The following is a 114,291-nucleotide window of genomic DNA, read 5'->3' as shown; positions in this document are numbered from 1 at the left end:
GCCGAAGGCTGCGATCTTTTAACGGCCAATAAAAAAACCCGCACCTCTTTCAAGGCGCGGGTTCTTTCATTGCATCAAACGATCAACGCTCGAGCAGGATCCGCAGCATGCGGCGCAGCGGTTCGGCCGCGCCCCACAGCAACTGGTCGCCGACGGTGAACGCGCCGACAAATTGCGAACCCATGTTCAGCTTGCGCAGACGGCCAACCGGGATGTTCAGGGTGCCGGTGACCTTGTTCGGGCTCAGCTCCTGAATGCTGGTTTCGCGGCTGTTCGGCACCAGCTTGACCCAAGGGTTGTGCTGGCTGATCAGTCCTTCGATATCAGCGATCGGTACGTCTTTGTTCAACTTGATGGTCAGCGCCTGGCTGTGGCAGCGCATGGCGCCGATGCGCACGCAGATGCCATCGACCGGGATCGGGCTCTTGAAGCGACCGAGGATCTTGTTGGTCTCGGCCTGGGCCTTCCACTCTTCGCGGCTCTGACCGTTCGGCAGTTCCTTGTCGATCCATGGGATCAGGCTGCCGGCCAGCGGTACACCGAAGTTTTCAGTCGGGTACGCGTCACTGCGCATGGCTTCAGCCACACGACGGTCGATGTCGAGGATCGCGCTGGCCGGATCGGCCAGTTGATCGGCAACAGCGGCGTGGGTCGCGCCCATTTGCTTGATCAGTTCACGCATGTTCTGCGCGCCGGCACCGGATGCCGCCTGATAGGTCATGGCGCTCATCCACTCCACCAGGCCAGCCTCGAACAGGCCACCAAGGCCCATCAGCATCAGGCTGACGGTGCAGTTGCCGCCGATGTAGTTCTTGGTGCCCGCATCCAGCTGCTGGTCGATGACCTTGCGGTTCACCGGATCCAGAACGATCACCGCGTCATCCTGCATGCGCAGGCTGGAAGCGGCATCGATCCAGTAACCCTGCCAGCCGGCTTCACGCAGCTTGGGGAAGACTTCGCTGGTGTAGTCGCCACCCTGGCAGGTCAGAATCACGTCGAGGGTTTTCAGCTCTTCAATGCTGTAAGCGTCCTTGAGCGGAGCAATGTCCTTGCCCACGGACGGGCCTTGGCCACCGACATTGGAAGTGGTGAAAAACACCGGCTCGATAAGATCGAAATCCTGCTCTTCCAGCATCCGCTGCATGAGCACGGAACCGACCATGCCGCGCCAACCGATCAGACCTACACGTTTCATCGCAACTACACCTTCTTGAAATGTGGACCGCTACCTTGTCTTGAATTTGGCAGCGGGCCCGAGAGATTACAGATTCCGCAGCGCGGCGACTACTGCGTCACCCATTTCCTGCGTACCGACTTTAGTGCAACCGGCCGACCAGATGTCACCGGTGCGCAAGCCCTGATCCAGCACCAGGCTGACGGCTTTCTCGATGGCATCGGCCGCGGCCTGCTGGTTGAAGCTGTAACGCAACATCATCGACACCGACAAAATGGTCGCCAACGGGTTGGCAATGCCCTTGCCCGCGATGTCCGGCGCCGAACCGTGGCACGGCTCGTACATGCCCTTGTTGTTGGTGTCCAGGGACGCCGACGGCAGCATGCCGATGGAACCGGTGAGCATCGAGGCCTGGTCGGACAGGATGTCGCCAAACATGTTGTCGGTGACGATCACGTCGAACTGCTTCGGTGCGCGCACCAGCTGCATCGCGGCGTTGTCGACGTACATGTGGCTCAGTTCGACTTCAGGATAATCCTTGGCCACTTGTTCGACCACTTCACGCCACAGTTGGCTGGAGGCCAGTACGTTGGCCTTGTCCACCGAGCACAGCTTCTTGCCACGGACCATGGCCATGTCGAAACCGACACGGGCGATGCGGCGGATTTCGCTTTCGCTGTACGGCAGGGTGTCATAGGACTGACGCTCGCCGTTTTCCAGGGTACGGGTACCGCGTGGCGCACCGAAGTAGATGCCGCCGGTCAATTCGCGAACGATCAGGATGTCCAGCCCGGAAACGATTTCCGGCTTCAGGCTGGAAGCCTCGGCCAGTTGCGGGTACAGGATCGCCGGACGCAGGTTGCCGAACAGGCCCAGTTGCGCACGGATCTTCAGCAGGCCGCGCTCAGGGCGGATGTCACGCTCGATCGCATCCCATTTCGGACCGCCAACGGCGCCCAGCAATACGGCGTCAGCCGCGCGGGCACGTTCCAGGGTTTCGTCGGCCAAGGGCACGCCATGCTTGTCGATGGCTGCGCCGCCGATCACGTCATGACTGAGCTCGAAACCCAGGGCGAACTTGTCGCTGGCCAATTCCAGCACCTTGACCGCTTCGGCCATGATTTCCGGGCCAATACCGTCACCTGGGAGAATCAGAATCTGCTTGCTCATGCTTTCCTCATGTCATCAGTCGGTGCGCCCATGGACGCACCCGGAAAAATTCTATCGTTCAGCCATCAGCACCAGTACATCGGTACTGAACGAACCATCGGCCTCAATCTCGAAATATTCGCGCACTTCATTGCCCATCGACTGCTGCAACTCGCGGATCGCCGCGCGCATCACTTCAGGCGTGCGCATGCGCTCGACCCAGCTGTTGTACTCCAGGCGCAGGCGCTGACGAGTGGTACTGCGGGTGTGCAGCCCCGCCTCGCTGACCTGACGCAACCACTCGCCGGCGGAATAATCGCGCACATGACTGGTGTCGCGCAGCACTTCGACGCTTTGCAGGTAAGTGTCGAACAGTGGGCTACCCGGTGACAACACGTCGACGAACGCCGCCACGCCGCCCGACTTCAGGACTCGACGCACCTCACGCAGGGCCACGCCCAGATCACTCCAATGGTGCGCCGAATAGCGGCTGAAGACGAAATCGAATTCGCCATCGGCAAACGGCAGGCGCTCAGCGGCACCATTGACCGTGGTCACGTTGCTCAAGCCACGGTCGACAGCGGCAGCGGTCACCACATCGAGCATCTGCCGGGACAGGTCGTAGGCCACTACCTCTTTCACCAGCGAAGCCACGTGAAAACTCACATGACCAGCGCCGCAGCCCAGGTCCAGAACCCGCGCCTCGCCCTGCCCGGCCAGTTCGGCCTGTAGCAGCGCGAATTCAGTGCCTTGAGCGTGTACGGCGCTGCTCAGGTAGGCCGAAGCCTGTTCACCGAATTGCTTTTGGACTACCTGGGTGTGCTGGGCGTTGCTGGTCATGGGGACTTCCTTTTGGGGGTGAGTCTTGGGGTGTCTGTTCTGGCCTCATCGCGAGCAAGCTCGCTCCCACAGGTTTTGTGAACGCCGCAATCCAGTGTGGGAGCGAGCTTGCTCGCGATGGCGTCATTACGCCTTACGCAAAATCAAGCGTCGCGAAACAACCAAGGCTGGCTCGCACGATGCCTGGCTTCAAACGTCGCAATCGCATCGCCGTCCTGCAAGGTCAGGCCGATATCGTCCAGGCCGTTGAGCAGGCAGTGTTTGCGGAACGCATCGATTTCGAAGCTCAACACCTTGCCGTCAGGGCGGGTCACGGTCTGGGCTTGCAGGTCGACCTGCAACTGGTAGCCCGGATTGGCCTCGACCTGCTGGAACAGTTCATCGACTTCGGCATCGCTCAAGATGATCGGCAGCAAGCCGTTCTTGAAGCTGTTGTTGAAGAAGATGTCGGCATAGCTCGGCGCGATGATGCTGCGGAAACCGTACTCTTCCAGCGCCCACGGCGCGTGCTCGCGGCTGGAGCCGCAACCGAAGTTCTCACGGGCCAGCAACACGCTGGCGCCCTGGTAACGTTCGGCGTTGAGGACGAAGTCCTTGTTCAGCGGACGCTTGGAGTTGTCCTGGTAAGGCTGGCCCACATCCAGGTAGCGCCATTCATCGAACAGGTTCGGGCCGAAGCCCGTGCGCTTGATCGACTTCAAGAACTGCTTCGGGATGATCTGGTCGGTGTCGACGTTGGCACGATCCAAAGGCGCGACAAGACCAGTGTGCTGGGTAAAAGCTTTCATGCTGCGCTCCTTTAGATCAATTCACGGACGTCGATGAAACGACCGTTCACAGCGGCGGCCGCGGCCATGGCCGGGCTGACGAGGTGGGTACGACCACCGGCGCCCTGACGGCCTTCGAAGTTACGGTTGGAGGTCGAGGCGCAATGCTCGCCGGACTCCAAACGGTCCGGGTTCATCGCCAGGCACATCGAGCAACCCGGCTCGCGCCATTCGAAACCGGCTTCGAGGAAAATCTTGTCCAGGCCTTCCGACTCCGCCTGGGCTTTGACCAGACCCGAGCCCGGCACGACGATGGCCTGCTTGATGGTCGAGGCCACTTTGCGGCCCTTGGCGATCACCGCCGCGGCACGCAGGTCTTCGATCCGCGAGTTGGTGCACGAACCGATGAACACGCGGTCGAGCTGAATGTCGGTGATCGCCTGGTTGGCGGTCAAACCCATGTACTTCAAGGCGCGCTCGATGGAACCGCGCTTGACCAGGTCCATTTCCTTCGCAGGATCCGGCACGTTCTGGTCCACCGCCAACACCATCTCAGGCGAAGTGCCCCAGCTGACTTGCGGCTTGATCTGGGTCGCATCGAGCTCAACGACGGTGTCGAACACCGCATCGGCATCGGACACCAAGTCTTTCCAGGCTTCAACGGCCAGTTCCCATTCCGCGCCTTTCGGAGCAAATGGACGGCCCTTGACGTAAGCCACGGTCTTTTCGTCCGCAGCCACCAGGCCTACGCGAGCGCCGGCTTCGATGGACATGTTGCAGATGGTCATGCGGCCTTCAACGGACAGGTCGCGAATCGCGCTGCCGGCGAATTCGATGGCGTGGCCGTTACCGCCGGCGGTGCCGATCTTGCCGATCACGGCGAGCACGATGTCCTTGGCGGTCACGCCGAACGGCAATTGGCCTTCGACCACTACCCGCATGTTCTTCATTTTCTTGGCGACCAGGCACTGGGTGGCGAGCACATGCTCGACCTCGGAGGTGCCGATACCGTGAGCCAGGGCGCCGAACGCGCCGTGGGTCGAGGTGTGGGAGTCGCCGCAGACCACGGTCATGCCCGGCAAGGTCGCGCCCTGCTCCGGGCCGATGACGTGGACGATGCCCTGGCGAACGTCGTTCATCTTGAACTCGACGATGCCGTATTCATCGCAGTTGTCGTCGAGGGTCTGGACTTGCAGGCGCGAGACCTGGTCAACGATGGCGTCGATGCCGCCCTTGCGCTCCGGCGTGGTCGGTACGTTGTGGTCCGGGGTCGCGATGTTGGCATCGATGCGCCATGGCTTGCGCCCGGCCAGACGCAGGCCTTCGAAGGCTTGCGGCGAGGTCACTTCGTGGATGATGTGACGATCGATGTAGATCAGCGCGGAGCCATCGTCGCGCTGCTTGACCAAATGCGAATCCCAGAGCTTGTCGTAGAGCGTTTTGCCGGCCATCAGACGGTTCCTCATCAGCTTGTTTCTATGCCCCGGGTCTTGAAGTGCTCAATAACCCTTTGGCTTGTGAGGCTGATCCTATGGGGTTACATTAAATAACTCAAATTCATATTTTTTATGCTTTGGATAACCAAGTGGAATACAACCATGGACCTGGCCAACCTCAATGCTTTTATTGCCATCGCCGAGACCGGAAGCTTCTCCGGCGCCGGCGAACGACTGCACCTGACCCAGCCTGCGATCAGCAAACGCATCGCCGGGCTGGAGCAGCAATTGAAGGTGCGCCTGTTCGATCGTTTGGGGCGTGAAGTGAGCCTGACCGAGGCCGGGCGCGCCCTGCTGCCGCGGGCCTACCAGATTCTCAATGTTCTCGATGATACGCGCCGTGCCCTGACCAACCTCACGGGCGAAGTGACCGGCCGTCTGACCCTGGCCACCAGTCACCACATCGGCCTGCACCGTTTGCCGCCCTTATTAAGGGAGTTCACCCGACGCTACCCACAGGTGGCGCTGGATATTCAGTTCCTCGATTCGGAAGTGGCCTACGAGGAAATTCTCCATGGCCGCGCCGAACTGGCGGTCATTACCCTGGCACCGGAACCCCATGCACTGGTCCAGGCCACCCCGGTGTGGGACGACCCGCTGGATTTCGTGGTTGCCCCGGAGCATTCGTTGCTCAATAACGGCAAGGTCAGCCTGGCGGACATCGCCCGACACCCGGCGGTCTTCCCCGGCGGCAACACCTTCACCCACCACATTGTGCAGCGGCTGTTTGAAGCCCAGGGCCTGACGCCCAACATCGCCATGAGTACCAATTACCTGGAAACCATCAAGATGATGGTCTCGATCGGCCTGGCCTGGAGCGTTTTGCCGCGCACCATGCTCGATGAGCAGGTGGCGCGCATACCTTTGCCGGGCATACAACTCACTCGCCAGCTAGGCTATATCCTGCACACGGAAAGGACACTGTCGAACGCCGCGCGGGCCTTCATGGCGCTGCTGGATGCTCAACTCGATCCGCCAGGGACTCAAGGCTAAGTTGTGCTACTCCTATAGAGCCGCGAATTCCCGTGCCAAACGCCCATTCAGCCTAAGGCTTGCCAATGCCCAAATCTGTTGATCGTATTCCGCCTATGCCGCGTATACAGGCACTTGACCCGAAAAACTCCGAACAGAGCTGGGAAAGTGCCTCGCAACTGTTGGCCGCGCTCAACGGCGCGCGCCTGGGTGCCTGGTATTGGGATATCGAGCGCGGGCAGATCAGCTGGTCCCGGGGTACGCAGGCGTTGTTTGGCTTCGACCCCCGCAAACCGTTGCCAGCGGATCTGGAATACCTCGACCTGCTGCCCCCGGAAGATCGCGCGAAAACCGTTCGCGCGTTCCACGCGGTCATCGCTGGCGCGCCGCTGGAGCAAATGATGCACCACCGCATCCGCTGGCCCGATGGCAGCCTGCACTGGCTGGAAATCAGCGGCAGCCTCTTGCCCGACAAGCACGGCCGGCCACGGATGATCGGTGTGATCCGCGAGATTACCCACCAGCGCCAGCGCGAACAGGCGTTGAGCAGCTCGGAAAAACGCTTCGCCACCCTGTTCCACCTGTGCCCGAACATGGTCCTGCTGACCCGCCAGGAAGACGGCCTGATCACCGAAGCCAACCAGTATTTCGAAAGCCTGTTCGGCTGGCCGGTACAGAATGCAATCGGCCGCACCACCCTGGAGCTGGGCCTGTGGGTACACCCCGAGCAACGGGACGAACTGGTCAAGGCCACCAAAGCCAAAGGCGACCTGGTCAGCATGGAAGTGCAGTTTCGCGCCAGCAATGGCCAGATCCACGACGGCATCCTCAGTGCGCAAAAGGTCGAGCTCGAAGGCCAGCCCTATCTACTGAGCACTTTCCTTGACACCACCGAACGCAAAGTCGCCGAACAAGCCCTCAAGGACAGCCAGGAACGCCTCGACCTGGCCCTGGACTCGGCGCAACTGGGCACCTGGGACTGGCACATTCCCAGCGGCATGCTCTACGGATCGGCACGGGCCGCCCAACTGCACGGTCTGGACGCCAAACCTTTCCACGAGTCCTTCGACGAGTTCTTCGAAGGCGTGCCCGGCGAAGAACGCGACACCATGCGCGACGCTTACCGTAGCCTGCGTGAAGGCCCGGCCGGCAACTATCAATTGACCTACCGCGTGCAATTGCCCGACGGCAGTTCGCGCTACCTGGAAAGCCGTGCCCGCCTCTACCGTGATGACAGCGGCGTGCCGGTGCGCATGGCCGGCACATTGCTCGACATCACCGACCAAGTGGAGCGTGAACAACGGCTGGTGGCCTCCGAAGAAAAATTCGCCACGCTGTTCCAGGTCAGCCCCGATCCGATCTGCGTCACCCGCCAGGACTCCGGCCAGTTCATTGAGATCAACTCCAGCTTCACCCAGACCTTCGGCTGGAGCACCGCCGATGTGATCGGCCGCAGCGCCGACGAAATCGGCCTGTGGGACGCTTCGGCGAAAAGCCTGCGACGGATCGAACAAGTGATCCGCGAACAAGGCCTGAACAACGTGGCCATTCTGGTCCAGCACAAGGACGGACAGGCCCTGACTTGCGTGATTTCCAGCCGCCAGATCAGCGTCGGCGACCAGCCCTGCATCGTCACCACGCTGCGCGACATCACCCAGCAACAGCGCTCGGAAGCGGCGCTCAAGGCCAGTGAAGAGAAATTCGCCAAGGCCTTCCACTCCAGCCCCGACGCCATCACCATCACCGAGCGCGACACCGGGCGCTATCTGGAGGTCAACGACGGCTTCTGCCGCCTGACCGGCTACCGCGCCGAGGAAGTGGTGGGCCGCACGGTGTATCAGGTCGGGATCTGGGCCGAAGAAAAACAACGCTCGGCGCTACTGGCCGAATTGCAGATCAAGGGCCGGGTTCATCACCAGGAAATGCTCGGGCGCAACAAGCGCGGCGAACTGCTCACCGTCGAAGTCTCGGTGGAACCGATCACCCTCAACGAAACCGCCTGCCTGCTGCTGACCGCGCGTGACGTCAGCCTGTTGAAAAACGCCGAAGCGCAGATCCGCCACCTGGCCTACCACGACCCACTGACCAACCTGCCCAACCGCGCCTTGCTGATGGACCGCCTGAGCCAGCAGATCGCCCTGCTCAAACGCCATAACCTGCGCGGCGCACTGATGTTCCTCGACCTCGACCATTTCAAGCACATCAACGACTCCCTCGGGCACCCGGTGGGCGATACGGTGCTGAAAATCATCACCGCGCGCCTGGAGGCCAGCGTGCGCATGGAGGACACCGTTGCGCGCCTGGGCGGTGACGAATTCGTGGTCCTGCTCAGCGGCCTCGAAGGCTCGCGCAGCGAGGTCAGCGATCAGGTTCGCGAAGTGGCCGACACCATCCGCGAGCTGCTGTCCGAGCCGATGTTCCTCGACGGCCAGCGCCTGCAAGTGACGCCCAGCATCGGCATTGCCCTGATCCCCGATCACGGCTCGACTCCGACCGACCTGCTCAAGCGCGCCGACATCGCGCTCTATCGCGCCAAGGACTCGGGGCGCAATACCGCGCAGATGTACCACAACACCATGCAGAAGGCCGCGAGCGAACGCCTGCGCATGGAAACCGACCTGCGCCTGGCGCTTTCCCGGGGCGAGTTTCGCGTGCATTACCAACCCCAGGTCGACGCCCGGGGCGACCGCATCGTCGGTGCCGAGGCGCTGGTGCGCTGGAGTCATCCAGAGCTCGGCGCGCAGTCACCCAACGAGTTCATCAAGGTGCTGGAAGACAGCGGGCTGATTCTGGAAGTCGGCAACTGGATCCTCGACGAAGCCTGCCAGGCCTTCAAGCAATTGATCGACAACGGTCTGGTGAATCCGTACAAATTCAGCCTGTGCGTGAACATCAGCCCGCGCCAGTTCCGCCAGAACGACTTCGTTGAACGAATTGAACAAAGCCTGGCCAGCTACGGCCTGCCCTGCTCCCTGTTGAAGCTGGAAATCACCGAAGGCATCGTGATCCAGAACCTGGAAGACACCATCAACAAAATGCGTCGCCTGAAAAAACTCGGCGTGAGCTTCGCCATGGACGACTTCGGCACCGGCTACTCCTCACTGACCTACCTCAAGCGCTTGCCGGTCGATACCCTTAAAATCGACAAGTCGTTTATCCGCGACGCCACCAGCGACCCGAACGACGCCGAGATCATCCGCGCCATCGTCGCCATGGCCCGCAGCCTGGATTTGAAGGTAATTGCCGAAGGGGTGGAAACAGCGGAGCAGCTTGAGTTCCTGCAGGGGCTGGAGTGCCATTTCTATCAGGGGTACTTGCACAGCCAGCCGTTGCCGGTGGAGGAGTTTCAAAAACTGCTGAAGTGACGTGCACAAAAAAGGGCGCCAATGGCGCCCTTCTTCTTGCTCTGACTCAGTGTTGCAGAGCCTTCTTCTGCGTGCCGTTGATCGGGATGCGCTTGGCTTTCGCCTCTTCCGGAATCACCCGCAGCAGGTCGATGCTCAACAGACCGTTGCTCAGGCCGGCAGCCTTGATCTCGATGTGGTCCGCCAGACGGAATGACAGTTTGAAGGCACGTTGCGCAATGCCCTGATACAGATAAGTGACGTCTTCATTCGCGTCGCGTTTACCGCCACTGATGGTCAGCACACCCTTCTCGACTTCGAGTTCCAGATCTTCTTCCTGGAAACCGGCTGCGGCAATGACGATGCGGTATTGATCGTCGCCATGTTTCTCCACGTTATAGGGTGGATAGCTGCTGCCTGGTTCGTTGCGCAGGGCGGTCTCGAACAGGTCGTTGAAACGGTCGAAACCTACCGAGGAACGGAACAGTGGGGCCAGGGATAATGTAGTAGCCATGATGCAAATCTCCTGAAAACAATCAGCAAGGTTTTTTGTCTCCGCGACCCGAATTCGGCATCGCGTAATCCTTAGATAGGGATCGCCGATTGCATTTCAAGAGATTATTTTCTGCTTTTTTTGTAAAAAGTTTCAGGCCGCCTCTGCCACTGGCAGCCCCAGCAAACGCGAGACGTTATCCAGCTCGGTCTCACGACGCAGCACGGTGAACAGTTCCACCGCCTCGGGATAATTGCGGGTCAGCATCGCCAGCCATTGCTTCAGGCGACCCGGCGACTGGCGTGGCGTCATCTGCGCCTTGGCTTGCAGCCAGAAGTCCTGGATCAGCGGCAGCAGCTCGGCCCAGGTCATCTCGACCACCTCCTCACCGGCCCGCGCCGCGGCGATCTGCCGGGCGAGATCCGGACGCGAAACCAGGCCGCGACCGAGCATGATGTCTTCCACGCCGCTGATCTCGCGGCAGCGCCGCCAGTCTTCGACGCTCCAGATATCGCCATTGGCGAACACCGGCACCTTGACCACGTCCTGCACCCGCGGAATCCATTCCCAGTGCGCTGGCGGCTTGTAGCCGTCGACCTTGGTCCGCGCATGCACCACGATGTGTTCGGCGCCGCCTTCGGCCAGGGCCGTGGCACACACCAGCGAACCGTCCGGGCTGTCGAAGCCCAGGCGCATCTTGGCGGTGACTGGAATGTGCGCGGGGACGGCACGACGGACGTGCTCGACGATCTGGTTGAGCAGTTCGGGTTCCTTGAGCAATACCGCGCCACCACGGGATTTGTTGACCGTCTTGGCCGGGCAACCGAAGTTCAGGTCGATCACTTCGGAACCCAGCTCGCAGGCCAGCGCGGCATTTTCCGCCAGGCACACGGGGTCGGAACCGAGCAGTTGCACACGCAGCGGCACACCGGAGGCCGTCCGGGCACCGTTGAGCAACTCCGGGCCGAACTTGTGGAAATAGGCAGGTGTGAGCAACTGGTCGTTGACCCGAATGAACTCGGTCACGCACCAGTCAATACCACCCACGCGGGTCAGCACATCGCGCAGGATGTCGTCGACCAACCCCTCCATGGGCGCCAAAGCAATTTGCATGAAAAACACACTCGAGGAAAAACGTGCGGCAGTTTACTGGGTTCAGAGAAAATCTGCAGAACATCGCAGATCCATTGTGGGAGCGGGCAAGTCGGACCGCCGCACCGCCGCTCCCACAGAAAGTCAGGGTTGTACCAACTCCTGCGCCCGGATCGCCGGGCCATAGCCCTCGATGAATTCAGTCGGCATGCGCTTGGGCTTGCCGGTGGACAGTTCGATGCAGACAAACGTGGTCTGCGCGCGCAATAACGTGGTGTTGTCGCTGGGGCGGATCAACTGGAAGTGCCGGGTCATTTTCAGGCGCTGATCCCAATCGACGATCCAGGTCGCCAATTGCAACTCATCGTCCTCATAGGCTGCCGCCAGGTAATCGATCTCGTGTCGCACCACCGCCATGGCCCGGTCCAGCCGCCGATATTCGACCAGGTCCAGGCCAAGGCGCTGGGAGTGGCGCCAGGCACAGCGTTCGAGCCAGGTCACGTAGACCGCGTTGTTCGCATGCCCCAACCCGTCAATGTCCTCGGCGCTCACTTGCAGATCAATGATGAACGGCGTTTCCCGATCCCAGCCCATGCCCGACTCCCCGGTCAGATAATTTCGACCGGAGCAGTGTAACGGAAGCTCAGGCGGATTGGCGCGATTGCAGACTGCGCCCGGCCAGCAGTGATAACACGCCATCAATCACCTGCGGGTCAGCCAACACTCGCTGATGACCACCGTCCTTCAAACGCAACAAGCGACTGTCGAACCAGGCTTCGTGAATCAGCTGGGATTCCTTCACCAGGACGAAGTTGTCGTCTTCGGCGTGGACAATCAGGCCAGGCATGTCGAGTTGATAGTGCGCGACATCCAGCATCGCGGCTCGCATGCCAACGTCTTGCTCGACCTGGCGAATGAACGCCGAGCGGGCCTTCGGTGGCAGCCCGACATAGCGGGCAAAGCCACGCAACACGCCGAGAATCCGCGCCGGAGCGGCAATGGTGACCAGGGTTTCGGTGCGCAAGCCCAACTGGACCGCGAGCATCGCACTGGCGCCGCCCATGGAGTGGCCGATGACCGCTTGCAGGGGGGGCAGTTCGGCGGCCGCTTCAAGCATGGCGCGGGCGAACAGCACCACATTCGCTTCGCTGCCCGGCGAGCGACCGTGGGCCGGACCATCGAGAGCCACGACCGAGTAACCGGCATCGACCAGCGCGGTGATGAGGCTGGCAAACTGCGTGGGCCGCCCTTCCCAACCATGCATCAGCAAGACTGCCGGGCCCTGGCCCCAGCGCAAGGCCGAGAGACCGAAACGCAGGGTGATTCGCTCGGACCTGGCCAACAGTGGCAGCTCCCAGTCACGCAGCGGCAGATCCCGTGGCGTCATGAACGCCTGTCGCATTTTGCTTGCGACCAGTTTCGGGGCAAACCAGCCCAAGGTGCCATTAACGCCACGAACCCACTTTAACGCGCTCATCGCATTCTCCTCAGGCCGCAGCCTTCAGGTCAGCGCACTGCCGATTTGGCGGCGCGCAGTAATCGATCGGACAACTCTCCCGGCCCCAGCGCTCGCGCCAGAGCCAGCCCACCCACCATCAAGGCCATGTCGGCCAGGGCTTTTTCGGTTTCTTCGGGGCTGGCCGCCAACTGCGCGACCATCAGCTCCACATGCTCATTGAGCGCAACACGAAACGCTTCCGGCAACCGCCCCAGTTCGCCGACCGATGCCGGGATCGGACAGGCCGATTCGGAGGAATCACGGTGCTTGCGCGACAAATAAAACGCCGCCACCAGCGCCCGGCGCTCTTCACCCGTCAACTCCGAGTCCATGTCGGCAATCAGGTCACGGCGGTGACCGAGCAATTGCCTGAACGCCTCGAGCATCATCGCGTCCTTGCTTTCGAAGTGGGCGTAGAAGCCGCCGACCGTCAGGCCCGCCGCGCCCATCACTTCGCCCACGCTTGGCTCGGCCGGGCCGCGCTGAATCAGCGCTGCGCTGGCAGCCTTGAGGATGCGCTCGCGGGTTTGAGCTTTTTTATCGTTCATCGTTGCCTCCGAATATTACGATTGAAATATTATTCTCATAATAAATTTTAGCAAGTCATGGGTGTGACCGCTGGTCTGAAGAACAGTTTTTTTGGGAAAAGGAGGAATTTGGCCAAACGCCAGACAAACAAAAGGGCCATTCAATAATTGAATGACCCTTATAAAATCCCGCAGAGCGGGTAATCGTGGCGTCCCCTAGGGGACTCGAACCCCTGTTACCGCCGTGAAAGGGCGGTGTCCTAGGCCACTAGACGAAGGGGACACAAACCCTTCTATACAACTGATCAGTGCTGAGTGCTGATCGATTCAAGGCCGGTGTGGCCAGACCTTGAACTGTAAAATTGGTGGAGCTAAGCGGGATCGAACCGCTGACCTCCTGCATGCCATGCAGGCGCTCTCCCAGCTGAGCTATAGCCCCGGATTTTTCGCCTCGCGGCGGAGCGACATCTTGCAACATCGCTTCTGTAAAACTGGCGTCCCCTAGGGGACTCGAACCCCTGTTACCGCCGTGAAAGGGCGGTGTCCTAGGCCACTAGACGAAGGGGACGCAAACCCTTCTATACAACTGATCAACGCTGAGTGTTGATCGCTTCAAGGCCGGTGTGGCCAGGCCTCGAAGTGTAAATTGGTGGAGCTAGACGGGATCGAACCGTCGACCTCTTGCATGCCATGCAAGCGCTCTCCCAGCTGAGCTATAGCCCCTCATCGTTGATGTCATCGCTGAGGACGGGGCGAATCTTAAGGGCGTATCGAAAGCCTGTCAAACTTATTTTTCAAAAAATTTAAAATTTTTTGCCGACATAACAACCACTTACCGCCCTCCCCCCGGAAATCCGGGGTTTGGGGAAAGAGCGCAGGCCCGTAGGAGCTGGCGAAGCCTGCGATCTTTTCGGAGCAACCAGAAAGCAAGATCAAAAGATCGCAGCCTTCGGCAGCTCCTGCACAAGGTCAAATGCGCTTAGGCGATGGCGCCCAGCAGTTTTTCCCATTCCTTGTTTTCTTTCTTCGACACGCCGCCCAGCAGGTCAATGGCCTGGCGCAGACGGAAACGGGTCAGGTCCGGCCCGAGGATTTCCATCGCATCGAGCACCGACACAGAGCTGGCCTGGCCGGTGATCGCAGCGAACATCAGCGGCATGGCATCACGCAGCTTCAGCTCCAGGGACTCGACCACCGCCTGAATGGTCGCGGTGATGCTGTCCTTCTCCCACTGACGCAGGCTTTCGAGCTTCCACAGGATCAACTGCATCAACTGACGAACCTGATCGCCCGACAGTTTCTTGGATTCGAACAGCTTGGCATCGGGGTTCACGCCACCGGCAAAGAAGAACCCGGCCAGCGGTGCCACCTGGCTGAAGGTTTCGACCCGGCCCTGCACGTGCGGTGCGATCTTCATCATGTATTCGGAATTGAACGCCCACTTCTGCACGCGCGCGGCGAACTCTTCCACCGGCAGGTCACGCAGCCACTGGCCGTTGAGCCACGACAGTTTCTCGATATCGAAGATCGGCCCGCCGAGGGACACACGCTTGAGGTCGAAGTTGTCGACCATTTCCTGCAACGAGAACTTCTCGCGCTCGTCCGGCATCGACCAACCCATGCGGCCCAGGTAGTTGAGCATCGCTTCAGGCATGAAGCCCATGCGCTCGTAGAAGGTCACCGAGGTCGGGTTCTTGCGCTTGGACAGCTTGCTCTTGTCCGGGTTACGCAGCAGCGGCATGTAGCACAGCTCCGGTTGTTCCCAGCCGAAGTACTCGTACAGCAGGATCAGCTTCGGTGCCGATGGCAGCCACTCTTCGCCACGCAATACGTGGGTGATGCCCATCAGGTGGTCGTCGACCACGTTGGCCAGGAAGTACGTCGGCAAGCCGTCGGTCTTCATCAGGACTTGCATGTCCATGCGGTCCCACGGGATTTCAACGTCGCCACGCAGCATGTCCGGCACCACGCAGACGCCTTCGCTCGGTACTTTCATGCGGATAACGTGGGGCTCGCCAGCGGCCAGGCGACGGTCGACTTCTTCCTTGGACAGCAGCAGCGCGCGGCCGTCGTAACGCGGGGTTTCACCGCGAGCCATCTGCTCGGCGCGCATCTGGTCCAGCTCTTCGGCGGTGCAGAAGCACGGGAAAGCATGACCGAGCTCTACAAGCTGCTGGCAATACTTCTGGTAAATGTCGCCGCGCTCGCTTTGACGGTACGGACCGTGCGGGCCGCCGACATCCGGGCCTTCGCTCCAGTCGATGCCCAGCCAGCGCAAGGCGTCGAAAATCTGCTGTTCGGACTCGCGGGTCGAACGCAACTGGTCAGTGTCTTCGATCCGCAGGATGAACTCACCGCCGTGTTGCTTGGCAAAGCAATAGTTGAACAAGGCGATGTAGGCGGTACCTACGTGGGGATCCCCGGTAGGCGATGGCGCGATGCGAGTGCGGACGGTGGTCATGGCATGTCTCGAAAAGAATAAAAGCGAAGTTCAAACAAGGCGCGAATGGTAACAGGCGACACCCGCCCGGCTCCAGTGAACAGGGCATTTAAGCCAAGGTTGCGTCTGTAACGCCCGTATAGGGAGGTGAATGGCCGAATATCAGCCGATGGCATTTACCGCTTATCGGCTGTATGCCAGATTTGCCTGCTGATAACTTCTCTTACAATTTCTCGACTACAGTTTGCCCCATGCCTGCCCAACTCAAGCGTCGCCTCTTCTCGTTCCTGCTGATTGTCCTGTTGATTGCCGGGGGCCTGTTTGCCCATTGGCTGTTCAAGGGGCGCTTTTATGAAAGCACCGACAACGCTTATGTCCAGGGCGAGATCACCCGCGTGTCGAGCCAATTGGGCGCGCGTATCGATAAGGTGCTGGTGCAGGACAACCAGCATGTCGAGAAAGGCCAGTTGCTGGTCAAACTCGAAGGCGACGACTTCCGCCTCGCGGTCGACCGCGCCAATGCCGCCCTGGCCACCCGCGAGGCCGAGCGCCTGCAAGCCCAGAGTAAACTGACCCAGCAGGCCAGCCTGATTGCCGCCAGCGAAGCGCAAGTCGCATCCAGCCAGGCCAGCCTGGGTCGCTCGCAAATCGACCTGACCCGCGCCGAGACCTTGCGCAAACCAGGCTTTATTTCGGAAGAACGGGTGACCACCCTCTCCGCCGACAACCACATCGCCCGCTCGCAAGTGGCCAAGGCCCAGGCCGACGCGCAAGGCCAGCGCCAGCAGGTCAATGCCCTGAATGCGGAAATCAAACGCCTCGACGCGCAGATCGCCAACGCCAGAACCGACCTGGCCCAGGCCGAACTGAACCTGACCCGCAGCGAAATCCACGCGCCCATCAGCGGCCTGATCGGCCAGCGTGCAGCCCGCGAAGGCCAATACGTGCAGGCCGGCGCTTACCTGTTGTCGATCGTGCCGGACGAAGACATCTGGATTCAGGCCAACTTCAAGGAAACCCAGATTGGCCACATGCAACCCGGCCAGGAAGCCGAACTGACCTTCGACGCCTACAGCGACACCCCGATCAAAGCCCGGGTCGACAGCCTGTTCGCCGCCTCGGGTGCGCAGTTCAGCCTGTTGCCACCGGACAATGCCACGGGCAACTTCACCAAAGTCGTCCAACGGATTCCGGTAAAACTGACCTTCGCCGCGGACAATCCGCTGCGCGGCAAGATCCGCCCAGGCATGTCGGTCACCGCCAAGGTGAACATCAAGGACACCCCTGAAGAAGTCACCCCCAAAGTGAGCCACAAAGACGCCCCTGACGATGGCCGGTGATCAACTGATCCGCCCGGTCGGCGAACCGACCCGGCGGGACTGGATTGCAGTGATGAGCGTGATGCTCGGTGCGTTCATGGCGGTGCTGGACATCCAGATCACCAATTCCTCGCTCAAGGACATCCAGGGTGCGCTGTCGGCGACCCTGGAAGAAGGTTCGTGGATTTCCACCTCGTACCTGGTGGCGGAAATCATCATGATCCCGCTCACCGCCTGGCTCGTGCAGTTGCTGTCGGCGCGACGCCTGGCGGTGTGGGTGTCCCTCGGGTTCCTGGTCGCATCCCTGCTCTGCTCCATGGCGTGGAGCCTGGAAAGCATGATCGTGTTCCGCGCCCTGCAAGGCTTTACCGGTGGCGCGCTGATTCCGCTGGCGTTCACCCTGACCCTGATCAAGCTCCCGGAACACCACCGCGCCAAAGGCATGGCCATGTTCGCCATGACCGCCACATTCGCGCCCTCCATCGGCCCGACCCTCGGCGGCTGGCTGACGGAAAACTGGGGCTGGGAATACATCTTCTACATCAACATCCCGCCCGGCCTGATCATGATCGCCGGCCTGATGTACGGCCTGGAGAAAAAAGAAGCCCACTGGGAATTGCTCAAAAGCACCGACTACGCCGGCATTCTCACCCTCGGCGTCGGGCTCGGTTGCTTGCAGGTGTTCCTGGAAGAAGGCCATCGCAAGGACTGGCTGGAATCGAGCCTGATCGTAACCCTGGGCAGCATCGCACTGGTCAGCCTGATCAGCTTTGTGATCGTGCAGACCTCCAAACCCAATCCGCTGATCAACCTCGGCATCCTGCGCAATCGCAACTTTGGCCTATCGAGCATTTCCAGTCTCGGGATGGGGGTCGGGCTGTACGGCTCGATCTACCTGTTGCCGCTTTATCTGGCGCAGATCCAGAACTACAACGCCCTGCAGATCGGTGAAGTGATCATGTGGATGGGCGTGCCGCAGCTGTTCCTGATCCCGCTGGTGCCCAAGTTGATGAAATACGTCTCGCCGAAATGGCTGTGCACCCTGGGCTTCGGGCTATTCGGTCTGGCGAGCTTCTCTTCGGGCGTGCTGAACCCGGACTTTGCCGGGCCGCAGTTCAATCAGATCCAGATCATCCGTGCCCTGGGGCAGCCGCTGATCATGGTCACCATTTCGTTGATCGCCACGGCGTACATTCTTCCGCAAGACGCGGGGTCGGCCTCGAGCCTGTTCAACATCCTGCGCAACCTCGGCGGCGCCATCGGCATCGCCCTGCTCGCCACCCTGCTGGATGCGCGGACCAAGGTTTACTTTGACTACCTGCGTGAATCCATCGTGCCGGGCAATCCGCAGGTGGCTGAACGGATTGCCTCGCTGGCTGACCGGCTGGGTAACGAAACGGCAGCCCTGGGCAAACTCAGCGAGATCGCCCACCAACAGGCGTCGATCATGGCCTATAACGATGCGTTTCACTTTGTCGGGATTGCGCTGGGGATCAGCATGGTGGCGGTGTTGCTGACCAGGAAATTGCCGGAAGGGTTGAAGGCGGGTGAGGCTCATTGACTCACCGCAAATTACCGTAGGAGCTGCCGAAGGCTGCGATCTTTAGATTGTTCCTTTCAAAACAAGATCAAAAGATCGCAGCCTTCGGCAGCTCCTACAGAATTTGTGTCAGACCGTCAGAAGTCTTTCGCGCAACTTGGCAATCTCGTCGCGCATCTGCGCCGCCGCTTCGAATTCCAGGTCGCGGGCGAGTTGGTACATCTTCTCTTCCAGGGCCTTGATACGCTTGGCGATCTCGCCCGGCGAGCGCAATTCGGCCTCGTACCGGGCGTTTTCCTCGGCAGCCTTGGCCATGCCCTTGCGCTTCTTGCTACGTGAACCGGGCACGGTGGCGCCTTCCATGATGTCGGCGACGTCCTTGAACACGCCTTTGGGGGTGATGCCATTGGCCAGGTTGAAGGCGATCTGCTTGTCGCGACGGCGCTCGGTTTCGCCGATCGCGCGCTCCATGGAGCCGGTGATCCGGTCGGCATACAGAATCGCCCGACCGTTGAGGTTACGCGCCGCCCGGCCGATGGTCTGGATCAGCGAGCGCTCGGAACGCAGGAAGCCTTCCTTGTCGGCATCGAGGATCGCCACCAGCGAGACTTCCGGCATGTCCAGGCCTTCGCGCAGCAGGTTGATGCCCACCAGCACATCGAAGGTGCCAAGGCGCAAATCGCGGATGATCTCGACCCGTTCCACGGTGTCGATGTCCGAGTGCAGGTAACGCACGCGCACGCCGTGGTCGGCCAGGTAATCGGTCAAATCCTCGGCCATGCGCTTGGTCAGCGTGGTGACGAGCACCCGCTCTTCCAGAGCGACGCGCTTGCTGATTTCCGACAGCAAGTCGTCGACCTGGGTCAGTGCCGGGCGAATCTCGATTTGTGGGTCCACCAGCCCGGTCGGGCGCACCACCATGTCAATGACGCGGCCAGCGTGTTCGGCTTCGTAGTTGCCCGGGGTCGCCGAGACGAAAATCGTCTGTGGGCTGATGCGTTCCCACTCATCGAAACGCATCGGCCGGTTGTCCAGCGCCGACGGCAGGCGGAAACCGTATTCCACCAGGGTCTCTTTACGCGAACGGTCGCCTTTGTACATCGCACCGACCTGCGGCACGCTGACGTGGGACTCGTCGATCACCAGCAAGGCATCGGCCGGCAGGTAATCGTAAAGCGTCGGTGGCGCCGCGCCGGCTTCGCGGCCGGACAGATAGCGCGAGTAGTTTTCGATGCCGTTGCAGTAACCCAGTTCGAGGATCATCTCCAGGTCGAAACGGGTGCGCTGCTCCAGACGCTGGGCTTCCACCAGTTTGTTGTTGGAGCGCAGGTATTCCAGACGCTCCTGCAACTCGACCTTGATGCCTTCGACCGCGCCCATCAGGGTTTCCCGGGGCGTTACGTAGTGGCTCTTCGGGTAGAAGGTGAAGCGCGGCAGTTTGCGAATCACTTCGCCGGTCAGCGGGTCGAACGCCGACAGGCTTTCCACTTCATCGTCAAACAATTCGATGCGGATCGCCTCGAAATCGGATTCCGCCGGGTGGATATCGATCACATCGCCGCGCACACGGAAGGTCGCACGGGCAAAATCCATGTCGTTGCGGGTGTACTGCAGGTCGGCCAGGCGTCGCAGCAGTTCGCGCTGATCGAGCCGGTCACCGCGATCCACGTGCAACACCATCTTCAAATAGGTTTCCGGACTGCCCAGACCGTAGATGCAGGACACCGTGGTGACGATGATCGCGTCCTTGCGCTCAAGCAACGCCTTGGTCGCCGACAGACGCATCTGCTCGATGTGGTCGTTGATCGACGCATCCTTCTCGATGAAGGTGTCCGAGGACGGCACGTAGGCTTCCGGCTGGTAGTAGTCGTAGTAGGAAACGAAATATTCCACCGCGTTGTTCGGGAAGAACGCCTTGAACTCCCCGTATAACTGCGCCGCCAGGGTCTTGTTCGGCGCCAGCACCAGGGTCGGACGCTGCACCTGGGCGATCACGTTGGCGATGCTGAAGGTCTTGCCCGAGCCGGTCACACCGAGCAGCGTCTGGTGCGCCAACCCGGCCTCGATGCCCTCGACCATCAGTCGGATGGCTTCCGGCTGATCGCCGGCGGGCTCGAAACGGGTGACTAGCTGGAATTCAGACATGAAATACCTCTGGATCACTCTTGCCGGTAAAACCGGCACGAACGAGAAAGACCGCAAACGACCGATGTCGCCCGAAAAAAACTGGATTGTGCTCAATGTGGAGCCGATTGCCAGCGCTTTCAAGGTAAACGTCCTACATCGCGCAAAACCTTTGCCGACGCCATTCGACTACCGGTCGAGAAATAATAGGAAAAACTTACCCGAAATGTTGATTCGCCTGTCGCCAGCCATCGCCGATGGCCTCTATACTAGCTCCCCGTTTGTGCACCGCTCTAGTGCATTCGGCTGGAGCGCGACACGTCCCTCCACACTCCATTCAGAGCCGCCGCAATAATGAGCCTGTTCTCCGCTGTCGAAATGGCACCACGCGATCCAATCCTGGGCCTCAACGAAGCATTCAACGCCGATACCCGGACCAACAAAGTCAACCTGGGAGTCGGTGTTTACTGCAACGAGGAGGGGCGAATTCCACTCCTGCGCGCCGTTGTCGAAGCCGAAACCATTCGCGCCGCTCAACACGTTTCCCGTGGCTACCTGCCAATCGACGGCATCGCCGCCTACGACCAGGCTGTGCAGAAATTGCTGTTCGGCAATGACTCGCCGCTGATCGCCGCTGGCCGCGTCATCACCACCCAGGCCGTTGGTGGTACTGGCGCACTGAAAATCGGTGCCGACTTCCTCAAGCAACTGTTGCCGAACGCCGTCGTGGCGATCAGCGACCCGAGCTGGGAAAACCACCGCGCCCTGTTCGAAACCGCCGGTTTCCCGGTGCAGAACTACCGTTACTACGACGCCGCGACCCACGACGTGAACCGTACCGGCATGCTGGAAGACCTGAACGCGCTGCCAAACGGCTCGATCATTGTGCTGCACGCCTGCTGCCACAACCCGACCGGCGTGGACCTGAGCCCGGCGGACTGGAAGAACGTCCTGGAAGTCGTTAAAGCCAAAGGCCACGTGCCGTTCCTCGACATGGCCTACCAGGGCTTTGGCGATGGCATCGACGAAGACGCCGCCGCCGTGCGCCTGTTTGCTGAATCGGGCCTGACTTTCTTCGCTTCCAGTTCGTTCTCCAAGTCGTTCTCGCTGTACGGCGAGCGCGTTGGGGCCCTGTCGATCGTCAGCGAATCGAAAGAAGAAAGCGCGCGCGTGTTGTCGCAAGTCAAACGCGTGATCCGCACCAACTACTCCAACCCGCCGACCCACGGTGCCAGCGTTGTCGCTGCAGTACTGAACAGCCCGGAACTGCGCGCCCAGTGGGAAGCCGAGCTGGCCGAGATGCGCCTGCGCATTCGTGGCATGCGCACCCAGATGGTCGACCTGCTGGCACAAAAAGCGCCTCAGCGTGATTTCAGCTTCGTCGGTCGCCAGTGCGGCATGTTCTCCTACTCCGGCCTGACGGTTGAGCAAGTTCACCGCCTGCGCAACGAGTTCGGCATCTACGCCCTGGACACCGGCCGCATTTGCGTGGCCGCGCTGAACCAGAGCAACATCAAGGTTGTGACGGACGCTATCGTCCAGGTCATCTGATTACGCCTTGGAATGAAAACGGGAAGCCATGTGGCTTCCCGTTTTTTTATTTGCTTCAGATAATTCTCAACGCAACGACGCAGCCCTCTAAACTCCACACAAGTCAAAATGTGGGAGCGGGCTTGCTCGCGAAGACGGCAGTACATTCAATACTTGTACAACCTGACCCACCGCTTTCGCGAGCAAGCCCGCTCCCACAGGATTTGTGTACGAAGCATTCCCGAGAACTCAAATGAAAAACGATGACCTGCGCGCCGACCGCGATGATCTGGATGACCTGGATCACTTCACCCCCCGCGCCCCGACCAAACGCGGCAACAACCTGGTGATGCAAGTGGCCGCCGGTGTGTTTCTTGGCGGCCTGGCCCTGTGGCTGGTGCAATTGGGGGCCACGGCGCTCTACGCCAAGCTGATGCTTGCCACGATTACTTTCGGCGGTTAAGCCAGCTCGGTCGCACGCTGGGTGGCAGCGTCGTCGTAGGCGACATACAGCGATTCCGCAACCTGGCTCTTGATCGCTTTGGTGCTTTCCAGGCCCAGGACAAAGCCTTCGGCCTTGCCGCCAGCGCGGTTCAATGCTTCAGCGGTGCCGGCCTGGATGATGGCGTCGAACAACTTTTCGGCGTGGGGGCCGACACCTTTGGGCAGGCTGATCTGAGAGATGCTCATCGGCGCACCCCGTGGTATCGAGGTGTGAGGGTCAAATGATTCATGGCGCGTACCTTTTCGGCGAATGGCCGGCAGCGCGTGTCACCACTTCCGGGTGGCCATGGTAGACCTCTGGGGCCATCCTGGTAACCGTCAATCGCCACCAAACCACCGCCCATCCCGCTGATTCGCGCCAATTGTTATTCGATGCTTGACTTCTCTTTTTGAATCAGTAAGATACGCGCCATTCCGCGATAGCTCAGTTGGTAGAGCAAGTGACTGTTAATCACTGGGTCCCTGGTTCGAGTCCAGGTCGTGGAGCCAGACAAGGTTCCAGAGAAAGCTTCCAAAATTTCTGAAACCACCGAAAAACCCGCCTTCTCAGGCGGGTTTTTTCGTTTTGGCGTTCTGTGGGATCCCGGTGGGTACCACCCGTTTTAAGGGTAGAGCTTGGTGCTCAGGTGAGTGGCGAGAGGACGGGGTGACGTCCTGTCCACCAGGCTTGCCTGCTTATTCGCTGCCTCCGTTTGACCCGTATTGTCTGGACGGATCTTGAACCAGATGGCGTACATCGCTGGCAGGAACACCAGTGTCATGATGGTTCCGACGAACGTACCTCCGATCAGCGTGTAGGCCAGCGTCCCCCAGAAGACGGAGTGTGTCAGCGGAATGAATGCCAGGATGGCCGCCAGCGCTGTCAGCAGTACCGGGCGGGCACGCTGTACCGTGGCTTCGACCACTGCGTGAAACGGGTCCAGCCCTTCTTGCGCGTTGTGATGGATTTGCCCAATCAGAATCAGCGTATTGCGCATCAAAATGCCCGAAAGGGCGATCAGGCCGACCAGAGCGTTGATACCAAACGGCTGCTGGAAGATCAGCAGTGTCGGCACCACGCCAATCAATCCCAGTGGCGAGGTGAGGAACACCATGATCATCGCCGAGATCGAACGCACCTGGACAATGATGATCAGCAGCGTCATGGCAATCATGATCGGGAATAACGGCAACATCGCTTTACCGGCCTTGCCCGACTCCTCGATTGCACCCGCCTGTTCAATCCGATATCCGCCAGGCAGCTTGTCGATGACCGGCTGCAGCTCCTTCATGATCACGCCCGAGACGTCTGGCGGCTGCAAGCCTTCGGCAATGTCGCCACGCACAGTGATGGTCGGCGTGCGGTCACGACGCCGCAGGATCGGATCTTCCATACGCACATCGACCGCTCCCACCTGAGACAACGGAATCCGCTGCCCCGCCGCACCCACCAGCGTAAAGCCTTCTATCCTGGCGGGATCGAGCCGGATATCACCCGCTGCGCGACCAACCACCTGCACCGAACGAATGTCCTCACGAACCGCGGTGATCGGTACTCCGGCCAGCAGGAACTGCAATTGCTGCGCGACTGAATTTGACGTCAACCCCACCGCCTCCAGGCGATCCTGATCCAGGGTAAAATGCAGCGTCGGCGCCAGCGGTCCCCAATCGGTGTTGACGGTTCTCATCATCGGGCTCGACTGCAACACGCCCTGTACCTGGCTCGCAATCTCGCGCAACTTTGTCGGATCAGGTCCCATCACCCGGTAGGCAACAGGGAATGGCGAGTACGGACCAAACACAAGCTGAGTCACCCGGACACGCGCTTCTGGGGCAAGTCCCTCAGCCGTCGCTTCGCGGATACGGAACTTGAGGGTCTCGCGCGCTTCCTGGCTGTCCGTCAGCACCACAATCTTGGCGAACGACGGATCAGGGAGTTCCGGCGCCATCGCCAGATAGAAGCGCGGCGCGCCTTGCCCGATATAGGCCGTGACGATCTTTGCCTCATCCTGCTTTTGCAGCCAGGCCTCTATCCTGGCGGTGGTCGCGCTGGTCTGCTCAATGGAGGCCCCATAAGGCATTTGCACTTCAATCAATACCTCGGGACGGTCCGAGGTCGGGAAGAACTGCTTCTTGACCAGGCTCATGCCGAGGATCGCCACGACAAACGCAGCGATGACAGTGCCGGCCACCAGCCATTTGCGAGCGATGACTCGCGTCAGAACCTGGCGGAAGCGGTTGTAGCCAGGGGTGTTGTAGATGGCCGCATGACCACCCTCGACCTTCTTGATGTTCGGCAACAGCTTCACCCCCAGGTAAGGGGTAAAAGCGACCGCAACCACCCAGGAGGCAATCAGGGCAATGCCCACGATCCAGAACATGTTGCTGGTGTACTCGCCGGCTGTCGACTGCGCGAAACCGTTTGGCATAAAGCCGATTGCCGTCACTAGCGTGCCGGAAAGCATCGGCGCGGCCGTATGACTCCAGGCGTACGCGGAGGCTTTGATGCGGTCGTAGCCCTCTTCCATTTTCACCACCATCATTTCGATAGCGATAATGGCGTCGTCCACCAGCAGTCCGAGCGCCAGAATCAACGAACCGAGGGTAATTCGGTCAAAGTTCTTTCCCGTGGCCGCCATCACCACAAACACCACGGCCAACGTCAACGGCACAGCCGCGGCGACCACAACGCCTACACGCCAGCCCATACTGAGAAAGCAGACAAGCATCACCACAAGCAGCGCGACGAAAAACTTGACCATGAACTCGCCGACGGCCGAATCGATATTTACAGATTGATCGGTGACCTTGGAGAGCGTCATGCCCAGCGGCATGCCTTCATTTATCTTGACCGTCTCCGCGTCCAACGCCCTGCCGAGGTCAAGGCCGTTCCAGCCCTCACGCATCACGATCCCCAGCAACAAGGCTTCTTCACCATTATTGCGTACGAGAAAGGTTGCCGGATCTTCATACCCACGCTCGATCGTCGCCACGTCGGCGAGCTTGAGCGTGCGCCCCTGAACCGCAATGGGCGTGTCACGAATCTTTTGCACCTTATCGAAGGCGCCATCCAGCCGGAGGAAGACCTGCGGCCCATTGGTTTCGATCGAACCGGCGGGCGTGAGCACGTTTTGATTATTCAGCGCGGCAAAGATGTCCTGAGGAGAGACACCCAAGGTGGCCAACCGATCATGCGAAAAGGAAACAAAGATACGTTCGGGCTGCTCCCCAATAATGTTGACCTTCTTCACGCCGGGCACATGCAACAGTTGTTGGCGCAACGACTCTGCATCTCGCACCAACAGTCGCTGCGGCTCGCCTTTGGCTTTCAGGGCGAAAAGCGCAAATGTCACGTCCGAAAACTCGTCGTTGACCATTGGCCCGATGACACCCGCCGGCAGCTTTCTGGCCTCGTCGTCGAGTTTTTTACGCGCCTGATAGAACTCCTCCTGCACTTGCGAGGGCGGCGTACTATCGAGCAGTGACACCATCGTGAAGGCCAGGCCAGGACGGGTGTAGGTTTCCGTGCGGTCGTACCATTTCAGTTCTTGCAGGCGTTTTTCAAGTGGCTCTGCTACCTGATCCTGCATCTCCTGCGCCGTGGCGCCCGGCCACGCGGTAATGACCGTCAACTGCTTGACCGTAAAGGGAGGATCTTCCGCGCGCCCCAGCTGGAAGAACGCCAGGGTACCCGCAACGGCAATCAGGAAGATCAGAAACACCGTGACAGAGCGCTCACGAACAGCGATCGCGGAAAGATTGAAGCGCCCCTCGCTCATGGACGACCCCCGGCAACTTTTTCGTCATCCTGTTGAGGCAATCTCACCTCTTCACCTTCGCGCAACAGATGTGCACCTAACGCTACGATCTGCTCGCCGACTTTAAGGTCGCCCGCGACTCGCACGGTATCGTCGCTCAAACCCAGGATTTGTACAGGTCGCCAGGCCACCTTCGCCGGTGTACCGGCGATGACCCACACGCCAGTGCCTTGGCCTGGGTCATAGACAGCAGCGATCGGTACTTGCAGCCCCTGCCCTTGCGTGACGCCTTCAGCGATCCGAAGCGTGACGGTCGAACCTATCGGTGCATTGGCCAGCGCGCCCTCAAGCACATACCGCGCCTCGAAGGTACGTGTCATTCGGTCGGCCGAATCAGAAAGCAATCTCAGCTTCGCTGTAACAGCATCCGTGGCATTGCCATAAAGCGTCGCCTGCGCGGTGGATCCTGCTGCGGGGCGCAACGTCTCGGGCAGGTGCACGATCGCTTCGCGCTGCCCTGCCCGCGCCAATCGAACCACGGGCTGCCCCGGGCCGACAACTTGTCCGGGCTCGGCGAGCGTCTCCACCACAACGCCGTCGGAATCCGCAAACAGCACCGCATAACCAGAAGCATTACGGGCTACATCAGCCTGCGCTTGGGCGGCGCTAAGCTGCGCCTTTGCAGTATCCGCCGCGGCTTTGATCTGGTCGTAGGCCGATGCAGAAATAGCGCCTGCGGCAACCAGACTGCGGTATCGCGCCTCGTCATCTGCTGTCTGTTTGGCTCGGGCCCGAGCAGCCATGACTGACTCTTGCTGTGCTCGCGCCTGCAATCCCAGGTCGATTGGGTCAAGGCGCATGAGTGGCTGACCACGTTTAACGGTCTGACCGGTGTCAACCAGACGCTCAAGCACCTTGCCTGATACCCGAAAACCCAGATCGCCCTGGACGCGGGCAGCCACGACCCCCGTGAAAGAACGTGAGGCGTCGGAGGAACCCTGAACCGCTGCGGACCTGACCAGAGGAGCATGCGTGCGTGGATCTTCAACGGTGGATGAGTCGCCGCATGCCGTCAGGACGAGAGGCAACAAGCAAGCGGCAATAGGGAAAGGTCGAAGCCGGCGCATAGGTTCCCTTACTTGAAAATAGGACGAGTGCCCCATTCTCAGTCTAGTGACCATAAGTGTCAATGGTCACAAACCATGAAACATTCAGCGTCTCAAGCTCAACACATAAACGGCGCCACCAACGAGAAAACCCAAAATTCGCTCAAATCACCTCAATTGACAGGTTGTGACTATTGCGTAATATGGTCACAAATATCCTCTATTGAAGGAATCTCAATGCCTCCCCTCCGCCCCATCGCTCTTTTGGTCAGCGCCGGCTTATTGGCAGGTTGCGCGGTCGGTCCGGACTACCATCGTCCAGACGCTCCGCTTTCGGATCGTTACTTGGGTCAGTCTTCTGTCGAGCAGCGGCGTGGAGCGACGCCGGCCAGCCTTGTAGCCTGGTGGGAAGGCTTTGGTGATCCAGTGCTCACCGACTTCATCTCCAAGGCGCTTGAGCAGAATCTGGACCTGGCGCAGGCGTCGGCGCGAGTCACGCAGGCGCGGGCCGGACTAGGTGCTGCAAATGCCGCTTTACTCCCCTCAGGGAACATCAGCGCACAGGCCGCGCGTTCCTACCAGTCAATCGAGACGCCGCTCGGCCAGGTGTTGAACTCAACACCTGGCAATGATCGGTACGCAAGTTCCTACGAGGCCAACCTCGATGCCAGCTGGGAGGCAGATGTCTTTGGCGGATTGCGCCGCGGACACGAGGCTGCTCTTGCCGAGTACCAGGCTTCCCAGGCGGGCGTCGCTGCCACTAGATTGGCCATCGCCGCGCAGACCGCTGATATCTACATCACTATCCGCGGACTGCAGACCCGGCTGGACATTGCGAATAGGCAAGTCAAAACGCAGCAGGATTTGTTAGAGAAAGTCCAATTGCTCTACAGCAAGGGGCTCGCCGCCAACTATCAGGTTCGCCAGACCGAGGGGGCGCTATCGCAGGTCCAAGCAACAGTGCCGGCCCTGCAGACCGGACTGGATGCTGCGATGAATGCGCTGGATGTCATGCTCGGCACGCCGCCAGGCACTCACCGCACGCAATTGGCAAGTGCGGGGAGCATTCCGGTAGCGCCGCAGATAAAGGCAATGGGAACGCCGGCCGATTTGCTGCGCCGCAGGCCAGATCTCATTGTGGCTGAGCGCCATCTTGCAGCCTCAAACGCACGCATCGGAGAGGCGATTGCTGAGTACTACCCGAAATTCTCCCTTGGCGCATTGCTGGGTAGTGCCACGGCTGTCTCCGCAGGCAACCTTTTTACCGGCGGCGCCAGCCAGTCGGCGGGCGTATTGGGACTGCGCTGGAGACTCTTCGACTTCGGTCGCATAAACGCCCAAATCGACCAAGCCAAGGGACAGGAGACCGAAACCCTGGCCGCTTACCGTCAGTCCGTACTGCGTGCCACCGAGGATGTCGAGAACGCGCTCTCCTCACTGGTGAATCGGGAAGCTCAAGCAACCACCCTCACTGTTGGAGAGGCGTCTCTGACACAGGCTCGCCAATCGTCGTTCATTGCCTATGAGAAAGGCACGGCCAGCCTGATCGATGTTCTGCACGCTGACGAGACGTTGCTGCAGGCTTCTGATGCCCGAGCTCAAGCACGAACGGAATCGGCACGAGCGGCGGTTGCGGCATTCAAGTCGCTAGGTGGTGGCTGGCAACCTCCTGAAGCCCAGCCTGTTGCGACACGATGACCTGATAGGAGCGAAGTGACCAACTCAATAAATAATCACAAAACAGATAAATAAAATGCCCTTCGATGGATGGGAAGAAGGGCAAAGTTAAAAGCCGTTTTGATGATCTGGTGCTTACCCGGGTATGCCGCAAACCTTTAGCCGAAGGTCAAGGCATGAGGCTACGCAAGATGAGATTGGAGGTGAGCGTGGGCGCCTCCTCGACGAAATCGAGGTTGTATTGCAGCAGTAAAGGGTTGACGAATGGTCGCAGCGCGAGATGTATCGCTTCTACTGTCTCATCCAGCGGAGTCTTGCGTTCAAATTCGCCAATCTCTCGCCCCTCTCGCACGATTTGCGCCACGAAGCGTTTGATCTGTGCGTCATAAGCCTGCGTACTGGGCCAGCTTTCCGACGCCGCGAACGCTGCAATGTCATACAGTTTTCGGTCGTTGAAGAACAGATTCACACCTGTGGCGATCACCGTCTTGACCAAGCGTCGAAAGCGCTCCGTCGGCGACAGGTCTTCTACATTGATTGCCTGCTCCACAGCCGCGACGATTTCTGCCAGACAATTTGCGCAGATGGCTTCACCGATCGCCTGCTTGGAATCAAAAAATTTGTAGATGTAGGCCTTTGAAAACCCGATGGCCTTAGCCAGGTCGGAAACCGTGGTTTTGCCGTAGCCGTACTGACTGAAATGTTCATTGGCCGCTGCGACAATCTGGTCTCGAATGTCGTGATCGGCCGGGCCACGGAGGCTAGGCGAAGAGGAAGATTTTGATGGCTGATTCATGAGTACAGCTTACTCACCCTATCAAAGACTGACAACTTGTGACCGATTAGTTTTATAGTCACAAACCGACAGCAAAAAGCCGATCTGTCTATTCGACAGATCGGCCCTTTTCAGTCGCCGTGAGCGTCAGACATGCTCACTGCTTTTCACGTGCGCCGCCCGTGGCTCGCCATGCTCGTGGTCCACCTCAACCACCGGAATCTCCTTGCCGTCGCAATCGTGCAGTTTACCGTCGCTGAAGTAGTCCCCTTCACGCAACGCCGCCAGATCCTGATAACGCAGCACTCGCTCGGTACCGGCCGCAAACACCGATTGCTGGTCGGAGTTACCGGCGGTGAGGTGGTTGAAGGTCAGGTTCAGCACGATGGCCATGATCGCCGACGAACTGATGCCCGAATGGAAAATGGTTGCGAACCAGCTCGGGAATTGATCGTAGAAGCTCGGTGCCGCGATCGGGATCATGCCGAAGCCGATCGAGGTGGCAACGATGATAAGGTTGACGTTGTTGCGGTAGTCGACCTTGGACAAGGTCCGAATGCCGCTGGCCGCGACGGTGCCGAACAGCACGATGCCGGCGCCACCCAGTACGGAGGTCGGTACGGCGGCGATGACCCGGCCCATGAACGGCAGCAGGCCGAGGAGCACCAGGAACAGACCGCCAGTGGCCACCACGTAGCGGCTCTTGATGCCGGTGACCGCCACCAGGCCGACGTTCTGGGCGAAGGCGCTCTGGGTGAAGGAACCGAAGATCGGCGCGAACATGCTCGACAGCATGTCGGCGCGCAGGCCGTTGCCCAGGCGCTTGGAGTCAACCTTGGTGCCGATGATTTCGCCGACGGCAAGAATGTCCGCCGAGGTCTCCACCAGCGTCACCATCACCACGATGCACATCGACAGGATCGCAGCGAAGTGGAAGGTCGGCATGCCGAAGTGGAACGGCGTCGGGAAGCCGAACATCGGGCCCTGGGTCACGGAGGAGAAATCCGCCATACCGAGGAACACCGCGATCACCGTGCCGACGACCATGGCCAGCAGAATCGACAGGCGGGAGATGGTCGCGCTACCGATTTTGCTCAGCAACAGCACCAGCACCAGCGTTACCGCCGCCAGACCGATGTTCGCCATGCTGCCGAAGTCCGGCGCATGGCTGTTGCCGCCCATTGCCCAGCGCGCGGCTACCGGCATCAGCGTCAGGCCGATGGTGGTAATCACGATGCCGGTCACCAGCGGCGGGAAGAACTTGGTGATACGCGAGAACACCGGGGTTATCAGTAACCCGATCAGGGACGCCGCTATCACCGCCCCCAGCACCGATTGAAACCCGCCCTCCCCGCCACTGCTGACAATCGCCACCATGGTCGCGACGCCAGAGAAGGATACGCCCTGCACCAGCGGCAATTGACAACCAAAAAACGGTAGACCCAGGGTTTGCAGCAGCGTTGCCAGCCCCCCCGCAAACAATGAAGCAGCAATCAACAAACCGATGTCCGCTGGCGAGAGCCCGGCCGCCTGGCCGATGATCAATGGCACAGCGACGATACCGCCATACATGGTCAGAACATGTTGCAGGCCATAAGCCATATTCGCGCCGATCCCTAGGTTTTCGTCCTCGGGCCGTTGGTGTGAAACATGGGGCGTTTTCATGGTAGGGGGTTCCCTGGTTTTTGTTATGCGCACACTGTATGCAAGACATAGGACAAATGTCTATAGAGTTGTATACAACTTGTCGGTCACAAAATGGATACTTGTCCATTTCCGCCCGATCCCCACCTTCCCGGCCCCGCCAAAAACCTCGAAATACATCCCTCGCCGCCCACCACCGGGTGCTGACTAGTCTTTTGAATTCCTGGCGACCATCGGTAAGGTCTGCCCCTTCTATATACATATAAAGTATGCATAATGAAGCCATTCGAAATTCAGTTCCACAAGGCAAAGAACGCAGCCAACAAACTCAAGCACCAAGGCATCAGCCTCGCAGAGACTGAACCGGTATTCCATGACGAACGAGCGCTGACCATCGAGGACAACCACCATGATGAACAACGCTGGATCACCCTGGGGCTGGATGCCAAAGGCCGTTTGCTGGTTGTCGTGTATACCCACCGCGATCCGGATTTCGTTCGAATCATTTCCGCGCGCGTCGCCACCAAAAGCGAGCGCCGCCAGTACCTGGAGGCATGACCGATGAAAGACGAATACGATTTCAGCAACGCCAGGCGCGGGGCCGTGGTGCCCGCCAAAGGCAAGACCCGCATAACCATCATGCTCGATGACGCTGTCATCGAAGCCGCCCGGGCTCTGGCGGAAAACGAGGGGTACGGCTACCAGACGGCGATTAACAATACCTTGCGCCGAGCCTTGCTCAACGAAGGCAAGCGCGCGCACCTGAAGCAACCCCTGACCCCTGCCGAACTCAAGGGCCTGGAGCAGAAACTGGCAGAGGCCTTGCGCGAAATCCAGCGGGTGATGGAGCCGGGAGTCCGGCCCTGAAACACCAAGGGCCGATCAATCGGATCAGCCCTTGGTGATATCCAGGATCAGCCAGCTACCGGGGTGCAGTGATCAATCGTTCCAGCGTCCGCGCCAATTGCGCCTGTTCCGGTACGCGAATGCCGAACTCGCTGCCCAGCAGGCCAATCAGTTCCTGAACATCCGTCACCTCCCGCCGCTCGCTGTCATGGCCAATCCGGTGAATCGCGAAGCTGCCGTTGTTGAGCGTGCGCCGCCATCCCTCCCCGGTGCGCGCCACCATCAACTGCTTGACGAAAGTCGACTCGGGGTGGGTCGAGACGTACCAGTTGCCCACAGCGAAATCGATGTCTTCCTGGCGTTGCAGGTCGAAGATGTACATCGCTCGCCATTCGCCCGCGACGTTGGCGCGCAGGGTAAAACCATCGACGTGCAGGTCGATGCGATACGACTCGTGTGGGGTGGGTTGTTCGGCGCGAGTATCAAGCAGCAGGGGCGCGGTCGGCACCATGCCGCCGAAGCCGACGTCGGTGATGTAGCGCACGTCATTGATGATGACCAGGCTCAGGCGATGGGTCCGGGCCGTCCAGGCACCCTCCGGCTGGCCCATCACCACCCGGCCGCTGATGGCACGGGCGTCGAAACCCAAATCCTGAAGCAAGGCCAGGAACAGGTTGTTGAGTTCGTAGCAGTACCCGCCACGACCATCGTGCAAGACCTTCTGCTCGATGGACGGCAAGTCGATCAGCACCGGTTCGCCGGATAACGTGGTGAGGTTTTCAAACGGGAAAACGCCGGTATGGCGCAATTGCAGCTGGCGCAAGGTTTCCAGGGTCGGTGCCGGAGGTGCATCGAAGCCCAGGCGTCGCAGATACAAGACAAGGTCGGTCAGGCGTGGCTCGCTCATCGTTCAATCCTTTTGCACGCAAGCGGCGGATTGTTCCGCCAGTGGCCGCTATGTATACGGGATCAAGCACTGTCGCCGACAATTGATTTAGCCAATCACCCGGCATGAAAAAACTCAACGCCGCTTGTGCGAGCCCAATTGAATCCAGGTCGGCGCGTGGTCGCTGGCATGGGGCTCGTTGCGCACCCACGCATCCACCCCGGCGTCTTGCAGATACGGACTCAGGGCCGGGTTGAGCAGCAGATGATCAATGCGCAGCCCCGAGTTTTTCTGCCAATGCTGGCGAAAATAATCCCAGAACGTGTAGAGCCGGTCCTGCGGATGCAAGTGCCGCAACGAATCGGTCCAGCCCTGGTCCAGCAACCGCTGGTAGCACTCGCGACTTTCCGGTTGCAGCAAGGCGTCCTTGAGCCAGGAGCGCGGGTTGTAGATGTCCAGGTCGGTGGGCACCACGTTGTAGTCGCCCGCCAGCACCACCGGATGTTCGCTGCCTTGAAGTGTCTGCGCATGACGGATAAGCCGTTCGAACCACGCCAGCTTGTACTCGAATTTCGGCCCCGGTTGCGGGTTGCCGTTGGGCAGATACAGACAACCCACCAGAACCCCGTGGACAGCGGCTTCCAGATAACGACTGTGGTTGTCGCTGTCATCGCCGGGCAATCCGCGTCGGCTTTCCAGCGGCTGCGCATCCCGCGCCAGGATCGCCACGCCGTTCCAGGACGCCTGCCCCTGCCAGATGGCGCCGTAGCCGGCCGCCTCAAGTTCAGCCGCCGGGAATGCGCTGTCCACCGCCTTCAACTCCTGCAGGCAGGCGATGTCCGGTTTTTCCCGCTCAAGCCAGGCCAGCAGATTCGGCAGCCGTGCGCGCAGGCCATTGACGTTGAACGTGGCAATCCGCAGTTTCTTCATGAATGGACACTCCTGAGGGCGAGATGCCTGACGTGTGACAGCAGCACGTTTCGGAGGTTGCGTCACCAATCTCGGGGGCGTAGACCCTTGAGCGTAAGCTGGAAGATGATGGCCGGCGCTGAGACAGCCGCTCGTCATCCGGTCAGCACCAACCGCGTGCCCCGTCACACCAACATCAGGTAACGACTCACTCCGGGAGACGACCATGATGAACATCAGAATGACTTCGTTGCTCTTGGCCGGATGCTTGTCGGCAACGTCCCTGGCCACCTTTGCGGCGTCCGGCGATAGCCTTGGCACGCCCGGTACGGCACCCGGCGCGACCCGCAATTCAACCCTGCTGCCAGACAACAACCGCCCCAGTGCCCCCTCGGGCAATAGCAGCAGTCGCGGCCCCAGCTCCTCAAGCGGCACTACCGGCGTCAATGGTCCGGGCAGTGGCGCGGGCGGTGGCACCGGTGCGCCCGGTGGCGGAACCGGCGGAGCTGGCGGCGGAACGGGTAGCTGGACAGGCCAAAGCCGCCAATGACCTGCAGTCGTTGAGGGTCTTGGTCGCCCGAGGCTTGCATCGGCTTGACCGCCGGCGGGTTCGGCAGCGCTAACCGAACTCTATACGATCAATCGAGCCTGGTCCGGGAGACAGACCATCGGCAGCAACGGCACTTCAGCGGTCGGAGCGCATCAACGCCTCGACACCACCGGCCATCGACAAGGTTGCCACGCGGTTTCGCCCCGAATGCTTGGCCTGATACAGCGCCGCATCCGCCCGCTCGACAAACACATCCATGCTGTCACGCCCCGACGGCACAAACGAATAGCAACCGAGGCTGACCGTCACATAGCCGTTGGGCGAGCCGGTGTGACTGATGTGCCTGTCGATGACGCTGCGACGGATATGCTCGGCAATCGTCATGGCGCCATGGATGTCGGTGTCCGGCAGCAGCACCGCAAACTCTTCGCCGCCGTAACGCACCGCCAGATCGGCCTTGCGCTGGCAGCAACTTTTCAGCGCGCGCGCCACTTCGGCCAGGCAGTGATCCCCCACCACGTGGCCGTAGGTGTCGTTGTAACGCTTGAAGTAATCGATATCGAGCATGATCAGGCTCAACGGGCTGGCCTGCCGGGCACCGCGCCCAAACTCGACGTCCAGCGCCCGCTCGAACAGTCGGCGGTTGGCCAGCCCGGTCAGGCTGTCGTGGGTGGCGATCAGTTCCAGCGCTTGCTGGGCCCTGCGCAAATCCGACTCGACCCGCTCGCCAACACGCACCTGATGCAGGAACACCCACCCGAACAGCCCCACACCCAGCAGCACCACGGCAACGATGAGACTGGAGCGAAACGCCGTGTCGTACCAGCCCGCGAGAATAGACTCCGTGGACGACGCAGCAGCGACCACCAGCGGATAGCCCTCCAGCTGTCGGTAACCGTACATGCGCGTCACACCATCAATGGTGGACGCGAACATCGCATTGCCGGAGGTGGCCAGCGGCAGGAACTTCTGGAAGATCTCGCTCTGGGCCAGCGAAACGCCGATCTGCGCCTCTACAAAAGGCCGGCGCGCCAACAACGTGCCATCGGTCAGGCCGAGAAACATCGAGCCGTTGTCGTCGAGGCTGAAGCTTTTGAAGAACTGGTCGAAGTACGACATCTTGATGCCGGCCAGCAATACGCCCTGGAAGTGCCCGTTCCTGTCGTTGACCCGCCTGGAAACCGGAATGATCCACTCGCCGTTTTCCCGACTGCGGATGGCCGGGCCGATATGCGCCACCGACGATACGTTCTGCTGGTGATACTTGAAGTACTCGCGATCGGCGACGCCGGGACCCCGGGGCAGGTTTTCAAACGAGGTCACCACCCACTGGCCCTTCTGGTCGAACAGCAGGATGCCGTGCAATTGATCCAGCGCCAGCACCCGCCGGGCGAAGGTCTGCTGCAAGCGTGGCCGCTGGTCCGGGCCGAAACCATCGACCTGAATCCAGTCCACCAGGCTGGTCAGCACCAGGTCGGCCTTCATGAAGGTATCTTCGGCTTGCTGCGCCATGGCCCGCGTCAGGTTCGAAGACGCCACTTGCGCAAGGCTCAGGTCGTGGCGACGGGACTGTTCCAGTTGCAGGTAGAGCAAACCGCACAGGCACAGGCACACCGTCACAATGAACAATACCGCGGCCTTGCGCAGCGGTATGCGTTTCAATGCGATGCCAGGGGTGTGGTCCAGGTCGTTAAAGCGCGTGGGCAAAAATTCATCCTGTCGGGGGCAAGGCGTGGGCAACAACCCGAAGCCCTCAGTCTTCGTGGGGCGTAGTTTACGGGGTTATCCAGGACAAATGGGTGGCCACTTGCCCAGCGGTATCACGCCTGCCCTGCCTGAGCTGCGAACATGACCCAGGGCAAACACTGCCTGCGCATCAACGAGCTACGATTAGACAGACCTCAATACAGGGAATCGACATGAACAAAGCAGACGAGCTCGCTGCAAAATTGAAACAGACACGGCTGACCAGCGCGGATCAGGCGATCGATGGCTGGCCGGGCCTGGTCTACGAACTGTATCAGCGGATAGAAACCTGGCTGCTGCCCTTGACCGAAGCGGGCCTGGTCCTGCGGCGCAACCCCACCCACGTGTTCGAGAGTCACCCCGATGGCGACGCTTACGACTACGCCATCGACCAGTTGGTGATCACCGGCAACGAGCACAGCATTACCTTTGACCCGGTTGCACGCTTCACCACCGATGGCGAGGGGCGGGTCGAAATCCACACCGCAGGCAATGAACTCGCCCTGTTGCGCACCGTGGATGAACACGGTGAAACACACTGGTGGCTACAAACGATCGAGCAAGCCACCGCGCAGCTGGATGCGATAGCGCTGACGGAAAGCGATCTGTTGGCAGTGGTGCAACAAGGATTGGCGCTTTAGGGGGGGTAGCCGATCAGTCGACACACGAAACCTGTGGGAGCGAGCTTGCTCGCGATGGCTGACTGTCAGACACATTGATTTTGAATGTGCGACCGTCATCGCGAGCAAGCTCGCTCCCACAGGGATTGCAATGTTCAGACTGATCGGCATTACGCTCCAGAGGCGCCCTTTTTCAGTCGTTCATTACAGTTGGTTCTGCCCCGTCACCACCAGCGGTATCTCTGCACGACGCAAGTCCAGGGCCGGCAACTTCGTAGGCTGACTCAGGCCCTGCAGCACCCTGGCATCGTAATCATAAATGTCGGGCTTGAACGTCACCCGCCCGTCATTGCTCAAGTCCACGGTCCAGTAAGCCAACAACACTGGCACTTTCACCGGCAGCAGGACGTTCTCGGTCCGGCCATTGGCCAATTGCTTCTGGATGCCGGCGCTGTTCCAGCGCACCGGGTCGTTGAACAACAACTCGACCAGTTGCAGCGGGTTTTCCACGCGGATGCAGCCTGAACTGGTGGCCCGGACCGTTTTGGCAAACAGTTCGCGGTGCGGCGTGTCATGCAGGTAAATCGCATAGTCGTTGGGGAAACGGATGACCACCTGCCCCAGCGAACTGTCGGGGCCAGCATCCTGACGCAGGTGGATGCCCCGCGGGTTGCTCCAGTCGACACTCGACGGATCGAGCACATTGCCTTCGCGATCAAGCACGCGAATCCGGTTGGCCGCCAGATAGCCCGGATCGTTCTGGACTTTTGGAATCACGTCCTGCTTGAGAATGGTCGGCGGCACGGTCCAGGTCGGGTTGAACGTGATGTAGGTGATTTCGGCCTGGAATACCGGCGTACTGCGCACCGGTTTACCGACTTGCACCCGCGAACGCCAGATCGGCAGACCGTCGCGGTACATCGCCACCTTGTAGCCGGCGATATCGACGATCACGAAGGTGCCCTGAAGCTTGTACAACAGCCACCGGGCGCGCTCCATGTTGACCCGCACCTGATCGATCCGCGCCGCGACCGGCACGTTCAGTGCCGCCAGCGTCGCCGCCCCCGCCACGCCATCGGCCCCCAGGTATTGCTCGGCCTGATATTTCTTCACCGCGGCAATGACCTTATCGTCGTAGCCGGCTTTTTTCGACAGATGCGGGTCCAGGTAACCGCCCGCCACCAGGCGCGCGCGCAGTTGTGAGACCGCCACCCCGTCCATACCGGGCTTGAGCGATTGACCTTCGGTGACTTTCGGCCAGCCGCCCGCATCCTGGACCTGACGCAACCGGGCCAGGCCTTCACGCAAATTGCGGTAAATCTCTTCCTGAGGCGGTGCATCGGCGAATGCACGCGCCACGTCGTGGGCATCGAGGGCGGCAAACAGATTGTTCATGTCCTCGTGGGCATCGCCGCCGGCAGGTTCGAAATTCCAGTGAATGTCCAGCCGCGACGGATCGACCTTGCCCCGTCGCAGTTGCAGCAGCGCGGTGATGAAGGTGCGGGTCGCCGCCATGTCGAACATCGCCCGTTGCGCCGTGGATGGCATGGCCGCCACCAGCGATTCATGGGCCTGGGCCAGTTCGGCTATGCGGAAATCCGATGGGTTCAGGCCGTCGATCCGGGTGTCTTCGAGGCTCTTGAGCAATTGCGCCACGTCACGATCGTCCGTCCACGCGGCGCGATAGTTGCGATGCATATAGAAATCCAGCACCACCCGGCTGACATCCACACGCTGATGGCGCCTGGAGGTGAGCAACGGCGGAAAGGCCGAGCGCAGCGGTTCGAGCGTCGCCTGAATCGCTTGGCCGACCGCGTCGTCGGGCGCCGCGGCATCGATTGTGCTGCTCGGCGCAGATACCGGCTCAATCGGCGAAGTTTGCCCAAACGCCGCACCGCTGATCAGAAAGCCCATAAAAAATATGCGGCTTATGACGAATGACCTTGTTAATTGCACCATGGATAATCCTTAATCCTCCGTTTCAAACGGCTAGCTTTCCACTCGCTGCTAGACTCGAAATTATCATGATGAGACCCGACTATGGCGCTAAACCGCTTTGGCCTTTTATTTGCCATTTTACTGACGTGCCTTTCAGTAACGTCAGCCTACGCCGATTCGCTTGAAAACGCGCTGGTCAAAGCAGCACCCGGCGCCGACGCCAAAGTGATTGCCCTGGCCGTTCGCGCCACCCAATGCAGCCGCGCCCAGGGTGTCGCCCCCGCCCAACGACTGGCGGTGATCGATTACTCCCTGCCCTCGACCGAACAACGCCTGTGGGTCTTCGATCTTAAGCGGCGCAAGTTGCTGTTTCACGAACTCGTCGCCCATGGTCGCAACAGCGGTGAAAACATGGCCACGCTGTTTTCCAACCGCAACGAAAGCCACGCCACCAGCCTCGGCCTGTTCCGCACCCAGCAAAGCTACCTCGGCCAGAACGGTTACTCGTTGCGCATGGAAGGCCTGGAGCCCGGCTTCAACGACAACGCCTTTGACCGGGCCATCGTCATTCACGGCGCGCCCTATGTCAGCCCGGTGCTGGCCCGCGCCAATGGCCGTATCGGCCGCAGCCTGGGTTGCCCCGCCGTCAGACCGGCGATTGCCCACCGGCTGATTGATTCGATGAAGGACGGGCAGTTGCTGTTTTCCTACTACCCGGACCAACGCTGGCTGAAGTCGTCGTCCTACATCAACTGCGGCGGCGACACCGTGGCCTCGAGGGAAAAGTCCACTTCAAGCCAGAAAACGACGCCCAACCTGTCAAAACTGTAATCTTCGCCTCAGCCTGCTGAAAGCACCGCCCGCTAGACTAGTCGACAAGTTCAACAGGCTGACGGGCGGAACACACGGCATGCACTCCCACACTTCAAGACGCACCTTCGTCAAAGGCCTGGCCATCGGCGGGCTCTTCGGCGGCCTCGGGTTATGGCGCACGCCGGTCTGGGCGATCAGCAGCCCCGGCGAACCCCAGGTGCTGGCCGGTAATGATTTCGAGCTGTTCATCGGTGAATCCCCGGTCAACTTCAGCGGCAGCCCGCGCACCGCGATGACCATCAACGGCGGCATCCCCGGCCCGCTGTTGCGCTGGCGTGAAGGCGATACGGTGACGCTGCGGGTGCGCAACAGACTCAAGGACAACACCTCCATTCACTGGCACGGCATCTTGCTGCCGGCGAACATGGACGGCGTGCCGGGGCTGAGCTTCAAGGGCATCGAGCCGGGCGGCATGTACGTCTACCAGTTCACCGTGCGCCAGAACGGCACCTACTGGTATCACAGCCATTCGGGGTTTCAGGAACAATCCGGGGTCTACGGCCCGCTGGTGATCGACGCCAAGGACCCGGAGCCGTTCCAGTACGACCGCGACTACGTGGTAATGCTCAGCGACTGGACCGATGAAGACCCGGTCGGCCTGATGAAGACCCTGAAAAAACAGTCCGATTACTACAACTTCAACAAACGCACCGTGGGCGACTTCATCCACGACGTCAGCGAAAAAGGCTGGGGGCCGACCGTCGCCGACCGCAAGATGTGGGCCGAGATGAAGATGAACCCCACCGACCTGGCGGACGTCGGCGGCGCCACTTACACCTACCTGTTGAACGGCCAGGCGCCGGATTCGAACTGGACCGGGGTGTTCCGCCCGGGGGAAAAGCTGCGGCTGCGCTTCATCAACGGCTCGGCCATGAGCTACTTCGACGTGCGCATCCCCGGCCTGAAAATGACCGTGGTCGCCGCCGATGGCCTGCACGTCAAACCGGTGAGCGTCGACGAGTTTCGCATTGCCGTGGCGGAAACCTTCGACGTTATCGTCGAGCCGACCGAAGCGGCCTACACCCTGTTCGCCCAGGCAATGGATCGCACCGGCTACGCACGGGGCACCCTGGCGCTGAAAGCGGGACAGGTTGCGCCACTGCCGCCACTGGATCCGCGCCCCCTGGTGACCATGGAGGACATGGGCATGGGCGGCATGGACCACGGCAGCATGGCAGGCATGGATCACAGCAACATGCCCGGCATGCAGTCCCACCCGGCCTCGGAAACCGACAACCCGCTGGTGGACATGCAAGCCATGTCCACCTCACCGAAACTCGACGATCCCGGCATGGGCCTGCGCAACAACGGGCGCCGCGTGCTCACCTACTCCGACCTGCGCAGCACCTTCGAAGACCCGGACGGCCGCGAGCCCGGCCGCACCATAGAGCTGCACCTGACCGGCCACATGGAAAAATTCGCCTGGTCGTTCAACGGTGTGAAGTTCTCCGATGCAGAGCCCCTGCGCCTCAAATACGGCGAGCGGCTGCGGATCGTGCTGGTCAACGACACAATGATGATGCACCCCATCCACCTGCACGGCATGTGGAGCGACCTCGAAGACGAGAACGGCCAGTTCATGGTGCGCAAACACACCATCGACATGCCACCGGGCTCCCGGCGCACCTATCGGGTCACTGCCGATGCGCTCGGCCGCTGGGCCTACCACTGCCATCTCCTGTACCACATGGAAATGGGCATGTTCCGTGAAGTTCGCGTGGAAGAATGAGGTGCACCCCATGATTCGATTCACCCCGTTTTTTTTGGCCCTCGCGACCTCGACGGCGATGGCCGCCAGCGATGACATGCAAGGCATGGATCACAGCCTGATGAACCACAGCCAGATGCAGGGCATGGACGACAATCAGATGCAAACCATGGACGAGGGCCAGATGCAGCCCGCCGCCCCCAGCGAAAGCCGTACGCCAATCCCGGTGCTGACCGACGCCGATCGCGCGGCGGTGTATGCCGATCCCGCCGGCCACCACGTACATGACAGCACGCTCAATTCATTCTTCCTCGCCGACAAACTGGAATGGCAGGACGCCGATGACGGCAGCACCCTGGCCTGGGATTTGTCCGGTTGGGTCGGCGGCGACATTGATCGCCTGTGGCTGCGCTCCGAAGGCGAACGCACCAACGGCGTGACCGAGGACGCGGAAATCCAGGCCCTGTGGGGCCACGCCATTTCCCCGTGGTGGGACGTCGTCAGCGGCGTGCGCCAGGACTTCAAACCCGGCGCCCCGCAAACCTGGGCCGCGTTCGGCGTGCAGGGCATGGCGCTGTACAACTTCGAGGCCGAAGCCACGGCCTTCATCGGCGAAGGCGGCCAGAGCGCCGTGCGGCTGGAAGGCGACTACGACATCCTGCTGACCAATCGGCTGATCCTGCAGCCGACCGTCGAACTCAACGCCTACGGCAAAAACGATCCACAACGGGGCATCGGCTCGGGGCTGTCCAACACCGAGGCGGGTTTGCGCCTGCGCTACGAAATCCGCCGGGAATTCGCGCCCTACCTCGGCGTGACCTGGAACCGCACCTACGGCAACACCGCCGACTACGCCAACGACGAAGGCGAGGACCGCGGCGAAACCCGCCTGGTGCTCGGTATTCGGATGTGGTTCTGAACAGACTCACCTAAAATCAACAACAACCGCTTCAAGCGGTAAAGGACCTTGCATGCGCATCATCAAACCCACCGCCGTCGTTATCGCGTTGCTCAGCGGCCTGCTCATGAGCACCCTCGCTCAGGCACACCCCAAACTGCTCGCCTCCACCCCAGCGGATGGCGCGGAAGGTGCGCCACCCGAGAAGATCGAACTGCACTTTTCGGAAAACCTCGTCACCCAGTTTTCCGGCGCCAAACTGCTGATGACCGAAATGGCCGGCATGGCCCACGCCCCGATGCCGGTCAAGGCCAAGGTCAGCGGCGGCAGCGATCCAAAAACCATGTTCATCACCCCGACAGCCCCCCTGGCTGCCGGCACCTACAAGGTCGAATGGCGTGCGGTGTCATCGGACACCCACCCGATCACCGGCAACGTCACCTTCAAAGTGAAATGATCGATGAGCGACTCGGCCAACGTCGTGCTGCGGTTTGTGTTGTATGTGGATTTGATGCTGTTGTTTGGCGTGGCGCTGTTCGGGCTCTACAGCCTCAAGGGACAGGAACGGCTATCCGGGACAGTGCTTCCCTTCCACCGATTGTCGACGGCAACAGTCGGGCTCGGTGCACTGCTGTCCGTCGCGGGCATGGTGCTGATGGTCCGCGCCATGAGCGGCGAATCAGACGTCACCGAGTTGCGCCCTCACCTCGAGATGATGCTGTCCGAGACAGACACGGGGTTGGCCTGGGCCGTGCGGATGATTGCGTTAGCAGTCGCGGGTTTGGCGTTGATGCTCAACCCACGCGCCCCCGGCATCAGCCTGGTGATCGCCGCCACGGCCGGCGGCATCTCCCTCGCCAGCCTGGCCTGGAACGGGCATGGCGCCATGGACGAAGGCAGCCGCCGTTTCTGGCACTTTACAACGGACATCCTGCACCTGTTGGCCGCCGGCGCCTGGCTCGGTGCGCTGCTGGCGTTTGCGTTGATGGCGCAACCCCGGGCCCTGCAAACCGAAGCACACATACGCTTGTTGGCTCGCGCAGTCAGGCGATTTGAGCTTGTCGGCGCGCTGGTCGTTCTGATCATCACCGTCACGGGCGTGGTGAACTACCTGTTCATCGTCGGGCCGAAACTCGATGAGGTTTTACTCAGCCAGTACGGAGTTCTGCTGGCGATCAAAGTGCTGTTGTTTGCCGGGATGCTGGCGTTGGCGGCGCTGAACCGCTTTCATCTTGGCCCCTTGCTGGAGCGGTCGTTGCGGGAGGGCCAGTATCGCGTGGCAGCCCATGCGCTTCGGCGCAGTGTGGTGGTGGAAATGGCCGCGGCGTTTTTGATTGTGGGGTTGGTGGCGTGGTTGGGGACGTTGAGTCCGGAAATGGAGTGAGCCATCTTTAGGGGGCGTTGATTTTTCATAGCGGTGAAAAAACGGCACCTTCCGGTGCCGTTCGAATTTCGCAGTCCTGCTTTAACTTATCTTGCCCAGTGTCCCGGCCTTGTCACAGAGGTCCATTTGGCTATGACGGGAAATGCCGAGGGCTGTTTTAAGCTTGAGGTGATAGCCCCAAATATCACTCCAACTTCATCAGCCCATACGCAATGAATCCCCAAACAGCAATGCCTACCAGCATTACCGCTTTGATTTTCAAAAGACGCTTTAGATGTGGGGGAAAGTTTTTAATATCCTCGGGGTCCAGCTCGCCAATGCGGATTGAAACCCTTGGCATAGTCACCATCCCGGCGATTTTTGCTATTAGCAAGAGGCCCCCAAACCACCCCTGCTGCCGCAAACCTGGCCCCCAGGTGTGGACATAACGACTATTTTTTAAGGCCTCCAGCATGGCATCAAGGTAACGCCATCTGAGGTACAGACTGTATGCAGTGCTCGCAATGGCCAGCAAGATCGGACCGGCTAGAAGCCAAAAAGCTAGCCAAGACATCCAAAAACCCTTTCCCATCATGGATGGGTTTTCTCGTATAAAATTTCACCCATTAACTCACCTCCATCCCCCATATAAGTCGTACCCACCCATGCTCCAGCACCTATCAAGGTCGCGACGCAGACAACTCCTCCAACTCCGGTAGATACTCCAAGTGCCAGACAGATAGGTCCACTGACATATTTACCTATCTCTGCACCCGCAACGCCACCAAAGGTGGACCCAACAAACTTTCCTCCCTCCGTAAACCTGACCTTCTCGCACGCAGTTCCAGAGTCACCAACACAAACCTCCTGAATAGCCAGCAACGACGAAACTCCGCCAATGCCAATCCCGATGTAACCACCGGTGCTCATGTACTTGGCAGCCCGACTGATTGCATTCACATGAGTGGAATACCCTGGTATCTGCCCCGGCGCCCCGGCCTTGTCCCAATGGTGCACCAGGCTGCGACTGGAAATGCCGAGCGCCGTCTTCAGCTTCGGGTGATCGCCCAAGGTAGTCTGGCCACGCAGGCGAGTGGAGTTCAGCAGATGAGCATCGAGTTGGGCGAGCAGCCGCTGGCGCTCGGCGAAGAACTGCGGCGACCGCAGGTGGCCATGCTGACGATAGCTGTCCTGATGCAGGCGCTCCATGGCTTGCAGGGTGTCGCGCAATCGGGTCAGGTGTTTTTCCATCACCACCGCGCTGACGCCAAGCCAGGTCGAGGTACGGCCGGTAAAACTGGCGATTTCAGCACCGTGGCGGAACATGAATTCGGCTTCGTCCGGCGTCAGGGGATCGAGGGCCAACTTGACCTGCTGCGCGGCCTGCATCAGTTGCGCTTCCTGATAGGTGCAGGAGTGGTTGTTCGGGTCGCCGAGCACGATCAGCGAACCGGCCTTGATATCGCCTCGCTCAGGATTGAGCGCTCGAAACTTGCGCATCACGACGGCATCGGGTGTGGCGAACAGTGTGGCCTCCATGGCCTCGCGGGTCATGCTTTTGGGCACCACATAGAAGCCCGGTTCTTGAGGTTCCGCGCGGGCGAATATCGCAGGCGCTGGAGGGTTCGAAGGGGCGAAACCAGGCTGGCGTGGCGCGGCCGGTTGACTGGTTGCCGCACTGGAAACGGGTTGCACAACGCTCCTGCCCGTTCGCGGTGCAGAATTGGCGCTGCGATAGGTCGCCGTGACCATCGAAGGGATCAGCCGGGCTTTGCAGGGGCAATCGCTATGACTGTCCAGCGTGCCCGCCAAGGCTTTGCCATGACTGATCATGTACGAAATGCCACCCACGATCTTGTAAGTCTTGCCATCCTTGCCACAGCTGACTCGATCACCTTCGCGGGCATGGGCGATACCGAACATCATGACGCCGGTATGACCATCCAGGACTTTGCCACCACAGGTAGTCTTGTCATCCAGACCAATGAAATGTCCCTCGTTCATTGATGTTCTTCCTGCTTGATGGAGGGCAGAAAATCCTCGGCCATCGCTACACCTTCACGTCCCACCAACAAACAACCGCCTTGCAAGGTGTTGATGATCTCGTCTCCATTGCAAAGACGACTGCCGACCAGCGCCACATCGCTATTTCCTTGTCCCGCGCCCGTGACGATCTGCGCCGTACGCCCATCGGCGTACACGACGTAGTCGCCTTTCTGTGCCGCCCGTACTTTCTGGCCGCTCTCTAATGTGAACTCCAGGTGAGCAACTCCCTGCTTGATCACCCCGCCATCGCGGGTTTGACTGCCCTCAGTCGCGATTCGGTAAATGGCGTGAGCGGGATGAGCTTCCATGTATGCCTGCCCCTGGCGAACAACTGCCAAAGCTTCGTCGCAAAAGTGCGCAAGTCGCTCTTCAGTGAAATTTGGGGCGTCAAGACTGCGGAGAAATTCAGGAGAAACTTCGTTGGTATACAAGGGGTGCACAGGTGCATTCATTTGCCACTTCCTTATCGTCATCGGTTTGAGTTGCCTTCCCTCTCGGCAGAAGTGCTGAGCAAAGAGAAGATTGGACGACGACGAATAAGACGGTGGAGTGCGTGCTGAAAGCAATACACTGGCATAGCCAAATGAACGAATAGGAATTTTCGCAATAACCAACAACCCATTTCCTACAACGGTAGTTACAAGAAGTATTTTTTTGCGCAGTGGAGGCCCGCTGTGTGTGTGGTTTTTTCGCGTGCGAGCGTAGTCCGATGGGTTAACTAAAAAACGACATCTTCCCGAACCGGATTTTTCACACCCATGAAAACTTCACTACACTCCCCGCTTCAATACCACTCCAGCACAAAAGCCCGATAACAATGAAAAACATCAAAAGAGCAATGATGCTCGGCGGCTTGCTCGCACTCTCCCTTGGCGCCCTGGCAGAACCTTCGCACCTGGACAGCGTCATGCAACAGGGACAACTGCGCGTCTGCACCACCGGCGACTACAAGCCCTACACCCTCAAAGCCGAGGACGGCGAATATTCCGGCATCGACATCGCCATGGCCCGCGCCCTGGCCGACAGCCTTGGCGTCAAGGTCGAGTGGGTGCCCACCACCTGGAAAACCCTGATGCCCGACATGCTCGCCGGCAAGTGCGACATCGCCATGGGCGGCATCTCGGTCACCCTGGAACGGCAGAAAAAAGCCTTCTTCAGCAGCATCCTCGACGTCGACGGCAAAATCCCCCTGGTGCGCTGCGAAGACCAGGCGCTGTACCAGACCGTCGAACAGATCAACCAACCCTCGGTTCGCCTGGTCGAACCCGCCGGCGGCACCAACGAAGCCTTCGTCCACGCCTACCTGCCCAAGGCGCAATTGCAACTGCGCGACAACGTGAGCATCTTTCAGGAATTGCTGGATAAAAAAGCCGACGTGATGATCACCGACGCCTCGGAGGCGCTGTACCAGCAGAAGCTCAAGCCGGGCCTGTGCGCGGTCAACCCCACGCACTACATGCAATACGGCGAAAAAGCCTACCTGCTGCCCCGCGACGACATCACCTGGAAGCTGTACGTCGATCAGTGGCTGCACCTGGCCAAGGCAACAGGCAACTACCAGAAGATCCTGCGCCAGTGGCTGGCGGTGCCTGGGGGTAAATAACGGCGTGCCCGCCACTGAAATGGAGACCGCCGCCTGATCGACTGTCCCGCAAGCCGTGACGCGCCAACAGCCCGCCAAGGCTCTACCTCATGGCTTGTTAAATATCGTTACATGATTAAAACTACTATCGCACCGGTAGCAAGCCGGTCATATGCAAGACGCGTTGACACGCACCGAACGAAAACTCGGTCGATGCCTCGACCGAGCAGCCCCCTCAAAAAAGGACAGACAATGAGCAGCACGGATGAATTGCAAACCTACAACGCCAGCCCGAAATGGCAAGAACGTTTCGCTTTTTTTGATCAACACGGCAGCCCCAAAAGCCCCGATTTCAAAACGGCTTTCAAACAGTTGCCAGCGCGCAAGCGCATCCTGATCAACCTGAACTTCATCGCGTTTTTTTTCGGGCCGATCTATTTCTTCGTACTTGGGCTGTGGAAAAAGAACCTGGCAATCATCGCGATCATCGTTGCCCTTTCCTTTGCCCTGGCATTGATTTTCACCCTGCTGGGTTATGAAGAAGCGCCCAAGGCCCTTGACACCGGCATGAACGTCGCCTTTGCACTTATGTACGGATTGAGCGCCAACTACGCCTACTACCTGAAACAGGTAAAAGGTTCGCAAGGCTGGAATCCTTTTGAAGGCTTGAGGTTCGTCTAAGTCTCACCCGAAGCGCAACGGTGGAAATCACTCCACCGTTGCGCCACCGGTCAATCGTCGTGCAACAACCCCGAACTGTACTCGCCGAAGCTGTTGCCGAGCGCACTGCCATGTAAATTCAGCTGGTTGGGGTTGTGGGTCGGCCCTGGACCGAAACCGTTAGACGACTGCGAGTCATCCGGGTAACGGTCATCGGTACTCACACCCGAACAGGCGCTCAACAGCACGGCGCCCGCGATCAGCGAGACTTTGATCAGGTTTGCGATCATTTTTTATTCCTGTGGGTTGAGGCGCTGGGACATGACCTTTGGCGGTCATCCTATGCCTCGTGTGTGCCGGACAGCATGAAACTTTGTAGGGAGACAGCTTGGGTTCAGGAACGTCGCTTTCTCAAACATCGGCGCCAAAACTTAAAAAGAGCAGCGTCCTACACGACATCAGGAATTGTCCGTACACTCCGCCATTGCTGCACCTTTGCCACGAGTCCTATAGTCCGGCCCACGCCCTCACGGCGTGTCGGGTTTGGCGACTCGATTGCAATTGAACTGAAGCCTTCGACCATTTCGGAGCGCTTCGGAACGCACCTAGCTGCCTGTTATATGGTGGCTGTGCGCGGGAGACCCCAGGGTCTGCCGGTTTCTCCATTGCCCGGTTCGCCAACCCGCGTACGGCTACCACCCTCTCGTTTGGCGACGATTGAGTGATAGCTCTCATGAACTAATGGAGCTTCACTTATGAATGAGTACATGGCTTTAACCAGCAATGCCGATGATCTGCCCTCGCTGTTCGTCAACACCACACAACCTCTGCATTCACTGCTCAGCACGGCCAGTTACAGAATTCGAGCTGTAACGCAGATTCTTGAAAATCTTGCGATGCGTGGTGATATCACCAGCGATACGGTGGTTCTCAGCGACTTTGCGTTGTTGTGCTGCGTGCCGTTGCGTGATGGTTGTGATGTGTTGGATGTGATTGCGCGGCGGATGGATGCTGAGTCGTCCTGATGAAAAAGAGGGGCGTCCAGTTTAGACGCCCCCCTCGACTCATTTTACAAGGTCTTGTATTTGCACAATCTCCTATTTCTATTCGATTGGCATCACCGTGAAATGAGACTACCAAAATTTAGGCGTCCCACCAGTAATTAGGCAACACTGGCTGTGGTAGCGCTAGCATCCTTAACGACAGGCTTTTCCATTACCTCCTGAGTCGCGAGACCGTTTTCGACTTTCTCGGCTTGAGCACTCAATAATTCATCAGTTCTCGTAGCTAGCTTTTTCGCAAGCATTGAAAATCCAGGAAGTTTTGACAGCGTTTCTACTGAATCAGATAATTTCGCACTATTCTCCAAAGCATCCATCAATGGATGGTCTGACTTATTATAATCGGTAATCAGTTTACCTGGATTTTCTGAGCTAACCTGCAACAAATTAAACAATAAGCGGGTTCTCAACTCATCTCTAACAACACTCTCTCGAGGCAGAGACTCTATCTGATTAGACAAACCAGAAAACGTTTTCCCCAGAACTGCCTTATGCGTATATTCCTCAATCAAACGCTTAGACAAATTAAGTTTTTTACTTGACGAATACGCAAACCAAAGTACGGGGAAATAAAGAGGCAAAATCGACACTATCAAACTAGGAGTGTCTTTAATCACCTGAACTAAGTCAGCCCCTTTCCACCCAAGAAGAAACACATCAACCCCAAACGGTATCAAAGAAACAGTGACCATTAAAGCAATTGCAATCTTAAAACTTAACTCATACTTCTCCGACGATACCACTTCATCATCTTTTTTCTTTTCATATGCAGCACTTAATCCAGCCGCCATTGCGCCGGGCAACAACCCCGTTATCTCATCATCAATAGCTGAGTACCGCTCTTTCGATTCTGAAATAAGACTTTCAAACCGCTCCCTATCCTGAAACAAATCAGCTTCATATTTCTCAATCACCCCCTTAACCGCACCGTCAACCTCACTCTCTAGCGCCGTCACTTTTGCTTCCACGGAACCATATGCACGATTTAAAGAGTCAACCAATCCATCAACGCGTTCAACTGACCCATCAGCACCTTTCACCTCAGTCCCAAGAATGGATTTGTGCAGTTCGTCAATTTCAGACTTTTTCTTCATCGAATGGGTGAGGAGGGCTTCAATATCCTGAGCAACCACCGCAGAACTATCCAACAGCTTCGTTACTGTGACAACTTGGTCAGGTAGTTTCTGAGCCTCTAGTAATGCGGCCTTAATTACAGAAAGTTCACTACTCATAACCGTGCTAGCAGAAGAGATTGAGTCAGTTAACTCAACTGCCTTAGCGCAAACGCTTTCATTTTTGGTAGCAAGACTTTTGACTTCATTGACCGAGGTCTTGGCCACCTCGACGAGAGACTTAACGCCGACCACCTCTTCCTTTACAGCCTCCCTATACTCCAGAAGCTCTTTTATAGCGTTATCAACGCCGACTTTTGTACTTTTGATTTTTTCCTCAATATCTGATGCATTATCAGCAGAGGCGCGAGCGGCCGCTTCAGAATCTGTAACCTTCAACCTTATTTCACTTGTCAGCGCTTTAAGCTGAGAATTCACCTCAGATTTAAACCTTTCAAAATCAGCCGGATCTACGCCCTTGTCTAAAAACCCCATACCAACTCCTTATATTTTTTGTTATCTAGCACCAATACAAACCGGACTCTTAACACCTACGACGCCCCGCAAAACACATAAAGCTTCCAACAACACTTCACCCAACAAACCAACGGAGCTAATTTGATGCTTTCTTAAACACAACCACTGCTAGACCGAGTGGCTACTTGTCATCTAATATAACGTTTTACCTCCAGCCAGACACTGATGTCGAATGATTTCCACCGGAGAACGCGGAAAGATTTATTCACTAAAACTGAACCAACCACATCTCTGTGTGCCGTTACGTCTCAAATACCCCGAACAGCATTACAAGATCACCGAAACCCCACCATCCCATTCCTGATAAACTCCCCACCTCCCAGCCTCACCGATTCCAGATCCCCCATGTCCGCAGCCACCGCCACACCTGCCCCGCTCTCCCGCCGTTTCTCCGTCGCGCCGATGATGGATTGGACCGACCGCCACTGCCGCTTCTTCCTGCGCCTGCTGTCGAAAAACGCCCTGCTCTACACCGAAATGGTCACCACCGGTGCCCTGCTCAACGGCGATCACGAGCGTTTCCTGCGGCACAACGAAGCCGAGCACCCGCTGGCCCTGCAGCTCGGTGGCAGTGTTCCCCTGGACCTGGCCGCGTGTGCGCGCATGGCGCAGGAGCATGGTTACGATGAGGTGAACCTGAATGTCGGCTGCCCGAGTGATCGGGTGCAGAACAATATGATCGGCGCGTGCCTGATGGGGCATCCGCAACTGGTGGCCGATTGTGTGAAGGCGATGCGGGATGCGGTGTCGATTCCGGTGACGGTCAAGCACCGTATCGGGATCAACGGCCGGGACAGTTACGAGCAGCTGTGTGATTTCGTCGGCACGGTTCGGGATGCCGGGTGCACCAGTTTTACCGTGCACGCGCGGATTGCGATTCTGGAGGGGTTGTCGCCGAAGGAGAACCGTGACATCCCGCCCCTGCGTTATGACGTGGCGGCGCGGTTGAAGGCGGATTTTCCCGAGCTGGAGATTATCCTCAACGGCGGGATCAAGACGCTGGAGGCCTGCCACGAGCATTTGCAGACGTTCGACGGTGTGATGTTGGGCCGCGAGGCGTATCACAACCCTTATGTGATGGCCGAGGTGGACCAGCAGCTGTTCGGCAGCACGGCGCCGGTGATCACCCGTGCCGAAGCACTGGCGCAGCTGCGGCCGTATATCGCTGCACACATCGACGCCGGCGGTTCGATGCACCACATCACTCGCCATGTGCTGGGGCTGGGGACCGGGTTCCCGGGGGCGCGCAAGTTTCGGCAGTTGTTGTCGGTGGATATCCACAAGGCCAAGGAGCCCCTGGTCTTGCTGGATCAAGCTGCCGGGTTGCTTGAAGGGCGTTAATGCCCGGTTGTTCTCGCCATTTCAGCCAGGCGGTTTGATCCGCCTGGCTCGCCTGTCAGTTGGCGGCCGCTGCCGTCCAGTTCACCCAACCGAATGCCCAGGTTGCCAGGATCAACAGTCCGAAAACGATCCGGTACCACGCGAAGGCGGCATAGCTGTGGTTCGCAATGAACTTGAGCAGGCCGCGTACGGCGATCATGGCGAAGAAGAACGCTGTGACGAAGCCCAGGGCGAAAACCGGCAGGTCGCCGGCCTGGAACAACTCCCGGTACTTGTAGCCTGAATACACTGCCGCACCGACCATGGTGGGCATTGCCAGGAAGAACGAGTACTCGGTGGCGGCCTTGCGCGACAGGCCAAACAGCAAGCCGCCGATAATGGTCGATCCGGAGCGGGAAGTGCCCGGGATCATCGCCAGGCATTGCGCGAAGCCTACCTTCAGCGCATCCGACCAACGCATATCGTCGACATGGTCGACGTGCACCACGTGGTCTCTCTGCTCCGCCCACAACATGACAATGCCGCCCACGACCAAGGCGACTGCCACGGTGATCGGGTTGAACAGGTAGTGATGAATCTGGTCGGCGAACAGGACACCCAGAACCACGGCCGGAAGAAAACCGATCAGCAAGTTCAGAGTGAATCGTTGTGCATTGCGTTGGGTCGGCAGTCCTTTGACGATCTCTGTAATCTTGCGGCGAAACTCCCAGACAACGGCAAGAATTGCGCCCAGCTGAATAATGATATTGAACGCCATGGCGCGTTCACCGCCAAATTCCAGCAAGTCCGCAACAATAATCTGGTGGCCCGTACTGGAGATCGGCAAAAACTCAGTCAGGCCCTCTACCGCGCCCAGGATCAACACTTTGAAAAGGGTCCAGAAATCCATCAATCCTCCGTCAGACCGTTCTTTGGGAACGATCCGTCAACTGCACTCAGATATTGAGTAGCTCAAGCAAAACATTCGACACATCCACACCCATTATCTGATGTAGCGAGGGAGAATATGTCTTATTAAAAGGCACACTCAAGCCATGTTAATAATCGTCCGAGTACGAACACCCTGGAAATATATTTAGGTATTTAGTGGAAAAAAGTCTCGCCACTCAATAAAGTGTGATCGCTCTCACACTATTTGTGTTTCTTAGTGGATTCAGCACCTTGGCATGAATGGTGGCACGTAGTGGGCCAAACAGTGGCAAAAGGACATAAAAAATTAATCGCCATCGTTTCAAAATAGTGGCACAATTCCATATTGCCACCATCTAACGACGATATTCCACTAGTTCAGTTCGCCGAGAAAATCAACTAAAAGCTTGAAAAGCTTAAGTATTGTTAAAAAACTCGGGAGCCACGTCTAAAATTCGCGTAAATGTTACCAATTGTCAGTCACAGATGAGAACCGGTGCTTTAACATCCCGATGTCAGCACCTATTCGAGTCAATGCATGATGCTTACAGGGAACTTAGCGACTAGAAGCCAGCGCCAGACAAACGATGAACCCGGAGTTCTCACTCTGGGTCGTACCCGTGGCGTGGCTGAACATTTTAGAGCGCTAGTCGCAAGGCATGTGCGGACCGATATGGCACTAGAGGCCAATTCCTACACTAGTTCATTCAAGAAGAATGAACGCTCTGGTTCGTATCGCGCCATCTTCATCATCATCGACAGCCCCCAGGCCCTCGAGGAAAGCCTCGCGCTAGTGGAAAACCTGCGCAACGGCAACTTGAAACCCATCATTTGCGCGGTCATCACGGGCCGAGGCACCTACAACAAGATCAAGTACTATCTTGCGGGGGCCGACTACTGCATCAAGTTCAATACCCTTTCCGATGAAAGCTCTGAGTTGCTCGCCGAGTTCTTCAGCAGTGAAGAATGGCAAAGAGATATCAATTTGATATTGGACCCTACCCGTATTTGCCTACTGGGCACCAGCAAGAAGCTGGACATCTCCTTTGCGGAAATGAAGATCCTGGAAGCCTTTGCGCAAACCAGTAACCACATACTAAGTCACGATGAAATTGCCAACATCATGGGGCTCAACAGCAACTTTTATGACCCCAGGGCGCTGGAAAAATCGATCAGTCGCCTTCGTGGAAAAATCAAGGACACCTATGGCACAAACGCTATCCAGAGCATCCGCGGGCATGGGTACCGGTTGATGAGGGGACTGATTTCAACTCTCTGACACACCGAAAAGATGGCGCTTTAGCATCAACTTTATCAACAATACAAAGACCTCGGCTTCAGCGTTTCTTGTATTTCATACCAAAGGCACTTATCGATTCCATGACCGTGGCAACATCTAACCATAACAATAAAAGTTTATTCTATAGCAGCAGATCGAGTGGAACCCATCGAGGGCCAAATTTGGGCCCAGACCCTGCCTTTCGACTACTTCCCAGGGAGTCATTGCTCCCCTGCCGATCATCTTTTAGCCAAATTTGGTGTGTACTTCAGGAGAGAGACATGGAAACTAGTACAACCCTCCCAAGGAAATACTTTGTCGTCGTGACCCACAGCACAACGTCGCAGCGTGAACTTGAGACCATCCTGTCCAGTGAGCGCTTCAACTCGTTTGGCACCTCCCAGGCACAAATGTTTATTGAAGGCGTTGCTTCACCCTCTTCCGCACCTGTGCTGATGGAGTTCAGCTACCCAAGCGTTTCAAGGAAAAACGTAGCGCGCAGTATCGAACATGATACACAGCGACTACTGGCGACCCTGGAATCCGAATGGCTGGCAGCGCAATCGACGAATCCATTCCACAGCATGCCGGCAACGACCGGGGCAGCCAACGATATTGCGCAAACCATTGAGGGCGACACTCCTTACAGCGAAGCCTGGCAACTCGACAAGGATCAAAGCGCCTTGGTAAAAGAGGGCGTCGAGATCAGCCTGACCGGATTGGAAGCCGCGCTGGTAAAGAAAATGCTGCACCATGAAGAGCGTGTCGTCAGTCGAGACGAACTGATCCTCAGCATCGGCAGGGAGCCAGAACAATATCGTGGCCTGGAAATGTGCCTGAGTCGGCTGCAAGACAAATTCAAAATGGCCAGTAACGGTGAACGACTGTTTCGCGCAGTAAGAAATCGTGGCTATTGCCTGATCCAGGAAGTCGTGGCGTAAACACCTCCACCCTTAGCGAATAAAACAAACAGAAACAGTGCGACTACAATAATAAAAAAGCACTCTGTTTGGTTTCAACCTCCGCGCTAGTCAGACCGCCCTCATCCCCTCCCCTCCTACAATACCAAAGACCACTCTAATTATTCACCCTCTTCCATTCGACCTTTTCTAACGCTCGGCTTTTTCTAAAACCCTGATAGTTGGCACTTTGCCACCTTGTTAGAACTCGTCAGACAGCATCTCCGCCAATAACTTAGTCTATTGACTGACGACAGTTCGGCATATCGACGTTGTTACCTCAGGACACTCGCTATAACAACAATAACAAGTCTGTTTAACAACTCGGATTTCAACTGTCGAAACCTGAATGGACGTCTTTTGGGGATATTGTATGGATCTTACTCTTAGTATCAATCGAAACACCGGCCTCAAGGGACTTACCTTTTGGGGGCAATGGGCGCTGGCACAGGGCTTTGTAGTTTCCCTGTTGTTCATACTTGCCGAGCGGCACACTGGAACGGTCGAGTTCTATTACCGGATGTGCGCAACGCTCGCCGTACTGGCCTCGGTTCCGGCTTATACGTTCAGCGGTGTGTACCGCAAAAGAGACAATTATCTGTCAGGGCTGGGACGCCTGTTCATGGGCTGGTCCATGACGATGGCCGCGCTGGCGTGCATCGCGTTTATCTGCAAGGCCGATGAGCTATTTTCCCGACAAGTCATCCTGGGTTGGGCGGTGTACGGTTTCCTCGGCCAGGCGTTGCTGTACGCGCCGCTGCATGCGTTCTCGAAGTTCTACCAGCGGTCACGCAAAAGCGAGCATAAAACCCTGATCGTCGGCACCGGTGAACTGGCGCTGGGATTGGCGAACAAGCTGAGCGACCTCGAAAACCTGCCGTTGGTGGGCCTGGTCAGCAACGGCGCCCCTCCCTCACTGGAGCCGGGCGCACCCAGCATCGTCGGCGCCCAGGAAGACCTGCTGGAACTGATCAAGACCCATGACATCCGTCGTTTGTACATCACCCTGCCCCTGTCGGAAGCGGCAAAAATCGAAGCCATGTACGTCGACTTGCTGGATGCCAACGTTGACGTGGTCTGGGTGCCGGACTTGAACAGCCTGACGCTGCTCAATCACTCGGTGAAAGTCGTGGACGGCCTGCCGGCGATCTACTTGAACGAAAGTCCGCTGACCAGCCGGCCCACCGCCGCGCTGAGTAAAAGCCTGGTGGAGAAAAGCGTGGCCCTGTTGGCCATTATCCTGCTGAGCCCGGTGTTGCTGGTCATCGCCCTGGCCGTGAAGCTCAACTCCCCTGGCCCGGTATTCTTCAAGCAGGACCGCCATGGCTGGAACGGCAAAGTGATTCAGGTCTGGAAGTTCCGCTCCATGCGTGTGCACGATGACCATGAGGTCAAACAGGCCAGCCGCAACGACTCGCGTATCACCGCCGTTGGACGCTTCATCCGTCGCACTTCGCTGGACGAATTGCCGCAACTGTTCAACGTGCTGCAAGGGCAAATGGCGCTGGTCGGCCCGCGCCCTCACGCCGTCGCGCACAACAACTACTACTCCGGGAAGATTCTCGCCTACATGGCGCGCCATCGAATCAAACCGGGCATCACCGGCCTGGCGCAGATCAACGGTTGCCGCGGCGAGACCGACACCATCGACAAGATGCAGAAGCGTGTCGAGATCGACCTCAAGTACATCAACAACTGGTCGTTGTGGCTGGACCTGAAGATTCTGGTGAAAACGCCGTTCACCTTGTTGTCGAAGGACATCTACTGAAGGTTTAGGGCTGCACAAGGCAACACCGCAAGGGGACGCAAGTCCCCTTTTTTGTGGCTGTGATTTGGGACTGCCCGGATTTATGGATCACCAAAAGACCAGTGTAGGAGCAAGCCTGCTCGCGATAGCGGGGTATCAGTCAACATCAATGCTGGATGTACTGACGCCATCGCGAGCAAGCTCGCTCCCACAGGGGATTGGGGGTTGTCTGGGTCTTCGGGTCGCCAAATAACCACTGTGGGAGCTTGGCTTGCCCGCGAAAGCGTCGGGTCAGTCAACATCAATGCTGAATGTACTGACACCATCGCGAGCAAGCTCGCTCCCACAGGGGATTGGGGGTTGTCTGGGTCTTCGGCTCGCCAAATAACCACTGTGGGAGCGTGGCTTGCCCGCGATGGCGCCGGATCAGTCAACATCAATGCTGAATGTGCTGACGCCTTCGCGAGCAAGCCCGCTCCCACAGGGGATTGGGGGTTGTCTGGGTCTTCGGCTCGCCAAATAACCACTGTGGGAGCGTGGCTTGCCCGCGAAAGCGTCGGGTCAGTCAACATCCATGCTGAGTGTGCCGACGCCTTCGCGAGCAAGCCCGCTCCCACAGGGGATTGGGGGTTGTCTGGGTCTTCGGCTCGCCAAATGACCACTGTGGGAGCGTGGCTTGCCCGCGAAAGCGTCGGGTCAGTCAACATCAATGCTGAATGTGCTGACGTCTTCGCGAGCAAGCCCGCTCCCACAGGGGATTGGGGGTTGTCTGGGTCTTCGGCTCGCCAAATGACCACTGTGGGAGCGTGGCTTGCCCGCGATGGCGGCGGGTCAGTCAACATCCATGCTGAGTGTGCCGACGCCTTCGCGAGCCTGCTCGCTCCTACAGGTTACTCAGTGATCTTCTCGAAGTTGCGGTAGAACATGTCGTCGTCGCGGCTATCAGTCATGGAGTGCAACTGGTAGCTGCGATTGAGCCGTGCACCGCCGTCCCGGGTCAGTGGCGACCAGACGAGGTTGGCACGGCGCATGGTCGACATGCTCATCAGTTCGTCGAATGGAATGGACAGGTAGATGCCTTTGTCGAAACTACCTTCGCCATATTCAGCACCGGTTGCGGTGGTGATGGTTGCCCAGGCACCAAAGCGTACGCCGTTGGAAAACTCTCGCGAGATATCCAGCGTGCCGCCCCAGTCGCCAGCCAGGTAACGCCCGACGCTGACGGCTGCCAGCGTATCGTAGGGCAAGTCGGTGTAGCCGGTGATGTGGCCGGTCAACACCGAGTAATCACGCAAGCCAAAACCCTGGTCGAACTCGCGCTGGCGCACGTAGTTCAGGTCCGCGCCCACCGACCAGCGCTCGCCGGTCGGACGGAACAGCACCTCGCCCCCGACGCCGGCAAACATCGACTCCAGGTAGCCACCGTACACCATGCCATACAGGTCTTTGTCCAACTGCTCGGCATGGCTGACCTGGAACAACGGCATGGTGACATCCGACGTGGTCATGTACTGGCGCAAGTCCGTGCGCACGCGGGGCAAGCCGCTGGGTGCGTCATAGGTGAACTTGTCGAAGTTGTTGATCAGGTTGGCACTGAGCAAACCACTCCACCAGGTGTTGCGGTTGAAGCGGTACTCGGCGTCCGCGTCGGCGCTGAACTGATAGAGCAAGCCATCGGGGCCACCGACGTTCTGCTTGAAGCCCAGCCCGACGCCATAAGCGAATGGCTGCATCGCTTCGGTGTAGAGGGTTTTCTCGTTGTGCGGCATCGCCGGATTGATTTCGGTGGTGCGATGCAGGGCTTGCAACGGCTCTTCGTTGTTGATCACTTCGCGGAAGGTTTGCCGAGGCACGCTGGTTTCTTCAAGCGCCAGGTCGTAGCGCTTGTTCACCACGGTGAACCAGTCGATATCGTCGTTGACGCTGTTGTCCAGGATCCGGCTCGCGCGGCCGACGGCCTTGGCCGAATGGAAGTAACGCTGCTGCTCGCCATACACGATCAACTCGGAATCGCGCTGGCTGATACGCTCGACCTTGTACCCGGCATTTTGCTGCAGGCGCCGGGACACATCGGCCCAGTTGACCTGATCCATCCCGGTGCTCGGCGCCTTCGCTGGCAAGGGTTCAGCCGGCGGATCGAACGTCTTCGCCGGCGCCTTGCGGCTGGCGAAGTTGGTGTGAAAGGTGACGCCGAACATAGCCGTATTACCGCGTTCCCAGGCTGCGCTGAGGTCGATCGAGTCAGTTACTTTGAACACCGCGCCGAGGTTGATCGGTGAGTCCTGCTTGATCTGGTTGTCCTTCGGCTCGTGCTTGTAATCGTTGCCTTCGTATTCGAGTTTAAGACTGAGCCGATCCCAGGGTGTCTGGTAGCTCACGCCGCCGAAAAAGGATGGGCTGCCGCGAAAATAGGCCCCGGCGTTGACATCACCGGTGCCCTCGCTGTCGGGCCGGGTCTTGAAGCGATCACTGACGTAGCCCAGCGGGTTTTCGAAGTCGCCGCGGTTGCCCAGGTAACCCCAGGCAATGCCGGCGCTGAAATCAAAATTGTCGTAGCGCTTGTTGGCCACCACGAATTCACTGGAGAACAGGCCTGTACCACCGATGTCCCGGAAGCCCAAGGCCACTTCGGGCGCCCAATGGGTTTCTTCCCACAGGCGGGCCTTGAGGTCGACCGCCTTGTCCTTATAGCTCTGGTTGCCGCTCAACGATTCGGGGCCGTAAGGGCGGTTAGTGATCGCGGTGTAGCGAAACGAGCCTTCCAGCCACTCAAGTGGCTGAAGTGAAACGCTGTAACGGCTGTAGGGGTCGGTGCGGTTGGCATTCAGGCTCAACTCACCGGCCGGCGCCATGCGCGCCGTCGGCGTTTGCAACAAGCCCGCGCCACCGAAATCATTCTGGGTAATGCGTGGTTCTGCATGAGCCAGACCACACGGCAATAACAATACGGCTGCAAAACGTAAATTCAACGAACCACCTCAGCCAGCTGCGTGGCAATAAATTCGGCCAACTGCTGATTCAGTTCAGGGATAGGCGGATCAAGGTCATCGTTTTTGACCGGGACCAGAATCTTGCTGCCGGCGGCCGGTATCTGCCCGCTCTCGCGATTCCAGTGGGCAATGCCGACGCGCCGGGTGACGCCATTGGGCTGGATCAACCACAGGTAATCGGCGTCCGCATCGACCAGCGGCGTGCAACCCCGCAGGTAATCGCGGGCCTCTTGCAGCGCTTGATAGGGCAACCGACACGACTCGGCGACAGCGCCGAGCACCTCGACTTCGTCGACCCGCAACGGGTAGATGAGGCGGTCGCCGTCGTCCAGGCGAATGTTGCGGGCAAACCCGACTTCCACGGCGACCGGGTCCAGGACAGCCACCTGGCGTCCGGTGACCGGCATGCGCCTGACTTGCTCGGCCAACCGCACCGCCAGGGCAGCCCGGCTCGGCCTGTCGAAAAGCATGGCCATGCGCTGCAACACGTCCAGATCGAACAGCACCCCGACCTTGAGTCGGGTCTGTTGCTCGACCAGGGATTTACGCAGCAGTACGGCCGCCAACCAGTAACTCTCGACATTGGGTTGTGCCACGCTGATCACGTCCAGCAACCGCCCGCCCGCCGGCAGCTCGACCGCCCCCGGGTTGGCAACGTCACCGGTGACGGTGACCGCTGCATGGCTGATGCCGGTGATCAACAGCAGGCACGCCGATAGAGCCCTGACCCGCTTCACCGGGCATGCCTGCGGTCTGGGGTCAGTTGCACGATCTTGACCCGCAACTGCGAGGTCAGTTGCTGCTCACTCTGCACAATGAAACCGTCAACGGGATCGACCCAGTAACGATTGGTCGCACGCAGGCCGATGGCCGGCGCGTCAATCTGCTCATCGACACGTAGCACGGCGTATTCCTTGTTGAGGATTTCCAGGGTTTCCATGGATTTGCGGGAGAAGCGACTGTTCAAGGCCACCCCGACTTCCTGGCCCTGGTAGAGATCGATCCAGCGCTGGCTGGTGTAGCCATCGGGTACTTGATGGAGGCCTTGCTTGAAGGGCGAGACGTCAGCCAGGCGCGTCCCGTCCAGATCGCCGTCCAGGCCCAGGCCGATGCTGCGCACCGCCAGGCCATCGCGCATGAGCAGAACCTGTTTGCCGGACGCGACCCAGAATTGCAGGTCGTCGCGCTCACGCACCAGCGCCAGCACGCCGGAACCGGACGGCGTGGTCAGCTTGAGCTGGGGATAGCGCACATCCGCCACTTGGGCCGCCGTCACGTCCAGCTCATCCGGCCCCGACACCGCCGACTTGAGGTTGGTCACCGAAGCGACCATCAGCGGGTTACAGCCACACAACATCAAGGCCGCTATCAAGCAGACGCCAACATTCAACGTTCTCACGATCGGACCCGGCCTTAATTGCTGTTGCTGCTGACTTCACTCATGTTCTTCGCCGCGGATGCGCCCGTACCGACAATCGCTGCCGACGGCACCAATTGGCTGACGAAGCGATTCCAGCGAGTCACGTTGGCAGGACCTACGTAGACAACGTCCTGGGGACGTACTTCAAAGTGCGTGGCCAGCGCCATGGCGGTCGGTGATTGGGCTTGCAACTGGTAGACCTTCGCCGGCTCCACATCGAGGTTTTCAACACCTCTGATCACGTACACGGCGTTACCGTTGGAGGTGGTCTGACTCAATCCGCCGACCGAGCCCAGCACATCGGACAGGTTCATGGTGGCGGTCTTGAAGCTCAGTGCGCGGGGCTGGTTGACCTCGCCCATGACGTAGATGCGCTTTTTGTCGTTGTACGGCAGATACAACTGATCGCCACCCTTGAGGTAAACGTTCTGCAACTCGGAGTCCGGCTGGTTGAGCGTGTCGAGATTGAGCGTGTAGACCCGCCCGTTTCGCGTCAGCAACAGGCCGGACAAGTCGGCACTCGTCGTATCGATACCGGCAGAACCGAGGGCCTCGACCACACTGAGCGGATTGGTGGAAATCGCTTGTGGACCGGCTTTCGAAACGGCGCCCGTCACCACGACTTTCTGACTGGAAAAGCGCAACACGGCGACATCCACTTGCGGTTCGGCGATGAAGGCCGACAGCCTGGCTTCGATGTCCGATCGCAGTTGCTGGACGGTTTTGCCGGCCGCCTGGACTTCTTTGATAAACGGGTAGTAGAGCGTGCCATCGGCACGCACCAGGCGACCGTTGGCATCGATCTGCTGTTGCGCGCCGGAGGGTGCGGTCAGCTCCGGATGATCCCAGACCGTGATGTACAGGACATCGTTACTGCCGATGCGGTACTCGGCCGGGGCCGCCAACAGTTCGGTCGGCACGGACTCACGCTTTTGCGTGGCCCTGTTCATGGCGATGAGCTTGGGCGTGATCGGAATGAGCTCGACCCGGCTGCTCTCGCTGGCGCCCTGGCGCGTGATATCACTGGTGCTCAGGTATTGGCCGGGGGAAAACATGCAACCTTGTAAAGCGATGCTTGCCAACATTAAAAGAGAAAAACTACGAGTCATAATGGCACTACGCTATTCAAGGGCGAATCTAAAAACAAAGTCACCCGATTTGCATCGGGCGACCTTGTACTGCACCAACAGATGTTTCAGTTAGTTGTGCGTGCCGGTTGTACCCGTGGTACCTGTCGTACCCGTCGTACCGCCGTTTGCACTTCCACCACTGTTGGACGCTGCTACAGCACTGGCGACCATTGCTGTACTGGCTGCAGTGGCTTGAGTCGCCGCCACGTTACCCAATACATTGGTCGCAGTTGTAAGCGGCGCTTCTACCGCGGACGCCCAGTTGCTCAACATCGTCAACAGGGCAATTGCCATCACTTTCTTCATATCAACTCCTTTCTAACATTCAACCCGATCGAAATCGGGTAGTGCGTTAGAGGTGGTAGAGTTCAAGTCCGCGAAAAATGCGGACATGATCCGTTGTTCTTTCACAGTCTTACCCAACTGATAAAAGTCGAACGGCAGGTTTATATCTACGGACTTGCAAAAGGCATGACCAGTGTATTTTCCCGACGATATCTAACAACCTGACCGGAAATAACATTTGGCTAAAACGCCATCATCCCAGATAGCCTTTGGGGTGATTCGATTGCCAGCGCCAGGTATCCGTGACCATGTCCTGCAAGTTGCGCGTGGCCTTCCAGCCCAGCTCTTTCTCCGCCTTGGAAGGGTCGGCCCAGCTCTCGGCGATATCACCCGAGCGACGCGGCATCATTCGATAGGGCACCGGCTGACCGCACGCCTGCTCGAACGCCCGCAGTACTTGCAACACGCTGTAGCCATCGCCCGTGCCGAGGTTCCAGGTATGAATGCCGGTACGCCCGGCGATGGACTGCAAGGCCTTTAGATGGCCGTCCGCCAGGTCCACGACGTGGATGTAGTCCCGCACCCCGGTACCGTCGACCGTGGGGTAATCGTTGCCGAAGATCGATAACTCCCGCAGGCTGCCAACCGCCACCTGGCTGATGTAGGGCACCAGGTTATTCGGAATGCCACTCGGGTCTTCGCCCAGATGGCCGCTGTCATGCGCCCCGATCGGGTTGAAGTAACGCAACAGCGCGATGCTCCAGCGCGGCTCGGCCAAGGCCAGGTCGCGCAGCACATTCTCGACGATCAACTTGGATTGACCGTAGGGATTGGTCGGGATGCCCGTGGGGAAATCCTCGCGGATCGGCATCTGCTCCGGCTCGCCGTATACCGTGGCTGACGAACTGAACACCAGGCGAAACACCCCGGCAGCCGCCATCGCCTGACACAGCGTGATGCTGCCGCTGACGTTGGTCTCGTAATACTCAAGGGGCTTGCGCACGCTCTCGCCCACGGCCTTGAGACCGGCAAAGTGCAGGACGGCATCGATGGCATGCTGCTGGAAAATCCGGTCCAGCAAGGCCCGATCGCACACATCACCCTGAATCATCAGCGCACTCTTGCCGCAAATGGCTTCCACCGCGTGCAATGCCGCGTCGCTGCTGTTGCAAAGATTATCCAGCACAACAACTTCATAGCCTGCCTCAAGCAGTGCGAGCGTGGTGTGCGAACCGATATATCCAGCTCCACCCGTTACCAGAATTTTCATAGCGCGGTCCATAGTGGGAAAAGTGCGAAGTTGCGTGTCAAGCCCCTCTTGTTAAAGCTGTGTGCTGAACCACACAAATAAGAGCGACAACAACCCAAAACAAAATTAGTTCAACGACTGGCAATAAATATTTTTTCAGGCCAAACTGTATTGCGGAATACTTATTAGCATTCCGACGCACGCACCACTATCAACAGATACCGACTAAAAATAACCAACAACTATCAACCCGACATCTCATAACATTGTCGTGTTATCCGCACATTGCTATTTGCCACTAGTGGCCAGACTCAGGTATTAAAGTAAGCCTTCAATAAACATTGAAACTTGCAATCACTCGTTGTTGCGCGCACCCGTTGGCTGTGTTCCATGACTGTCCAGGATACTTTTATGATTCGTAAATGTTTGTTCCCCGCTGCCGGCTATGGCACTCGTTTCTTGCCCGCGACCAAGGCCATGCCCAAGGAAATGCTGCCGATCGTCAACAAGCCGTTGATCGAGTACGCCGTCGAAGAGGCACGGGACGCCGGCCTGCAACACATGGCGATCGTCACCGGGCGGGGCAAGCGCGCGCTGGAAGACCACTTCGACATCAGCTACGAGTTGGAGCACCAGATTCGCGGCACCGAGAAAGAGAAGTTCCTGGCCGGAACCCGCGAGCTCATCGACACCTGTACCTTCTCCTACACCCGCCAGGTGGAAATGAAGGGCCTGGGCCACGCGATTCTCAGCGGCCGTCCGTTGATCGGCGACGAACCCTTCGCCGTGGTACTGGCCGATGACCTGTGCCTGAACCTGGAAGGTGATGGCGTCCTCACGCAAATGATCGAGCTCTACAAGAAATTCCGCTGCTCGATCGTGGCCATCCAGGAAGTCCCCCGCGACCAGACCCACAAGTACGGCGTGATAGCCGGCGAGCCGATCTCCGACGGGATCTACCGGGTCAACAACATGGTGGAAAAACCGGCCCCGCAGGACGCCCCGTCGAACCTGGCGATCATCGGCCGTTACATTCTGACGCCGGATATCTTCGACCTGATCGCCGACACCGAACCGGGTAAAGGCGGCGAGATCCAGATCACCGACGCGCTGATGAAACAGGCGCAGAACGGCTGCGTGCTGGCCTACAAGTTCAAGGGTTTGCGCTTCGATTGCGGCGACGCCGAGGGTTACCTGCAGGCGACCAACTTCTGCTACGAAAACCTGTACCTCAAGGGCCGCTAAGACGGCTCCAGCACCCGACGCCCACTCTTCATTCAGGCAGGCCAACCATGAACATTAAAAAGCTCTCGGCATACATTGAAATGGAGGTGGGCAACCTCGGAGTGATGTCCTCGTTATCGCGACATCAGCGGTTGCCGAGCGCCAACCAGTCCTGGCTCGGCCCCACTCTGCTGGTGGAACGGATCGGTATGTTTCCCTCTTCCGGAGACATCCGCCGGCCAATGCGCGACCCCTATCCCCTGCTCGCTCACCTGAAAAGGCTTTACCGCGGGCAGGCGCTGGAAATCGATGACCGCGATGGGCTGAAAGTGATTTTCAGCGACTGGCGATTCCGGGTGCGCATTTGCTGCAACGACCCAGCCATCATCATCAACGTGGAGACCCGGTGCGCTACGCAGCTGATGCCGCTAAAAACCGCAGAGCTGCTCAGTCATCTGGAGCACTTCGAATCGGCTGTCCTGTAAGAGCGAGCTTGCTCGCGAAGAGGCCAGCACATCCAGCATCCACATCGCCTGACACACCGCCATCGCGAGCAAGCTCGCTCCCACGATGATTCGGGTAGTTCGCAGATTTTGCGTATAGCCATTGAACCTGTGGGAGCGAGCTTGCTCGCGATGAGGCCGGCACATCCAGCATCTACTTCGCCTGACACCCCACCATCGCGAGCAAGCTCGCTCCCACGATGATTCGGGTAGTTCGCAGATTTTGCGTATAGCCATTAAACCTGTGGGAGCGAGCTTGCTCGCGATGAGGCCGGCACATCCAGCATCCACATCGCCTGACACACCACCATCGCGAGCAAGCTCGCTCCCACAATGATTCGGGTAGTTCGCAGATTTTGCGCATAGTCATTAAACCTGTGGGAGCGAGCTTGCTCGCGATGAGGCCGGCACATCCAGCATCCACATCGCCTGACACACCACCATCGCGAGCAAGCTCGCTCCCACAGTGATTTGGGTAGTTCGCAGATTTTGCGTATAGCCATTGAACCTGTGGGAGCGAGCTTGCTCGCGATGAGGCCGGCACATCCAGCATCTACTTCGCCTGACACACCACCATCGCGAGCAAGCTCGTTCCTACAGTGATTTGGGTAGTTCGCAGATTTTGCGTATAGCCATTAAACCTGTGGGAGCGAGCTTGCTCGCGATGAGGCCGGCACATCCAGCATCCACATCGCCTGACACACCACCATCGCGAGCAAGCTCGCTCCCACGATGATTCGGGTAGTTCGCAGATTTTGCGTATAGCCATTGAACCTGTGGGAGCGAGCTTGCTCGCGATGAGGCCGGCACATCCAGCATCTACTTCGCCTGACACACCACCATCGCGAGCAAGCTCGCTCCCACAGTGATTTGGGTAGTTCGCAGATTTTGCGTATAGCCATTAAACCTGTGGGAGCGAGCTTGCTCGCGATGAGGCCGGCACATCCAGCATCCACATCGCCTGACACAACGCCATCGCGAGCAAGCTCGCTCCCACGATGATTCGGGTAGTTCGCAGATTTTGCGTATAGCCATTGAACCTGTGGGAGCGAGCTTGCTCGCGATGAGGCCGGCACATCCAGCATCCACATCGCCTGACACAACGCCATCGCGAGCAAGCTCGCTCCCACGATGATTCGGGTAGTTCGCAGATTTTGCGTATAGCCATTGAACCTGTGGGAGCGAGCTTGCTCGCGATGAGGCCGGCACATCCAGCATCTACTTCGCCTGACACACCACCATCGCGAGCAAGCTCGCTCCCACAGTGATTTGGGTAGTTCGCAGATTTTGCGTATAGCCATTGAACCTGTGGGAGCGAGCTTGCTCGCGATGAGGCCGGCACATCCAGCATCCACATCGCCTGACACACCACCATCGCGAGCAAGCTCGCTCCCACAATGATTCGGGTAGTTCGCAGATTTTGCGTATAGCCATTAAACCTGTGGGAGCGAGCCTGCTCGCGAAGAGGCCGGCACATCCAGCATCCACATCGCCTGACACAACGCCATCGCGAGCAAGCTCGCTCCCACGATGATTTGGGTAGTTCGCAGATTTTGCGTATAGCCATTAAACCTGTGGGAGCGAGCTTGCTCGCGATGAGGCCGGCACATCCAGCATCCACATCGCCTGACACAACGCCATCGCGAGCAAGCTCGCTCCCACGATGATTCGGGTAGTTCGCAGATTTTGCGTATAGCCATTGAACCTGTGGGAGCGAGCTTGCTCGCGATGAGGCCGGCACATCCAGCATCCACATCGCCTGACACAACGCCATCGCGAGCAAGCTCGCTCCCACGATGATTCGGGTAGTTCGCAGATTTTGCGTATAGCCATTGAACCTGTGGGAGCGAGCTTGCTCGCGATGAGGCCGGCACATCCAGCATCTACTTCGCCTGACACACCACCATCGCGAGCAAGCTCGCTCCCACAGTGATTTGGGTAGTTCGCAGATTTTGCGTATAGCCATTAAACCTGTGGGAGCGAGCTTGCTCGCGATGAGGCCGGCACATCCAGCATCCACATCGCCTGACACACCACCATCGCGAGCAAGCTCGCTCCTACAGTGCCGCGTCGCAGGTGTCCTGTGCTGATCTCCCGGTATTGTCACCGACGATCAGACGATAGAAATAATCAGCAATCACTCGCCCGCCCGTGGCCGGAACCGGATGAATCTTGTCCGGGCCGATCATGGTGGCGGCATAGCGCTTGAAGTCAGTGCCGAATGCGCACTGCAGATTGGCGTAACCAAGATGTTCCTTGCGCGCCCAGGGTTCCAGGACTTGCGCATAGGCCGACATCGGGTAGGCACTGGAACGCGTCGTGTCCTGACGCAGGATCAGGTTGATGCTCGCCGCCGGTTGAATCTCGCGGACCATCCCCACCAAACCCTGAACGTTCTTCAGGTACTGCTCGGGCTTCACGCCAAAACCCTGGTCGTTACCACCCAGCATAATCAGGTAGAGGTCGGCGGGAATCTTCGACACCACCGTCTTCCACTGCGCCTGCCAACGGCCATCGCCGTGGTAGAAGTCAGCGGACGCCGCGCCGGACGCCGCCAGTTTGGATACCCGCACGCCGCCCTGGTCGTTGCTCATCCACAGGCCGAAGAGCGTTGGCGCGCCTTTCACCACTTCCAGCCGGAACGACCAGTCTTTCGCTGCCGACATGCCTGGCAGTGGCACTTCCTGTACCCCTGAGCCTGCGAGCGTCAAGGGCTGCCAGGATTGCGACGGTGCCCAGCGGTAGCGAACCTCATTGGGTTCGCCATTGCCGAGGTAAAGCAATTTCGCTTGGGTGACAGCCGTGTTGATGGCCGGTGTCGGGCTGGCATCGATCTCCAGCCAGGCGCCAGGCCCTCCGGCAAGGGTACGACTGTCGGGGCTGGCCTGGCCAAGGGCGGACACCTGCCAGTCACCGCCGAAGTATTTTTCGCTGCTGCGGCTGTATTTGAAGTGCGTGCCGCCAAGTGCCGCGCCGTGGTTGAAACCGACATAGCCGGGGCCGGCGAAACCCGCCTCCCCGGCCAGCCGCTGCACCAGTTTGTTCAGATAGAAATCCTGCCCGGCGCTGTAGCTGTCGCCGATCACCGAGATGGACAGGACTTTCCCGCCCTTGCCTTCGCGCCACTGGCCAAACCGTTCGCGAGCGTCGCCGACTTCGACCACTGACGCCACAACAGGCTGGACCTCATCAACTGCCAACATGCATCGCTTCCTTCACTCGGACAAACCTCAAGTCTGGGGCACCGGGGTGGCGTTTGCCGGCGTTTTTTTAGCCGCCGCGCGCTCACCCAGGAACAGCACGGAGGTGACGTTGAATCGACTGAAAACCATCGATAGAACCACCGGCCCCAACAAGCCACACGCCAGGCCACCAAGCACCAGAAGGCTTTCGTCCTTCACGCCCAAACGCCCCAGGACAAACCGCGAAGTGGCGGCAAACAACACATGGAACAGGAAGATCGCGTAGGAATACCCGCCGAGCCAGGTCAGCCACTTCGAGCGCATGTCACTGGACAGCAACGCAATGCAGGACACACAACCCACGGTCAAACCGATCAGGCTGCGGCGGTCGACGATCAACTCGCGATCCACCGCCGCCACGTACAGCAGTGTCAGCGAGATCAACACAAACACCAACGGCCCGATCACCTTGAACCGTTGCTTCAACGCATCGACGTTTTCCTGGCCAATCATCCCCGCCACGAAAAACGGTAGCAGGTAGATCGCGCCATTAATGCCAAACGCATCGAGCTTGAACGGCGGCAGCACAAACAACACCGCCGCAAAGGCAAACAGCAGATACAAGCGCGTTGCCGAACGCAGCAAACCACGCCACTCCAGCAGGCCGACGAACATGAAAATGATGAACACCGCCTGCAGGAACCAGAAGTGGTTGACGGGCACCCAGAACGACAACAACGCGTCGATCACACCGACGTCCTTGTTCACACCCGGCCCCACCGCCTGCAACACCGAGAACGGCACACCCACGCAGAACAGCGGCACGATCAAGCGTCGCACCTTGCCGCTGAAGAACGCGGAAAAGTCATTGCCGCGGATTTTGTAGATGGAGTAGATATAGCCGGAAATGAAGGTGAACAGCGGCATGCGCACATACACCATCGAGTCGGCGATCACCCGGAACGGCGAGCCCAGGTCTATCTTCAAGCCGCCACCCAACGGGCCGATGACGTGATAGAGCACCAGCAGCAGGCACGCCAGGCCACGCAGGGTTTCGATCTCCAGGGACTTTTTCTTGCTCGACATAAAGCACCTGCCTCAATTCAGAATTCTTGATTCAACTTGCACCGGCTTGTTCGCCCGCAACATCAATCCCAGGCCGACGAACAACACCGGCACCACCATCGAGAAGTGCCGGGCGAAGGAGCCGAAGTCCGGTTCGAACAGGCCTTGAACCAGCAAAAATGCCAGCGGAATCGCGATCAGTTCCTTGGGTTTGGTCTGGATCGGCGCACCTTTGTAATCGGTCGAGGTGATGACTTTGAACAGCAGCAACGCGGTCATGATCATCAACGCCACGAAGATCACCTGGCCCGGCCCGGACAGCAGAATCAGCTCCACCGGGAACGACAGCCGGAAGAAGATGATCATCGAGTCCAGTGCCTGCGAGACAAAGTCGCTGCCGCTGAGCCACGAGACGATCAACGACTTGGACCCCTCCTCACCCGCGGTGCGCAGTTCGTTGTTACTGGCGCGAATCGACGACACCGGAAACCCGAGCGCCACCTGGATCGCCATGGCGACCGCCAGGTAGAACAGGAACAGCATCAGGAAGAAAGTGAAGCGCGAGACATACTTCTTCATCACGCAGACGCCGACCCAGGACAGTGAAAACAGAATCCAGTAGGGGCGGATCAACACGCCGTAGATCACTGCCGAGAAGAAAAATCCGCCGCGATATTTGCGCGTCAAGGAGCTGAGCAAAATGCTCAACACCGCCACCGACACAATGATTTCCTTGGTCAGGTTCTCAAGGAAGAACGAACGAACGATGCCCCACAGACACAGCGTGCCGAAGATCGCCAGCGGCATGCGCCGGAAGACCACCACCGGGATCGCCGTGAGGAAAAAATTGCAGAACATGCCATAGGCCCAGGCATTGGTCAGATTGATCCCCGTGGGCCGCAGCAGAAACGCCGAACACTCATAGGAAGAGCGATCCGGCGAGAACGGGTTCCAGAAATTGCAGTTGTCGGCCCGCGCGTAGGACGACCACAAGGTCATGGCATCCGGGCCAGGATCGCGAGGAATCAGCAGCGGCATGGCCACCGACAGAAACAACCCGGTGAACAGGATCAGGAACGAAATAGAGGAATCGAGTTTCTTGCCGCGAAACTCGATGCACGGCAGCTTCAACCCCATGCCAGAGCCCCTTTCGGCCGAGTCACACGGGTCAACACGGCAATCACGCCGAGTTGCACGATGATCGCAAAGACGTTGCCCCAGGCAGCGCCATAAATCGAATAGTGCTTGATCAGCAGGTAGCTGACCGGCACCGAAACCAACAGGCAAATCGCCGCGCTGGCCAGCGACACGCGACTGTTCTTCGAGGCAATCAAACCACCCCAGACGATGTCGCCAATCGCACGCAGGGCGAAGGAAAAAATCAACACGCCGAGGATTGCGTTGTCCGGACGAGGAACACTCGTGGCGACGTAATCAAGCACAACGTTGAAGAACAGATAAATCAGCACCGCCACCGCGGCGGATACCACCAGCGAGCGCATGACCCATTTGTTGACGAACAATTGCCGGACAGTGAACGGCTGTTGATCAGCCTGAAAGCGCTTGGCGAGCACCGGAATGCCGACCACCGCCACCACCGCATAGGACAGCGCCTGCAAGGTATTGGCCGCCGACCAGGCGTACACGTATTTACCGAGGCTGGCGTAGGGTTCGATGTCGATAATCAGAAAGCGCTCGGCGTACTGACTCAACGCGATCAAGCCTGTGCCGAGATAGAACGGCAACCCGGCCTTCCACACGGTTGCCGTGGCCAGCGTCCCGCTCACCCGGCCCTTGTGCACGTTCACCACAATCAAGTAACCGGCGACGATCACCAGCACGTTGGCCACAACCCACAGCCACAGCACACTGGCGATCCCGGACACCCAGCCGAGCATCATCCCGCCCACCGCCAACAGCGCCCAGAGGCCGGTCTTGATGAAAAACAGCAGCGCACCGGCCGTGGCTTTCTGCGCGGAAAACACGAAGGAGTTGATTTCGAACGACAGGTGTTCAGTGAGCAGAACCAGGGTCACGCAGAGGATCAGCGCGGTCGTTGCCTCGACTGCCTGGAACAGCGAATACACCAACACCGTCACCACCGACAACAACAGCCCCACGGCCAGGTACAGCAGCAGGACCTTGTCGACGACCCGTCGCGAACTGCCACCGACGCTGATCAGCCGATTGATTTCCGAACTGAAGCCGACACTGTAGAACTTCGACGCAATCAACGAGGCGGCGACCACCACGCCGTAAAAGCCCAGCGCCTCATAACCGAGGAAATGGGTGATCGCCAGCACCAGCAAAAACTTCGCGCCCAATGCCCCGCCGCGAAGCAGTAGCCGAAATATCATCGAACGATACCTTTGATGATGTCGTCCATGGCCACGGTTTTTGCCTCGATCTCGCGGCAGGTGTCGGTCAGGCGCTTGCCGAAACCGGACAGTGCGTTCGGCGCGTAGACCGTGTCGATGATGGTGTCGACATTGATATCGCCGCCGTTGATCACCCAGTCTTCCACGCCCATGTCCTGATAGGCGCCGAAACCTTTGCGCTCATAGCTGATGTGGTACGCCGGGACGCCGGACAGCAGCGACTCGATGGCGCCGTGCAGGCGCACGGAAATCACCAGGTCCGGCTGATATTTGGCCAGCGTGGCCTTCAACGGCAGCAGGTCTTCGGTAATGCCCAACTCGCGATAGAACGCACCGTCATCGTTGCCGCGAACGGCGCTCTGGACCGCGCAAACCACTTTGCTTTTGTTCTTCAAGCGTTGCAGCAGCAACTTCAAGTTGGCCACGTAGGCGACCTTCTTTTCCTTGCTCCACTCCGGCGGCTTGCGCAGCACCACGCACACCGTTGCCGGCGATGACGCGCAACGGGTGAACTTGGGCTGCATGAGGATCTTGCTGGCCAATGACTGGACCGCCAGATCCGGCGCGCGGTAGACATTTTCACAGGCATCGAAAATCGCCGACGACCTGTTGTCACGCACGAACACCGCATCGGCGCTGGCGTAGTGCTCGACGATCTTGCTGCTCTCGCCGTGGAACGGCCCGATGCTTTGCGGCAGGTACACCGACGGCACTTTGCTGAGGATCGCCGTTTCCAGTTGCTTGGCGTGGCCCAGTTTCAACTTGATGTGCTCAAAGGCACTTTTGGAACGCATGTAGCCGCCACCGACGCCGACGATCAAATCGGTTTTCTTCAACAGGTCAGCGAGACCGGCGTAGGACTGGTTGAGGAACACCGCCTGCTTGACCCGCCCCAACCCCTTGGCCGCCATCACCGGCGCGTCAAAACGCGGGTGCGGCAAGTAGCTGAAGGACTCTGGATCGGAGGCCACGACACTGATCGAAGTGTCGTCACCAAAGTTTCGCTGCACCAGGGCAATGGCCAGATCCACGAGCAGACCGTCACCGGAGTTGGACGCACTGTAGCCATGCAAAATCGTTACGTTCATAAGCTTGAGTTCTACTTAAAAAGTGGGGGCGCGATACAGGTCATAGGTCTGGCGGATCATCAACGCGGCGCTGAAGCGCTCGCGGACGATGCTGCGCCCTTCGCTGCCAAGGTCGAGCAACCGCGGCTTCTGGATTTTCTTCAGTACATCGGCCAGCGCCTGGTGGTCGCCGCTGGGAAAGACGTAGCCGGACACCTCGTTGGTGACCAGTTCGGGCAGTGACGTACAGTTGCTGGCAATCACCGGCAAGCCCATGGCCATGCCTTCGAGCGGCACCATGGCAAAGCCTTCCCAGCGGCTCGGGACGATCAGCGCATCGGCTTTGCGGTACAGCGCCTGGACTTCACTCGGTGTCACCCACGGCAGGTATTCAACCCCTTCCATCGGCGGACACTCGACCGAATCCTCGTTCACGGCGCTGCCAACCACCGTCAGTTTCAGATCACTGCGCTGGACTTTGGCGAAAGCCTTGAGCAACACGTCGAAGCCTTTCTGATAATCGAGGCGGCCGACAAAGAGCAGATGAATCGGCTCGGGATTGCTGGCTTTCGGCGCTTCATCCTTGTGATGAATGCCGTTGTAGATCAGCTTCATGCGCTTGCGCTCAATGCCGAACCGCGCGGCCTTGTCGAGCTCGTACTGGCTGACGCAGATGATCACGTCGGTGACCTTCTGCAATACCCGCTCGATCCACGCGTAGGCTTTCTGCTTGGTCGGCGAGCTTTCCATCAGGAACGAAAAGGCATGGGGGCAATAGACGATCTTCGGCTTGCGCCAAGGTCGCAACAGCACGCACACACAACGCCCGATGACGCCGGAGAAGGTGCTATGCAAATGCACGACATCGGGTTTTTCCTTGAACATCACCTGGGTCAGTCGCCAGGCGAAGCGCAGCAACGACGGCACATTGCGTCCGGTCCGGGCGAAGGTGCGGATCTGTTGCCCGGCAATCCCGTGCAGTTCCTTTTCCTGATCCTGCGGGACCAGATAGACCAGCTCATAGCTTGCCGCGTCGCCTTCGGGCGAAGCCGAAATCGTGCGGATCACCGTCGCGACGCCACCTTTGATCGTCTCTGCCACGTGCAGTATTTTTTTCACAACTCACCCACTTCAAACATGAAAGGACAATCGCTGACACTCAGGATTTGTCGGACGCGTATTCGTAGTTGTAATAGCCGTAGCTACCGTTACCGTAGTAACTGGCCGCACGCTTCTCGACGCCGTTGAACACCGCGCCCTTCAACTCGATGCCGTTCTGGGCGAATCGACGAATCGTCAGTTCGATCTCTTTGGCCGGGTTCACCCCGAAGCGCGTGACAATCAGGCTGATCCCCGCGTCACGACCGACAATCGCCGCATCCGTCACCGCCAGCAGCGGTGGCGTGTCGATGATCACCACGTCATACAGCTCACTGAGTTGCGCCAGCAGCTCACGAAAATTGACGTGCATCAGCAGTTCTGAAGGATTGGGCGGGACCTGCCCGCGACTGATGAAATGCAGGTTGTCGACTTCGACTTTATTGATCGCCTGCTCGATGCTGCAGCGCTTGACCAACAGGTCCGACAAGCCATTGGTGATCGGTGTGTTCAGCGTCTTGTGCAGATGGCCTTTGCGCATGTCGGCATCGATCAGCACCACCCGCTGTCCGCTCTGCGCCATGACTGCCGCGAGGTTGGAAGAAACGAAGGTTTTGCCGACCTGCGGGCTCGGGCCGGAAATCATGATCCGGTTGTTGGTCGAATCCAGCCCGGCAAAGTGCAGACAGGTGCGCAGACTGCGGATCGACTCGATGGACAGGTCCGTCGGGTTACGCAGGGCCAACAGGTACGCCGGCTTGTCCGCGCCGTCCCGGGCGCGACCTTTTTTGCTGTCCTCTTCCTGTTGCAAGGCGCTGTAGGGAATCGATGCGTACACCGGCAAACCGAGTTGCTCGATGGCTTCCGGCCCTTCCAGCCCACGACTCAGGGATTTGCGCAGCAACACCAGCGCTACCCCGAAAAACGCACCGAGGAAGGTTGCAATCAGCACGATCAAGGCTTTTTTCGGTTTGACCGGGCTGGTCAGGTCGACATCTGCGGGGTCGACCAATCGCACGTTGCCCACGGCCCCCGCCCGGACGATGTCCAGCTCCTGGGATTTATTCAGCAGTTGCGTGTAGATCTGCGACGCCACTTCCACGTCGCGGGTCAGGTTCAGCAGTTCCTGTTGCGTGGCAGGCAGGTCCTGGGCCTTGCCCTCCAGCGCCTTCTGCTGCTGGGTCAATTCGCCGATCTGGGTCATCAACGCGCGGTACGCCGGATGCTGTTTGGTGAACTTGCGATCCATCTCCGCCTGTTGCATTTTCAGTTCGGAGATACGGGTGTCCAGACTGACGACCTGTTCCAGCACCGATTGGGTTTCGAGGGAAATGTTGACCGTCTTGCCACGGGTTTGATAACCATTGAGTGCATCGCTGGCCTTGGCCAGGTCGCGTTTGACCTGCGGCAGTTGGCCTTGCAGGAACTCCAGGCTCTGCGCCGCTTCCGCCGACGTGCGTTGCACGTTCTGCTGCACATACAACGAAGCGATTTTATTGAGGATTTTCACCGCCTCGGCCGCGTCGCTGCTGGCCAGGGCCAAACGGATGATCCCCGACTCCTTGCCTTGCTCGGAAATATCCAGCGCATCCTGGTAACTCTGGATGGTCACGATCCGTGGATTGCGCACTACTTCGAAACGGGTGCCAGGGTTTGCCGAGAGTTGAGCGATCAACCCCTCTACATCGTCCTGTTTGAACGCTTCGCCTGCGACGCCTTCGGCCAGCAAGTTGTCGTTTTCATCGAACAACTGGAATCGATGCTGCTCGCCAGCGACCAGCGTGAGCTTCTTGCCCAGCAGTTCTTTCGGCAGATTGAGCCGGTTGATCTCCAGACGCTCACCGCCCCAGGCGTAGCTGTTCAGGCCCAAGCGCGGCGCCGCGACACTGAACTCGGTCTCGCCGCGATAACGTCGGGCGAGGAAGCCGCCAATGACCGGGAAGGTGTTGGGGGTGACGTCGATATCAAGGCGAAGATCATCGACCGTTTTGCCGATCACCGCGCGGGACTTGATGATGCCGATTTCGGTCACCGACGGCGATTGCCCGCCGAGCATGCTGTTGAGATCGGAGAACCCGAGCATGTCGTTCTTCTTCGGCTCGACCTGCACCAGCGCGTTCGCCAGGTACACGGGAGTCGCCAAAACCGCATAGGCAACGCCGGTCGCCATGAAGGCACCGGTGAGCGCGCCGATCAACCATTTCTGGTCGACCAAACTGCCAAATATGCCGAGAAGATCAATGCTGTCTTGATCGTTGTCACGGGTGCCGATTACTGACGGTAACTGCATAAGTCTGTTCTTACCATTCACTGATCTGAAGAATATTCATCAATGTCCGAGGCGCTGCGCCCATGAGCTAACAGCATCTTCAATCAATGCATGGGCATGAATAAAAGCGGCCTTTCCTTGACGATACGGATCCTGTATTTCTCGCTCGCTCTGCCACTTGCCGAGCAGAAACACTTTGCCCCTGGCATGAGAGGCAATCTTCAGTACTTGTTTTACATGCTCTTTTTCCATGACCAGAATCAGGTCTGATTCATTGACGATGTCCGGTGTAATTTGCCGCGCCTTAAACCCTTGGGCGTTGTGCCCGTGGTCTTCCAGAACCTGGAGGGCCGACGGTTCCATGGCCTCGCCAACCCGTGCGGCAAGGCCCGCCGAGGTGACCGAGATCGCTGAAGGGGCCAGCGCGTTACGCAGCAAAGTTTCTGCTGTCGGACTTCGGCAGATATTGCCCACGCAGACGACAAGGATCTTTCTGAACAAGGTTACTTTCCCGTGTAATATCAATATGCCAACATTTCGAGTGGGCTTAGTGAACCCAAAAGACCTTGCGGCACTGAGAAATAGATTCGCCCTGTTAATACAAGTGCATTAAGTACCACAGCCCCCAAAAGCCACCCAACCAGAATTACCGGACCAAAAATAACTGTGATTTTCCGGAACTAACTACCTGACAAAAAATAACATTCGCGCACTTGGCACCCTCGCGAGCATCCAAATGAAAGTAACGAATCAATCATTGGAAAATGTCATTACCCGCCAGGAGTGCAGGCATGAAATCAGCACGTCTCAAACGGCTCACCGCTTCAACCCTGTTAATGCTGGGTGCAGCCAGCCAGGTTGACGCCAGCGACTTGTTCCCCCTGCTTGCCGCCAACAAAACCATCGGTGTCCAGGTGAAGATCCAGACCTTCTCCCCCACCGACGCCGAGCAAATCAAGGCCGCTGGCTTCGGATTCGTGCGCTTTGGCGTGTGGACCAACAGCCTGGGCGGCGCTGCGTATCAAAAGCAGATCAGCGATGCCTTCGCCGCGGCCAAGTCCGCCGACCTGCCGGTACTGATGACCGTACGCTCGACCAAGGCGCTGACCTCCGCGCCCGACAACACCAGCGAACTCGTCGCTGCCGGCGAATCGTTCGCCAGTTCGGTGAAAGGGCTGGAGCAGTCATACGGCGCACAGCTCGTCGCGATTGAAATATGGAACGAACCGGACCTGGCGAAGTACTGGCCAACCCGAAATCTCGACACGACCTTTGTTCCGTTCATGAGCGCCCTGTGCAAGTCGCTGCAGGAACAACCACAATCGACGCCGCTGATCGGTTTTGGCTTCGCCCGGGCACCGAGTGCCGGCACGACGTCAGCATTGGCGCTGAAAAAAATCGTCAGTGAATACCCCCAGTGCCTGAGTGCGATCTCTTATCACCCCTACGGCATGTCGGGCGCACAGATCAGCAAGACCCAGGCGTTTATTCAGCAAAACTTCCATCTACCGGGGGTCATCAGTGAATGGGGCGTTCCTTCGCTCAGTTCCAACGGCGGGATCGAAGCGCAGGCCAGCAAAATCAGCACCTTCATCGCCGACGTCAAGAAGCTCGACATCCCGCTGACATCGATTTACGAGTGGAAAAACAGTGAAACGGGCAGCAATGACCGAGAGCGAAATTTCGGTTTCCTGACCTCCGACGGTCAAGCGAAACCAGCAAAAATGGCAGCCTCTACCCAGCTGAATCCGCAGTAGGAGGTACGTCCACGGGGTGCTGACGGTCAGTTGCCTGGAACCTGTGCCGCGTTTCGGCATCGTATTGATCAATACCGGGCCCGCCTTTCAAACAACTGTATTCCGGTTGTTGCCGCAGGGGCCGTCGATACACGTACACGCCCTTGAGTGGCTGTCAGCGCTCGGGTAATGTCATCAGACCCATAGGACAGAGCACGCCCATGACTTCCAAGCTGGAACAACTCAAACAAATGACTACCGTCGTTGCCGATACCGGCGACTTCGAAGCTATCGCTCGCGTTAAACCCGTGGACGCCACCACCAACCCTTCCCTGCTGCTCAAGGCCGCGGCCATTCCTGCGTATGCCGAGCTGCTGAACGCCTGCGTCCATGACTGCAAGGGCGATGTGGGACTGGCCAGCGACCGTTTTGGCGTGGCCGTGGGGCAAGAAATCCTGAAAGTGATCCCGGGCCGCATTTCCACCGAAGTGGATGCGCGCCTGTCGTTCGACACCGATGCCATGCTCAAGCGGGCGCATCGCCTGATCGAGCTGTACGACAAGGCCGGCATTGGCCGCGACCGCGTGCTGATCAAGATCGCCTCCACCTGGGAAGGCATCCGCGCTGCCGAGATCCTGGAGAAGGAAGGCATCCAGACCAACCTGACCCTGCTGTTCTCCTTCGCCCAGGCCGCCGCCTGCGCCGACGCCGGGGTGTTCCTGATTTCGCCGTTCGTGGGCCGTATCTACGACTGGTACAAGAAAGCCAACGGCAACGACTACACCGGCGCGGATGATCCGGGCGTGCAGTCGGTGACGCGCATCTACAACTACTACAAGGCCAATGACTACAAGACCGTGGTCATGGGGGCGAGCTTCCGCAACCTGGGGCAGATCGAGCAACTGGCCGGCTGCGACCGCCTGACCATCAGCCCGGACCTGATCGACAAGCTGGCCGCGGATACCGGCAAGCTGGAGCGCAAACTGGTGCCAGGCCATGCCGGTGAAGCGCGCCTGAGCCTCAACGAATCGCAGTTCCGCTGGTTGTCCAACGAAGATGCGATGGCGACCGAGAAACTGGCTGAAGGCATTCGTCAGTTTGCGCGGGACCAGGAGAAGCTCGAGGCGTTGTTGCAAGCCAAGCTGTGATCTGAGCGGGTGTAATGCAAAAAGGGCGAACCCTCACAGGTTCGCCCTTTTTTGTGAGCGCACTCACAGGGATTATGGGTTGAAATCGATTCGTGCGTTCAGTGCAAAACCAATGTGGGAGCGGGCTTGCTCGCGAAGGCGGCCTCGCATTCAACATCGCGGTGAACGGACTGACGCTTTCGTGGGCAAGCCCGCTCCCACAGGAGATTGAAGTTGGAATTGGAGTTTTGTGGGCCAGGCTGACCCACATCACTTCAGGAAATCAGTGACGCTCCAGCGCATTCACCAGGTCATGAAAAGCTTCACGATTGGTGTCGTTCAGCCCCATGAGGATCTTGTGCGCTTCAAGCACCTTGATCCGCACCACTTCTTCGGACTGATCCTGGTCTGGCAGGTCGTCCAGGCATTCCGGGCACGGCACTGGCTTGTCAACGATGTTGAACACCTGCTCGAAGCCCATGGACTGCAACAGACGCGTGATGTCTTCGTGGGTGGTGACGACGGTCGGCAGCAGGCCGACCTTCTGCCGCGACAGGATCGACAGCTTGGCCAGCAGGCCAAGGGTGGTGCTGTCGATGCTGCGGGTTTCGGTCAGATCGATCACGATCGTGTTGAAATTCAACGCGCTGAAGATCCGCTCAATAGTCGCATCCAACGCCGAACACAGGGTCAGGCGAACTTCACCGACGAACTTCAGGACGAAGGTGCCATCCTGCTCGGCGAACTGGATTCTACCGGTACTCATCAAAGATTCCTGCTCAACACCAACAGGGCGATATCATCCGGCATCTCCCCTAGCGTGGCCAATCCAAAAACCTGCCGCAACCCATCCAGGGTGCCGCCCGCAGCCTTGACCCGTTGGGGCAACGCCGCCTCTTTTTCTTTGAGTGTGGGTTCTGGCAAAAGGTCCAGAATGCCATCAGACATCAGCGTGAGGCTGAACGTCGGTGGCAGTTCCAGCACGTGGTCTTCGTAGGTGGCTTCGTTGAAGAGGCCCACCGGCAGGCCACGCCCTTCCAGATAACGAACACTGTCTGGCGTGTACAACACTGGCAACGGCAGATGACCGCCGATGCTATAGGTCAACAAACCGGTCTCCTCGTCGATGACTCCACCGACCATTGTGACGTGTTTACCCAGCTTACAACTGATCAGGCCCCGGTTGATATGACCAAGAACCTCTGAAGGCTTGAATTCCGGCAAGGTGCCGCTGCGCTTGGACTCGAACAGCAAGCGCGTGGTCATGAACTTCAACAGCACGGTGACGAAGGCTGAAGAGGCGCCATGACCGGAAACGTCCGCCAGGTAAAAGGCGACCCGGCGCTCGTCGACCCGGAAGTAATCGACGAAATCACCCGACAGGTACAGCGACGGGATGATCTGGTGAGCAAACTTGAACTCGTCAATGGTCCAGGGGCTGACCGGCAGCATGTTCATCTGCACCTGGCGACCGGCGTTCTGGTCCTCCTGGAGCAGGTTCAGGCTGGCTTCGAGTTCGCGGTTGGCCTTCTCCAGCTTCTCGCGGTAGCGCTGGTTCTCCAGCAGCAGGCGCGCACGATCCAGGGCCCGGCGCACAGAGTGCTCGAGCACAGCCAGATCTTCGAGAGGCTTGATCAGGTAGTCCGCCGCGCCCAGGCGCAGGGCTTCGACCGCGTCGTTCATCACGCCGGCACCCGACACCACGATCACCGGGGTTTGCGGTGACCGTTCGGTCACCTGGCGAATGAGTTCGAGTCCGCCCATCTGCGGCATGCGCAGATCGCAGATGACCAAGTCGGGCTTGTCTTGCTCGAATACCTGAAGACCCTGCTGACCATTGCTGGCCTGCAAGACGCTGAAACCACTGTCTTCCAAATAGGCGGCGAGGCTCGCGCGCACTACTTCGTCATCATCGATTATCAGCAGCGTGGCACTGGTTTTTGGCATGTGGGCAAACGGCGCCAGAATTAGGTTGGCGTAGCAGGCGGGGACTTTGGCCCGGCACTGACTACTGGATTCGCTTTCTAGCCTCTCTGTCGCACCGCTTTCGGGCATTTGCCCTACACACATGTTCACCAGAGGTGCCCTTCTAAGGCGCAGACGGTACTCCCATCCGCGGGGCGTTTCAAGCTCACGCCGATGGTCGCTTGACGTCTTTATTTGTCAAATCACCGAGAGTTATAAGAACAGGCAAATCCGTAACCCAATGGAAGGTTCGAACCCATGAGTCAAACCCCTCGTGACTACAGCAAAAAGCGCGATGACATCCCCATGCCGGTCTTCGCAGACAAAAAAGGCGGCCTGATGGCCGCCTTTTTCAGTTTATCGGTCGAGATTAGAAATCGTCTTCGACCTGACCGTCCTTGACCTTGAATTCACGGTTCTGCAAGTACGCATTACGGATGAAGGTGTACTTGTCGCCGGTGATCAGCTTCTCGCTCGACAGCAGGTTGGCACGGGTATCGACGATGTCCAGCGCGTAGAACGAGTTACGCACCGGAACGTCGTTTACGTAACGATAAGCACCGGTATAGCTGTCGACGTACTTGGACGGCGCATCACGCAGGGTGCTTGGCCCCAGCAGCGGCAGCATCAAGTAAGGACCGCTGCCGACACCCCAGTAACCCAGCGTCTGACCGAAGTCTTCGTCATTGCGCTGCAAACCCATCTTGGTGCCGACATCAATGACGCCCAGCAAACCGAAAGTGGTGTTGAAAATGATTCGTGCGGTATCAACGCCTGCGGCGCGAGGCTTGGCCTGCAGGATATCGTTGGCCAGGTTACGCACATCACCGATGTTCTGGAAGAAGTTGTGAACGCCGTCTTCGACAAACTGCGGCGCCACGTACTGGTAGCCCTGGGCCAGGGGCTTGAGCGCGTAGGTGTCGATCACGTCGTTGAATTTGTAAATCGGGCGGTTGACGCTTTCCCAAGGATCATCCTCCGTGGCTGCCTGGGCAACGAACGGAACCAGCATCACACTGGCGCATACACAAATCCTGGCTAGATGATTGCTCCAGCGCATAGAAAAAAACTCCTTGGTTTGTACCGGCTCGGGCACTTGGCCCAGGCAATAAGTTGCCAAGTATAAGACGTAAACGCCGTTTAACGCACTTTGCACGAGATCCACACAAACACAATCGTGCCAAGTGTGAGCGATTCACATCCTTGTCATTGAACTGTCACCGTCGCCCACTAGCCTTCAGGCTATTTCAGGGACGTCCACATGCCGCTCGCCGAAGCCTTGCCCCAAACCGCACCCAGCCTGACCGCCGTACTGTTCGGCCTCAGTGGCTGCCTGGTGGATTTCGGCGCGCACACGCATAGGCACGGCAGCCACTCGGCCGAACACGCCGAGGCCACTCCCGGCGCACTGGATAGCCTGCGCAGCTTGCAGCGCCAGCAGATCCCCTGCGCCTGGCTCGATGAACTGCCCCCTGCCCTCAGCCAATCCCTGGCCGCTGCGCTGCCGGAATGGATCAAACCTTCGCAACATCCAGCAACAAACAACCCATGGCCCGCCCCGAATGCCTGCTGGCAAGCCTTGATGACCCTGAACGTCGAGCGACTCGACGGCTGCGTACTGGTGAGCGGCGAACCCCGCTTGCTGCAAGCGGGGCTCAATGCCGGGTTGTGGACCATCGGCCTGGCCTCCTGCGGCTCGCTGTGCGGCCTGGCGCCCGAGCAATGGCAAGCCTTATCCCCGCAGGAACGCGACATCAAACGCGCCAAGGCGACGATGCAACTGTTCGGCCTGGGCGTTCATTCGGTGATCGATCATCTCGGTGAACTCGACACCTGCCTGGCGGATATCAGCTTGCGTCGGCTCAAGGGCGAAAAGCCCTGATCGAGATCATGCACGTTGGGCGCGAGTGGATTAATCTAAAGGTCAGCCATCGACCTTTGGCCTGCTGCCATGGTCTATGCCAGTGCCTATCGATTAAAGAAGGAAGAACGCCATGCCTGCCCGCGAACTGCAAGAACAGCTCAATGCCCTGCGCGAGCAATTGGAACAGAATCCTCCATTGTCTGAAGCCGAACGCGCCGAGCTACACGAACTGATGCAACAGATCGAGTTGAAGCTTGAGCTCGAAACCAAAACCCAGGATTCCAGCCTCGCCGATGGCGTCAACCTGGCCGTGGAACGCTTCGAACTCGAACACCCTACCCTTGCTGGCACCTTGCGCAACATCGGGCAGGCCTTGGCCAACATGGGGATCTGAACCCTGCTGATAAAAAAAGCCCTGCTATCGCCAGCAGGGCTTTTTCGTTTCTGCGCCTGGCAATACAAATCCCCTGTGGGAGCGGGCTTGCTCCGGGCGGCGCTCCGACGAAGGCGGCTTCACACTCAACGATGATGTTGACTGACCCACCGCTTTCGCGAGCAAGCCCGCTCCCACATTAGATCTTTACTGACGGACCAGACGATGGTTCGGCAGTTGCACCTCTTCAGTGCTGCGATACGGGTTGATATCCAGCCCGCCACGGCGCACATAACGCGCATACACCGTCAGTTTCTCCGGCTTGAGCAACCGCTGCAGGTCGAGGAATATCCGCTCCACACACTGCTCGTGGAAGTCCGAGTGCTGGCGGAAGCTGACGATGTATTCCAGCAGGCTCGCGTGATCCAGCGCCGAGCCACGGTACTCCACCGCCACGCTGCCCCAGTCCGGCTGGCTGGTGACCGGGCAGTTGGACTTGAGCAAATGGCTGTGCACGCTCTCCTCGACAATGCGCGAATCATCGCAACGCAGCAGTTCCGGCCGTGGATGCTCGTAGTTGCTGACGCTGATATCCAGCTCATCGATGCACACGCCCGGCAAGGCCACGACGCCTTCGTTCTCGACATCCTTGAGGCTGCGAATACGCACGCCCACCGGCTTGCCGGCAGCCGCCGACAAATCCTTGGCCAGCGTCGCCTCAAGGCTCGCGGTATCGGCGAACGGCGTCTGGTTCAAGGAGTTGAGGTACAGCTTGAACGACTTCGACTCGATGATGTTCGGCGAATCCGCCGGGATGCTGAATTCGCCGATCGCCACCACCGGCTTGCCCGAAGGCAGCAGCCAGGACAGCTCGAAGCAGTTCCAGAAGTCCACGCCTTTGTACGGCAGGGTTTGCGCCGTCAGGCCCAGTTCCGCCCATTTCGCGGTGCGCGGGATCGGGAACAGCAAGGACGGCGTGTAGGTGGCGATGTATTCGCTGGACTTGCCCAGCGGCGAATGTTCGGCTGCGGGATGCATGACGGAAACCTGACTGAAGAATCAGCGGATTCTATCAGCCTTTGCTCCCGCCTTTGAGTGCTTACTGACTGACAGTCAATTTGCCGACCATGCCGGCTTGATAATGACCGGGAATGTTGCAGGCAAATTCAAGACTGGTGGCCTTGCTGAAGGTCCAGGTCAGCTCGGCGGTCTTGCCTGGCTCCACCAGCACGCTGTTGGGGTCGTCATGCTTCATGCCGTGGTCCATTTTGCCGTGATCCATGTCGGCCATGTTGCCGTGGTCCATTGCTTTCATGCCGGTGGGCGTCAGCATGCCGCTCTGTTGCATCTGCAGCATTTCCTGCTGGTGTTTGGCGTGCATCGCCGCATCCCCCAGGTTGAGCTCATGCAACAACTGGCCTTTATTGACCAGCACGAAGCGCACGGTTTCCCCGGCCTTGATGTCGATGGCCCGCGGCGTGAAGGACATGTCCTCCATCACCACCTCGATGCTACGGGTCGCCTTGGCCGCCGGGGCCGGCTGACCGAAATCGAAGGTATGCCCGGCGTCCGCCCACACCGGCGAACTCAGCGCCAGCAAACACAGGATTTGCGCCACGGTTTTGTGTAAAAACATCGTCATACTCCAACAAGATAAGGCTCAGCATGGGCAAAACTCTAAACTGCTGCCACTGCCCGTAACCTGACAGCCAGATTACAACTTTGTCAGGTTGCCCTGTGCCAATGCTGCCCACGGTATAAAGCGTTCGTTCCACTTGCCAAGAGTCGCCCATGAAACTGCTGATCGTCGAAGACCAACCGAAAACCGGCCATTACCTGCGCCAGGGCCTGGCCGAGGCCGGGTTCAACACCGAACTGGTGGCCGACGGCAACACTGGCCAGCAATTGGCCCTCAGCGGCGAATATGCCCTGCTGATTCTCGATGTGATGCTGCCAGGTCGTGATGGCTGGCAGATCCTGCAAGCGGTGCGCAGCGCCGGCCTGGACACGCCGGTACTTTTCCTGACCGCCCGTGACGCCGTGGAAGACAGGGTTCACGGCCTCGAACTGGGCGCCGATGACTATCTGGTCAAGCCGTTTGCCTTCTCCGAACTGCTGGCCAGGGTTCGCAGCCTGTTGCGCCGCGGCAGCGCCACGCCGCAGGAAACCAACCTGCAACTGGCCGACTTGCGCCTGGACCTGATCCGGCGCCGGGTCGAACGCAGCGGCCAGCGCATCGACCTGACCGCCAAGGAGTTCGCCCTGCTGGAAATGCTCCTGCGCCGCCAGGGCGAAGTCCTGCCCAAGTCGCTGATTGCGTCCCAGGTGTGGGACATGAATTTCGACAGCGACACCAATGTCATCGAAGTGGCGATCCGTCGCCTGCGCCTGAAGATCGACGATGAATTCCCCAACAAGCTGATTCATACCGTGCGCGGCATGGGCTATGTCCTTGAAGAGCGCCCGGCCTGATGCGCCGCCTCTCCTTGAGCAGCCGCCTGGCGCTGCTGTTTGCCGCGTGCACCGCCGTGGTGTCGTTGTTCGCCGGCGTGCTGTTCAGTCGCGCCAGCGAGGCGCACTTCGTTGAGCTCGACCAGCAATTGCTGGACGGCAAGCTGATTGGCTTGCGTCGGGCCCTGCACGACCTTCAGTCGAGTGACAGCGAGGTGAAACTGGCCGAAGAACTGAGCCGGCAGGCGGACCTGTCCCTGCGAATCACCGGCAGCGACGGCCAGCATTGGTATGACAGCTCGGCCAACATTCCCCAGGCACTGCCGCGCCAGCCCGGGTTATCGACGGTGAGCCATGAGGGCATGGATTACCGCGTCCTGAATGCGCCGCTTTTCGCCGACAAACCCGACTCACCGCAACTGACGTTGCTGCTGGACATCACCCACCACCAGCACTTCCTGCAACGCATGCAGCATCTGATCTGGCTGACCGTCGGCCTGTCAGCCCTGGCCACCGCACTGCTGGGCGCCTGGGCGGCACGCAGCGGCTTGCGCCCGTTGCGGCGGATCAGCGCGGTGGCCAGCGGTGTTTCCGCGCAATCGCTGAACGCGCGGTTGCCTGAGGAAAACATGCCGCCGGAACTGGCGGAAATGTCCCACAACTTCAACGCCATGCTCGGACGCCTGGACGACTCGTTTCAGCGGCTGTCGGCCTTTTCCGCCGACATTGCCCATGAACTGCGCACGCCACTGTCGAACCTGCTGACCCATACCCAGGTCACCCTCACCCGCCCTCGCCCCATCGAGGATTACCGCGAAGCCCTGCACAGCAACCTCGAAGAGCTGCAATGGATGGCGCAGTTGGTCAACGACATGCTCTACCTGGCGAAAGCCGATCACGGGTTGTTAATGCCCAAATGCGAGCCACTGGAACTGGCGGAGGAAGCGGATCTGTTGCTGGAGTTCTTTGCGCCATTGGCCGAAGACGCGCAGGTAAAACTGAGTCGTGACGGCAATGCCCGCATCGAAGGTGACCGCAGCATGTTGCGGCGGGCGCTGTCGAACCTGCTGGACAACGCACTGCGCTTTACGCCGGCCGATGGTGAGGTTCGGGTGCGAATCGTCGATCAGCCAAAACAGTTGCGCCTGACCGTTGAAAACACGGGCCAACAGATTTCCAAAGATTTATTGCCGCGCCTGTTTGACCGGTTTTACCGGGCCGATCCTGCGCGTCGTGAGGGCAGTAGCGAACATGCGGGACTGGGACTGGCGATTACCCAGTCGATCATCCGCGCCCATGGCGGGCAGATTCGTTGTGAATCGGAGAATGGGTGGACGCGGTTTGTGATCGAGTTGCCAAGGGAAGATTAAGGCCAACAGAACCGGCCCCTTCGCGGGCAAGCCCGCTCCCACAGTAATCGAGTTGAACCACGATTTCGTGAACGACATCGGACACTGTGGGAGCGGGCTTGCCCGCGAAGCGGTGTAACTGATTACGAATACCGAAGAGCGTGAGCCGGCTCGATCTTCGCCGCCCGCCATGCCGGGTACACAGTCGCCAAAAAGCTCAGGATAAACCCGGCAGAGCAAATCAACGCCACATCCGCGCCCTGCAGTTCAGACGGCAGGTTGCTGACGAAATACACGTCGGAACTGAAGATGTGCTGCCCGCTGACCCGCTCGATCCAGCCCACGATCTGGCTGACGTTCAGCGCTGCAATCACGCCCAACACACCGCCAATCAGGGTGCCGACGATGCCGATCACCGTGCCCTGCACCACGAAGATCGCCATGATCTGCCGGGGCGTGGCGCCGATGGTGCGCAGGATCGCGATGTCCGCGCCCTTGTCGTTCACCACCATGATCAGGGTCGCGATGATGTTGAACGCCGCCACCGCGACGATCATCAGCAACAGCAGGCCGATCATGGTTTTTTCCATCTTCATCGCGCTGAACAGGCTGCCCTGGGTGTGGGTCCAGTCGTCAGCCTTGTAGGCGGCGCCCAGCCCCGTGGCGATGTCGTTCGAGACTTGCGGCGCGGCATACAGGTCCTTCACCGCCAGGCGCACGCTCTGCACCTGATTCGGCTCCCAGTGTTGCATCTGCGCGGCATCGGCCATGTGGATCAGCGCCATGGTGCCGTCCAGTTCGGCGCCCACCTTGAACACGCCGACCACGTTCAGCCGTTGCATGCGCGGGGTGATGCCGCCCGGCGCATTGCTGACTTCCGGCACGATCAGGGTGATCTTGTCACCGACATTCAAGCGGAAACGGCGCGCCGTGATCTCACCGATCACCACGCCGAACTCGCCCGGCTTCAGGGCTTCGAGGCTGCCCTGAACGATGTGCTTGGCAACGATCGACACCTGGCCTTCCAGCGCCGGGTCGACACCGCTGACCTGGATCGGCTGCATCGTGCCCTTGTAGGACAGCATGCCCTCCATCTCGGTGAACGGCACCGCCGCCGTCACTTGCGGGTTTTTCATCGCGGCCGCCGCCACGGGCTTCCAGTCATCAATCGGATTGACGCCGACGATGGTGGCGTGGGGCACCATGCCGAGGATGCGCGAGCTCATTTCGCGCTGGAAGCCGTTCATCACCGACAGCACCACGATCATCGCCAGCACGCCGAGGGCGAGGCCGATCATCGAGGTCATCGAGATGAAGGAAACAAAGCGATTGCGGCGCTTGGCGCGGGTATAGCGCGTGCCGATAAAGATCGATAACGGTCTGAACATTCGCTGGGGCACCGTATGGAAATAAATGACCCGACGCCTTTTCAGGCATCGGGTTTAAGCCAATCAGATGGGAGTCAGGCAACCTTCCTGCAGGTGCAGGACGCGATCCATCTGGCGGGCCAGGTTCATGTCGTGGGTCACCACCAGGAACGCCGTGCGCATCGAGGTGCTGAGCTCCAGCATCAAGTCCTGGATCCCCTGGGCGGTGTGGGAATCGAGGTTGCCGGTCGGCTCGTCGAGCATCACCAGGCCCGGATTGTTCACCAGGGCGCGAGCGATGGCCACGCGCTGGCGCTCACCACCGGACAATTCGGCCGGTTTATGCTCCAGGCGATGGCCCAGCCCTACCCGCTCCAGTAACGCCGTGGCACGCTGGCGCGCTTCGGGGATCGCGGTCTTGCCGATCAGCAGCGGCATGCAGACGTTCTCCAGGGCGGTGAATTCCGGCAGCAGGTGGTGGAACTGGTACACGAAGCCGAGGGCGCGATTGCGCAGCAGGCCGCGTTTCTTCTCGCTCAGCGCCGACAGTTCTTCACCGTCGAGCCAGACGCTGCCCTTGGTCGGGGTATCGAGGCCGCCCAGCAGGTTGAGCAAGGTACTTTTGCCCGAGCCTGACTTGCCGACAATCGCCACACGCTCTCCCGGGTGCAACTCCAGTTGCAGGCCGGCCAACACTTCCACCGATTCCGGGCCTTCCTCGTAGGACTTGCCCAGGCTGCGGCAGCTCAAGATTGCTTTATCACTCATGCCCGACTCACTCATAACGTAGCGCCTCCGCAGGCTGGGTGCGCGCGGCACGCCAGGCTGGATACAGGGTGGCGAGGAAACTCAGGACCAACGCCGCGGAGCAGACCATCACAACATCCTGGCTCTGCACCTGCGACGGCAGGTAATCGATGAAGTACACGTCGGCGTTGAGGAACTTGTGCCCGATCAGGCCTTCTAGGGCCGAGATCGCGGCGCTGACGTTCAGCGCGGCGAAGATCCCGACCACGGCGCCGATTGCGGTGCCGACCACGCCAATGACGGTGCCTTGCACCATGAACGTGCGCATGATCGTGCCCGGCGTGGCGCCCAGTGTGCGCAGGATCGCGATGTCGCCCTTCTTGTCGTTCACCACCATCACCAGCGTGGAAATGATGTTGAAGGCGGCGACGGCAACGATCAGCAGCAGCAACAGGCCAATCATGGCTTTTTCCATGCGGATTGCCTGGTACAGGTTACCGTGGGTACGGGTCCAGTCGCGGGCGTAGAAGCGGTCTTCGCCGAGATCGCGGGCGATGCTCCACGCGGTGCGCGGTGCCTGGAACAGGTCGTCGAACTTCAGGCGCAGGCCCTGGACCTGATCCGGTTTCCAGCGGTGCAGCCGGGCCAGATCCTGCAGGTTGGTGACGCCAAGATAGCCATCGAGTTCACCGGCGCCGACATGGAAGATGCCGACCACGGTAAAGCGCTTCATGCGCGGGAACATCCCGGCCGGGGTCACGGTGACTTCCGGCGCGACGAAGGTCAGCTTGTCGCCAATCGCGGCCCCGAGCTTGGCCGCGGCCTTGTCACCGATGACGATGCCGAACTCACCCGGCACCAGGTCGTCGAGTTTTCCCTGGGTCATGAATTGATCGATGATCGACACTTGGCGCTCTTGCACCGGGTCAATGGCATTGAGCAGGACCTTCGAGACCTTGCCGTTGTTGGTCAGCAAACCCTGCATTTGCGTAAACGGCGCCACGGCCGTCACCTGCGGGTTCTGCTTGACCTTCGCGGCCAGGCTTTGCCAATCGCTGATGGCCTCGCCGGACTCGATGGTCGCGTGGGGCACCATGCCCAGCACGCGGGTGCGCATTTCATGATCGAAGCCGTTCATCACCGACAACACCACGATCATCACGACCACGCCAAGGGCGAGCCCGATCATCGAAGTCAGGGAAATGAATGACACAAAATGATTGCGACGCTTTGCACGGGTGTAACGCGTGCCGATAAATACGAAGAGAGGTCTGAACATGTCGGGGCTTGTTCGGAGGGAAAAGGAACGTCCTTGTGGCGGGGGTCGATAACCAGCTTTACACTCAGACCACCGCCGCTACCATGGGTTCGCCATGTCGACATTAGATGAAGAAGATCGCCGCGAATACTACCGTATCGAGGATACGATCGCACTGGAAATTCGGCCCCTGTCCGCTTCTGAAGCCACAGGCCAGGAAGTGTTGCAGGATGCTTCCCCACTCTTCAACTTGCTCAGCGAACTGCACCTGAGCGAATTCGAGTCGCAACACCTGTTGCGCCAGATCAGCGAACGCGACCGCAACCTCGCGGCGTTCCTCAAATCCCAGAACAAACGCATCGACCTGCTGAGCCAGGTGATCGCCATCACCGTGCTCGGGCAGATCGGCGAACCGCAGCCGGTGATCCTCTCCGAAGGCGGCATCGACTTTCAGCATCCATCGCCCCTTGCCGCCGGCGCACGCCTGTCGGTCAAACTGGTGCTGATGCCGCAAGCCCTGGGCCTGCTGCTGCGCGCCCGCGTCACCCATTGCGACCGCAAGGACGACGGCTATGACGTCGGTACCGAGTTCGAACACCTGACCGACGCCCAACGCCAACTGCTGGCCCGCCACATCTTGCAGAAGCAGGCCCAGGAACGACGCCTGGCCCGCGACCAACTAGAATCAGGCAATTAATTTAAGGAAGAACCGTGACCCTCATCTACGGCCATCGCGGCGCCAAGGGCGAAGCACCGGAAAACACCCTGACCAGCTTTCAGGAATGTCTCAAGCACGGCGTGCGTCGCTGCGAACTGGACCTGCACCTGTCCATGGACGGCGAGCTGATGGTCATCCACGACCCGACCCTCAAGCGCACCACTGACCGTCGCGGCAAGGTCGTCGAACACACGGCGGCCGAGTTGGTGACGTATGACGCACGCAAGGGTGGCCCGGGCTGGATCAAGCCGTGCCCGATTCCGACGCTGGAACAACTGTTCGAGAAATGCGACTTCGATCACTGGCAGCTGGAAGTCAAAAGCGCATCGAGGATGCGTGCCGCGACCACCGTGCTGGCAATCCGTGAAATGGCGCAGCGTCATGGCCTGATGGACAAGGTGACCATCACTTCGAGTTCCCGTGAAGTGCTCAAGGCTGCGCTGGAACTGGTGCCGGACGTGTCCCGCGGGCTGGTGGCCGAGTATGCCTGGCTCGACCCGCTGAAGGTCGCGGCCAGCTATGGCTGTGAGATTCTGGCGCTGAACTGGACCCTGTGCACGCCGGAACGCCTGCAAAAGGCGCAGCGTCAGGGGCTGCATGTGTCGGTATGGACCGTCAACGAGCCCGCGCTGATGCGCAGACTCGCCGACTTCGGCGTTGACAGCCTGATTACAGACTTTCCCGGTTTGGCCACTGCCACGCTCGAGAATTGCTGAAATCGGTCTCCCCGGCCGGCTCAGGCCACCGGCCGGAGCCCGTCAAAAAAGCCGGTTGAGGCCGTCGTACGCAGCTACCCGATAGGCTTCGGCCATGGTCGGGTAGTTGAACGTGGTGTTGACGAAGTACTTCAGCGTATTCAGTTCACCCGGCTGGTTCATGATCGCCTGACCGATGTGCACGATCTCCGACGCCTGATAACCGAAGCAGTGAACGCCCAGCACTTCCAGGGTTTCACGGTGGAACAGGATCTTCAGCATGCCTTGCGGCTCGCCGGCGATCTGCGCCCGCGCCATGCTCTTGAAGAACGCCTTGCCCACTTCGTACGGCACCTTGGCCTGGGTCAGCTCCTGCTCGTTCTTGCCGATCGAGCTGATCTCCGGAATGGTGTAGATGCCGGTCGGCACGTCATTCACAAATCGCCAGCTGCCGTTATCGACGATGCTGCCGGCGGCCGAGCGGCCCTGGTCGTGGGCGGCACTGGCCAGGCTCGGCCAGCCGATCACGTCGCCTGCACCGTAGATGTTCGGCACGCAGGTACGGTACGCCTCGTCGACTTCGATCTGGCCACGGCTGTTGACCTTGACGCCGATGTTCTCCAGACCGAGCTGATCGGTGTTGCCGGTACGGCCGTTGCACCAGAGCAAGGCGTCAGCCTTGATCTTCTTGCCGGACTTCAGATGCAGGATCACGCCATTGTCCACGCCTTCGACGCGGTCGTAGTCTTCGTTGTGGCGAACCGTGATGTTGTTGTTGCTGAAGTGATAGCTCAACGCCTGGGAGATTTCCGAGTCGAGGAAGCTCAGCAACTGGCCACGGTTATCCACCAGTTCGACCAATACGCCCAGGCCACTGAAGATCGAAGCGTATTCGCAACCGATCACGCCAGCGCCGTAAACGATGAGTTTACGCGGGGTGTGGCCGAGGCTGAGGATGGTGTCGCTATCGTAGATACGCGGGTGGTGGAAATCGATGTCCGCCGGGCGATAAGGACGCGAACCGGTGGCGATGATGATGTGCTTGGCCACCAGTTTCTCGACCACGCCGTTGGCGCAGACCACTTCGATGGTTTGCTCGTCGGCGAAGCTGCCGGTGCCGAAGAACACGTCGACGCGGTTGCGGGCGTAGTAGCCGGTACGCGAGGCGACCTGTTTGGAGATGACTTTCTCGGCGCTTTTCAACACGTCCGGGAACGAGAACCAGCGCGGCTCACCAATGGCCCGGAACATCGGGTTGGTGTTGAATTGCATGATCTGCCGCACCGAGTGACGCAGTGCCTTGGACGGGATGGTGCCCAAGTGAGTGCAGTTGCCGCCGACCTGGCGACGGCTATCGACCATCGCCACCTTGCGCCCTGCCTTGGCGGCGTTCATTGCCGCGCCTTCCCCTGCCGGGCCGGAACCCAACACCACCACGTCGTAGTTGTAGACAGCCATGCGTACTCCTCAGAACAGGCCGCGGCACCCTCGGCACCTGCGGCTAAATCACGCCAATGCGTGGCATGAAGGAACAATTTGGGGCCAGTGCAGAACCCGGACACAGTCTATAGAAGCGTCAACGCCGCGCACATTAACCCTTGGTCGCGTCGTAGGCTACTTTTGCCTGCGCTACAACGCCAGTTTTCAATGCTCAAATCGCCGAAATCATTCGGTTTTTTTGCCACTGAGGCGCTCAAAAGCGTGACTGCTGCGTGTGACGAAACCTGTATCGGCACGAATCACAAAAAATGCGCCGATATCGTGTTTTTCTGCGTAGTCCCAACCGCGCTCCGGGCCGAGAATCAGCAACAGCGTCGATAAGCCATCGGCCATCAACGCGGAAGGATGAATCACTGTGACGGACGCCAGTGTGTGTGAGACCGGCGCACCAGTGCGGGCATCGAAGGTGTGGGAAAAGCGCTGGCCGTCCTGCTCGAAATAATTGCGGTAGTCGCCGGAAGTGGACAGGCCATAGCCGTCGACGACAATGACCCGATCGGCCACCTGCCGGTCATCCCGCGGCTCTTCCAGGGCAATGCGCCATGGCGAACCGTCAGCTTTCTTACCGGAGGCCTTGAGCTCGCCCGTAGCCTCGGCGAGGTAGTCGTGGATGCCCATCGTCTCGAGTCTTGCGGCAATCGTGTCCACCGCATAACCGGCGGCGATGCTGTTGAAGTCGACCTCCACGGCGGCGTCCTTGCACAACCGGTCGCCCTCGATACGCAAGTGTTCATGGCCGACGCGCTTGCGGGCTTCGGCGAGGGCTTCGGTGGTCGGGACTTTCTCCCCACGGGCCTGCGGACCAAATCCCCAGAGATTGAGCAACGGCTCCACCGTCAGATCGTAGGAACCGTCGCTTTGCACTGACAGCTGCTCGCCCACGCGGACCAATTCGAGGATCGATGCCGGCATCGCCTGACAGCGGTTGGCCGGCAATGCATTGAAGCGCTCAATGTCCGAGTCACTGCGGTACGTGGACATTTGCCGGTCAATGTCAGCGAGGATCTGCTCAACCTGGACGCGGACCACGTCCGGCGCCGGAAGACCGGCATGGCGTACATACTTGATCGAATAAGTGCTGCCCATGGTCGGGCCGCCAAAGCTTTCGAGGGCGTCGCCGTTACCACAGCCTGATAGTGCGCCGAGCAGCAAAAATGCCACCCCCTGCCACCTGATCAACAATTCCCGAGCTCCCCGAAACATCCCCTGACACGCCGCCAGGGCCAGCCATTATGCGATAGAACTGTGGGAGCGGGCTTGGTCCGGGCGGCGATCCGACGAAGAGGCCAGCCCGAACAACACATCCTCACCAGACAAAAGCAGCACAAACAAAAACGCCCCGACCAAGGCCGGGGCGTTTCATGTGCAGCTAAAGGCTTAGCGCGGGAATGCTGGCGGGTTTACACCGGCCATGTCTTCCATCACGCGAACCACCTGGCAGCTGTAACCGAACTCGTTGTCGTACCAGACGTACAGAACAACGCGGTTATCCTGGGTGATGGTCGCTTCAGCGTCCACTACGCCTGCGTGGCGCGAGCCAACGAAGTCGGTGGAAACCACTTCCTGGGAGCTCACGTAGTCGATCTGCTTGTGCAGGTCCGAGTGCATGGCCATCTGGCGCAGGTACTCGTTGATCTCTTCGCGAGTGGTGGCCTTTTCCAGGTTCAGGTTCAGGATGGCCATCGACACGTTCGGCGTAGGAACGCGAATCGCGTTGCCGGTCAGCTTGCCCTTGAGCACTGGCAGCGCCTTGGCGGCTGCGGTGGCGGCACCGGTCTCGGTGATAACCATGTTCAGCGGCGCGGCGCGGCCACGACGGCTGCCCTTGTGGAAGTTGTCGATCAGGTTCTGGTCGTTGGTGAACGAGTGAACGGTTTCGACGTGGCCGTTGACGATGCCGTACTTGTCGTTGACTGCCTTTAGCACCGGCACGATGGCGTTGGTGGTGCAGGAAGCCGCCGAGATGATCTTGTCGTCAGGGGTGATTTCGCCATGGTTGATGCCATGCACGATATTCTTCAGCGCGCCCTTGCCAGGTGCGGTGAGGATCACGCGGGCAGCGCCCGGGCAGGCCAGGTGCTGGCCCAGGCCGTCAGCGTCACGCCATACACCGGTGTTGTCGACGATCAGGGCGTTTTCGATGCCGTACTGGGTGTAGTCGACTTCGGCCGGGCTCTTGGCGTAGATAACCTGGATCAGGTTGCCGTTGGCGGTGATGGTGTTGTTGGCTTCATCGATGGTGATGGTGCCATCGAACGGACCATGGACCGAGTCGCGGCGCAGCAGGCTGGCACGCTTGACCAGGTCGTTCTCGGCGCCCTTGCGGACAACGATGGCGCGCAGGCGCAGGCCGTCGCCGCCACCGGTTTTCTCGATCAGGATGCGCGCCAGCAGACGGCCGATACGACCGAAGCCGTAGAGGACAACGTCGGTGCCTTTGCGGGCCGATGCGTTTTGCTGGCCAACCACGTCAGCCAGTTCTTCACGGACGAACTGCTCGGCAGTACGGCCATTGCCTTCGGCCTTGAACTTGGCCGCCAGCTTGCCCAGGTCCACCGAAGCGGCGCCGAGCTTGAGTTCGCTCATCGCCTTGATCAGCGGGAATGTTTCGTGGACGGACAGCTCGCTTTCGTCGGACTGACGGTGACGAGCAAAGCGGTGAGCTTTGAGAATCGCAATGACTGAACGATTGATCAGGCTGCGGCCATAGATCGAGCTCACCACGTTGTTATTGCGGTAGAGCTGACCGATAAGCGGAATCATCGCTTCTGCGAGTGCTTCACGGTCGATCCATTCACCAAGACACTGGTCGGGCTTCTGAGTCACGGGAACCTTCCACATGTAGGGGCAGAAAAAAGGGGCTACATTATGCCGCCGAGTGACAGCGGTAGCAATGCGCGCCCGTCGTGCTTTACGTAACAATTCGTCGTTCAAAAAAATTACGCCCCGCGCAAACCCAATAAAACCGGGGCTTTCAGCGCAGTCAATTTTTTGGAGGCCGCGCGTCGTTATCCGTAACCCTCCGTAACACTCGTTGTTTTTGCCACTACATATTCAATAATTCATGGCAAAAAAACGCCGGATTTTGTCTTTACCACTACATTTCACCAAACCCGTGCTTTAGACACAGTCAGCAACTGACAGGCGGCATCGTTGACCGCTACAATTGCCGACTTTGTCGCAACGCTTGGAGCTCAACCTTCCGTGCCCGTTCTGCGTCTACCGCTTCTCCCTGCCGCGGCAGGTAAACAGCACTGGGGCAACCTGCCCGGTGCCGCCCTGAGCCTGGCCATCGCCGAGGCCGCCAGCGCTGCCAAGCGCTTTACCCTGCTGCTGACCGCCGACAGCCAAAGTGCCGAACGGCTGGAACAGGAGCTGGGTTTCTTCGCCCCGGATTTGCCCGTATTGCACTTTCCGGACTGGGAAACCCTGCCCTACGACCTGTTCTCGCCGCACCAGGACATCATTTCCCAGCGCATCGCCAGCCTGTACCGGCTGCCGGAACTGAGCCATGGCGTGCTGGTGGTGCCGATCACGACCGCCCTGCATCGCCTCGCGCCGACCAAATTCCTGCTCGGCAGCAGCCTGGTGCTGGACATCGGCCAGAAGCTCGACGTCGAGCAAATGCGCACCCGGCTTGAAGCCACGGGCTATCGCTACGTCGATACGGTGTATGAGCACGGCGAGTTCACCGTTCGCGGCTCGCTGATCGATCTGTTCCCGATGGGCAGCAAACTGCCGTATCGCATCGACCTGTTCGACGACGAAATCGAAACCCTGCGCACCTTCGACCCGGAGAACCAGCGCTCGATCGACAAGGTTGATTCGGTCAAGCTGTTGCCGGCCAAGGAATTCCCGCTGCAAAAAGAAGCGGTCACTCGCTTCAAGGCGCGCTTTCGCGAGCGCTTCGATGTCGATTTCCGCCGCTGCCCGATTTTCCAGGATTTGAGCAGCGGGATTACCCCGGCCGGCATCGAGTACTACCTGCCGCTGTTCTTCGAAGAAACCTCGACGCTGTTCGATTACCTGCCCCAGGACACCCAAGTGTTCTCGCTGCCCGGCATCGAACAGGCCGCGGAAAACTTCTGGAACGACGTACGCAATCGCTATGAAGAACGCCGCGTCGACCCGTCCCGTCCTTTATTACCGCCCGCCGAACTGTTCCTGCCGGTGGAAGACTGCTTCGCGCGCCTGAAGAACTGGCCGCGCGTGGTGGCCAGTCAACAGGATGTGGAAAGCGGTGGCGGTCGCGAGCGCTTCCCCGCTCGCGAGCTGCCGAACCTGGCCATCGAAGCCAAGGCCACCCAACCGCTGGCGGCACTGGCGGAGTTCCTCGACCAGTTCCCCGGTCGCGTGCTGTTCACCGCCGAATCGGCAGGTCGCCGCGAAGTGTTGCTGGAACTGCTGGAACGCTTGAAGCTGCGACCGAAAACCGTCGACAGCTGGCCGGACTTTGTCGCCGGCAAGGAACGCCTGGCGATCACCATCGCCCCGCTCGACGAAGGCTTGCTGCTCGATGACCCGGCCCTGGCCCTTGTCGCGGAAAGCCCGTTGTTCGGCCAGCGCGTGATGCAGCGCCGTCGCCGCGAAAAGCGCGCCGATGCCAACAACGATGCCGTCATCAAGAACCTCACCGAGCTGCGCGAAGGTGCGCCGGTGGTGCACATCGACCACGGCGTCGGCCGCTACCTGGGCCTGGCGACCCTGGAAATCGACAGCCAGGCCGCTGAATTCCTCGCCCTGGAATACGCCGAAGGCGCCAAGCTTTATGTACCGGTGGCCAACCTGCACCTGATCGCTCGCTACACCGGCAGCGACGATGCCCTGGCCCCACTGCACCGCCTCGGTTCCGAGACCTGGCAGAAAGCCAAGCGCAAAGCCGCCGAACAGGTGCGCGACGTCGCCGCCGAGTTGCTCGACATCTATGCCCGCCGCGCCGCCCGCGAAGGCTACGCTTTCGCCGACCCGAAGGCCGACTACGCCACCTTCAGCGCCGGCTTCCCGTTCGAAGAAACCCCGGACCAGCAAACCACCATCGACGCGGTGCGCGAAGACATGCTTGCGCCCAGGCCGATGGATCGCCTGGTATGTGGCGACGTCGGCTTCGGCAAGACCGAAGTGGCGATGCGCGCCGCGTTCATCGCCGTGCACGGCGGTCGCCAGGTGGCGATCCTGGTGCCGACCACCCTGCTCGCCCAGCAGCACTACAACAGCTTCCGCGACCGCTTTGCCGACTGGCCGGTAACCGTGGAAGTGATGAGCCGCTTCAAGTCGGCCAAGGAAGTGAATGCGGCAGTCGCGGACCTGGCCGAAGGCAAGATCGACATCGTCATCGGCACGCACAAGCTGCTGCAGGACGACGTGAAGATCAAAAACCTTGGCCTGGTGATCATCGACGAGGAACACCGTTTCGGCGTGCGCCAGAAAGAACAGCTCAAGGCCCTGCGCAGCGAAGTCGACATCCTGACCCTGACCGCCACGCCGATCCCGCGCACGCTGAACATGGCGGTGTCGGGCATGCGCGACCTGTCAATCATCGCCACGCCGCCGGCCCGCCGCCTGTCGGTCCGCACCTTCGTCATGGAACAGAACAAGAGCACGGTCAAAGAGGCCTTGCTGCGTGAGTTGCTGCGTGGCGGCCAGGTCTACTACCTGCACAACGACGTGAAGACCATCGAGAAATGCGCCGCCGACCTCGCCGAACTGGTGCCGGAAGCACGGATCGGCATCGGCCACGGGCAGATGCGCGAACGCGAACTCGAACAGGTGATGAGCGACTTCTACCACAAGCGCTTCAACGTGCTGATCGCCTCGACCATCATCGAGACCGGCATCGACGTACCAAGCGCCAACACCATCATCATCGAGCGTGCCGACAAGTTCGGCCTGGCACAGTTGCACCAGTTGCGCGGCCGGGTCGGACGCAGCCACCACCAGGCCTATGCCTACCTGTTGACACCGCCACGCCAGCAAATCACCCCGGACGCGGAAAAGCGCCTGGAAGCGATTGCCAACACCCAGGACCTCGGCGCGGGCTTCGTGCTCGCCACCAACGACCTGGAAATCCGTGGCGCCGGCGAACTGCTCGGCGACGGCCAGAGCGGGCAGATCCAGGCTGTCGGCTTCACGCTGTACATGGAAATGCTCGAGCGCGCGGTGAAGTCGATCCGCAAGGGCGAGCAACCGAACCTCGATCAACCGCTCGGCGGCGGTCCGGAAGTCAACTTGCGGGTACCGGCGTTGATTCCGGAAGACTACCTGCCGGATGTCCATGCCCGCCTGATTCTCTACAAGCGCATTGCCTCGGCCACCGACGAGGACGGCCTCAAGGATTTGCAGGTGGAGATGATCGACCGTTTCGGCCTGTTGCCGGAACCGACCAAGAACCTGATCCGTATCACTGCATTGAAATTGCAGGCCGAGCAACTGGGCATCAAGAAAGTCGATGGCGGCCCCCAGGGCGGTCGCGTCGAGTTCGCCGCACAGACGCCGGTCGACCCGCTGACCCTGATCAAACTGATCCAGAGCCAGCCAAAACGCTACAAATTCGAAGGCGCCACGATGTTCAAGTTCATGGTTCCGATGGAGCGCCCGGAAGAGCGCTTTAATACTGTAGAGGCGCTGTTCGAGCGCCTCGTTCCGAAAACTGCTTGAAGGACGCCGCATGCGCCTGTTTCGCTCACTGACCCTGCTGACCCTGTTGATGCCAACGCTGGTCGCACCCACGGCATTTGCCGATGACCTGTATCAGGTCGAAATGATTCTGGTCCGTCAAAACGCCGTGCCGGCGATTGTCAGCCGCGCCGCGCCGGAAGACTGGGCGGCGGGTGCCCAACCGGTCAGCCCCGACAGCCTGCGCACGCCAAGCCTCAATGGCGAGGTGGAAAAACTCACCAGCAGCGCCGACTACACGGTGTTGCTGCACAAGGCCTGGCAACAACCCCTCGGTGAAACGGCCAGCAAAGTGGCGGTCAGCGACGGTAAGGAACAATATGGTCAGTTCCCGATCGAGGGCACACTGAACATGAAACTGGGACGTTTTACCGACGTCGACGCCGATTTCTGGGTCAACCAGATCGATGCCAATGGCATGGTGACCGCCAGCGAGCGCCTGAAACAGGAAAGCCACACCAAGAACGGCCAGTTGAATTTTCTCGATAACGGCCACCTCGGCCTGTTGATCAAGATCACCTCGCTGACCGCCCCCGCACCCCGAGCAGCTCCCGAAGAAATTCCGGACTGATTCCCTATGTCCGCGACCCTGAGCAAACCCCTCGCACCGTCCTGGGTCAGCCGATTCAAGGAACAGAGCCTGGAGCGTGGTCGCCGTTACGCGCTGGAGAATCGCGTCAGGATCGTCGAGGCCGGCGACGCAACCATCGTCGCCGCGTGTGAAGGCTCTGGCGGTAACGTTTACCGTCAGACCATTCGCCTGCGCGAGTCAGCCAAAGGCACGCTGCTGATGGTCGACGCCACCTGCTCCTGCCCGGTCCACAGCAACTGCAAACATTGCGCGGCGGTGCTCCTGCAAGTGCAGGAAACCCTCGACTACCCCGCTGCCGCCAAAGACGCCGAACTCCTGGAAAAGCTCCAGGCCGTCCTGGAAAACCGCAGCCCGAAAGCCCCGCCGCAAGTGCTGGTGGACAATGTGCAACCGGTACCGCGCCTATGGCTGGCGAGCATCGAGTTTAGCGCCTTCGAACCGCGCAACGGTCGAATGCAGCGTTACATCCAGCATCGCGCGGCGCTGTCTTTCAGTTACCTGGACGAGTACGTCAGCGGGCAGAAAAACACCGACATCCTGATTCGCCAGGAAACCCAGACGCTGCGGATAAAACGCCACCCGGACGTGGAACAGTCCTACCGGGAACAGCTGCGAATCCTCGGCTTCAAAGTCGCCACCCGGCAAAGCAAGGCCTTGCCGGAAAGCGCCGGCGAGCTGTTCGAGATGGTCAATGACAGCGCCTGGCTGACCTTTACCCTCAATGAACTGCCGAAGTTGCGCGCCCAGGGCTGGGAGTTGCAGATCGACGAGGACTTCGGGTTCGACCTGACAGCGGTAGACGATTGGTACGCCACCGTCGAACAAGCGCCGGAGCGCGACTGGTTCGACCTGGAACTGGGGATCATCGTCAACGGCGAACGCCTGAGCCTGTTGCCGATCCTGCTCAACCTGATGCGCTCCCACACCGAAATCCTCAACCCGGAACGCCTCGCCCGACGCCGCGACGACGAGCTGATCCTGGTGAATATCCCCAATCGCCCGAATTCCGAGCACGGCCCATTACAAGTCGCCCTGCCCTTCGGCCGCTTGAAACCGGTGCTGGCCACCCTTGGCGAGTTCTACCTGCAGGAGCCCGGCGACACCACGCTGCGCCTGAGCAAGGCCGATGCCACGCGCCTGAACCCGCTGGAAGACATGCCGCTACTGTGGGAGGGTGGCGAACAGATCCGCACCTTTGCCCAGCGCCTGCGCGACATCAAGGACCACACGGCCATCGCCCCGGAAGGCCTGAATGCGACGCTGCGTCCGTATCAGCTCGAAGGCTTGAGCTGGATGCAATCACTGCGGCAGTTGGAGGTGGGTGGAGTTCTCGCGGACGACATGGGCCTGGGCAAAACCCTACAGACACTGGCCCATGTGCTGAGCGAGAAAAACGCCGGCCGCCTGGATCGGCCGTGCATGGTGGTGATGCCGACCAGCCTGATCCCCAACTGGCTCGACGAAGCGGCGCACTTTACGCCGCAGCTCAAGGTACTGGCGCTGTACGGTGCCGGCCGCAAAAAGCACTTCGACAAGCTGGCTGACTACGATCTGATCCTGACCACCTATGCGCTGCTGCCCAAGGATGTCGAACGCCTGGCGGCGCAGCCCTTGCACATATTGGTGCTGGATGAAGCGCAATACATCAAGAACCCGACCAGCAAGGCCGCCCAGGCTGCCCGCGAGCTCAATGCCCGACAGCGCCTGTGCCTGAGCGGTACGCCGCTGGAAAACCACCTCGGTGAACTCTGGTCACTGTTTCACTTCCTCCTGCCCGGCTGGCTGGGCGACGTCAAAAGCTTCAACCGCGATTACCGCGTGCCGATTGAAAAACGCACCAGCGAAGTACGGCTTGCGCACCTCAACGGTCGGATCAAACCTTTCCTGCTGCGCCGCACCAAGGAACAGGTGGCGACCGAGTTGCCGCCGAAAACCGAGATCATTCACTGGGTCGAACTCAATGAGGCCCAGCGTGATGTGTACGAAACCATGCGCCTGGCCATGGACAAGAAAGTCCGCGACGAGATCACCCGCAAAGGCGTGGCCCGCAGCCAGATCATTATTCTCGAAGCCCTGCTCAAGCTGCGTCAGGTGTGTTGCGATTTGCGCCTGGTCAACGAGGCGACCCCGCCAAGCCGTGGCAGCACGTCGGGCAAGCTCGACAGCCTGATGGAAATGCTCGAGGAACTGTTCGAGGAAGGTCGACGAATCCTGCTGTTCTCGCAGTTCACTTCAATGCTGTCGCTGATCGAAGACGAACTGAACAAACGCGGCGTGGCCTACGCCCTGCTAACCGGCCAGACCCGCGACCGCCGTACTCCAGTGAAGGAATTCCAGAGCGGCAAGCGTCAGATTTTTCTGATCAGCCTGAAGGCCGGTGGCGTTGGCCTGAACCTGACCGAGGCGGACACGGTGATTCATTACGACCCGTGGTGGAACCCGGCGACGGAAAACCAGGCGACCGACCGCGCGTATCGCATCGGCCAGGAGAAGCCGGTGTTCGTTTACAAAATGATCGCGCGCGGCACGGTGGAAGAAAAGATTCAGCACCTGCAAAAGGAAAAATCCGACCTCGCGGCCGGTGTGCTGGATGGGCGCAAGGCCGGGGACTGGAAGCTGCAAAACGATGATATCGAGGCGCTGTTTGCGCCGCTGCCGGAAAACCTCGAAAAACGTTGAGACTTTCGGCGTTTTTTAGACCGCCATCGCGAGCAAGCTCGCTCCCACAGGTTCAGTGATGTCCGCAAAAGTTGTGTTCGACGCGGACACCGTGGGAGCGAGCTTGCTCGCGATGGGGTCAACGCGGTATCAAGTGGGGCTCAGCCCTTGAGCACCCGCGCCAACGTCGATTTCACCTTGCCCATGCCGTCATGCAACGCCTGCTCGATCTCGGCCATGGTAATCACCGCCGTCGACTTGCCCGCCGCCGGGTTCACCACTAGCGCCAGACAGGCGTAATCCAGTTCCAGCTCGCGGGCCAGGGCCGCTTCCGGCATACCTGTCATGCCGACGATGTCGCAGCCGTCGCGCTCCAGTCGGGCGATTTCAGCCACTGTCTCCAGTCGCGGCCCTTGAGTGCAGGCATACACGCCATGACTGCTGTAACCCACGCCTTCCACCGCCAATGCCGCAATCAGTTGCTGGCGCAACGGTTCGCTATAGGGATAGCTGAAGTCGATATGGGTGACGTGCTCCAGGTCATCGGCAAAGTAGGTGTGCTCACGACCGCTGGTGTAGTCGATCAACTGATGTGGCACGCAAAAATGCCCGGTGCCCATGGCGGCATGGATGCCACCCACGGCATTGACCGCCAGAATGGCTTCGGCACCGGCCTGCTTCAGCGCCCAGAGGTTGGCGCGGTAGTTGACCTGATGCGGCGGAAAACGATGGGGATGGCCGTGACGCGCGAGGAACAGTACTTCCTTGCCGGCATACTCGCCGATCTGAACCTCGGCCGAAGGTGCGCCATAAGGCGTGTCCACTGCCAGTGACTGGCGAATGCTCAGGCCTTCGAGTTGAGTCAGGCCAGTGCCACCGATAATCGCGTAAACCGTCATAACGAACAGTCCTTAATCAATCAATTGAGCTTCTTTGAGCGCGCCGACAGCGGCCAGCCAGCGCGGGTCCTGACGGTATTCGGTGCTGGCGAACGACTGGCCGCGCATCCGTGCAATGCGCTCGGAAGGCTTGACCTTCAGGCGTTGCGCAGCGCTCAAGGCCAGTTCGGCGGCCGCACGGTCGTTGCACACCAGGCCCATGTCGCAACCGGCAGTCAGCGCCGCTTCGATACGGCTGGCGGCATCGCCGACCACGTGAGCGCCCGCCATGGACAGGTCATCACTGAAAATCACGCCATCGAACTGCAGTTCGCCACGCAGGATGTCCTGCAACCAGCGTCGGGAGAAACCGGCGGGCTGGGAATCGACCTGTGGATAAATAACGTGGGCCGGCATGACCGCGGCCAGTTGCTTGCTCAGTTTGGCAAACGGCACCAGGTCATTGGCGCGAATCTCGTCGAGGCTACGTTCGTCGTTGGGGATCGCGACGTGGGAATCCGCTTCAGCCCAGCCGTGGCCGGGGAAGTGCTTGCCGGTAGCCGCCATGCCTGCGCTGTTCATACCGCGGATGAATGCACCCGCGAGCAAGGCCGCGCGCTCGGGATCACCTTCGAACGAGCGAGTGCCGACAACGGCGCTGCGCTGGTAATCCAGGTCGAGCACCGGGGCGAAGCTCAGGTCCAGGCCAACAGCCAACACTTCGGTCGCCATGATCCAGCCGCACTGCTCGGCCAGGTATTCGGCGTTCGGGTTGTCGGCAATGGCGCGCATGGCGGGCAAGCGCACGAAACCCTGGCGCAGGCGCTGCACGCGGCCACCCTCTTGATCCACCGCCAACAGCAGATCGGGACGAGTGGCGCGAATGGCCGCACTCAGCTCGCGCACTTGACGCGGATGCTCGATGTTACGGGCAAAGATGATCAGGCCACCCACTTCGGGCTGGCGCAACAATTGGCGATCTTCAGCGGTCAGCCAGGTACCGGCGACGTCCACCATCAACGAGCCTTGCAAGCCAGCAGTCATAGAAATTCCTTGATAACAGAAAACCCGGCCCACACGAATTCGCCGCCAGACGCTGTGCCCGGCAGGTCGGCGATATCAATGGGAAACGGGTTCAAAACGAGAGTCGGCATGGGCGGCTAGCTTAGCGGATGTCAGCTGCCGCGCCCACCCGTGCGCGGTTAAACCTTGGCGGCAAGCGGTGTCGATTTGCTACGCGGACGCAGCTGGGCAGTGGCCATGGCGGCGTCGGTAACGCCGGATTCGGCGCGCATGCCGGCAGCCAGGAACGGCACCATCAGGCGCATGACCTGCTCGATCGAGGTGTTCACGCCGAAGTCGGTTTCGGCAATCGCGCGCAAGGCCTTGATACCGGACATGCTGAACGCCGCCGCACCCAGCATGAAGTGCACACGCCAGAACAGTTCGATAGGTGGGATACGCGGCGCCGCATCGTTGACGAGCATCATGTAGCGGCGGAACACCTTGCCGTACATGTCTTCCAGATAACGCCGCAAGTGCCCCTGGCTCTGACTGAACGCCAGCCCCAGCAAACGCATGAAGATGGACAGGTCGTTGCCGCTGCGCGGCTGCACCACCAGCGCCTGCTCGACGAGGATTTCCAGCAACTCTTCGAGGGTCGGCTTGATTTCAGGCTTGGCCTGACGCCGCTCCAGCTCTTTATCGAGGCTGATGCAGAACGGACCGAGGAACCGCGAGAAAACCGCCTGGATCAACGCCTTCTTCGAACCGAAGTGATAGTTCACCGCCGCCAGGTTGACACCCGCCTTGCTGGTGATCAGACGCAACGAGGTTTCGGCGAAACCTTTTTCCGCGAACAACTGCTCGGCTGCATCAAGAATGCGTTCAACGGTTTCCGACTGGGCCATGGCTACTCCGCCTGACAAACACTTGTTTGAAACATACGTTTCAACCTGTGCATTGTCAAGTCTGGCAGTTCGTTTCGGGAATGGTCGGTCAGACATTTAACCACACAACGGCGAAGCTTCAATCCACTGACTGTTTGACCGTCCGGCGGCGACTGAAAAAAGGAGCATTGCCAAGATCGCCTCACTGTATATAATCCCAGTCACTGTATAAAAAAACAGAGCGATCGATATGCTAAAGCTGACGCCACGACAAGCAGAGATTCTGGCCTTCATCAAGCGCTGCCTGGAAGACAACGGGTATCCACCCACCCGTGCGGAAATCGCTCAGGAACTGGGCTTCAAGTCGCCCAATGCGGCGGAAGAACACCTCAAGGCACTGGCTCGCAAGGGTGCTATCGAAATGACGCCTGGCGCCTCCCGTGGCATTCGCATCCCCGGTTTCGAAGCCAAGGCCGACGACTCCACCCTGCCGATCATTGGCCGGGTCGCGGCCGGCGCTCCGATTCTTGCGCAGCAACACATCGAAGAATCCTGCAACATCAATCCCGCCTTCTTCCATCCGCGCGCCGACTACCTGCTGCGCGTCCACGGGATGAGCATGAAGGATATCGGCATTTTCGACGGCGACCTGCTGGCGGTCCACACCACCCGCGAAGCCCGCAACGGCCAGATCGTGGTTGCGCGAATCGGCGACGAAGTGACCGTCAAGCGCTTCAAGCGTGACGGCAGCAAAGTCTGGCTGATCGCCGAGAACCCCGAGTTCGCCCCTATTGAAGTGAACCTTCAAGACCAGGAACTGGTGATCGAAGGCTTGAGTGTCGGCGTCATTCGCCGCTAAAGGAGGCACCATGCAGTTCCCACAGACATCACCACAGCAAACCCAACTGCCGTTGTTCGAAGCGTTCATGGCACAGCCATTGGCGCCGATCCTGAAAGACGTAGTCGAGTCCCCCTGGAGCGCCGAACCTGACGTTTTCAGCGAGCTGTCACTGCGTGGTGCAGCCGGGAACTGCCTGAGCCTCCTGGCACCGATCCTCAGGGAATTGAGCCAGGACCAGGACGCACGCTGGCTGACACTGATCGCACCGCCCGCCAGCCTGACTCAAGCCTGGCTGCGAGATGCCGGCCTCAACCGCGAGCGCATTCTGTTGCTGCAACCACGGGGCACCCAGAGCGCCCAGCAACTGACGTGCGAAGCCCTGCGCCTGGGTCGCAGCCACACGGTGGTCAGCTGGATCAACCCGTTGAGCTCCCAATCGCGGCAACAACTGATCAGCGCCGCCCGCACCGGGGACGCTCAAAGCCTGAATATTCGACTGGGTTAACCGGCAGACAAGACGCGCGCTTCACCGCGCAAGGCTTCTCCAGGGACAGAGAAGCCGATGAGTAACGACATCAAGAAAAGCGACAGACGGGGGGGTCAATGAAGAACCCGCGACCCCTCTTCCTTGTCGAATTCGCCTTCAACCAGGCGACCGGCCATCTGAACACCCACGCTCAACATCGCCTTGGCGACTTCCACGTGCTGCCCTTGCAGGAATGCCTTGGCGTCCTCGGAGAAATCCAAAGTAACCAGAGAACCCTCGTCCTCGGCCCTGCGCAGCTCGATACGGCCGTCTGGTAACTCGACAATTTCTAGAAAGGACGTTGGCATAAAGGACTGTTCTCCACGAAAGGCGGGGATTATATAGGCATCGGCCAGGCTTCGCTCGGGATCTTGACCAGATGCCATCCCAAAACTGTTTCTGTCAGCACTCGTTCAGGCCTTCGCGAAAGCGGATCGCCAATCCTTTCAGATTCTGACGCCAGCTCTCCAGCTCTTCCCGACTCAGCTCTTGCGGTGCCTCCTCTTCATCCAGATTGACAGCCTGGATCAGAGGCTGGGTCACGTCCCCTTTCGGCTTGTGAGGCGCGCGTGGCGGCTGAAACAATGCAGCATGGGCGGCCAACAGCTTGGCCAGCCAGGTTTCCGGATTATTGGCCAGTTCGACCAGCTCAGCCATTTCCGGAATGGCGATGGTGTCCAGCACCTCGCGAGTCAGCAACATCTCTGCACGGGGCGCATTGGCCTGAGGCAAGCGATAGAAACCGGCGATTTCGTGACACAGGCCCAACAGCGCACCGTACAGGTGAAACAGCGTGGATTCGCGTCCGGCCTGGATCAGCGCCAGCGAATTCATCGCCCGCCCCTCTTCAGTGCGAGCCAGCGCTTCGAGCGACAAGCCGGCGAAATAAATCTTCTGATTGGTGCGGGTATACAGTTCGTGGGCCATGACGGCAGCCTCCACAACGAAATAATTGCTTCATGCAGGTTGGACAGTGTCGAGGATCAGCCGATCCAACCGCAAGCCCCCCTTCTTTGCAGGAGCACCAAAAAAGGCCGCATGAAAACCCGAGGGTTCTCATGCGGCCTTTTCAGTGCCGCGACGCTTTACGCCTTCGCAGCCGGACGCTTGTCTTCGACCGTCCACTTGCCGCCGTCGTAGAACGCTTTCCAGCCAGTCGGCTTACCGTCGACTTCGGTCTGCACGTACTGCTCCTTGGTCTTGCGACTGTAACGAATCACAGTCGGGAGGCCATCCGGATCTTTCTTCGGTGCTTCGCAGAGGAAGTGATACTTCGGATCGATCTCGTCCTTGTGCGGGATGATTTCCATCACCAGCGGAGCACGGGTCTCGCGGTTTTTCGGGAACTGGCTGGCGGCCAGGAACAGACCGGATGCACCGTCGCGCAGGATGTAGGTGTCGTTGACCTTTTCGCATTTCAGCTCAGGCATCTTCACCGGATCCATCTTCGGCGGCGCCGCATCACCGCTCTTCAGCAGCTTGCGGGTGTTCTTGCAAGTAGCATTGGTGCAACCGAAGAACTTGCCGAAACGGCCGGTCTTGAGCTGCATCTCGCTACCGCACTTGTCGCACTCCAGGCTCGGACCTTCATAGCCCTTGATGCGATAAGTGCCCTCTTCGATTTCGTAGCCATCGCAATCCGGGTTGTTACCGCAGATGTGCAGCTTGCGCTTTTCATCGAGCAGGTAGGCATCCATCGCCGTGCTGCAGATCGGGCAGCGATGCTTGCCACGCAACACCAGCGACTCCGACTCACCCTCGTCGTCCGCGGCGATTTCGTCGCCCGGCACCAGGTTGACGGTGGCCTTGCAGCGCTCTTTCGGCGGCAGGCTGTAGCCCGAGCAACCGAGGAACACACCGGTCGACGCGGTACGGATCTGCATCGGCCGGCCGCAGGTGGTGCACGGAATGTCAGTCATGACGGGCTGGTTGGCGCGCATGCCGTGTTCCGGGCTTTCGGCTACTTCGAGTTTCTTCTTGAAGTCGCCGTAGAACTCGTCGAGCACGTTTTTCCAGTCGCGTTCGCCCTGGGCCACGTCATCGAGATGCTCTTCCATGCCGGCGGTGAAACCGTAGTCCATCAGGTTGGAGAAGCTCTCCGCCAGACGCTCGGTGACGATGTCACCCATCTTTTCCGAGTAGAAACGACGGTTGTGCAGCGCCACGTAGCCGCGGTCCTGGATGGTCGAAATGATCGCCGCGTAGGTCGAAGGACGACCGATGCCGCGTTTTTCCATTTCTTTTACCAGGCTAGCTTCCGAGTAACGCGCCGGCGGCTTGGTGAAGTGCTGGGTCGGATCAAGCTTGATCAGCTTCATCGCGTCGCCCTGGGCCATGTCCGGCAGTACGTCGTCATCGCCTGGCTTGGCGATTTGCGGCATGACGCGGGTGTAACCGTCGAACTTCAGGATGCGGCCCTTGGCGCGCAGCTCGAAGTCGCCGGCACCCACAGTGACCGTGGTCGACAGGTATTGCGCCGGCAGCATCTGGCAAGCGAGGAACTGGCGCCAGATCAGCTCGTAGAGGCGCTCAGCGTCACGCTCCATGCCCGACAGCTTGCTTGGCTCGGTATTGGCGTCGGACGGACGAATCGCTTCGTGAGCCTCTTGTGCGCCTTCCTTGCTGCTGTAGACGTTCGGGGTTTCCGGCAGGTACTTCTTGCCGAACTCGCCTTCAATATAAGTACGCGCCATTGCCACGGCATCAACCGAAAGGTTGGTGGAGTCGGTACGCATATAAGTGATGTAGCCGGCTTCGTACAAACGTTGGGCCATCATCATGGTTTTCTTCACACCGAAGCCCAGGCGGTTACTCGCGGCCTGTTGCAGGGTGGAGGTGATGAACGGCGCCGACGGCTTGCTGCTGGTCGGTTTGTCTTCGCGCTTGACGATGCTGTAGCTGGAAGCCTTGAGCTTCTCCAGTGCAGCCATGGCCTGGGTTTCGTTGAGCGGCTTGAAGGCTTCGCCCTTTTCGCGAGCCACGTCGAAACGCACGGTCGCGCCTTTGGCGGTGCCGAGGTCGGCGTGGACTTCCCAGTACTCTTCCGGGATGAACGCACGGATTTCACGTTCGCGCTCGACCACCAGCTTCACGGCAACCGATTGCACGCGACCGGCAGACAGACCGCGAGCGATCTTGGCCCACAGCAGCGGCGAAACCATGTAGCCCACGACGCGGTCGAGGAAACGACGCGCCTGCTGGGCGTTAACGCGGTCGATATCCAGTTCGCCTGGCTTCGAGAAGGCTTCCTGGATCGCCTTCTTGGTAATTTCGTTGAACACCACGCGCTTGTAGCGGGTGTCGTCACCACCGATGGCTTCGCGCAGGTGCCAGGCAATGGCTTCCCCCTCGCGGTCCAAGTCGGTTGCGAGATAGATGGTGTCAGCATCCTTGGCGAGCCGGCGCAGCTCTTCGATGACCTTTTCCTTGCCCGGGAGGATCTCGTACTTGGCTTTCCAGCCATGGTCCGGATCGACCCCCATGCGAGCGACCAGCTGCTTGCGCGCTTTTTCTTTCGGCGACAGTGCCGGCACTTCACCCGCGGCAGCCTTGCCGCGCTTGGCGGCTGGCTCTTTGCTGGCGCTAGCCGAACCGCTGGTGGGCAGGTCTCGGATATGGCCGATACTCGACTTCACCACGTATTCGTTGCCCAAATACTTGTTGATGGTCTTGGCCTTAGCCGGGGATTCCACAATGACCAGCGATTTGCCCATGGATCAGAAAATTCCTGAATTCGAGAAGTGAAAGGCGGTTGGCGCCTGACGCGGCACCGCTATATATAGTGGCAACAAGGTGAGGTCAAGCGCAGGGTTTTGCGCGCACCCAGCTTATGGCTTGTTGAAAAGGCTTTCTTCGGCCTGCACCAAAGCAAAGCGTGGCACCTGTTCGCCGTCAACTTCGACGGACTCCAGGAACATGCTCAAGGGACGCACCCAAAAGCCGTAATCGCCATACAGGGCTTGATAGAAGACCACTTCTTCTTCGGTTTCCGAATGCCGCGCAACACTGAATACGCGGTACTGCGGACCTTTGTAATGTTGGTAGAGCCCAGGTTGTATCGGCATGCTTTGGCCCTCGCTGAATTTTTTCAAAATAAAAACAAAAATAAATCCGGAAAAACAAAAACCGGGGCACTTGGCCCCGGCTTCCATCAACGAGACGCTTAAACGCGTTCGAAGACGGTGGAGATGCCTTGGCCGAGACCAATGCACATGGTGGCTACCCCGAAGGTACCGCCATTCTGCTTCATCACATTGAGCAAAGTGCCGGAGATACGCGCACCGGAGCAACCGAACGGGTGGCCCAGGGCGATCGCGCCGCCGTGCAGGTTAACCTTCTCGTTCATCTTGTCGAGCACTTTCAGATCTTTCAGCACTGGCAAGGCCTGTGCGGCGAAAGCTTCGTTGAGCTCGAAGAAGTCGATGTCGGAGATACCCAGACCCGCGCGCTTCAATGCTTTTTGTGTGGCCGGTACTGGACCATAGCCCATGATTGCCGGATCCACACCTGCCACCGCCATCGAACGAATCACCGCCAGAGGCTGGATGCCCAGGTCCTGTGCGCGCTGCGCCGACATCACGATCATGCACGAGGCACCATCGGTGATCTGCGACGAGGTACCGGCTGTCACGGTGCCGCCCTTCGGATTGAACGCCGGCTTCAGAGCCGCCAGGCTTTCCAGGGTGGTTTCCGGACGAATGGTTTCGTCGTAGTCGAAGGTTTTCAGGAAACCGTTCTCGTCGTAGCCCTGCATCGGGATGATTTCGTCCTTGAACTTGCCTTCCACGGTCGCCTTGTGGGCGAGTTGGTGGGAGCGCACGCCGAAAGCATCCTGCTGCTCGCGAGTGATGCCGTGCATCTTGCCCAGCATTTCCGCGGTCAGGCCCATCATGCCCGAGGCTTTCGCCGCGTACAGCGACATGTGCGGGTTCGGATCGACACCGTGCATCATGCTCACGTGACCCATATGCTCGACGCCGCCCACCACGAAAACGTCACCGTTGCCGGTCATGATCGCTTGCGCGGCAGTGTGCAGTGCGCTCATGGACGAGCCACACAGGCGGCTGACGGTCTGGCCGGCCGAGGTGTGCGGGATCTGGGTCATCAGCGACGCCATGCGCGCGATGTTCCAGCCCTGCTCCAGGGTCTGGTTCACACAGCCCCAGATCACGTCTTCCACTTCGTTCGGGTCGACCTTGACGTTACGTTCCAGCAGTTTGCTGATCAGGTGCGCCGACATGTCTTCGGCGCGGGTGTTGCGGTGCATGCCGCCCTTGGAGCGGCCCATCGGAGTACGACCGAAGTCGACAATCACGACGTCTCTAGGATTCAAGCTCATAAGTTCACTCTCACTCTAGTTGGGGGCGCTTAACCGAAGAAGCTCTGGCCGTTCTTGGCCATTTCGCGCAGCTTCGCGGTCGGGTGGTACAGCGCGCCCAAGTCAGCGTACTGGTCAGCCAGGGCAACGAACTCTGCCACACCGATCGAGTCGATGTAGCGCAGCGCACCGCCACGGAATGGAGGGAAACCGATACCGTAGACCAGACCCATGTCGGCTTCGGCTGCGGTTTCGACGATGCCGTCTTCCAGGCAACGCACGGTTTCCAGGCACAGCGGGATCATCATCCAGTTGATGATGTCTTCGTCGGTGACTTCGCGCTGTTCGTAAACGATCGGCTTGAGCACTTCCAGTACCGAGGGATCGGCGACTTTCTTCTGCTTGCCTTTCTTGTCGGTCTCGTAGGCGTAGAAGCCCTTGCCGTTCTTCTGGCCCAGGCGCTTGGCTTCGTAGAGCACGTCGACGGCCGAGCGACGGTCGTCCTTCATGCGGTCCGGGAAGCCTTCAGCCATCACGTCACGACCGTGGTGACCGGTGTCGATGCCGACCACGTCCATCAGGTAGGCCGG

The 114,291-nt window shown here is 59.3% G+C and carries 100 protein-coding genes and 5 tRNA genes (1 of these 105 running past the window's edge); 40 read left to right on the top strand and 65 right to left on the bottom strand.

From position 1 onward, the window contains the following. Positions 1-82: 82 nt before the first annotated feature. The 5 genes from asd to leuC all read right to left on the bottom strand — a co-directional run bounded on the left by asd (position 83) and on the right by leuC (position 5,381). Positions 83-1,195, bottom strand: coding sequence for an aspartate-semialdehyde dehydrogenase (gene asd, locus ACMDB8_RS09145; protein ID WP_007975660.1), 1,113 nt, complete (start codon positions 1,193-1,195; stop codon positions 83-85). A 66-nt stretch (positions 1,196-1,261) separates the two neighbouring features. Beyond that, positions 1,262-2,344 carry a 3-isopropylmalate dehydrogenase gene (gene leuB, locus ACMDB8_RS09140; RefSeq protein ID WP_056722174.1) on the bottom strand — a complete coding sequence of 361 codons (1,083 nt, stop codon included), beginning with the start codon at positions 2,342-2,344 and terminating at the stop codon, positions 1,262-1,264. 51 nt (positions 2,345-2,395) lie between these two features. Beyond that, entirely contained in the window at positions 2,396-3,163 is a 768-nt protein-coding gene (locus ACMDB8_RS09135) for a class I SAM-dependent methyltransferase (RefSeq protein WP_409079146.1), read from the bottom strand. A 143-nt stretch (positions 3,164-3,306) separates the two neighbouring features. Next, complete coding sequence (gene leuD, locus ACMDB8_RS09130; RefSeq protein WP_056722170.1) at positions 3,307-3,951, bottom strand: 3-isopropylmalate dehydratase small subunit; 645 nt, start codon at positions 3,949-3,951, stop codon at positions 3,307-3,309. 11 nt (positions 3,952-3,962) lie between these two features. Continuing rightward, on the bottom strand, positions 3,963-5,381 hold the full coding sequence (gene leuC, locus ACMDB8_RS09125) for a 3-isopropylmalate dehydratase large subunit (protein WP_056722167.1): 1,419 nt from the start codon (positions 5,379-5,381) through the stop codon (positions 3,963-3,965). 147 nt (positions 5,382-5,528) lie between these two features. On the opposite strand from leuC, the gene ACMDB8_RS09120 reads away from it, so the two are divergent. Further along, entirely contained in the window at positions 5,529-6,419 is an 891-nt protein-coding gene (locus ACMDB8_RS09120) for a LysR family transcriptional regulator (RefSeq protein WP_056722165.1), read from the top strand. Positions 6,420-6,484: 65 nt separating this feature from the next. After that, positions 6,485-9,763, top strand: coding sequence for a PAS domain S-box protein (locus ACMDB8_RS09115; RefSeq protein WP_056722163.1), 3,279 nt, complete (start codon positions 6,485-6,487; stop codon positions 9,761-9,763). Between the two features lie 46 nt (positions 9,764-9,809). Here ACMDB8_RS09115 and ACMDB8_RS09110 read toward each other — a convergent pair whose 3' ends face one another. The 10 genes from ACMDB8_RS09110 to gltX form a co-directional block, all read right to left on the bottom strand. Then, entirely contained in the window at positions 9,810-10,256 is a 447-nt protein-coding gene (locus ACMDB8_RS09110; RefSeq protein WP_056722160.1) for an Hsp20 family protein, read from the bottom strand. A gap of 132 nt (positions 10,257-10,388) precedes the next feature. Then, a complete protein-coding gene (locus ACMDB8_RS09105) occupies positions 10,389-11,348 on the bottom strand; it encodes a tRNA dihydrouridine synthase (RefSeq protein WP_008050845.1) in 960 nt (319 codons plus the stop codon). A 123-nt stretch (positions 11,349-11,471) separates the two neighbouring features. Continuing rightward, on the bottom strand, positions 11,472-11,921 hold the full coding sequence (locus tag ACMDB8_RS09100; protein WP_056722156.1) for an acyl-CoA thioesterase: 450 nt from the start codon (positions 11,919-11,921) through the stop codon (positions 11,472-11,474). A 49-nt stretch (positions 11,922-11,970) separates the two neighbouring features. Then, positions 11,971-12,804: an alpha/beta fold hydrolase gene (locus ACMDB8_RS09095; RefSeq protein ID WP_056722154.1), complete on the bottom strand. Its 834-nt coding sequence runs from the start codon at positions 12,802-12,804 to the stop codon at positions 11,971-11,973. Positions 12,805-12,833: 29 nt separating this feature from the next. Next, positions 12,834-13,373, bottom strand: coding sequence for a TetR/AcrR family transcriptional regulator (locus ACMDB8_RS09090; protein ID WP_056722152.1), 540 nt, complete (start codon positions 13,371-13,373; stop codon positions 12,834-12,836). A gap of 186 nt (positions 13,374-13,559) precedes the next feature. Next, positions 13,560-13,635, bottom strand: a tRNA-Glu gene (locus tag ACMDB8_RS09085). A gap of 80 nt (positions 13,636-13,715) precedes the next feature. Further along, positions 13,716-13,791: transfer RNA gene (locus ACMDB8_RS09080), tRNA-Ala, on the bottom strand. Between the two features lie 53 nt (positions 13,792-13,844). Further along, a tRNA-Glu gene (locus ACMDB8_RS09075) sits at positions 13,845-13,920 on the bottom strand. Positions 13,921-13,999: 79 nt separating this feature from the next. After that, positions 14,000-14,075 (bottom strand) — tRNA-Ala (locus ACMDB8_RS09070). Between the two features lie 256 nt (positions 14,076-14,331). Next, complete coding sequence (gltX, locus tag ACMDB8_RS09065; protein ID WP_056722150.1) at positions 14,332-15,813, bottom strand: glutamate--tRNA ligase; 1,482 nt, start codon at positions 15,811-15,813, stop codon at positions 14,332-14,334. Positions 15,814-16,043: 230 nt separating this feature from the next. Between gltX and ACMDB8_RS09060 the strand changes: the two genes are divergently transcribed. Then, positions 16,044-17,132, top strand: a complete 1,089-nt coding sequence (locus tag ACMDB8_RS09060) for an HlyD family secretion protein (RefSeq protein ID WP_056722149.1) — start codon at positions 16,044-16,046, stop codon at positions 17,130-17,132. A gap of 49 nt (positions 17,133-17,181) precedes the next feature. Further along, complete coding sequence (locus tag ACMDB8_RS09055) at positions 17,182-18,672, top strand: MDR family MFS transporter (protein WP_409079157.1); 1,491 nt, start codon at positions 17,182-17,184, stop codon at positions 18,670-18,672. Between the two features lie 108 nt (positions 18,673-18,780). On the opposite strand, the gene uvrB is transcribed toward ACMDB8_RS09055, so the two are convergent. Next, complete coding sequence (gene uvrB / locus ACMDB8_RS09050; protein WP_056722145.1) at positions 18,781-20,796, bottom strand: excinuclease ABC subunit UvrB; 2,016 nt, start codon at positions 20,794-20,796, stop codon at positions 18,781-18,783. Here uvrB and ACMDB8_RS09045 point away from each other — a divergent pair. The 3 genes from ACMDB8_RS09045 to ACMDB8_RS09035 all read left to right on the top strand — a co-directional run bounded on the left by ACMDB8_RS09045 (position 20,795) and on the right by ACMDB8_RS09035 (position 22,768). Then, positions 20,795-21,130, top strand: a complete 336-nt coding sequence (locus tag ACMDB8_RS09045) for a hypothetical protein (RefSeq protein ID WP_223542285.1) — start codon at positions 20,795-20,797, stop codon at positions 21,128-21,130. The genes uvrB and ACMDB8_RS09045 overlap by 2 nt on opposite strands. Then, the gene (locus ACMDB8_RS09040; RefSeq protein WP_008050829.1) at positions 21,130-22,326 is read left to right on the top strand and encodes an amino acid aminotransferase; all 1,197 of its coding nucleotides are present in this window, start codon (positions 21,130-21,132) and stop codon (positions 22,324-22,326) included. Before ACMDB8_RS09045 ends, ACMDB8_RS09040 begins: the two co-directional genes overlap by 1 nt. A gap of 232 nt (positions 22,327-22,558) precedes the next feature. Then, positions 22,559-22,768 (top strand): hypothetical protein, encoded by a 210-nt coding sequence (locus tag ACMDB8_RS09035; RefSeq protein WP_150672795.1) that lies wholly within the window; start codon positions 22,559-22,561, stop codon positions 22,766-22,768. On the opposite strand, the gene ACMDB8_RS09030 is transcribed toward ACMDB8_RS09035, so the two are convergent. Further along, on the bottom strand, positions 22,765-22,995 hold the full coding sequence (locus tag ACMDB8_RS09030; protein WP_056722139.1) for a hypothetical protein: 231 nt from the start codon (positions 22,993-22,995) through the stop codon (positions 22,765-22,767). The genes ACMDB8_RS09035 and ACMDB8_RS09030 overlap by 4 nt on opposite strands. A 227-nt stretch (positions 22,996-23,222) precedes the next feature. On the opposite strand from ACMDB8_RS09030, the gene ACMDB8_RS09025 reads away from it, so the two are divergent. Beyond that, positions 23,223-23,298 (top strand) — tRNA-Asn (locus ACMDB8_RS09025). A gap of 113 nt (positions 23,299-23,411) precedes the next feature. On the opposite strand, the gene ACMDB8_RS09020 is transcribed toward ACMDB8_RS09025, so the two are convergent. Next, the gene (locus ACMDB8_RS09020) at positions 23,412-26,567 is read right to left on the bottom strand and encodes an efflux RND transporter permease subunit (RefSeq protein WP_409079147.1); all 3,156 of its coding nucleotides are present in this window, start codon (positions 26,565-26,567) and stop codon (positions 23,412-23,414) included. After that, positions 26,564-27,673, bottom strand: coding sequence for an efflux RND transporter periplasmic adaptor subunit (locus tag ACMDB8_RS09015; protein ID WP_409079158.1), 1,110 nt, complete (start codon positions 27,671-27,673; stop codon positions 26,564-26,566). The genes ACMDB8_RS09020 and ACMDB8_RS09015 overlap by 4 nt, the downstream gene beginning before the upstream one ends. Before the next feature lie 216 nt (positions 27,674-27,889). Between ACMDB8_RS09015 and ACMDB8_RS09010 the strand changes: the two genes are divergently transcribed. Continuing rightward, on the top strand, positions 27,890-29,350 hold the full coding sequence (locus ACMDB8_RS09010; RefSeq protein WP_056722128.1) for an efflux transporter outer membrane subunit: 1,461 nt from the start codon (positions 27,890-27,892) through the stop codon (positions 29,348-29,350). A 148-nt stretch (positions 29,351-29,498) separates the two neighbouring features. Here the strand turns inward: ACMDB8_RS09010 and ACMDB8_RS09005 are convergent, their stop codons facing one another. Together ACMDB8_RS09005 and ACMDB8_RS09000 are read right to left on the bottom strand one after the other, a co-directional pair. Next, positions 29,499-30,125: a TetR/AcrR family transcriptional regulator gene (locus ACMDB8_RS09005; protein ID WP_056722125.1), complete on the bottom strand. Its 627-nt coding sequence runs from the start codon at positions 30,123-30,125 to the stop codon at positions 29,499-29,501. Between the two features lie 126 nt (positions 30,126-30,251). Next, entirely contained in the window at positions 30,252-31,769 is a 1,518-nt protein-coding gene (locus tag ACMDB8_RS09000) for a nucleobase:cation symporter-2 family protein (protein ID WP_056722123.1), read from the bottom strand. Positions 31,770-32,024: 255 nt separating this feature from the next. Between ACMDB8_RS09000 and ACMDB8_RS08995 the strand changes: the two genes are divergently transcribed. Together ACMDB8_RS08995 and ACMDB8_RS08990 are read left to right on the top strand one after the other, a co-directional pair. After that, a complete protein-coding gene (locus tag ACMDB8_RS08995; RefSeq protein ID WP_056722121.1) occupies positions 32,025-32,306 on the top strand; it encodes a BrnT family toxin in 282 nt (93 codons plus the stop codon). Positions 32,307-32,309: 3 nt separating this feature from the next. After that, a complete protein-coding gene (locus tag ACMDB8_RS08990; protein ID WP_056722118.1) occupies positions 32,310-32,615 on the top strand; it encodes a BrnA antitoxin family protein in 306 nt (101 codons plus the stop codon). Between the two features lie 55 nt (positions 32,616-32,670). Here ACMDB8_RS08990 and ACMDB8_RS08985 read toward each other — a convergent pair whose 3' ends face one another. Together ACMDB8_RS08985 and ACMDB8_RS08980 are read right to left on the bottom strand one after the other, a co-directional pair. Continuing rightward, positions 32,671-33,501: an arylamine N-acetyltransferase family protein gene (locus tag ACMDB8_RS08985; protein ID WP_056722116.1), complete on the bottom strand. Its 831-nt coding sequence runs from the start codon at positions 33,499-33,501 to the stop codon at positions 32,671-32,673. Positions 33,502-33,615: 114 nt separating this feature from the next. After that, positions 33,616-34,410 (bottom strand): exodeoxyribonuclease III, encoded by a 795-nt coding sequence (locus ACMDB8_RS08980; protein WP_056722114.1) that lies wholly within the window; start codon positions 34,408-34,410, stop codon positions 33,616-33,618. A 205-nt stretch (positions 34,411-34,615) separates the two neighbouring features. Here ACMDB8_RS08980 and ACMDB8_RS08975 point away from each other — a divergent pair, with 205 nt between their 5' ends. After that, positions 34,616-34,939, top strand: coding sequence for a hypothetical protein (locus ACMDB8_RS08975; RefSeq protein ID WP_223542397.1), 324 nt, complete (start codon positions 34,616-34,618; stop codon positions 34,937-34,939). A gap of 135 nt (positions 34,940-35,074) precedes the next feature. On the opposite strand, the gene ACMDB8_RS08970 is transcribed toward ACMDB8_RS08975, so the two are convergent. Continuing rightward, positions 35,075-36,646, bottom strand: coding sequence for a sensor domain-containing diguanylate cyclase (locus ACMDB8_RS08970; protein ID WP_409079148.1), 1,572 nt, complete (start codon positions 36,644-36,646; stop codon positions 35,075-35,077). A 212-nt stretch (positions 36,647-36,858) separates the two neighbouring features. Here ACMDB8_RS08970 and ACMDB8_RS08965 point away from each other — a divergent pair, with 212 nt between their 5' ends. Continuing rightward, positions 36,859-37,326 (top strand): hypothetical protein, encoded by a 468-nt coding sequence (locus ACMDB8_RS08965; protein ID WP_409079149.1) that lies wholly within the window; start codon positions 36,859-36,861, stop codon positions 37,324-37,326. Between the two features lie 183 nt (positions 37,327-37,509). Here the strand turns inward: ACMDB8_RS08965 and ACMDB8_RS08960 are convergent, their stop codons facing one another. Beyond that, positions 37,510-39,264 (bottom strand): L,D-transpeptidase family protein, encoded by a 1,755-nt coding sequence (locus ACMDB8_RS08960; RefSeq protein ID WP_223542394.1) that lies wholly within the window; start codon positions 39,262-39,264, stop codon positions 37,510-37,512. Positions 39,265-39,345: 81 nt separating this feature from the next. Here ACMDB8_RS08960 and ACMDB8_RS08955 point away from each other — a divergent pair, with 81 nt between their 5' ends. From ACMDB8_RS08955 to copD, 5 genes are all read left to right on the top strand, one after another. Beyond that, positions 39,346-40,074 carry a murein L,D-transpeptidase catalytic domain family protein gene (locus tag ACMDB8_RS08955; protein WP_056722106.1) on the top strand — a complete coding sequence of 243 codons (729 nt, stop codon included), beginning with the start codon at positions 39,346-39,348 and terminating at the stop codon, positions 40,072-40,074. A 79-nt stretch (positions 40,075-40,153) separates the two neighbouring features. After that, the gene (locus ACMDB8_RS08950) at positions 40,154-41,845 is read left to right on the top strand and encodes a copper resistance system multicopper oxidase (protein WP_223542393.1); all 1,692 of its coding nucleotides are present in this window, start codon (positions 40,154-40,156) and stop codon (positions 41,843-41,845) included. A gap of 10 nt (positions 41,846-41,855) precedes the next feature. Continuing rightward, a complete protein-coding gene (locus ACMDB8_RS08945) occupies positions 41,856-42,743 on the top strand; it encodes a copper resistance protein B (RefSeq protein ID WP_223542392.1) in 888 nt (295 codons plus the stop codon). A 52-nt stretch (positions 42,744-42,795) separates the two neighbouring features. Next, positions 42,796-43,179: a copper homeostasis periplasmic binding protein CopC gene (copC, locus tag ACMDB8_RS08940; RefSeq protein WP_056722101.1), complete on the top strand. Its 384-nt coding sequence runs from the start codon at positions 42,796-42,798 to the stop codon at positions 43,177-43,179. Between the two features lie 3 nt (positions 43,180-43,182). After that, the gene (gene copD / locus ACMDB8_RS08935) at positions 43,183-44,106 is read left to right on the top strand and encodes a copper homeostasis membrane protein CopD (protein ID WP_409079150.1); all 924 of its coding nucleotides are present in this window, start codon (positions 43,183-43,185) and stop codon (positions 44,104-44,106) included. A 184-nt stretch (positions 44,107-44,290) separates the two neighbouring features. Here the strand turns inward: copD and ACMDB8_RS08930 are convergent, their stop codons facing one another. Genes ACMDB8_RS08930 through ACMDB8_RS08920 form a run of 3 tightly spaced genes read right to left on the bottom strand, consistent with a single transcriptional unit; the run spans position 44,291 to position 46,583 of the window. Then, the gene (locus tag ACMDB8_RS08930; protein ID WP_223542390.1) at positions 44,291-44,659 is read right to left on the bottom strand and encodes a hypothetical protein; all 369 of its coding nucleotides are present in this window, start codon (positions 44,657-44,659) and stop codon (positions 44,291-44,293) included. A gap of 17 nt (positions 44,660-44,676) precedes the next feature. Continuing rightward, positions 44,677-46,089 (bottom strand): PAAR domain-containing protein, encoded by a 1,413-nt coding sequence (locus ACMDB8_RS08925; protein ID WP_056722095.1) that lies wholly within the window; start codon positions 46,087-46,089, stop codon positions 44,677-44,679. Further along, the gene (locus ACMDB8_RS08920) at positions 46,086-46,583 is read right to left on the bottom strand and encodes a hypothetical protein (protein WP_223542389.1); all 498 of its coding nucleotides are present in this window, start codon (positions 46,581-46,583) and stop codon (positions 46,086-46,088) included. Before ACMDB8_RS08920 ends, ACMDB8_RS08925 begins: the two co-directional genes overlap by 4 nt. A 389-nt stretch (positions 46,584-46,972) precedes the next feature. Between ACMDB8_RS08920 and ACMDB8_RS08915 the strand changes: the two genes are divergently transcribed. Both ACMDB8_RS08915 and ACMDB8_RS08910 read left to right on the top strand, forming a co-directional pair. Then, positions 46,973-47,734 carry a transporter substrate-binding domain-containing protein gene (locus ACMDB8_RS08915; RefSeq protein ID WP_409079159.1) on the top strand — a complete coding sequence of 254 codons (762 nt, stop codon included), beginning with the start codon at positions 46,973-46,975 and terminating at the stop codon, positions 47,732-47,734. Positions 47,735-47,965: 231 nt separating this feature from the next. Next, entirely contained in the window at positions 47,966-48,394 is a 429-nt protein-coding gene (locus tag ACMDB8_RS08910) for a DUF2628 domain-containing protein (protein ID WP_409079160.1), read from the top strand. 50 nt (positions 48,395-48,444) lie between these two features. Here the strand turns inward: ACMDB8_RS08910 and ACMDB8_RS08905 are convergent, their stop codons facing one another. Further along, positions 48,445-48,663 (bottom strand): hypothetical protein, encoded by a 219-nt coding sequence (locus tag ACMDB8_RS08905; RefSeq protein ID WP_409079151.1) that lies wholly within the window; start codon positions 48,661-48,663, stop codon positions 48,445-48,447. Positions 48,664-49,128: 465 nt separating this feature from the next. Here ACMDB8_RS08905 and ACMDB8_RS08900 point away from each other — a divergent pair, with 465 nt between their 5' ends. Continuing rightward, entirely contained in the window at positions 49,129-49,398 is a 270-nt protein-coding gene (locus ACMDB8_RS08900; RefSeq protein WP_095946173.1) for a short-chain dehydrogenase, read from the top strand. A gap of 137 nt (positions 49,399-49,535) precedes the next feature. Here ACMDB8_RS08900 and ACMDB8_RS08895 read toward each other — a convergent pair whose 3' ends face one another. Then, positions 49,536-51,041: a hypothetical protein gene (locus ACMDB8_RS08895; protein WP_409079152.1), complete on the bottom strand. Its 1,506-nt coding sequence runs from the start codon at positions 51,039-51,041 to the stop codon at positions 49,536-49,538. A 387-nt stretch (positions 51,042-51,428) separates the two neighbouring features. Here ACMDB8_RS08895 and dusA point away from each other — a divergent pair, with 387 nt between their 5' ends. Next, on the top strand, positions 51,429-52,424 hold the full coding sequence (dusA, locus tag ACMDB8_RS08890; protein ID WP_409079153.1) for a tRNA dihydrouridine(20/20a) synthase DusA: 996 nt from the start codon (positions 51,429-51,431) through the stop codon (positions 52,422-52,424). Positions 52,425-52,479: 55 nt separating this feature from the next. Here dusA and ACMDB8_RS08885 read toward each other — a convergent pair whose 3' ends face one another. Next, positions 52,480-53,313: an undecaprenyl-diphosphate phosphatase gene (locus ACMDB8_RS08885; protein ID WP_409079154.1), complete on the bottom strand. Its 834-nt coding sequence runs from the start codon at positions 53,311-53,313 to the stop codon at positions 52,480-52,482. Positions 53,314-53,871: 558 nt separating this feature from the next. Here ACMDB8_RS08885 and ACMDB8_RS08880 point away from each other — a divergent pair. From ACMDB8_RS08880 to ACMDB8_RS08870, 3 genes are all read left to right on the top strand, one after another. Then, positions 53,872-54,612, top strand: coding sequence for a winged helix-turn-helix domain-containing protein (locus ACMDB8_RS08880; RefSeq protein ID WP_056722065.1), 741 nt, complete (start codon positions 53,872-53,874; stop codon positions 54,610-54,612). A 281-nt stretch (positions 54,613-54,893) separates the two neighbouring features. Further along, on the top strand, positions 54,894-55,553 hold the full coding sequence (locus ACMDB8_RS08875) for a winged helix-turn-helix domain-containing protein (protein ID WP_056722063.1): 660 nt from the start codon (positions 54,894-54,896) through the stop codon (positions 55,551-55,553). 391 nt (positions 55,554-55,944) lie between these two features. Then, on the top strand, positions 55,945-57,339 hold the full coding sequence (locus ACMDB8_RS08870) for an undecaprenyl-phosphate glucose phosphotransferase (RefSeq protein WP_056722061.1): 1,395 nt from the start codon (positions 55,945-55,947) through the stop codon (positions 57,337-57,339). A gap of 869 nt (positions 57,340-58,208) precedes the next feature. Here the strand turns inward: ACMDB8_RS08870 and ACMDB8_RS08865 are convergent. The 6 genes from ACMDB8_RS08865 to galE all read right to left on the bottom strand — a co-directional run bounded on the left by ACMDB8_RS08865 (position 58,209) and on the right by galE (position 64,413). After that, positions 58,209-60,287, bottom strand: coding sequence for a YjbH domain-containing protein (locus ACMDB8_RS08865; RefSeq protein WP_056722059.1), 2,079 nt, complete (start codon positions 60,285-60,287; stop codon positions 58,209-58,211). Further along, positions 60,284-61,045, bottom strand: a complete 762-nt coding sequence (locus ACMDB8_RS08860; RefSeq protein WP_223542355.1) for a capsule biosynthesis GfcC family protein — start codon at positions 61,043-61,045, stop codon at positions 60,284-60,286. Before ACMDB8_RS08860 ends, ACMDB8_RS08865 begins: the two co-directional genes overlap by 4 nt. Next, a complete protein-coding gene (locus ACMDB8_RS08855) occupies positions 61,042-61,707 on the bottom strand; it encodes a YjbF family lipoprotein (RefSeq protein WP_409079155.1) in 666 nt (221 codons plus the stop codon). The genes ACMDB8_RS08860 and ACMDB8_RS08855 overlap by 4 nt, the downstream gene beginning before the upstream one ends. A gap of 14 nt (positions 61,708-61,721) precedes the next feature. Further along, positions 61,722-62,783, bottom strand: coding sequence for a polysaccharide biosynthesis/export family protein (locus ACMDB8_RS08850; protein WP_056722054.1), 1,062 nt, complete (start codon positions 62,781-62,783; stop codon positions 61,722-61,724). Between the two features lie 144 nt (positions 62,784-62,927). Further along, positions 62,928-63,164, bottom strand: coding sequence for a hypothetical protein (locus ACMDB8_RS08845; protein WP_046038091.1), 237 nt, complete (start codon positions 63,162-63,164; stop codon positions 62,928-62,930). Between the two features lie 232 nt (positions 63,165-63,396). Next, positions 63,397-64,413, bottom strand: coding sequence for a UDP-glucose 4-epimerase GalE (gene galE / locus ACMDB8_RS08840; RefSeq protein ID WP_056722052.1), 1,017 nt, complete (start codon positions 64,411-64,413; stop codon positions 63,397-63,399). Between the two features lie 390 nt (positions 64,414-64,803). Here galE and galU point away from each other — a divergent pair, with 390 nt between their 5' ends. Continuing rightward, positions 64,804-65,637 carry a UTP--glucose-1-phosphate uridylyltransferase GalU gene (gene galU / locus ACMDB8_RS08835; RefSeq protein WP_008053311.1) on the top strand — a complete coding sequence of 278 codons (834 nt, stop codon included), beginning with the start codon at positions 64,804-64,806 and terminating at the stop codon, positions 65,635-65,637. Between the two features lie 47 nt (positions 65,638-65,684). Next, positions 65,685-66,101 carry a hypothetical protein gene (locus ACMDB8_RS08830; RefSeq protein ID WP_056722050.1) on the top strand — a complete coding sequence of 139 codons (417 nt, stop codon included), beginning with the start codon at positions 65,685-65,687 and terminating at the stop codon, positions 66,099-66,101. A gap of 2,075 nt (positions 66,102-68,176) precedes the next feature. On the opposite strand, the gene ACMDB8_RS08825 is transcribed toward ACMDB8_RS08830, so the two are convergent. The 8 genes from ACMDB8_RS08825 to ACMDB8_RS08790 are packed head-to-tail and all read right to left on the bottom strand — an operon-like array spanning position 68,177 to position 77,679. Beyond that, positions 68,177-69,322: an SGNH/GDSL hydrolase family protein gene (locus ACMDB8_RS08825; protein WP_409078433.1), complete on the bottom strand. Its 1,146-nt coding sequence runs from the start codon at positions 69,320-69,322 to the stop codon at positions 68,177-68,179. 27 nt (positions 69,323-69,349) lie between these two features. Continuing rightward, on the bottom strand, positions 69,350-70,387 hold the full coding sequence (locus tag ACMDB8_RS08820; RefSeq protein ID WP_223542354.1) for an acyltransferase family protein: 1,038 nt from the start codon (positions 70,385-70,387) through the stop codon (positions 69,350-69,352). A gap of 12 nt (positions 70,388-70,399) precedes the next feature. Continuing rightward, a complete protein-coding gene (locus tag ACMDB8_RS08815) occupies positions 70,400-71,503 on the bottom strand; it encodes a hypothetical protein (protein ID WP_056722044.1) in 1,104 nt (367 codons plus the stop codon). Then, on the bottom strand, positions 71,494-72,723 hold the full coding sequence (locus tag ACMDB8_RS08810; protein WP_056722042.1) for a polysaccharide biosynthesis C-terminal domain-containing protein: 1,230 nt from the start codon (positions 72,721-72,723) through the stop codon (positions 71,494-71,496). Before ACMDB8_RS08810 ends, ACMDB8_RS08815 begins: the two co-directional genes overlap by 10 nt. Beyond that, a complete protein-coding gene (locus ACMDB8_RS08805) occupies positions 72,720-73,832 on the bottom strand; it encodes a polysaccharide pyruvyl transferase family protein (RefSeq protein ID WP_008053317.1) in 1,113 nt (370 codons plus the stop codon). Before ACMDB8_RS08805 ends, ACMDB8_RS08810 begins: the two co-directional genes overlap by 4 nt. A 15-nt stretch (positions 73,833-73,847) precedes the next feature. Further along, positions 73,848-74,930 (bottom strand): glycosyltransferase, encoded by a 1,083-nt coding sequence (locus ACMDB8_RS08800; RefSeq protein ID WP_223542352.1) that lies wholly within the window; start codon positions 74,928-74,930, stop codon positions 73,848-73,850. 40 nt (positions 74,931-74,970) lie between these two features. Further along, a complete protein-coding gene (locus ACMDB8_RS08795; RefSeq protein WP_409078434.1) occupies positions 74,971-77,199 on the bottom strand; it encodes a polysaccharide biosynthesis tyrosine autokinase in 2,229 nt (742 codons plus the stop codon). Between the two features lie 39 nt (positions 77,200-77,238). Continuing rightward, on the bottom strand, positions 77,239-77,679 hold the full coding sequence (locus ACMDB8_RS08790; RefSeq protein WP_056722037.1) for a low molecular weight protein-tyrosine-phosphatase: 441 nt from the start codon (positions 77,677-77,679) through the stop codon (positions 77,239-77,241). 290 nt (positions 77,680-77,969) lie between these two features. On the opposite strand from ACMDB8_RS08790, the gene ACMDB8_RS08785 reads away from it, so the two are divergent. Both ACMDB8_RS08785 and tal read left to right on the top strand, forming a co-directional pair. Then, positions 77,970-78,935 (top strand): hypothetical protein, encoded by a 966-nt coding sequence (locus ACMDB8_RS08785; protein WP_056722035.1) that lies wholly within the window; start codon positions 77,970-77,972, stop codon positions 78,933-78,935. A 200-nt stretch (positions 78,936-79,135) separates the two neighbouring features. After that, a complete protein-coding gene (gene tal / locus ACMDB8_RS08780) occupies positions 79,136-80,062 on the top strand; it encodes a transaldolase (RefSeq protein ID WP_056722034.1) in 927 nt (308 codons plus the stop codon). Between the two features lie 262 nt (positions 80,063-80,324). On the opposite strand, the gene rssC is transcribed toward tal, so the two are convergent. The 3 genes from rssC to ACMDB8_RS08765 form a co-directional block, all read right to left on the bottom strand. Next, positions 80,325-80,807, bottom strand: a complete 483-nt coding sequence (gene rssC / locus ACMDB8_RS08775; RefSeq protein WP_046038063.1) for an anti-sigma factor antagonist RssC — start codon at positions 80,805-80,807, stop codon at positions 80,325-80,327. Continuing rightward, positions 80,807-81,988: a two-component system response regulator RssB gene (gene rssB, locus ACMDB8_RS08770; protein WP_056722032.1), complete on the bottom strand. Its 1,182-nt coding sequence runs from the start codon at positions 81,986-81,988 to the stop codon at positions 80,807-80,809. Before rssB ends, rssC begins: the two co-directional genes overlap by 1 nt. Before the next feature lie 388 nt (positions 81,989-82,376). After that, positions 82,377-83,066 (bottom strand): MlaA family lipoprotein, encoded by a 690-nt coding sequence (locus ACMDB8_RS08765; protein WP_056722030.1) that lies wholly within the window; start codon positions 83,064-83,066, stop codon positions 82,377-82,379. Positions 83,067-83,267: 201 nt separating this feature from the next. Between ACMDB8_RS08765 and ACMDB8_RS08760 the strand changes: the two genes are divergently transcribed. Continuing rightward, positions 83,268-83,888: a hypothetical protein gene (locus ACMDB8_RS08760; protein WP_056722029.1), complete on the top strand. Its 621-nt coding sequence runs from the start codon at positions 83,268-83,270 to the stop codon at positions 83,886-83,888. Between the two features lie 112 nt (positions 83,889-84,000). Next, positions 84,001-84,264: a DUF4404 family protein gene (locus tag ACMDB8_RS08755; RefSeq protein WP_008053327.1), complete on the top strand. Its 264-nt coding sequence runs from the start codon at positions 84,001-84,003 to the stop codon at positions 84,262-84,264. A gap of 186 nt (positions 84,265-84,450) precedes the next feature. Here ACMDB8_RS08755 and queF read toward each other — a convergent pair whose 3' ends face one another. Both queF and ACMDB8_RS08745 read right to left on the bottom strand, forming a co-directional pair. Then, the gene (queF, locus tag ACMDB8_RS08750; protein ID WP_056722027.1) at positions 84,451-85,281 is read right to left on the bottom strand and encodes an NADPH-dependent 7-cyano-7-deazaguanine reductase QueF; all 831 of its coding nucleotides are present in this window, start codon (positions 85,279-85,281) and stop codon (positions 84,451-84,453) included. Between the two features lie 61 nt (positions 85,282-85,342). Further along, a complete protein-coding gene (locus tag ACMDB8_RS08745) occupies positions 85,343-85,879 on the bottom strand; it encodes a cupredoxin domain-containing protein (RefSeq protein WP_409078435.1) in 537 nt (178 codons plus the stop codon). Positions 85,880-86,034: 155 nt separating this feature from the next. Here ACMDB8_RS08745 and ACMDB8_RS08740 point away from each other — a divergent pair, with 155 nt between their 5' ends. Next, entirely contained in the window at positions 86,035-86,715 is a 681-nt protein-coding gene (locus ACMDB8_RS08740; RefSeq protein ID WP_409078436.1) for a heavy metal response regulator transcription factor, read from the top strand. Further along, a complete protein-coding gene (locus ACMDB8_RS08735; RefSeq protein WP_409078437.1) occupies positions 86,715-88,064 on the top strand; it encodes a heavy metal sensor histidine kinase in 1,350 nt (449 codons plus the stop codon). The genes ACMDB8_RS08740 and ACMDB8_RS08735 overlap by 1 nt, the downstream gene beginning before the upstream one ends. Before the next feature lie 122 nt (positions 88,065-88,186). Here ACMDB8_RS08735 and ACMDB8_RS08730 read toward each other — a convergent pair whose 3' ends face one another. The 3 genes from ACMDB8_RS08730 to ACMDB8_RS08720 form a co-directional block, all read right to left on the bottom strand. Further along, on the bottom strand, positions 88,187-89,431 hold the full coding sequence (locus ACMDB8_RS08730) for a lipoprotein-releasing ABC transporter permease subunit (RefSeq protein ID WP_409078438.1): 1,245 nt from the start codon (positions 89,429-89,431) through the stop codon (positions 88,187-88,189). A 63-nt stretch (positions 89,432-89,494) separates the two neighbouring features. After that, complete coding sequence (gene lolD, locus ACMDB8_RS08725; RefSeq protein WP_173677889.1) at positions 89,495-90,178, bottom strand: lipoprotein-releasing ABC transporter ATP-binding protein LolD; 684 nt, start codon at positions 90,176-90,178, stop codon at positions 89,495-89,497. A gap of 7 nt (positions 90,179-90,185) precedes the next feature. Next, positions 90,186-91,436, bottom strand: coding sequence for a lipoprotein-releasing ABC transporter permease subunit (locus ACMDB8_RS08720; RefSeq protein WP_056722020.1), 1,251 nt, complete (start codon positions 91,434-91,436; stop codon positions 90,186-90,188). Between the two features lie 94 nt (positions 91,437-91,530). Between ACMDB8_RS08720 and ACMDB8_RS08715 the strand changes: the two genes are divergently transcribed. After that, positions 91,531-92,112: a PilZ domain-containing protein gene (locus ACMDB8_RS08715; protein ID WP_409078439.1), complete on the top strand. Its 582-nt coding sequence runs from the start codon at positions 91,531-91,533 to the stop codon at positions 92,110-92,112. A gap of 14 nt (positions 92,113-92,126) precedes the next feature. After that, on the top strand, positions 92,127-92,849 hold the full coding sequence (locus ACMDB8_RS08710; protein WP_056722015.1) for a glycerophosphodiester phosphodiesterase: 723 nt from the start codon (positions 92,127-92,129) through the stop codon (positions 92,847-92,849). Between the two features lie 42 nt (positions 92,850-92,891). On the opposite strand, the gene sthA is transcribed toward ACMDB8_RS08710, so the two are convergent. The 3 genes from sthA to ACMDB8_RS08695 form a co-directional block, all read right to left on the bottom strand. After that, positions 92,892-94,286 (bottom strand): Si-specific NAD(P)(+) transhydrogenase, encoded by a 1,395-nt coding sequence (sthA, locus tag ACMDB8_RS08705; protein ID WP_007984277.1) that lies wholly within the window; start codon positions 94,284-94,286, stop codon positions 92,892-92,894. Positions 94,287-94,493: 207 nt separating this feature from the next. Further along, positions 94,494-95,531: an FAD:protein FMN transferase gene (locus ACMDB8_RS08700; RefSeq protein WP_056722013.1), complete on the bottom strand. Its 1,038-nt coding sequence runs from the start codon at positions 95,529-95,531 to the stop codon at positions 94,494-94,496. A 174-nt stretch (positions 95,532-95,705) separates the two neighbouring features. After that, positions 95,706-97,169, bottom strand: coding sequence for a glyceraldehyde-3-phosphate dehydrogenase (locus tag ACMDB8_RS08695; protein ID WP_056722011.1), 1,464 nt, complete (start codon positions 97,167-97,169; stop codon positions 95,706-95,708). Positions 97,170-97,532: 363 nt separating this feature from the next. Between ACMDB8_RS08695 and mfd the strand changes: the two genes are divergently transcribed. From mfd to ACMDB8_RS08680, 3 genes are read left to right on the top strand one after another with little or no spacing between them, the layout of a single operon-like run. Next, positions 97,533-100,982 (top strand): transcription-repair coupling factor, encoded by a 3,450-nt coding sequence (gene mfd / locus ACMDB8_RS08690; RefSeq protein ID WP_056722009.1) that lies wholly within the window; start codon positions 97,533-97,535, stop codon positions 100,980-100,982. Positions 100,983-100,992: 10 nt separating this feature from the next. Then, positions 100,993-101,571, top strand: coding sequence for a CsiV family protein (locus tag ACMDB8_RS08685; RefSeq protein WP_056722008.1), 579 nt, complete (start codon positions 100,993-100,995; stop codon positions 101,569-101,571). Positions 101,572-101,577: 6 nt separating this feature from the next. After that, positions 101,578-104,271, top strand: coding sequence for an SNF2-related protein (locus ACMDB8_RS08680; RefSeq protein ID WP_409078440.1), 2,694 nt, complete (start codon positions 101,578-101,580; stop codon positions 104,269-104,271). Between the two features lie 140 nt (positions 104,272-104,411). Here the strand turns inward: ACMDB8_RS08680 and ACMDB8_RS08675 are convergent, their stop codons facing one another. From ACMDB8_RS08675 to ACMDB8_RS08665, 3 genes are all read right to left on the bottom strand, one after another. Then, on the bottom strand, positions 104,412-105,149 hold the full coding sequence (locus tag ACMDB8_RS08675; RefSeq protein ID WP_056722004.1) for an S-methyl-5'-thioinosine phosphorylase: 738 nt from the start codon (positions 105,147-105,149) through the stop codon (positions 104,412-104,414). Between the two features lie 12 nt (positions 105,150-105,161). Continuing rightward, entirely contained in the window at positions 105,162-106,172 is a 1,011-nt protein-coding gene (nagZ, locus tag ACMDB8_RS08670; protein WP_409078441.1) for a beta-N-acetylhexosaminidase, read from the bottom strand. A gap of 158 nt (positions 106,173-106,330) precedes the next feature. Continuing rightward, the gene (locus tag ACMDB8_RS08665; protein WP_409078442.1) at positions 106,331-107,038 is read right to left on the bottom strand and encodes a TetR/AcrR family transcriptional regulator; all 708 of its coding nucleotides are present in this window, start codon (positions 107,036-107,038) and stop codon (positions 106,331-106,333) included. A 229-nt stretch (positions 107,039-107,267) separates the two neighbouring features. On the opposite strand from ACMDB8_RS08665, the gene lexA reads away from it, so the two are divergent. Both lexA and sulA read left to right on the top strand, forming a co-directional pair. After that, positions 107,268-107,876: a transcriptional repressor LexA gene (gene lexA / locus ACMDB8_RS08660; RefSeq protein ID WP_007995278.1), complete on the top strand. Its 609-nt coding sequence runs from the start codon at positions 107,268-107,270 to the stop codon at positions 107,874-107,876. A 10-nt stretch (positions 107,877-107,886) separates the two neighbouring features. Continuing rightward, positions 107,887-108,363, top strand: a complete 477-nt coding sequence (gene sulA, locus ACMDB8_RS08655) for an SOS-induced cell division inhibitor SulA (RefSeq protein ID WP_056721998.1) — start codon at positions 107,887-107,889, stop codon at positions 108,361-108,363. A gap of 95 nt (positions 108,364-108,458) precedes the next feature. Here the strand turns inward: sulA and ACMDB8_RS08650 are convergent, their stop codons facing one another. The 6 genes from ACMDB8_RS08650 to fadB all read right to left on the bottom strand — a co-directional run. Beyond that, positions 108,459-108,692 (bottom strand): hypothetical protein, encoded by a 234-nt coding sequence (locus ACMDB8_RS08650; RefSeq protein WP_046041430.1) that lies wholly within the window; start codon positions 108,690-108,692, stop codon positions 108,459-108,461. 94 nt (positions 108,693-108,786) lie between these two features. Continuing rightward, positions 108,787-109,311, bottom strand: coding sequence for a DUF6586 family protein (locus tag ACMDB8_RS08645; protein ID WP_056721996.1), 525 nt, complete (start codon positions 109,309-109,311; stop codon positions 108,787-108,789). 158 nt (positions 109,312-109,469) lie between these two features. Beyond that, on the bottom strand, positions 109,470-112,097 hold the full coding sequence (gene topA / locus ACMDB8_RS08640) for a type I DNA topoisomerase (RefSeq protein WP_046041393.1): 2,628 nt from the start codon (positions 112,095-112,097) through the stop codon (positions 109,470-109,472). A gap of 114 nt (positions 112,098-112,211) precedes the next feature. Continuing rightward, positions 112,212-112,448 carry a DUF1653 domain-containing protein gene (locus ACMDB8_RS08635; RefSeq protein ID WP_008050054.1) on the bottom strand — a complete coding sequence of 79 codons (237 nt, stop codon included), beginning with the start codon at positions 112,446-112,448 and terminating at the stop codon, positions 112,212-112,214. Positions 112,449-112,546: 98 nt separating this feature from the next. After that, on the bottom strand, positions 112,547-113,722 hold the full coding sequence (gene fadA, locus ACMDB8_RS08630) for an acetyl-CoA C-acyltransferase FadA (RefSeq protein ID WP_008023006.1): 1,176 nt from the start codon (positions 113,720-113,722) through the stop codon (positions 112,547-112,549). A gap of 29 nt (positions 113,723-113,751) precedes the next feature. Continuing rightward, positions 113,752-114,291: the end of a fatty acid oxidation complex subunit alpha FadB gene (fadB, locus tag ACMDB8_RS08625; RefSeq protein WP_056721995.1), read on the bottom strand. The gene runs 1,608 nt beyond the window's last position; only the last 540 of its 2,148 coding nucleotides appear in the window; its start codon lies off the right edge, out of view — the gene reads right to left on this strand; it ends in the stop codon at positions 113,752-113,754.

The sequence above is a fragment of the Pseudomonas monachiensis genome (assembly GCF_047345015.1).
Taxonomy (GTDB): Bacteria; Pseudomonadota; Gammaproteobacteria; order Pseudomonadales; family Pseudomonadaceae; genus Aquipseudomonas; species Aquipseudomonas monachiensis.
Note: the sequence above shows the minus strand (reverse complement) of the source record. Positions and strands in the feature narration are given on the sequence as shown.

What these genes read in the sequence shown, in the direction of transcription:
- asd (WP_007975660.1), bottom strand. Translation starts at nt 1,195, where the DNA reads ATGAAACGTGTAGGTCTGATCGGTTGGCGCGGCATGGTCGGTTCCGTG.
- leuB (WP_056722174.1), bottom strand. Translation starts at nt 2,344, where the DNA reads ATGAGCAAGCAGATTCTGATTCTCCCAGGTGACGGTATTGGCCCGGAA.
- ACMDB8_RS09135 (WP_409079146.1), bottom strand. Translation starts at nt 3,163, where the DNA reads ATGACCAGCAACGCCCAGCACACCCAGGTAGTCCAAAAGCAATTCGGT.
- leuD (WP_056722170.1), bottom strand. Translation starts at nt 3,951, where the DNA reads ATGAAAGCTTTTACCCAGCACACTGGTCTTGTCGCGCCTTTGGATCGT.
- leuC (WP_056722167.1), bottom strand. Translation starts at nt 5,381, where the DNA reads ATGGCCGGCAAAACGCTCTACGACAAGCTCTGGGATTCGCATTTGGTC.
- ACMDB8_RS09120 (WP_056722165.1), top strand. Translation starts at nt 5,529, where the DNA reads ATGGACCTGGCCAACCTCAATGCTTTTATTGCCATCGCCGAGACCGGA.
- ACMDB8_RS09115 (WP_056722163.1), top strand. Translation starts at nt 6,485, where the DNA reads ATGCCCAAATCTGTTGATCGTATTCCGCCTATGCCGCGTATACAGGCA.
- ACMDB8_RS09110 (WP_056722160.1), bottom strand. Translation starts at nt 10,256, where the DNA reads ATGGCTACTACATTATCCCTGGCCCCACTGTTCCGTTCCTCGGTAGGT.
- ACMDB8_RS09105 (WP_008050845.1), bottom strand. Translation starts at nt 11,348, where the DNA reads ATGCAAATTGCTTTGGCGCCCATGGAGGGGTTGGTCGACGACATCCTG.
- ACMDB8_RS09100 (WP_056722156.1), bottom strand. Translation starts at nt 11,921, where the DNA reads ATGGGCTGGGATCGGGAAACGCCGTTCATCATTGATCTGCAAGTGAGC.
- ACMDB8_RS09095 (WP_056722154.1), bottom strand. Translation starts at nt 12,804, where the DNA reads ATGAGCGCGTTAAAGTGGGTTCGTGGCGTTAATGGCACCTTGGGCTGG.
- ACMDB8_RS09090 (WP_056722152.1), bottom strand. Translation starts at nt 13,373, where the DNA reads ATGAACGATAAAAAAGCTCAAACCCGCGAGCGCATCCTCAAGGCTGCC.
- gltX (WP_056722150.1), bottom strand. Translation starts at nt 15,813, where the DNA reads ATGACCACCGTCCGCACTCGCATCGCGCCATCGCCTACCGGGGATCCC.
- ACMDB8_RS09060 (WP_056722149.1), top strand. Translation starts at nt 16,044, where the DNA reads ATGCCTGCCCAACTCAAGCGTCGCCTCTTCTCGTTCCTGCTGATTGTC.
- ACMDB8_RS09045 (WP_223542285.1), top strand. Translation starts at nt 20,795, where the DNA reads ATGAAATACCTCTGGATCACTCTTGCCGGTAAAACCGGCACGAACGAG.
- uvrB (WP_056722145.1), bottom strand. Translation starts at nt 20,796, where the DNA reads ATGTCTGAATTCCAGCTAGTCACCCGTTTCGAGCCCGCCGGCGATCAG.
- ACMDB8_RS09040 (WP_008050829.1), top strand. Translation starts at nt 21,130, where the DNA reads ATGAGCCTGTTCTCCGCTGTCGAAATGGCACCACGCGATCCAATCCTG.
- ACMDB8_RS09035 (WP_150672795.1), top strand. Translation starts at nt 22,559, where the DNA reads ATGAAAAACGATGACCTGCGCGCCGACCGCGATGATCTGGATGACCTG.
- ACMDB8_RS09030 (WP_056722139.1), bottom strand. Translation starts at nt 22,995, where the DNA reads ATGAGCATCTCTCAGATCAGCCTGCCCAAAGGTGTCGGCCCCCACGCC.
- ACMDB8_RS09020 (WP_409079147.1), bottom strand. Translation starts at nt 26,567, where the DNA reads ATGAGCGAGGGGCGCTTCAATCTTTCCGCGATCGCTGTTCGTGAGCGC.
- ACMDB8_RS09015 (WP_409079158.1), bottom strand. Translation starts at nt 27,673, where the DNA reads ATGCGCCGGCTTCGACCTTTCCCTATTGCCGCTTGCTTGTTGCCTCTC.
- ACMDB8_RS09010 (WP_056722128.1), top strand. Translation starts at nt 27,890, where the DNA reads ATGCCTCCCCTCCGCCCCATCGCTCTTTTGGTCAGCGCCGGCTTATTG.
- ACMDB8_RS09005 (WP_056722125.1), bottom strand. Translation starts at nt 30,125, where the DNA reads ATGAATCAGCCATCAAAATCTTCCTCTTCGCCTAGCCTCCGTGGCCCG.
- ACMDB8_RS09000 (WP_056722123.1), bottom strand. Translation starts at nt 31,769, where the DNA reads ATGAAAACGCCCCATGTTTCACACCAACGGCCCGAGGACGAAAACCTA.
- ACMDB8_RS08995 (WP_056722121.1), top strand. Translation starts at nt 32,025, where the DNA reads ATGAAGCCATTCGAAATTCAGTTCCACAAGGCAAAGAACGCAGCCAAC.
- ACMDB8_RS08990 (WP_056722118.1), top strand. Translation starts at nt 32,310, where the DNA reads ATGAAAGACGAATACGATTTCAGCAACGCCAGGCGCGGGGCCGTGGTG.
- ACMDB8_RS08985 (WP_056722116.1), bottom strand. Translation starts at nt 33,501, where the DNA reads ATGAGCGAGCCACGCCTGACCGACCTTGTCTTGTATCTGCGACGCCTG.
- ACMDB8_RS08980 (WP_056722114.1), bottom strand. Translation starts at nt 34,410, where the DNA reads ATGAAGAAACTGCGGATTGCCACGTTCAACGTCAATGGCCTGCGCGCA.
- ACMDB8_RS08975 (WP_223542397.1), top strand. Translation starts at nt 34,616, where the DNA reads ATGATGAACATCAGAATGACTTCGTTGCTCTTGGCCGGATGCTTGTCG.
- ACMDB8_RS08965 (WP_409079149.1), top strand. Translation starts at nt 36,859, where the DNA reads ATGAACAAAGCAGACGAGCTCGCTGCAAAATTGAAACAGACACGGCTG.
- ACMDB8_RS08960 (WP_223542394.1), bottom strand. Translation starts at nt 39,264, where the DNA reads ATGGTGCAATTAACAAGGTCATTCGTCATAAGCCGCATATTTTTTATG.
- ACMDB8_RS08955 (WP_056722106.1), top strand. Translation starts at nt 39,346, where the DNA reads ATGGCGCTAAACCGCTTTGGCCTTTTATTTGCCATTTTACTGACGTGC.
- ACMDB8_RS08950 (WP_223542393.1), top strand. Translation starts at nt 40,154, where the DNA reads ATGCACTCCCACACTTCAAGACGCACCTTCGTCAAAGGCCTGGCCATC.
- ACMDB8_RS08945 (WP_223542392.1), top strand. Translation starts at nt 41,856, where the DNA reads ATGATTCGATTCACCCCGTTTTTTTTGGCCCTCGCGACCTCGACGGCG.
- copC (WP_056722101.1), top strand. Translation starts at nt 42,796, where the DNA reads ATGCGCATCATCAAACCCACCGCCGTCGTTATCGCGTTGCTCAGCGGC.
- copD (WP_409079150.1), top strand. Translation starts at nt 43,183, where the DNA reads ATGAGCGACTCGGCCAACGTCGTGCTGCGGTTTGTGTTGTATGTGGAT.
- ACMDB8_RS08930 (WP_223542390.1), bottom strand. Translation starts at nt 44,659, where the DNA reads ATGTCTTGGCTAGCTTTTTGGCTTCTAGCCGGTCCGATCTTGCTGGCC.
- ACMDB8_RS08925 (WP_056722095.1), bottom strand. Translation starts at nt 46,089, where the DNA reads ATGAACGAGGGACATTTCATTGGTCTGGATGACAAGACTACCTGTGGT.
- ACMDB8_RS08920 (WP_223542389.1), bottom strand. Translation starts at nt 46,583, where the DNA reads ATGAATGCACCTGTGCACCCCTTGTATACCAACGAAGTTTCTCCTGAA.
- ACMDB8_RS08915 (WP_409079159.1), top strand. Translation starts at nt 46,973, where the DNA reads ATGCTCGGCGGCTTGCTCGCACTCTCCCTTGGCGCCCTGGCAGAACCT.
- ACMDB8_RS08910 (WP_409079160.1), top strand. Translation starts at nt 47,966, where the DNA reads ATGAGCAGCACGGATGAATTGCAAACCTACAACGCCAGCCCGAAATGG.
- ACMDB8_RS08905 (WP_409079151.1), bottom strand. Translation starts at nt 48,663, where the DNA reads ATGATCGCAAACCTGATCAAAGTCTCGCTGATCGCGGGCGCCGTGCTG.
- ACMDB8_RS08900 (WP_095946173.1), top strand. Translation starts at nt 49,129, where the DNA reads ATGAATGAGTACATGGCTTTAACCAGCAATGCCGATGATCTGCCCTCG.
- ACMDB8_RS08895 (WP_409079152.1), bottom strand. Translation starts at nt 51,041, where the DNA reads ATGGGGTTTTTAGACAAGGGCGTAGATCCGGCTGATTTTGAAAGGTTT.
- dusA (WP_409079153.1), top strand. Translation starts at nt 51,429, where the DNA reads ATGTCCGCAGCCACCGCCACACCTGCCCCGCTCTCCCGCCGTTTCTCC.
- ACMDB8_RS08885 (WP_409079154.1), bottom strand. Translation starts at nt 53,313, where the DNA reads ATGGATTTCTGGACCCTTTTCAAAGTGTTGATCCTGGGCGCGGTAGAG.
- ACMDB8_RS08880 (WP_056722065.1), top strand. Translation starts at nt 53,872, where the DNA reads ATGATGCTTACAGGGAACTTAGCGACTAGAAGCCAGCGCCAGACAAAC.
- ACMDB8_RS08875 (WP_056722063.1), top strand. Translation starts at nt 54,894, where the DNA reads ATGGAAACTAGTACAACCCTCCCAAGGAAATACTTTGTCGTCGTGACC.
- ACMDB8_RS08870 (WP_056722061.1), top strand. Translation starts at nt 55,945, where the DNA reads ATGGATCTTACTCTTAGTATCAATCGAAACACCGGCCTCAAGGGACTT.
- ACMDB8_RS08850 (WP_056722054.1), bottom strand. Translation starts at nt 62,783, where the DNA reads ATGTTTTCCCCCGGCCAATACCTGAGCACCAGTGATATCACGCGCCAG.
- ACMDB8_RS08845 (WP_046038091.1), bottom strand. Translation starts at nt 63,164, where the DNA reads ATGAAGAAAGTGATGGCAATTGCCCTGTTGACGATGTTGAGCAACTGG.
- galE (WP_056722052.1), bottom strand. Translation starts at nt 64,413, where the DNA reads ATGAAAATTCTGGTAACGGGTGGAGCTGGATATATCGGTTCGCACACC.
- galU (WP_008053311.1), top strand. Translation starts at nt 64,804, where the DNA reads ATGATTCGTAAATGTTTGTTCCCCGCTGCCGGCTATGGCACTCGTTTC.
- ACMDB8_RS08830 (WP_056722050.1), top strand. Translation starts at nt 65,685, where the DNA reads ATGAACATTAAAAAGCTCTCGGCATACATTGAAATGGAGGTGGGCAAC.
- ACMDB8_RS08825 (WP_409078433.1), bottom strand. Translation starts at nt 69,322, where the DNA reads ATGTTGGCAGTTGATGAGGTCCAGCCTGTTGTGGCGTCAGTGGTCGAA.
- ACMDB8_RS08820 (WP_223542354.1), bottom strand. Translation starts at nt 70,387, where the DNA reads ATGTCGAGCAAGAAAAAGTCCCTGGAGATCGAAACCCTGCGTGGCCTG.
- ACMDB8_RS08815 (WP_056722044.1), bottom strand. Translation starts at nt 71,503, where the DNA reads ATGGGGTTGAAGCTGCCGTGCATCGAGTTTCGCGGCAAGAAACTCGAT.
- ACMDB8_RS08810 (WP_056722042.1), bottom strand. Translation starts at nt 72,723, where the DNA reads ATGATATTTCGGCTACTGCTTCGCGGCGGGGCATTGGGCGCGAAGTTT.
- ACMDB8_RS08805 (WP_008053317.1), bottom strand. Translation starts at nt 73,832, where the DNA reads ATGAACGTAACGATTTTGCATGGCTACAGTGCGTCCAACTCCGGTGAC.
- ACMDB8_RS08795 (WP_409078434.1), bottom strand. Translation starts at nt 77,199, where the DNA reads ATGCAGTTACCGTCAGTAATCGGCACCCGTGACAACGATCAAGACAGC.
- ACMDB8_RS08785 (WP_056722035.1), top strand. Translation starts at nt 77,970, where the DNA reads ATGAAATCAGCACGTCTCAAACGGCTCACCGCTTCAACCCTGTTAATG.
- tal (WP_056722034.1), top strand. Translation starts at nt 79,136, where the DNA reads ATGACTTCCAAGCTGGAACAACTCAAACAAATGACTACCGTCGTTGCC.
- rssC (WP_046038063.1), bottom strand. Translation starts at nt 80,807, where the DNA reads ATGAGTACCGGTAGAATCCAGTTCGCCGAGCAGGATGGCACCTTCGTC.
- rssB (WP_056722032.1), bottom strand. Translation starts at nt 81,988, where the DNA reads ATGCCAAAAACCAGTGCCACGCTGCTGATAATCGATGATGACGAAGTA.
- ACMDB8_RS08765 (WP_056722030.1), bottom strand. Translation starts at nt 83,066, where the DNA reads ATGCGCTGGAGCAATCATCTAGCCAGGATTTGTGTATGCGCCAGTGTG.
- ACMDB8_RS08760 (WP_056722029.1), top strand. Translation starts at nt 83,268, where the DNA reads ATGCCGCTCGCCGAAGCCTTGCCCCAAACCGCACCCAGCCTGACCGCC.
- ACMDB8_RS08755 (WP_008053327.1), top strand. Translation starts at nt 84,001, where the DNA reads ATGCCTGCCCGCGAACTGCAAGAACAGCTCAATGCCCTGCGCGAGCAA.
- queF (WP_056722027.1), bottom strand. Translation starts at nt 85,281, where the DNA reads ATGCATCCCGCAGCCGAACATTCGCCGCTGGGCAAGTCCAGCGAATAC.
- ACMDB8_RS08745 (WP_409078435.1), bottom strand. Translation starts at nt 85,879, where the DNA reads ATGTTTTTACACAAAACCGTGGCGCAAATCCTGTGTTTGCTGGCGCTG.
- ACMDB8_RS08740 (WP_409078436.1), top strand. Translation starts at nt 86,035, where the DNA reads ATGAAACTGCTGATCGTCGAAGACCAACCGAAAACCGGCCATTACCTG.
- ACMDB8_RS08735 (WP_409078437.1), top strand. Translation starts at nt 86,715, where the DNA reads ATGCGCCGCCTCTCCTTGAGCAGCCGCCTGGCGCTGCTGTTTGCCGCG.
- ACMDB8_RS08730 (WP_409078438.1), bottom strand. Translation starts at nt 89,431, where the DNA reads ATGTTCAGACCGTTATCGATCTTTATCGGCACGCGCTATACCCGCGCC.
- lolD (WP_173677889.1), bottom strand. Translation starts at nt 90,178, where the DNA reads ATGAGTGATAAAGCAATCTTGAGCTGCCGCAGCCTGGGCAAGTCCTAC.
- ACMDB8_RS08720 (WP_056722020.1), bottom strand. Translation starts at nt 91,436, where the DNA reads ATGTTCAGACCTCTCTTCGTATTTATCGGCACGCGTTACACCCGTGCA.
- ACMDB8_RS08715 (WP_409078439.1), top strand. Translation starts at nt 91,531, where the DNA reads ATGTCGACATTAGATGAAGAAGATCGCCGCGAATACTACCGTATCGAG.
- sthA (WP_007984277.1), bottom strand. Translation starts at nt 94,286, where the DNA reads ATGGCTGTCTACAACTACGACGTGGTGGTGTTGGGTTCCGGCCCGGCA.
- ACMDB8_RS08700 (WP_056722013.1), bottom strand. Translation starts at nt 95,531, where the DNA reads ATGTTTCGGGGAGCTCGGGAATTGTTGATCAGGTGGCAGGGGGTGGCA.
- ACMDB8_RS08695 (WP_056722011.1), bottom strand. Translation starts at nt 97,169, where the DNA reads ATGTGGAAGGTTCCCGTGACTCAGAAGCCCGACCAGTGTCTTGGTGAA.
- ACMDB8_RS08685 (WP_056722008.1), top strand. Translation starts at nt 100,993, where the DNA reads ATGCGCCTGTTTCGCTCACTGACCCTGCTGACCCTGTTGATGCCAACG.
- ACMDB8_RS08680 (WP_409078440.1), top strand. Translation starts at nt 101,578, where the DNA reads ATGTCCGCGACCCTGAGCAAACCCCTCGCACCGTCCTGGGTCAGCCGA.
- ACMDB8_RS08675 (WP_056722004.1), bottom strand. Translation starts at nt 105,149, where the DNA reads ATGACGGTTTACGCGATTATCGGTGGCACTGGCCTGACTCAACTCGAA.
- nagZ (WP_409078441.1), bottom strand. Translation starts at nt 106,172, where the DNA reads ATGACTGCTGGCTTGCAAGGCTCGTTGATGGTGGACGTCGCCGGTACC.
- ACMDB8_RS08665 (WP_409078442.1), bottom strand. Translation starts at nt 107,038, where the DNA reads ATGGCCCAGTCGGAAACCGTTGAACGCATTCTTGATGCAGCCGAGCAG.
- lexA (WP_007995278.1), top strand. Translation starts at nt 107,268, where the DNA reads ATGCTAAAGCTGACGCCACGACAAGCAGAGATTCTGGCCTTCATCAAG.
- sulA (WP_056721998.1), top strand. Translation starts at nt 107,887, where the DNA reads ATGCAGTTCCCACAGACATCACCACAGCAAACCCAACTGCCGTTGTTC.
- ACMDB8_RS08650 (WP_046041430.1), bottom strand. Translation starts at nt 108,692, where the DNA reads ATGCCAACGTCCTTTCTAGAAATTGTCGAGTTACCAGACGGCCGTATC.
- ACMDB8_RS08645 (WP_056721996.1), bottom strand. Translation starts at nt 109,311, where the DNA reads ATGGCCCACGAACTGTATACCCGCACCAATCAGAAGATTTATTTCGCC.
- topA (WP_046041393.1), bottom strand. Translation starts at nt 112,097, where the DNA reads ATGGGCAAATCGCTGGTCATTGTGGAATCCCCGGCTAAGGCCAAGACC.
- ACMDB8_RS08635 (WP_008050054.1), bottom strand. Translation starts at nt 112,448, where the DNA reads ATGCCGATACAACCTGGGCTCTACCAACATTACAAAGGTCCGCAGTAC.
- fadA (WP_008023006.1), bottom strand. Translation starts at nt 113,722, where the DNA reads ATGAGCTTGAATCCTAGAGACGTCGTGATTGTCGACTTCGGTCGTACT.